Origin of the sequence: Bifidobacterium choerinum, assembly GCF_002761235.1 — a bacterium.
Classification (GTDB): domain Bacteria; phylum Actinomycetota; class Actinomycetes; order Actinomycetales; family Bifidobacteriaceae; genus Bifidobacterium; species Bifidobacterium choerinum.
The window spans coordinates 1,842,283-1,953,918 of record NZ_CP018044.1 but is presented as its reverse complement, the minus strand read 5'-3'; the positions used below and the strand labels follow the sequence as shown (position 1 = coordinate 1,953,918).

Annotated in this window: 121 protein-coding genes, 3 tRNA genes and 3 pseudogenes (2 of these 127 cut by a window edge); 99 read left to right on the top strand and 28 right to left on the bottom strand. The window is 65.7% G+C overall.

What is annotated here, in order from left to right:
• Both BcFMB_RS08100 and BcFMB_RS08095 read left to right on the top strand, forming a co-directional pair.
• Positions 1–587, top strand: the final stretch of a protein-coding gene (locus BcFMB_RS08100; protein WP_099721513.1) for a glycosyltransferase family 2 protein. The gene continues 2,512 nt to the left of window position 1, outside the view; the window shows 587 of its 3,099 coding nt (coding positions 2,513–3,099); its start codon lies beyond the left edge, outside the window; it ends in the stop codon at positions 585–587.
• The gene (locus BcFMB_RS08095) at positions 584–2,125 is read left to right on the top strand and encodes a DUF5719 family protein (protein ID WP_099721512.1); all 1,542 of its coding nucleotides are present in this window, start codon (positions 584–586) and stop codon (positions 2,123–2,125) included. The genes BcFMB_RS08100 and BcFMB_RS08095 overlap by 4 nt, the downstream gene beginning before the upstream one ends.
• Positions 2,126–2,132: 7 nt before the next feature.
• Here BcFMB_RS08095 and BcFMB_RS08090 read toward each other — a convergent pair whose 3' ends face one another.
• Complete coding sequence (locus tag BcFMB_RS08090; protein WP_099721511.1) at positions 2,133–2,561, bottom strand: metallopeptidase family protein; 429 nt, start codon at positions 2,559–2,561, stop codon at positions 2,133–2,135.
• 99 nt (positions 2,562–2,660) lie between these two features.
• On the opposite strand from BcFMB_RS08090, the gene BcFMB_RS08085 reads away from it, so the two are divergent.
• Positions 2,661–3,467: an HAD-IIB family hydrolase gene (locus tag BcFMB_RS08085; protein ID WP_099721510.1), complete on the top strand. Its 807-nt coding sequence runs from the start codon at positions 2,661–2,663 to the stop codon at positions 3,465–3,467.
• Positions 3,468–3,511: 44 nt separating this feature from the next.
• On the top strand, positions 3,512–4,297 hold the full coding sequence (locus BcFMB_RS08080; RefSeq protein ID WP_193345751.1) for a ComF family protein: 786 nt from the start codon (positions 3,512–3,514) through the stop codon (positions 4,295–4,297).
• A 76-nt stretch (positions 4,298–4,373) separates the two neighbouring features.
• Here BcFMB_RS08080 and BcFMB_RS08075 read toward each other — a convergent pair whose 3' ends face one another.
• From BcFMB_RS08075 to glgB, 3 genes are read right to left on the bottom strand one after another with little or no spacing between them, the layout of a single operon-like run.
• Positions 4,374–5,504, bottom strand: a complete 1,131-nt coding sequence (locus tag BcFMB_RS08075; protein WP_418214993.1) for a sensor histidine kinase — start codon at positions 5,502–5,504, stop codon at positions 4,374–4,376.
• Positions 5,504–6,220 carry a response regulator transcription factor gene (locus BcFMB_RS08070; protein WP_029675618.1) on the bottom strand — a complete coding sequence of 239 codons (717 nt, stop codon included), beginning with the start codon at positions 6,218–6,220 and terminating at the stop codon, positions 5,504–5,506. Before BcFMB_RS08070 ends, BcFMB_RS08075 begins: the two co-directional genes overlap by 1 nt.
• Before the next feature lie 26 nt (positions 6,221–6,246).
• On the bottom strand, positions 6,247–8,499 hold the full coding sequence (gene glgB, locus BcFMB_RS08065) for a 1,4-alpha-glucan branching protein GlgB (RefSeq protein WP_099721766.1): 2,253 nt from the start codon (positions 8,497–8,499) through the stop codon (positions 6,247–6,249).
• Between the two features lie 136 nt (positions 8,500–8,635).
• On the opposite strand from glgB, the gene BcFMB_RS08060 reads away from it, so the two are divergent.
• Both BcFMB_RS08060 and ispF read left to right on the top strand, forming a co-directional pair.
• Positions 8,636–9,232, top strand: coding sequence for a CarD family transcriptional regulator (locus tag BcFMB_RS08060; RefSeq protein WP_024541264.1), 597 nt, complete (start codon positions 8,636–8,638; stop codon positions 9,230–9,232).
• Positions 9,229–9,720: a 2-C-methyl-D-erythritol 2,4-cyclodiphosphate synthase gene (gene ispF / locus BcFMB_RS08055; protein WP_099721508.1), complete on the top strand. Its 492-nt coding sequence runs from the start codon at positions 9,229–9,231 to the stop codon at positions 9,718–9,720. The genes BcFMB_RS08060 and ispF overlap by 4 nt, the downstream gene beginning before the upstream one ends.
• 124 nt (positions 9,721–9,844) lie before the next feature.
• On the opposite strand, the gene BcFMB_RS08050 is transcribed toward ispF, so the two are convergent.
• The 3 genes and pseudogenes from BcFMB_RS08050 to BcFMB_RS08040 form a co-directional block, all read right to left on the bottom strand.
• A complete protein-coding gene (locus tag BcFMB_RS08050; protein ID WP_099721507.1) occupies positions 9,845–10,678 on the bottom strand; it encodes a metal ABC transporter permease in 834 nt (277 codons plus the stop codon).
• A 359-nt stretch (positions 10,679–11,037) separates the two neighbouring features.
• A pseudogene (locus BcFMB_RS10090) lies at positions 11,038–11,571 on the bottom strand (ATP-binding cassette domain-containing protein); the annotation flags it as partial.
• A gap of 116 nt (positions 11,572–11,687) precedes the next feature.
• Positions 11,688–12,719 (bottom strand): metal ABC transporter solute-binding protein, Zn/Mn family, encoded by a 1,032-nt coding sequence (locus BcFMB_RS08040; protein WP_051354908.1) that lies wholly within the window; start codon positions 12,717–12,719, stop codon positions 11,688–11,690.
• Positions 12,720–12,852: 133 nt separating this feature from the next.
• Here BcFMB_RS08040 and BcFMB_RS08035 point away from each other — a divergent pair, with 133 nt between their 5' ends.
• The 13 genes from BcFMB_RS08035 to glgX all read left to right on the top strand — a co-directional run bounded on the left by BcFMB_RS08035 (position 12,853) and on the right by glgX (position 29,742).
• Positions 12,853–13,731, top strand: a complete 879-nt coding sequence (locus tag BcFMB_RS08035; RefSeq protein WP_024541269.1) for a bifunctional methylenetetrahydrofolate dehydrogenase/methenyltetrahydrofolate cyclohydrolase — start codon at positions 12,853–12,855, stop codon at positions 13,729–13,731.
• A 218-nt stretch (positions 13,732–13,949) separates the two neighbouring features.
• Positions 13,950–15,431, top strand: a complete 1,482-nt coding sequence (rpsA, locus tag BcFMB_RS08030) for a 30S ribosomal protein S1 (RefSeq protein ID WP_024541270.1) — start codon at positions 13,950–13,952, stop codon at positions 15,429–15,431.
• A 165-nt stretch (positions 15,432–15,596) separates the two neighbouring features.
• On the top strand, positions 15,597–16,247 hold the full coding sequence (gene coaE / locus BcFMB_RS08025) for a dephospho-CoA kinase (RefSeq protein WP_099721505.1): 651 nt from the start codon (positions 15,597–15,599) through the stop codon (positions 16,245–16,247).
• A gap of 8 nt (positions 16,248–16,255) precedes the next feature.
• A complete protein-coding gene (gene uvrB, locus BcFMB_RS08020) occupies positions 16,256–18,367 on the top strand; it encodes an excinuclease ABC subunit UvrB (RefSeq protein ID WP_099721504.1) in 2,112 nt (703 codons plus the stop codon).
• 73 nt (positions 18,368–18,440) lie between these two features.
• A complete protein-coding gene (locus tag BcFMB_RS08015; protein ID WP_099721503.1) occupies positions 18,441–19,424 on the top strand; it encodes a TerC family protein in 984 nt (327 codons plus the stop codon).
• A gap of 132 nt (positions 19,425–19,556) precedes the next feature.
• Positions 19,557–20,999, top strand: a complete 1,443-nt coding sequence (gene pyk, locus BcFMB_RS08010) for a pyruvate kinase (RefSeq protein ID WP_024541274.1) — start codon at positions 19,557–19,559, stop codon at positions 20,997–20,999.
• 144 nt (positions 21,000–21,143) lie between these two features.
• Positions 21,144–21,220, top strand: a tRNA-Leu gene (locus BcFMB_RS08005).
• Positions 21,221–21,414: 194 nt separating this feature from the next.
• Positions 21,415–22,011 (top strand): NUDIX domain-containing protein, encoded by a 597-nt coding sequence (locus tag BcFMB_RS08000; RefSeq protein ID WP_024541275.1) that lies wholly within the window; start codon positions 21,415–21,417, stop codon positions 22,009–22,011.
• Between the two features lie 125 nt (positions 22,012–22,136).
• Positions 22,137–22,904, top strand: coding sequence for an ANTAR domain-containing response regulator (locus BcFMB_RS07995; RefSeq protein WP_418215015.1), 768 nt, complete (start codon positions 22,137–22,139; stop codon positions 22,902–22,904).
• Between the two features lie 139 nt (positions 22,905–23,043).
• Positions 23,044–25,875 carry a DNA polymerase I gene (polA, locus tag BcFMB_RS07990; protein WP_099721502.1) on the top strand — a complete coding sequence of 944 codons (2,832 nt, stop codon included), beginning with the start codon at positions 23,044–23,046 and terminating at the stop codon, positions 25,873–25,875.
• Positions 25,876–25,946: 71 nt separating this feature from the next.
• Positions 25,947–26,867, top strand: coding sequence for a Nif3-like dinuclear metal center hexameric protein (locus tag BcFMB_RS07985; RefSeq protein WP_099721501.1), 921 nt, complete (start codon positions 25,947–25,949; stop codon positions 26,865–26,867).
• Positions 26,857–27,507 carry an NUDIX hydrolase gene (locus BcFMB_RS07980; RefSeq protein WP_099721500.1) on the top strand — a complete coding sequence of 217 codons (651 nt, stop codon included), beginning with the start codon at positions 26,857–26,859 and terminating at the stop codon, positions 27,505–27,507. The genes BcFMB_RS07985 and BcFMB_RS07980 overlap by 11 nt, the downstream gene beginning before the upstream one ends.
• A 111-nt stretch (positions 27,508–27,618) precedes the next feature.
• Entirely contained in the window at positions 27,619–29,742 is a 2,124-nt protein-coding gene (gene glgX, locus BcFMB_RS07975) for a glycogen debranching protein GlgX (RefSeq protein WP_024541280.1), read from the top strand.
• Positions 29,743–29,843: 101 nt separating this feature from the next.
• On the opposite strand, the gene BcFMB_RS07970 is transcribed toward glgX, so the two are convergent.
• Positions 29,844–31,094, bottom strand: coding sequence for a hypothetical protein (locus BcFMB_RS07970; protein WP_024541281.1), 1,251 nt, complete (start codon positions 31,092–31,094; stop codon positions 29,844–29,846).
• Positions 31,095–31,192: 98 nt separating this feature from the next.
• Here BcFMB_RS07970 and BcFMB_RS07965 point away from each other — a divergent pair.
• Positions 31,193–31,266 (top strand) — tRNA-Pro (locus BcFMB_RS07965).
• Positions 31,267–31,466: 200 nt separating this feature from the next.
• Positions 31,467–32,765: a tyrosine-type recombinase/integrase gene (locus BcFMB_RS07960; protein ID WP_198405408.1), complete on the top strand. Its 1,299-nt coding sequence runs from the start codon at positions 31,467–31,469 to the stop codon at positions 32,763–32,765.
• Between the two features lie 10 nt (positions 32,766–32,775).
• Here BcFMB_RS07960 and BcFMB_RS07955 read toward each other — a convergent pair whose 3' ends face one another.
• From BcFMB_RS07955 to BcFMB_RS09620, 6 genes are all read right to left on the bottom strand, one after another.
• Positions 32,776–32,982, bottom strand: a complete 207-nt coding sequence (locus BcFMB_RS07955) for a helix-turn-helix transcriptional regulator (RefSeq protein WP_099721498.1) — start codon at positions 32,980–32,982, stop codon at positions 32,776–32,778.
• Positions 32,975–33,118, bottom strand: coding sequence for a hypothetical protein (locus tag BcFMB_RS09725; protein ID WP_099721764.1), 144 nt, complete (start codon positions 33,116–33,118; stop codon positions 32,975–32,977). Before BcFMB_RS09725 ends, BcFMB_RS07955 begins: the two co-directional genes overlap by 8 nt.
• Positions 33,119–33,209: 91 nt before the next feature.
• Positions 33,210–34,394 (bottom strand): DUF262 domain-containing protein, encoded by a 1,185-nt coding sequence (locus BcFMB_RS07945; protein WP_231371471.1) that lies wholly within the window; start codon positions 34,392–34,394, stop codon positions 33,210–33,212.
• 315 nt (positions 34,395–34,709) lie between these two features.
• On the bottom strand, positions 34,710–35,588 hold the full coding sequence (locus BcFMB_RS07940) for a hypothetical protein (protein ID WP_099721497.1): 879 nt from the start codon (positions 35,586–35,588) through the stop codon (positions 34,710–34,712).
• Positions 35,589–35,799: 211 nt separating this feature from the next.
• The gene (locus BcFMB_RS07935) at positions 35,800–36,558 is read right to left on the bottom strand and encodes a YPYG domain-containing protein (protein WP_099721496.1); all 759 of its coding nucleotides are present in this window, start codon (positions 36,556–36,558) and stop codon (positions 35,800–35,802) included.
• A 103-nt stretch (positions 36,559–36,661) separates the two neighbouring features.
• A complete protein-coding gene (locus BcFMB_RS09620) occupies positions 36,662–37,057 on the bottom strand; it encodes a helix-turn-helix domain-containing protein (RefSeq protein WP_157775221.1) in 396 nt (131 codons plus the stop codon).
• Between the two features lie 115 nt (positions 37,058–37,172).
• Here BcFMB_RS09620 and BcFMB_RS07925 point away from each other — a divergent pair, with 115 nt between their 5' ends.
• The 3 genes from BcFMB_RS07925 to BcFMB_RS09615 are packed head-to-tail and all read left to right on the top strand — an operon-like array spanning position 37,173 to position 38,301.
• Complete coding sequence (locus BcFMB_RS07925) at positions 37,173–37,424, top strand: helix-turn-helix domain-containing protein (RefSeq protein ID WP_099721494.1); 252 nt, start codon at positions 37,173–37,175, stop codon at positions 37,422–37,424.
• Complete coding sequence (locus tag BcFMB_RS07920; protein ID WP_099721493.1) at positions 37,421–38,128, top strand: hypothetical protein; 708 nt, start codon at positions 37,421–37,423, stop codon at positions 38,126–38,128. Before BcFMB_RS07925 ends, BcFMB_RS07920 begins: the two co-directional genes overlap by 4 nt.
• The gene (locus BcFMB_RS09615; protein ID WP_157775218.1) at positions 38,125–38,301 is read left to right on the top strand and encodes a hypothetical protein; all 177 of its coding nucleotides are present in this window, start codon (positions 38,125–38,127) and stop codon (positions 38,299–38,301) included. Before BcFMB_RS07920 ends, BcFMB_RS09615 begins: the two co-directional genes overlap by 4 nt.
• Here BcFMB_RS09615 and BcFMB_RS07915 read toward each other — a convergent pair.
• Positions 38,288–38,539 (bottom strand): hypothetical protein, encoded by a 252-nt coding sequence (locus tag BcFMB_RS07915; protein WP_099721492.1) that lies wholly within the window; start codon positions 38,537–38,539, stop codon positions 38,288–38,290. The two genes, BcFMB_RS09615 and BcFMB_RS07915, sit on opposite strands and share 14 nt — an antisense overlap.
• Before the next feature lie 105 nt (positions 38,540–38,644).
• On the opposite strand from BcFMB_RS07915, the gene BcFMB_RS07910 reads away from it, so the two are divergent.
• From BcFMB_RS07910 to BcFMB_RS07710, 43 genes and pseudogenes are all read left to right on the top strand, one after another.
• Complete coding sequence (locus tag BcFMB_RS07910) at positions 38,645–39,205, top strand: hypothetical protein (RefSeq protein WP_099721491.1); 561 nt, start codon at positions 38,645–38,647, stop codon at positions 39,203–39,205.
• Positions 39,205–39,405, top strand: a complete 201-nt coding sequence (locus BcFMB_RS07905; RefSeq protein WP_099721490.1) for a hypothetical protein — start codon at positions 39,205–39,207, stop codon at positions 39,403–39,405. Before BcFMB_RS07910 ends, BcFMB_RS07905 begins: the two co-directional genes overlap by 1 nt.
• On the top strand, positions 39,402–39,773 hold the full coding sequence (locus tag BcFMB_RS07900) for a hypothetical protein (RefSeq protein ID WP_099721489.1): 372 nt from the start codon (positions 39,402–39,404) through the stop codon (positions 39,771–39,773). The genes BcFMB_RS07905 and BcFMB_RS07900 overlap by 4 nt, the downstream gene beginning before the upstream one ends.
• A 308-nt stretch (positions 39,774–40,081) precedes the next feature.
• Positions 40,082–40,465 (top strand): annotated as a pseudogene (locus tag BcFMB_RS07895) (single-stranded DNA-binding protein); the annotation flags it as partial.
• A gap of 139 nt (positions 40,466–40,604) precedes the next feature.
• Complete coding sequence (locus tag BcFMB_RS07890) at positions 40,605–41,333, top strand: hypothetical protein (protein WP_157775215.1); 729 nt, start codon at positions 40,605–40,607, stop codon at positions 41,331–41,333.
• Positions 41,330–41,737 (top strand): RusA family crossover junction endodeoxyribonuclease, encoded by a 408-nt coding sequence (locus BcFMB_RS07885; protein WP_099721487.1) that lies wholly within the window; start codon positions 41,330–41,332, stop codon positions 41,735–41,737. The genes BcFMB_RS07890 and BcFMB_RS07885 overlap by 4 nt, the downstream gene beginning before the upstream one ends.
• Positions 41,734–42,747, top strand: a complete 1,014-nt coding sequence (locus BcFMB_RS07880; RefSeq protein WP_099721486.1) for a hypothetical protein — start codon at positions 41,734–41,736, stop codon at positions 42,745–42,747. The genes BcFMB_RS07885 and BcFMB_RS07880 overlap by 4 nt, the downstream gene beginning before the upstream one ends.
• Positions 42,744–42,884 carry a hypothetical protein gene (locus BcFMB_RS09610; RefSeq protein ID WP_157775212.1) on the top strand — a complete coding sequence of 47 codons (141 nt, stop codon included), beginning with the start codon at positions 42,744–42,746 and terminating at the stop codon, positions 42,882–42,884. Before BcFMB_RS07880 ends, BcFMB_RS09610 begins: the two co-directional genes overlap by 4 nt.
• Positions 42,885–42,984: 100 nt before the next feature.
• Positions 42,985–43,209 (top strand): hypothetical protein, encoded by a 225-nt coding sequence (locus BcFMB_RS07875; protein WP_099721485.1) that lies wholly within the window; start codon positions 42,985–42,987, stop codon positions 43,207–43,209.
• A gap of 124 nt (positions 43,210–43,333) precedes the next feature.
• Positions 43,334–44,113 (top strand): BRO family protein, encoded by a 780-nt coding sequence (locus BcFMB_RS07870; protein ID WP_099721484.1) that lies wholly within the window; start codon positions 43,334–43,336, stop codon positions 44,111–44,113.
• A gap of 2 nt (positions 44,114–44,115) precedes the next feature.
• On the top strand, positions 44,116–44,301 hold the full coding sequence (locus BcFMB_RS07865) for a hypothetical protein (protein ID WP_099721483.1): 186 nt from the start codon (positions 44,116–44,118) through the stop codon (positions 44,299–44,301).
• Between the two features lie 13 nt (positions 44,302–44,314).
• Positions 44,315–44,503: a hypothetical protein gene (locus BcFMB_RS07860; protein ID WP_099721482.1), complete on the top strand. Its 189-nt coding sequence runs from the start codon at positions 44,315–44,317 to the stop codon at positions 44,501–44,503.
• Entirely contained in the window at positions 44,500–44,880 is a 381-nt protein-coding gene (locus tag BcFMB_RS07855; protein ID WP_099721481.1) for a hypothetical protein, read from the top strand. Before BcFMB_RS07860 ends, BcFMB_RS07855 begins: the two co-directional genes overlap by 4 nt.
• Positions 44,881–44,951: 71 nt before the next feature.
• Complete coding sequence (locus BcFMB_RS07850; RefSeq protein ID WP_099721480.1) at positions 44,952–45,680, top strand: hypothetical protein; 729 nt, start codon at positions 44,952–44,954, stop codon at positions 45,678–45,680.
• Positions 45,681–45,777: 97 nt separating this feature from the next.
• Positions 45,778–46,104: an HNH endonuclease signature motif containing protein gene (locus tag BcFMB_RS07845; protein WP_232513790.1), complete on the top strand. Its 327-nt coding sequence runs from the start codon at positions 45,778–45,780 to the stop codon at positions 46,102–46,104.
• 145 nt (positions 46,105–46,249) lie between these two features.
• Positions 46,250–46,678, top strand: coding sequence for a hypothetical protein (locus BcFMB_RS07840; protein WP_099721479.1), 429 nt, complete (start codon positions 46,250–46,252; stop codon positions 46,676–46,678).
• Entirely contained in the window at positions 46,650–48,107 is a 1,458-nt protein-coding gene (locus BcFMB_RS07835) for a terminase (protein WP_099721478.1), read from the top strand. Before BcFMB_RS07840 ends, BcFMB_RS07835 begins: the two co-directional genes overlap by 29 nt.
• A complete protein-coding gene (locus BcFMB_RS07830; RefSeq protein ID WP_099721477.1) occupies positions 48,104–49,528 on the top strand; it encodes a phage portal protein in 1,425 nt (474 codons plus the stop codon). Before BcFMB_RS07835 ends, BcFMB_RS07830 begins: the two co-directional genes overlap by 4 nt.
• Before the next feature lie 14 nt (positions 49,529–49,542).
• Complete coding sequence (locus BcFMB_RS07825) at positions 49,543–50,889, top strand: VG15 protein (protein ID WP_099721476.1); 1,347 nt, start codon at positions 49,543–49,545, stop codon at positions 50,887–50,889.
• 86 nt (positions 50,890–50,975) lie between these two features.
• Positions 50,976–51,058, top strand: a tRNA-Tyr gene (locus tag BcFMB_RS07820).
• 62 nt (positions 51,059–51,120) lie between these two features.
• The gene (locus BcFMB_RS07815) at positions 51,121–51,717 is read left to right on the top strand and encodes a capsid assembly scaffolding protein Gp46 family protein (protein WP_099721475.1); all 597 of its coding nucleotides are present in this window, start codon (positions 51,121–51,123) and stop codon (positions 51,715–51,717) included.
• Between the two features lie 19 nt (positions 51,718–51,736).
• Positions 51,737–52,699 (top strand): major capsid protein, encoded by a 963-nt coding sequence (locus tag BcFMB_RS07810; protein ID WP_099721474.1) that lies wholly within the window; start codon positions 51,737–51,739, stop codon positions 52,697–52,699.
• Positions 52,692–52,841 (top strand): hypothetical protein, encoded by a 150-nt coding sequence (locus BcFMB_RS09605; RefSeq protein ID WP_157775209.1) that lies wholly within the window; start codon positions 52,692–52,694, stop codon positions 52,839–52,841. Before BcFMB_RS07810 ends, BcFMB_RS09605 begins: the two co-directional genes overlap by 8 nt.
• Before the next feature lie 8 nt (positions 52,842–52,849).
• Positions 52,850–53,248: a Gp19/Gp15/Gp42 family protein gene (locus BcFMB_RS07805; RefSeq protein ID WP_099721473.1), complete on the top strand. Its 399-nt coding sequence runs from the start codon at positions 52,850–52,852 to the stop codon at positions 53,246–53,248.
• 82 nt (positions 53,249–53,330) lie between these two features.
• On the top strand, positions 53,331–53,669 hold the full coding sequence (locus tag BcFMB_RS07800) for a hypothetical protein (protein WP_099721472.1): 339 nt from the start codon (positions 53,331–53,333) through the stop codon (positions 53,667–53,669).
• Positions 53,666–53,911 carry a hypothetical protein gene (locus BcFMB_RS07795; protein WP_099721471.1) on the top strand — a complete coding sequence of 82 codons (246 nt, stop codon included), beginning with the start codon at positions 53,666–53,668 and terminating at the stop codon, positions 53,909–53,911. Before BcFMB_RS07800 ends, BcFMB_RS07795 begins: the two co-directional genes overlap by 4 nt.
• Positions 53,908–54,336 carry a hypothetical protein gene (locus tag BcFMB_RS07790; RefSeq protein ID WP_099721470.1) on the top strand — a complete coding sequence of 143 codons (429 nt, stop codon included), beginning with the start codon at positions 53,908–53,910 and terminating at the stop codon, positions 54,334–54,336. Before BcFMB_RS07795 ends, BcFMB_RS07790 begins: the two co-directional genes overlap by 4 nt.
• 24 nt (positions 54,337–54,360) lie before the next feature.
• Entirely contained in the window at positions 54,361–54,981 is a 621-nt protein-coding gene (locus BcFMB_RS07785; protein WP_157775207.1) for a phage tail tube protein, read from the top strand.
• A gap of 83 nt (positions 54,982–55,064) precedes the next feature.
• Positions 55,065–55,421: a hypothetical protein gene (locus tag BcFMB_RS07780; protein ID WP_099721468.1), complete on the top strand. Its 357-nt coding sequence runs from the start codon at positions 55,065–55,067 to the stop codon at positions 55,419–55,421.
• Positions 55,422–55,471: 50 nt separating this feature from the next.
• Positions 55,472–55,774 (top strand): hypothetical protein, encoded by a 303-nt coding sequence (locus BcFMB_RS07775; protein ID WP_099721467.1) that lies wholly within the window; start codon positions 55,472–55,474, stop codon positions 55,772–55,774.
• A gap of 31 nt (positions 55,775–55,805) precedes the next feature.
• On the top strand, positions 55,806–60,050 hold the full coding sequence (locus BcFMB_RS07770; protein WP_099721466.1) for a tape measure protein: 4,245 nt from the start codon (positions 55,806–55,808) through the stop codon (positions 60,048–60,050).
• Positions 60,047–60,871: a hypothetical protein gene (locus BcFMB_RS07765; protein ID WP_099721465.1), complete on the top strand. Its 825-nt coding sequence runs from the start codon at positions 60,047–60,049 to the stop codon at positions 60,869–60,871. The genes BcFMB_RS07770 and BcFMB_RS07765 overlap by 4 nt, the downstream gene beginning before the upstream one ends.
• Complete coding sequence (locus BcFMB_RS07760; protein WP_157775205.1) at positions 60,865–61,845, top strand: Gp37-like protein; 981 nt, start codon at positions 60,865–60,867, stop codon at positions 61,843–61,845. Before BcFMB_RS07765 ends, BcFMB_RS07760 begins: the two co-directional genes overlap by 7 nt.
• Before the next feature lie 14 nt (positions 61,846–61,859).
• Positions 61,860–62,840: a hypothetical protein gene (locus BcFMB_RS07755; RefSeq protein WP_099721463.1), complete on the top strand. Its 981-nt coding sequence runs from the start codon at positions 61,860–61,862 to the stop codon at positions 62,838–62,840.
• A 31-nt stretch (positions 62,841–62,871) separates the two neighbouring features.
• The gene (locus BcFMB_RS07750; RefSeq protein WP_099721462.1) at positions 62,872–63,636 is read left to right on the top strand and encodes a hypothetical protein; all 765 of its coding nucleotides are present in this window, start codon (positions 62,872–62,874) and stop codon (positions 63,634–63,636) included.
• A 1-nt stretch (position 63,637) separates the two neighbouring features.
• Positions 63,638–64,438 (top strand): hypothetical protein, encoded by an 801-nt coding sequence (locus BcFMB_RS07745; protein ID WP_099721461.1) that lies wholly within the window; start codon positions 63,638–63,640, stop codon positions 64,436–64,438.
• Positions 64,435–64,986: a hypothetical protein gene (locus BcFMB_RS07740; RefSeq protein WP_099721460.1), complete on the top strand. Its 552-nt coding sequence runs from the start codon at positions 64,435–64,437 to the stop codon at positions 64,984–64,986. Before BcFMB_RS07745 ends, BcFMB_RS07740 begins: the two co-directional genes overlap by 4 nt.
• Positions 64,983–65,468: a hypothetical protein gene (locus tag BcFMB_RS07735; protein ID WP_099721459.1), complete on the top strand. Its 486-nt coding sequence runs from the start codon at positions 64,983–64,985 to the stop codon at positions 65,466–65,468. Before BcFMB_RS07740 ends, BcFMB_RS07735 begins: the two co-directional genes overlap by 4 nt.
• 21 nt (positions 65,469–65,489) lie before the next feature.
• Entirely contained in the window at positions 65,490–65,912 is a 423-nt protein-coding gene (locus BcFMB_RS07730; RefSeq protein ID WP_099721458.1) for a hypothetical protein, read from the top strand.
• 62 nt (positions 65,913–65,974) lie between these two features.
• Positions 65,975–66,817: an N-acetylmuramoyl-L-alanine amidase gene (locus BcFMB_RS07725; protein ID WP_099721457.1), complete on the top strand. Its 843-nt coding sequence runs from the start codon at positions 65,975–65,977 to the stop codon at positions 66,815–66,817.
• Positions 66,818–66,821: 4 nt separating this feature from the next.
• On the top strand, positions 66,822–67,154 hold the full coding sequence (locus BcFMB_RS07720; protein WP_232513789.1) for a holin: 333 nt from the start codon (positions 66,822–66,824) through the stop codon (positions 67,152–67,154).
• Between the two features lie 276 nt (positions 67,155–67,430).
• Positions 67,431–67,817: a hypothetical protein gene (locus BcFMB_RS07715; RefSeq protein ID WP_024541282.1), complete on the top strand. Its 387-nt coding sequence runs from the start codon at positions 67,431–67,433 to the stop codon at positions 67,815–67,817.
• Between the two features lie 227 nt (positions 67,818–68,044).
• On the top strand, positions 68,045–68,629 hold the full coding sequence (locus BcFMB_RS07710) for a M23 family metallopeptidase (RefSeq protein WP_099721456.1): 585 nt from the start codon (positions 68,045–68,047) through the stop codon (positions 68,627–68,629).
• Between the two features lie 2 nt (positions 68,630–68,631).
• Here the strand turns inward: BcFMB_RS07710 and BcFMB_RS07705 are convergent, their stop codons facing one another.
• Complete coding sequence (locus tag BcFMB_RS07705) at positions 68,632–70,107, bottom strand: substrate-binding domain-containing protein (protein WP_099721455.1); 1,476 nt, start codon at positions 70,105–70,107, stop codon at positions 68,632–68,634.
• 122 nt (positions 70,108–70,229) lie between these two features.
• Positions 70,230–71,447 (bottom strand): NADP-dependent isocitrate dehydrogenase, encoded by a 1,218-nt coding sequence (locus BcFMB_RS07700; RefSeq protein WP_099721454.1) that lies wholly within the window; start codon positions 71,445–71,447, stop codon positions 70,230–70,232.
• 129 nt (positions 71,448–71,576) lie between these two features.
• On the opposite strand from BcFMB_RS07700, the gene BcFMB_RS07695 reads away from it, so the two are divergent.
• The 14 genes from BcFMB_RS07695 to BcFMB_RS07630 all read left to right on the top strand — a co-directional run bounded on the left by BcFMB_RS07695 (position 71,577) and on the right by BcFMB_RS07630 (position 85,782).
• Positions 71,577–72,698: a GuaB3 family IMP dehydrogenase-related protein gene (locus BcFMB_RS07695; protein WP_024541286.1), complete on the top strand. Its 1,122-nt coding sequence runs from the start codon at positions 71,577–71,579 to the stop codon at positions 72,696–72,698.
• A 629-nt stretch (positions 72,699–73,327) separates the two neighbouring features.
• Positions 73,328–74,095 carry an Rv3235 family protein gene (locus BcFMB_RS07690; protein ID WP_099721453.1) on the top strand — a complete coding sequence of 256 codons (768 nt, stop codon included), beginning with the start codon at positions 73,328–73,330 and terminating at the stop codon, positions 74,093–74,095.
• A gap of 42 nt (positions 74,096–74,137) precedes the next feature.
• Positions 74,138–76,198, top strand: a complete 2,061-nt coding sequence (locus BcFMB_RS07685; RefSeq protein WP_099721452.1) for an AMP-dependent synthetase/ligase — start codon at positions 74,138–74,140, stop codon at positions 76,196–76,198.
• Between the two features lie 64 nt (positions 76,199–76,262).
• Entirely contained in the window at positions 76,263–76,748 is a 486-nt protein-coding gene (locus BcFMB_RS07680) for a peptide deformylase (protein ID WP_024541289.1), read from the top strand.
• Between the two features lie 256 nt (positions 76,749–77,004).
• Positions 77,005–77,907 carry a 30S ribosomal protein S2 gene (gene rpsB / locus BcFMB_RS07675; RefSeq protein ID WP_024541290.1) on the top strand — a complete coding sequence of 301 codons (903 nt, stop codon included), beginning with the start codon at positions 77,005–77,007 and terminating at the stop codon, positions 77,905–77,907.
• Positions 77,908–77,988: 81 nt separating this feature from the next.
• Positions 77,989–78,849, top strand: a complete 861-nt coding sequence (gene tsf / locus BcFMB_RS07670) for a translation elongation factor Ts (protein WP_024541291.1) — start codon at positions 77,989–77,991, stop codon at positions 78,847–78,849.
• Between the two features lie 154 nt (positions 78,850–79,003).
• Positions 79,004–79,750, top strand: a complete 747-nt coding sequence (gene pyrH / locus BcFMB_RS07665) for a UMP kinase (RefSeq protein ID WP_024541292.1) — start codon at positions 79,004–79,006, stop codon at positions 79,748–79,750.
• A gap of 54 nt (positions 79,751–79,804) precedes the next feature.
• On the top strand, positions 79,805–80,359 hold the full coding sequence (gene frr, locus BcFMB_RS07660) for a ribosome recycling factor (RefSeq protein WP_024541293.1): 555 nt from the start codon (positions 79,805–79,807) through the stop codon (positions 80,357–80,359).
• A gap of 133 nt (positions 80,360–80,492) precedes the next feature.
• Positions 80,493–81,461: a phosphatidate cytidylyltransferase gene (locus BcFMB_RS07655; RefSeq protein ID WP_024541294.1), complete on the top strand. Its 969-nt coding sequence runs from the start codon at positions 80,493–80,495 to the stop codon at positions 81,459–81,461.
• A gap of 60 nt (positions 81,462–81,521) precedes the next feature.
• Complete coding sequence (rlmN, locus tag BcFMB_RS07650) at positions 81,522–82,739, top strand: dual-specificity RNA methyltransferase RlmN (protein WP_024541295.1); 1,218 nt, start codon at positions 81,522–81,524, stop codon at positions 82,737–82,739.
• Between the two features lie 195 nt (positions 82,740–82,934).
• Positions 82,935–83,504, top strand: a complete 570-nt coding sequence (locus BcFMB_RS07645; RefSeq protein WP_024541296.1) for a TetR/AcrR family transcriptional regulator — start codon at positions 82,935–82,937, stop codon at positions 83,502–83,504.
• A 1-nt stretch (position 83,505) separates the two neighbouring features.
• Positions 83,506–84,231 (top strand): ABC transporter ATP-binding protein, encoded by a 726-nt coding sequence (locus tag BcFMB_RS07640; protein WP_099721451.1) that lies wholly within the window; start codon positions 83,506–83,508, stop codon positions 84,229–84,231.
• The gene (locus BcFMB_RS07635) at positions 84,228–84,980 is read left to right on the top strand and encodes an ABC transporter permease (RefSeq protein ID WP_099721450.1); all 753 of its coding nucleotides are present in this window, start codon (positions 84,228–84,230) and stop codon (positions 84,978–84,980) included. Before BcFMB_RS07640 ends, BcFMB_RS07635 begins: the two co-directional genes overlap by 4 nt.
• A gap of 268 nt (positions 84,981–85,248) precedes the next feature.
• Positions 85,249–85,782 (top strand): DUF5067 domain-containing protein, encoded by a 534-nt coding sequence (locus tag BcFMB_RS07630; protein ID WP_024541299.1) that lies wholly within the window; start codon positions 85,249–85,251, stop codon positions 85,780–85,782.
• A gap of 25 nt (positions 85,783–85,807) precedes the next feature.
• Here BcFMB_RS07630 and BcFMB_RS07625 read toward each other — a convergent pair whose 3' ends face one another.
• A complete protein-coding gene (locus BcFMB_RS07625) occupies positions 85,808–86,833 on the bottom strand; it encodes a helix-turn-helix transcriptional regulator (RefSeq protein ID WP_099721448.1) in 1,026 nt (341 codons plus the stop codon).
• Positions 86,834–87,149: 316 nt separating this feature from the next.
• Between BcFMB_RS07625 and hisF the strand changes: the two genes are divergently transcribed.
• The 3 genes from hisF (at position 87,150) to BcFMB_RS07610 (ending at position 89,956) form a co-directional block, all read left to right on the top strand.
• Positions 87,150–87,920: an imidazole glycerol phosphate synthase subunit HisF gene (gene hisF, locus BcFMB_RS07620; protein WP_026645266.1), complete on the top strand. Its 771-nt coding sequence runs from the start codon at positions 87,150–87,152 to the stop codon at positions 87,918–87,920.
• Positions 87,921–87,986: 66 nt separating this feature from the next.
• Entirely contained in the window at positions 87,987–88,403 is a 417-nt protein-coding gene (gene hisI, locus BcFMB_RS07615; protein ID WP_099721761.1) for a phosphoribosyl-AMP cyclohydrolase, read from the top strand.
• Positions 88,400–89,956: a chorismate-binding protein gene (locus BcFMB_RS07610; protein ID WP_099721447.1), complete on the top strand. Its 1,557-nt coding sequence runs from the start codon at positions 88,400–88,402 to the stop codon at positions 89,954–89,956. Before hisI ends, BcFMB_RS07610 begins: the two co-directional genes overlap by 4 nt.
• 89 nt (positions 89,957–90,045) lie before the next feature.
• Here BcFMB_RS07610 and BcFMB_RS07605 read toward each other — a convergent pair whose 3' ends face one another.
• The 4 genes from BcFMB_RS07605 to BcFMB_RS07595 form a co-directional block, all read right to left on the bottom strand.
• Positions 90,046–90,432, bottom strand: coding sequence for a uracil-DNA glycosylase family protein (locus BcFMB_RS07605; protein WP_232513788.1), 387 nt, complete (start codon positions 90,430–90,432; stop codon positions 90,046–90,048).
• Positions 90,433–90,444: 12 nt separating this feature from the next.
• The gene (locus BcFMB_RS09880; protein ID WP_232513787.1) at positions 90,445–90,639 is read right to left on the bottom strand and encodes a uracil-DNA glycosylase family protein; all 195 of its coding nucleotides are present in this window, start codon (positions 90,637–90,639) and stop codon (positions 90,445–90,447) included.
• 125 nt (positions 90,640–90,764) lie between these two features.
• The gene (locus BcFMB_RS07600) at positions 90,765–91,817 is read right to left on the bottom strand and encodes an adenosine deaminase (RefSeq protein ID WP_099721446.1); all 1,053 of its coding nucleotides are present in this window, start codon (positions 91,815–91,817) and stop codon (positions 90,765–90,767) included.
• 148 nt (positions 91,818–91,965) lie between these two features.
• Positions 91,966–92,280 (bottom strand): hypothetical protein, encoded by a 315-nt coding sequence (locus BcFMB_RS07595; protein ID WP_099721445.1) that lies wholly within the window; start codon positions 92,278–92,280, stop codon positions 91,966–91,968.
• Positions 92,281–92,519: 239 nt separating this feature from the next.
• Here BcFMB_RS07595 and BcFMB_RS07590 point away from each other — a divergent pair, with 239 nt between their 5' ends.
• The 15 genes and pseudogenes from BcFMB_RS07590 to BcFMB_RS07520 all read left to right on the top strand — a co-directional run bounded on the left by BcFMB_RS07590 (position 92,520) and on the right by BcFMB_RS07520 (position 104,092).
• Positions 92,520–94,604, top strand: a complete 2,085-nt coding sequence (locus BcFMB_RS07590; RefSeq protein WP_024541306.1) for a bifunctional indole-3-glycerol phosphate synthase/tryptophan synthase subunit beta — start codon at positions 92,520–92,522, stop codon at positions 94,602–94,604.
• 46 nt (positions 94,605–94,650) lie between these two features.
• Positions 94,651–95,523, top strand: coding sequence for a tryptophan synthase subunit alpha (gene trpA / locus BcFMB_RS07585; RefSeq protein WP_099721760.1), 873 nt, complete (start codon positions 94,651–94,653; stop codon positions 95,521–95,523).
• 114 nt (positions 95,524–95,637) lie between these two features.
• Complete coding sequence (gene lgt, locus BcFMB_RS07580; protein ID WP_099721444.1) at positions 95,638–96,594, top strand: prolipoprotein diacylglyceryl transferase; 957 nt, start codon at positions 95,638–95,640, stop codon at positions 96,592–96,594.
• Between the two features lie 45 nt (positions 96,595–96,639).
• On the top strand, positions 96,640–97,305 hold the full coding sequence (rpe, locus tag BcFMB_RS07575) for a ribulose-phosphate 3-epimerase (protein ID WP_024540423.1): 666 nt from the start codon (positions 96,640–96,642) through the stop codon (positions 97,303–97,305).
• Positions 97,306–97,429: 124 nt separating this feature from the next.
• Complete coding sequence (locus BcFMB_RS07570; RefSeq protein WP_099721443.1) at positions 97,430–97,693, top strand: phosphoribosyl-ATP diphosphatase; 264 nt, start codon at positions 97,430–97,432, stop codon at positions 97,691–97,693.
• A 56-nt stretch (positions 97,694–97,749) separates the two neighbouring features.
• Positions 97,750–98,601: an ATP phosphoribosyltransferase gene (hisG, locus tag BcFMB_RS07565; RefSeq protein WP_024540421.1), complete on the top strand. Its 852-nt coding sequence runs from the start codon at positions 97,750–97,752 to the stop codon at positions 98,599–98,601.
• 12 nt (positions 98,602–98,613) lie between these two features.
• The gene (locus BcFMB_RS07560) at positions 98,614–99,255 is read left to right on the top strand and encodes a CDP-alcohol phosphatidyltransferase family protein (RefSeq protein WP_024540420.1); all 642 of its coding nucleotides are present in this window, start codon (positions 98,614–98,616) and stop codon (positions 99,253–99,255) included.
• Positions 99,256–99,280: 25 nt separating this feature from the next.
• On the top strand, positions 99,281–100,234 hold the full coding sequence (locus BcFMB_RS07555; protein ID WP_099721442.1) for a DUF881 domain-containing protein: 954 nt from the start codon (positions 99,281–99,283) through the stop codon (positions 100,232–100,234).
• Between the two features lie 2 nt (positions 100,235–100,236).
• Positions 100,237–100,569 (top strand): small basic family protein, encoded by a 333-nt coding sequence (locus BcFMB_RS07550; protein WP_024540418.1) that lies wholly within the window; start codon positions 100,237–100,239, stop codon positions 100,567–100,569.
• Between the two features lie 141 nt (positions 100,570–100,710).
• Positions 100,711–101,541, top strand: a complete 831-nt coding sequence (locus tag BcFMB_RS07545) for a DUF881 domain-containing protein (RefSeq protein ID WP_051354839.1) — start codon at positions 100,711–100,713, stop codon at positions 101,539–101,541.
• A 6-nt stretch (positions 101,542–101,547) separates the two neighbouring features.
• Positions 101,548–101,988 carry an FHA domain-containing protein gene (locus tag BcFMB_RS07540; protein WP_024540416.1) on the top strand — a complete coding sequence of 147 codons (441 nt, stop codon included), beginning with the start codon at positions 101,548–101,550 and terminating at the stop codon, positions 101,986–101,988.
• Positions 101,989–102,098: 110 nt separating this feature from the next.
• A pseudogene (locus BcFMB_RS07535) lies at positions 102,099–102,644 on the top strand (MerR family transcriptional regulator); the annotation flags it as partial.
• 125 nt (positions 102,645–102,769) lie between these two features.
• Positions 102,770–103,240 carry a C4-dicarboxylate ABC transporter gene (locus tag BcFMB_RS07530; protein WP_099721440.1) on the top strand — a complete coding sequence of 157 codons (471 nt, stop codon included), beginning with the start codon at positions 102,770–102,772 and terminating at the stop codon, positions 103,238–103,240.
• A gap of 91 nt (positions 103,241–103,331) precedes the next feature.
• Positions 103,332–103,700 carry a fluoride efflux transporter CrcB gene (gene crcB / locus BcFMB_RS07525; protein WP_081707902.1) on the top strand — a complete coding sequence of 123 codons (369 nt, stop codon included), beginning with the start codon at positions 103,332–103,334 and terminating at the stop codon, positions 103,698–103,700.
• Positions 103,700–104,092 (top strand): fluoride efflux transporter FluC, encoded by a 393-nt coding sequence (locus BcFMB_RS07520; RefSeq protein WP_232513785.1) that lies wholly within the window; start codon positions 103,700–103,702, stop codon positions 104,090–104,092. The genes crcB and BcFMB_RS07520 overlap by 1 nt, the downstream gene beginning before the upstream one ends.
• A gap of 531 nt (positions 104,093–104,623) precedes the next feature.
• Here the strand turns inward: BcFMB_RS07520 and BcFMB_RS07515 are convergent.
• The 6 genes from BcFMB_RS07515 to BcFMB_RS07490 all read right to left on the bottom strand — a co-directional run.
• Positions 104,624–105,346: an HAD hydrolase-like protein gene (locus BcFMB_RS07515; protein WP_024540411.1), complete on the bottom strand. Its 723-nt coding sequence runs from the start codon at positions 105,344–105,346 to the stop codon at positions 104,624–104,626.
• A gap of 37 nt (positions 105,347–105,383) precedes the next feature.
• The gene (locus BcFMB_RS07510) at positions 105,384–105,731 is read right to left on the bottom strand and encodes an RNA polymerase-binding protein RbpA (RefSeq protein WP_024540410.1); all 348 of its coding nucleotides are present in this window, start codon (positions 105,729–105,731) and stop codon (positions 105,384–105,386) included.
• Between the two features lie 78 nt (positions 105,732–105,809).
• Positions 105,810–108,413, bottom strand: a complete 2,604-nt coding sequence (locus tag BcFMB_RS07505; protein WP_099721439.1) for a DEAD/DEAH box helicase — start codon at positions 108,411–108,413, stop codon at positions 105,810–105,812.
• Positions 108,414–108,527: 114 nt separating this feature from the next.
• Positions 108,528–108,845, bottom strand: coding sequence for a hypothetical protein (locus BcFMB_RS07500; protein ID WP_024540408.1), 318 nt, complete (start codon positions 108,843–108,845; stop codon positions 108,528–108,530).
• A gap of 11 nt (positions 108,846–108,856) precedes the next feature.
• Complete coding sequence (locus tag BcFMB_RS07495) at positions 108,857–110,782, bottom strand: helix-turn-helix transcriptional regulator (protein WP_024540407.1); 1,926 nt, start codon at positions 110,780–110,782, stop codon at positions 108,857–108,859.
• Positions 110,783–110,926: 144 nt separating this feature from the next.
• Positions 110,927–111,636, bottom strand: partial view of a UTP--glucose-1-phosphate uridylyltransferase gene (locus BcFMB_RS07490; protein WP_024540406.1) — the 3' end only. Its footprint extends 718 nt past the window's final position; only the last 710 of its 1,428 coding nucleotides appear in the window; the start codon falls outside the window, past its right edge; the stop codon is at positions 110,927–110,929.

Genomic DNA, 111,636 nt, shown 5'->3' with positions numbered 1-111,636 from the left:
TCGCCATCGCCGGATCCGGCCTGCCGATGGTCGCCCAGGACTATCTGGCGCAGGACCCCGACCGGCGCGTGCTCGCGCTGGCCGCCACGAACGCCGACACCGTCGCCTACACGGCGATGCGCACCGGGCGCGGCGATCTGATCGACAGCTCCGCCGCATGGCGTGTCAGCCGCGCCTTCGGCCACGAGGAGCACACCGACGACGAACAGCTCGCCCACATCGCCGCCCGGCTGCTCGCCAACAGCGACAACGACGCGATACGCCAGCTGTCCGACCTCGGCTTCGGCGGCATCTACGTCGTCACCGACGAGGGGCGCGACCTGAGCGCGCGCGCAGGCGAACAGCTTCAGGCGAACGTGACCGCATCCCAGGGCACGCAGGAGGTCGTCAGCAACGCGCAGGGCACGTACTACCGGCTCACGCTCGACGCGACGGCCGGACAGCACATCGACATGGACGCCCAGCTGCGCATGGAGACGAGCCCCTGGCGCACCGCATGGCTGTGGTGCCTCGCGATCCTCGTCGCGATCTACGGCATCATCGCGATACCACGCAGCCACGGCATCAGCAAGGAGGATCAGCAATGAGCGAGGAACCGAACCGTCTCGACGACTTCGCGCACCGCACGCGCACCGTCGTGACGACGGCCGTGACGAGCGTCGCCGTCATCGCGCTGTTCGCCGCGCTGACGGTCGTGCCGCCCCGCTCCGGCGCGCACGACGCGCCCACGGTCGCCGACGCATCCGTCTCCGAACAGGCCAGCGCCCAGCAGACGCTGCGCTACTGCCCGGCCGCGATGACGATCGCCGACACGGAATCCTACGGCGACGAGGAGTTCCACACCTCGACCGGCGACCTCGCCTCGGCCCGCCGCTACGCGGCCTTCGGCTCGGTCTTCCACGCCCAAGCCGACGCGCTCGGCGCCGGGGACGCGACGGACGGTCTCGTCCTCGAAGGGGCGGACGGCAAGGACGACGCCGACGTCTTCATCGCCGGCCAGGACAAGGACGACGACGCCACGATGCTCGACACGCGGCTGCTGAGCGCAACCGACGGCACCGGCTCGGCCGGCGCAGTCGCCTCATGGGCGACGACCGGCGACATCACCGGCATAGCCGCCGCCTCCTGCGTGACGCCCGCCCTCACCCAACGCTTCCTCGTGCCCAGCACGACGACCGGCAACACACAGCAGCTCGTCGTCGCCAACCCCGCCGACAAGCCCACCAGCGTCGACATCGCGATCTGGGGCGTCAAAGGAGGCAGGATCACGCCGGCCACGTCGTCCATCCTCACCGTCGGCGCCGACGGTGAGGATGACATGCTGCTCAACGCGGCCGCACCCGACGAGCAGGGACTCTACGTAGAGGTCACCAGCCACGACGCGCCGGTCGGCGCCGTCGTACGCTCCAGCGCGATGGACGGTCTGACGCCGCACGGCAACGACTACGTGACGCCGCTGCCCCAGGCCGCCACGACGCAGACGATCATGCTTCCCGACGCCGACGCCTCGACGACGCTGAGCGCCTACGCCGACAAGGACGCCACCGTCACGTTGTCGTGGATGAGCGACCACGGCCTGGTCGACCTCGGCCGCCTCGACGTCCGCGGCGGCAAGGTCGCGCTCAAGGAACTCAAGGACCGGCCCAAGGACGCCCACGCGATCCTCGCGCAAAGCGACGCCCCCTGCTCGATCACCGCCCAAAGCGCCGTCGAAGGCGCCGACGGGCGACGCGACTACGCCGTCATCGACGCGCACACCGCCTACGCGCAGTCCGCGCTCGCATTGCCGGCCGGCATCGACGCGACGCTCGCGATCGCCAACATGGGCGAGGGGCGTGCGACGGTCACCTTCACCGGCTACGACGCACACGGCGAGGAGACCGGCACCAGACAGGTCAAGGTGGACGCCGATTCGTCGACGACCCTCGACGCCGACGACCTCGGCAAGGACGTCGCCGCGATCCGTGTCGACGACGCCGACCCGGCGATCGTCTGGGGCGCGTTCGTGACGAACGCGAAGCTGCGCGACGCGAAGACTGCGGCGCTCGCCTACGTGCCGGCGACGAGCCTCGCCGTGCCGCGCCAGCTTGTGCACGCCTTCAACGATCCGGGCATCGTGCGCTGAGCGGCCGTCACAGGCCGAAGTCGGGGTCGATCTCGTCGGGGCGCCGACCGTAGAGCTCGGCGATCGACGCGACGATCTCGTCTCGAATCGCCAGCTGCAGGTCGGTGCGGTTCGCCGCATGTGTCTGGATCGGCAGCCGGTACAGCACGATGCGCGCCGGACTGCCATGCTCGGCGGGGAAGGCCTGCGAGCACAGCCGCGGCTCGGACTCCCACGGCGCCGGCGACGACGGCGGCACATCCTCGATGGCAAACTGCAACGGCCGCACAAGCTCCGGCCACGCGGCCGACAGACGCCGGATCTGCGCGACGACGAGATCGTCGAAGAGACCGGAGCGCGTACGGTAGCGCGGCAGACGCGTGCCGAACATCGGCGTGCGCATCCCGCGGCCATGGCGGTTGCGATACACTTTGGCGTTCCAAGGAAGCTGGGTCATGGCCTCCACTGTAGGCCGACCGCCCCACAGGCCGCGCCCATCGCGCAGGCACGGTAGGATACAAGGATGGTCAGGAACAGGAACGGGGAAGTGATGAGGATGACCGAACCCAACATTGCCGACAGCGCCGCCGTGGACGTCGACGCGCTGTGCCGACGCATGCGCGTCGCCGCCTTCGACCTCGACGGCACGCTCGCACGCTCGAAGAAGCCGATGCACGCCGACATCGCGCAGGCGCTGAGCGAACTGACGACGCTGCTCCCGGTCGCCATCGTCTCCGGCGGCGTCATGCCGCTCATCGAAAGCCAGGTCACCGACATGCTCGCCTCCGGCGCCGACCGCGTCAACCTGCATCTCATGCCCACGACCGGCACACGCTACTACCGCTGGGACGGCGCCGCATGGACGAAGGTCTACGAACGCGACCTGAGCGCGGCCGACCGCGCCGCCGCCATCGCATCCCTCGAACGCCGCGCACGCGAACAGGGCATCTGGACTGACCACGGCTGGGGACCCATCATCGAGGACCGCGGCAGCCAGATTACCTACTCCGCGCTCGGCCAGCAGGCCCCCGTCGAAGCCAAGGAGCGCTGGGACCCCGACAACACGAAGAAGAACCGCCTCGCCGAAGCCGTCCAGCGCGACCTGCCCAACCTCAAGGTACGCTCCGGCGGCTCCACCAGCGTCGACATCTCCGCGCGCGACATCGACAAGGCCTACGCCGTGCGCGAACTCGCCCACGCCACCGGCGTCGACGTCGGCTCGATCGCCTTCATCGGCGACCGCATGGACCCCGACGGCAACGACTACCCGGCCGCCGCCGCCGGCACAATCGCCATCCGCGTCACCGGCCCCGAAGCCACGCTGCGCCTCATCGACGCCATCAACACGCGCCTGCGCCACTGAACGGCGACCCGACCCCGGGACACGAGACAGGACCCACGATGCGCATGACGGGCACCACGGCACGACACGCCGCCGCCACATGGCGACAGCTGCGCGACATCCTGCTGCCACGCGGATGCGCCGGCTGCGGGCGCCCCGACGCCATCCTGTGCGACCAATGCGCCCGCGCACTGCACGACCCCACCGCCTTCACGCTGCCACAGGCCGCCGCCGGACACGGCGTCGCCTGCGGCACCTACCACGGCGCCATCCGACACGCCATCCTCTCATGGAAGGACCACGGCGACGCCGAAGCCGACCAGCCACTCGCCGACGCCCTCACCGACCTCTTCGACACGGTCGCCGCGCCGCTTCTCGCCACCCTCAACCCCGCGCCGACCGGCGTCGGCATCATACCGGCGCCCTCATCGCCACGCTCCATACGCCGCCGCGGACGACGCCACCTCGACCCGCTCGCCGACATGCTCGCCGCGCACTGCCGCAGCCACGGCCTGCCCGACACCTGCACGCTGCCGATGCTGCAGGTGCGCGCCGTTCACGGCAAATCCGTCCAGACCCACGGCGCACGCGACCGCATGCGCCGCATCCACGGCCACATCGCCGTCGACGACGCCATACGCCCGCCCGCACCCGGCACGCCGCTCATCCTGCTCGACGACATCGTCACGACCGGGGCGACGATCGGCGCCTGCGCCGACGCGCTCGCCGACGCCGGCCACGATGTGCTCACCGCGCTCGCGCTCGCCTACACGCCGCCGAAGGCCATCGACGAAGACGACGGCACCGCCGTCGAAGACGCGCGGGGGCATCCCGGGGAGCGGCGGTGGTGACGACGTCCGGATATGCGGAGCGGGGCGCAGACCTGATGTCCGCGCCCCGCTCCGCATATGACGGGGTTCCGTGGGATCACTGGCCGTCGTAGGCGGCCTCCGTGTTCCTCCCCGTCGCCGTCTCCTGACGCGGCTGCGGCTCGGGAGGCCTCACCGGCAATGTAATCTCGAAGTCGACGCCGCGCGGGTCGTCGACGACCTGGACGGTGCCGCCGTGCAGCTTCGCCGCCCACCGCGCGATCGACAGGCCGAGGCCGGTGCCGCCGGACTCGGTGCCGGGGCCGGACGTCCCCTTGACGAAACGGCGGAAGATGTCGTCGCGCACCTCCTTGGGGATGTCCGAGCCGAAGTTGACGACGTTGATGATCACCGTGTTGCCGTGCTCGCCGGCGTGCGCCTCGACGAGCACGGCCGTGTCGTCGCGAGAATGCTTGAGCGCGTTCGCGATGATGTTCGTCAGCAGCTGGCGCAGCCTCGCCTCGTCTCCTTCGACGACGAGGTCGTCGGGGACGCGTTGCTCGATCGTGTGCCCATGGCCGGCGTCGGCGTATTCGAGCGGGCCGACGGTCTCGTCGATGAGCTCGGCGACGTTGAGGCGCTCAAGCTCGAGGCTCGAGGCGCCGGCCTCGACGCGCGACATGTCGAGCAGGAAGGAGATGAAGTCGGACAGGCGATGCGTCTGCTTGAGGATGTTCTCCATGTTCGCCGGCGTGGGCTCGACGACGCCGTCGGCCATGTTCTCGACCATCGCCTGCAGCGCCGAGACCGGCGTGCGCAGCTCATGGCTCACGTTCGCGATCATGTCGCGGCGCATCTGGTCGGCGTGCTCGAGCTCCTCGGCCATCACGTTGAAGGACCTTGCGAGCTGTCCGATCTCGTCGTTCGTGCTTTTGCGCAGGCGCACGCGTGCGGAGTAGTCGCCTTGGGCCATCGATTCGGCGGCGTCGCGCATCTGCCGAAGCGGGCGTGTGAAGCTGCGCGACGTGCAGTACATGAAGATCAGCGTGATGGTGATCGTCAGCGGCATCGCCATCCAACTGTTGATGCCGATGATGTCGAGCATCCATGCGATGAGGAAGGCGAGGACGGTCGTGATCGCGATCAGCACGCTCAGTTCGGCGCACAGCGAGGAGAACAAGCGGGGGCGCTTGCCGTCCTTCCCGGACCGCGCGCGCCCCATCGATGCCGTAGGACTCTCGTGCTTCATCACTGTTCCGGAGGCTCGAAGGCATAGCCCACGCCGTGCACTGTCCGGATCGTCGCGGCGCCGAGCTTGTGCCGCAGCGCCTTGACATGCGAATCGACGGTGCGCGTGCCGGAGGCGTCCACCCAGTCCCACACCTCCTCGAGCAGTTGCTCGCGCGTGAGCACCGACTTCGGTTTGCGCGCGAGCGTCGTCAGCAGATCGAACTCGGTTGGCGTCAGATGCACGGTCTCGCCGTCGAGCGTCACGCGGCGCGTCGCCGGGTCGATGACGAGCGAGCCGAAGTCGAGGATCTTCTCATGCTCCGATTTGCTCGCGATGACCTTCGCGCGCTCGACCCGGCGCAGCAGCGCCTTGGCACGGGCGACAAGCTCGCGCATCGAGAACGGCTTGGTCATGTAGTCGTCGGCGCCGGCGCCGAGCCCGATGATGACGTCGGACTCGGCGTCGCGCGCCGTGAGCATGAGCACCGGCACCGGGCGCTGCGCGACGATGTGCTTCGTCGCCTCGATGCCGTCCATGCCCGGAAGCATGACGTCCATGACGACCAGATCGGGACGCAGTTGGGCGGCCGCCTTCACGGCGCTGATGCCGTCCGAAGCGATGCGGGCCCTCCAGCCTTCGGCGATGAGCCGTTGCGCGATGGCGGTGGCGAGCGTCGGCTCGTCCTCCACGACGAGAATCGTGTAGGCAGACGGCATCTGTGCGTGTGCGACCATAATCACCAGTCCTTGGTTTTGTCGGTTCAGTTGTTCTCGGGGACGAGGAACACGACGCCGAGCGCCGGCACCGTGATGCGCGTCGACCATTCACGCGAATGGTACGCGCCGGCGTTCGCCTCGATGTCCGTGTTGTGGATGTCTGAGCCGCCGTACTTCTTGTCGTCGGTCGTCAGGACCTCCTTCCAGCGGCCGCCGAGGGGCAGCGCGACCTGGTAGTCGGCCCACGCGGTGCCCGAGAAGTTGACGACGACGACCATGCGTTCGCCGTGGGCGCCGATGCGCTCGAAGCTCAGCGTGTTGTGGTCGGCGTCGTCGCTCGTCAGCCACTGGAAGCCGTCGGGCGTGAAGTCCTGGCTCCACAGCGCCGGCGAATCCTTGTACAGCTTGTTGAGGTCGGCGACGAGCGCCTGCACGCCGCTGTGGTCCGGCCAGTTGAGGCAGTCCCAGTCGAGCTGACTGTTGTAGTCCCATTCTCCGTACTGCGCGAGTTCGTTGCCCATGAAGGTCAGGTTCTTGCCCGGATGCGCCCACTGGTAGGCGAACAGCGAGCGGACGCCCGCGTAGCGCTGCCAGTCGTCGCCCGGCATCTTGCCGAACAGCGAGCCCTTGCCGTAGACGACCTCGTCATGGCTGATCGGCAGCACATAATGCTCCGAATACGCGTAGACCATCGAGAACGTGATCTCGTTGTGGTGCCACTTGCGGTTGATCGGCTGCTCGTGCAGGTACTCGAGCGTGTCGTGCATCCAGCCCATGTTCCACTTGAGCCCGTAGCCGAGGCCACCCTGGCTGGTCGGCGCCGTGACGCCCGGATACGCGGTCGACTCCTCGGCGATCATCATGACGCCCGGGTTGTTCTTGTACGCGGTGGCGTTCGCCTCCTTGATGAAGTCGATCGCCTCGAGGTTCTCGCGGCCGCCGAACTTGTTCGGATGCCACTGGCCCGGCTCGCGGCTGTAGTCGAGGTAGAGCATCGAGGAGACCGCGTCCACGCGCAGGCCGTCCATATGGTATTCGTCGAGCCAGAAGCATGCGTCGGCGACGAGGAAGTTGCGCACCTCGCGACGGCCGAAGTTGAAGATGTAGGTGCCCCAGTCTGGATGCTCGCCGCGCGTCGGGTCGGGATCCTCGTACAGCGGCGTGCCGTCGAAGCGGCCCAGCGCGAACGCGTCCTTCGGGAAATGCGCCGGGACCCAGTCCATGATGACGCCGATGCCGGCCTCATGGAGGCGCTCGACGAGGTACTTGAAGTCGTCCGGGCCGCCGAGGCGCGAATCCACGGCGTAGTAGCCGGTGACCTGATAGCCCCACGAACCGGCGAAGGGATACTCCTCGAGCGGCATGAACTCCACATGCGTGAACCCGAGCTTCTGGACATAAGGTACGAGCTTGTCGGCGAGCTCGCGGTAGTCGTGCACGTCCTTGCGCCAGCTGTTGGCGTGCACCTCGTAGATGCTCACCGGACCCTGATGCGGATCGGACTCGGCGCGCCGCTTCATCCAGTCGCCGTCGCCCCATTCGTGCGTGGAGTCGACGACGATCGAACCGGTGCGCGGGGGCACCTCGTGCGAGCGCTCCATCGGGTCGGCCTTCATCTCCCAGTTGTTGTAGGCGTTGAGGATATGGAACTTGTAGATCTCGCCGGCCTCGACGCCCGGGACGAAGAGCTCCCAGACGCCCGACGAACCGAGCTCGCGCATCGCGTGGCACGTGCCGTCCCAGCCGTTGAAGTCGCCGACGACCTGCACGGCGTGCGCGTTCGGCGCCCACACGGTGAACGCGGTGCCGACGACGCGCTCGCCCCTCGTGCCGTCGTTGCCGCCGAGCGGGTCGTCGTAGCGGCGCACGTGGGCGCCCATGGCCTCCCACAGGCGTTCGTGGCGTCCCTCGCCGAACAGGTAGAGGTCCATGTCGCCGATCGTCGGCAGATAGCGGTAGGGGTCGTTCTCGACGACGGTCGTGCCGTCGGCGCGCACGGTGCGGATGCGGTAGTCGGGGACGCTGCGGCCGTCCTTCGTCCTCACGGCCGGCACGAGCGCGACGAAGACGCCGTTATGCTCGTGCTTCATCGCGTATTCACCGTCGGCGGTGACGATCGTGACGGACTGCGCGCCCGGGCGCAGCACGCGGATCGTGCAGGTGTCGGGGAACTCGGCGGCGCCCAGATGCGCGCCGAGGATCTCGTGGGGGTTGTAGAACGCGCCCTTGCTGACCTCGTCCAGCTGATCGCCGTTGACGGGGACGAGGGCTTTCTCGTTGAATGTGAAGTTTGTCATGTATCCGAGAATACGCATGTTTTCCCGGCGGCACGAGCAGATTCGCGGTTTTGCCCATCTTTTTTTCCAATCTTCCACTAAGTCCACACAAAATGACATAATTATATGCGTTTCTGTTTTTTCTCACGGAGGATTCATGGGCTACAAGGTCGGCGATATGGTCGTGTACCCGCGTCACGGCGCGGCGAAGATTGAGGCCATTACCGAACGGACTGTTAAGGGCGTGACGCGTGAGTATCTCAAGCTTTCGGTGCTTTCCTCCGATGACCTTGAGATCTTCGTGCCCGTCGACAACGTGAAGAAGGTCGGCGTGCGCGACATCGTGGACGGCGACGAGGTGGCGAAGGTGTTCGAGATCCTGCGCACGCCGATCATCGAGAAGGAGATGAACTGGTCGCGCAGGTACAAGCTCAACGTCGAGAAGATCTCGACCGGCGACGTCAACAAGATCGCCGAGGTCGTGCGCGACCTGGCGCAGCGCGACGTCGACGAGCACGGGCTGTCCGCCGGCGAGAAGCGCATGCTGACGAAGGCGCGCAGCATCCTGACCTCGGAGATCGCGTTGTCGGAGAAGATCGAGGAGGAGGAGGCGCAGCGCCTGCTCGACGTCAACCTCGGCTACAGCGACCCGCAGCCCGGCGACGACGGGCATCACACGCAGGCCCCCGAGGAGCCGGCGTCCGAGACGCTCGCGCGCCTCGAGGCCGAGAACAAGAAGACGAAGAAGAAGTGAGCGCCGAGCCGCGCTGCGGGCTGGGCTTCGACGCGCACCGCTTCTCCTGCGACGCCGGCCGTCCGCTGTTCCTCGCGACGCTGCGCTGGGACGGCGCCGGCGTCGATGGCGACTCGGACGGCGACGTGGCGGTGCATGCGCTCATCGACGCGCTGCTCGCCGCGGCCGGTCTGGGCGACATCGGTACATTGTTCGGCGTGGGCGCCGCGTCGCGAGGCGCCGGCATGCACGGCGACATGATGCTCGCCGAGACGGTGCGGCACCTGCGTGAGAACGGCTGCGCCCCGTCCAGCGCGTCGGTGACCGTCGTCGGCAACCGCCCGAAGATCGGTCCGCGCCGACGGCAGGCCGAGGATGCGATGTCCGCGATCTGCGGCTGCCGGGTCGCACTGACGGCGACGACGACGGACGGCATGGGCTTCACCGGCCGGGGCGAGGGCCTTGCGGCGATCGCGACGGCGCTCGTGGACGTCGGCGGCCGCGACTGAGCGTTCCGCGGACGGCGGGAATCGCAGCGGCGCATACGAAAGGGGCCGCACCTCCATCCATATGTGGGGTGCGGCCCCTTTCGCATGCCGCATGTCCCGCCGCGCACGTCGCGGGAAGAAACGCTCAGCCGCGACGGCGCAGCGCCTCGACGCCCTTCGCGATGCCCCAGAACAGCGTCGACAGCGTCACGATGACGAAGCTCGGGGGAGCGGGGAACATCGCCGCGAGGACGAGGCCTCCCCAGATCGAGACGAGGCACAGCGCCGTCGAGGCGACGATCGCGCGCAGCGGCGTCGTCGTCACGACGGTGGCGGTCGCGGCCGGCGTGACGACGAGCGCGAAGATCAGCAGCGTGCCGACGGCCGGCACGGCGATCGTGATGACGCCGGCGAGAACCGCCATGAACAGCGCGTTCATGACGCCGATCGGCACGCCCTTGGCCTGGGCGACCTGCTCGTCGAGCGAGCTGAACAGCAGCGGGCGGTAGATGACCGCCATCACGACGAGCAGCACGATGTCGAAGATCGCGAAGCCGACGATCTGGTCGTCGGTGATCGTCAGGATCGAGCCGAAGAGGATCGACTGCAGCTGCTGCGAGGCGGAGCTCGACATGCGCGCGAAGAACAGGCCCAGACCGGTCGCGAAGGCGAGGACGGTGCCGGTGGCGATCTCACGCTCCGAGGCGCGCTTGCCGAGCGCGGCGATGACGAGCGCGCCGGCGAGTGCGAAGCCGCCGAGGCCGACGGCGACCGGCAGGCCCAGCAGCACGGCGCCGGTCGCTCCCGGCAGGCCGATGTGCGCGATCGCGTGCGCGGCGAAGGTCGAATGCCTCGCGATCGTGAAGTAGCCGACGACGCCGGCCGCCGCGGCGATGCACAGCCCGGCGAGGAACGCGTTGACCATGAACGGCGTCGTCAGCGTCGTCGTCCATTCGGGGTCGAAGGTGAAGGGATTCATCGCGTCGCTCCTCCATCGGTCTGCGGGCGTGCGCCGGCATGCCCGTGATGGTGGAAGCGCGCTACCTCGTCGGCGTCGTGCATGTCGCATCCGCCCGGCTCGGCCATGTTCGGCGTGACGAACATGGCGCCCTGCGGCGTCGTCACGACCTGCACCTTCGTGCCGTACAGATGGGTGAGCAGCTTCGAGTCGAGCACGTCGTTGAGCCGTGCGTAGTGCGGGTGGCCGTCGAGCAGGTAGACGGCGCCGGTGAGGATCGGCAGCAGCATGTTGAGGTCGTGGGCGACGATCTGGATCGACATGCCGAGCTCGGTGTTGAGCCTCGACAGGATCTGCACCGTCGTACGCTGGCTCGCCAGGTCGAGGTTGGCGAGCGGCTCGTCGAGCATCAGCAGCTCGGGGTTGCTCACAAGCGCCTGCGCGATCGCGACGCGCTGGCGCAGGCCGCCGGAAAGCTCCGAAAGCCGCAGCTTCGCCTTGTCGGCGATGCCGATGAACTCCATCGCCTCGTGCGCCTTCGCCCGCTGGCGGCGCGTCACCGGATGGAAGCCGAAGCGCGTGCCGGTCAGCCCCAGCAGCACCGACTGCTCGGCGGTCAGGCTCGAGTCGATGTCGTTCGTGTAGCTCTGCGGCACGTAGCCGATGCGCGCGTTGTCCTCGCCCGGAGCGGCGCCGAGCACCCGCATCGTGCCGTGGGAGAGCGGTATCACCCCCAGCTCCGCCTTCATCAGCGTCGTCTTGCCGGCGCCGTTGGTGCCGACGATCGCCGTGACGGTGCCTCTCGGGATCGTGAAGGTGCCGTGGCTCCAGATCGTGGTCCCGCCGCGTTTGACGGCGATGTCGCGGCATTCGACGCTCGGACCGCGCCTCTCGGACGCGTCAGACTGTTGCATTGCGGTTCCTTTCCGCCGATTGGACGCGACCAGTATCGCAATCGCTATTGACAATGATTCTCAATAACGACGGATGGCGTCGGCGGCGGACGGCCGCCGACATGACCCGTTCGGACTCAGTCGTCGCCTTCATTGACGGCGCGGTCCTGCTCGGTGTTGCCGTCGTTCGCGGCGTCGCCGGATTCGTCGGTCGGGCAGTCCTTCGCCGAATCCCGGCACGTGTCCATGTCCTGTTCGACGGCGTCGAACAGCGCCCCGATCCATGCCGTCAGATCGGCGTAGTCGGGCGGCATCTGCTCGGTGACGTCGAGCACCGGCATCTTCTCCTTGCGCGCGATGTCGACGAAGCCCTGCGTCGTCTCGTTCTGCTCCTGCGGGTTGTTGACGAGCAGACGTACGCCGTCGTCGCTGAGAAGCCTGCGGAAGTCGCGCACGTCGGCCGCGGCCGGCTCCGCCTCGGACGCCATCGCGCGCGCGTAGCCGGCGGGCGTCTTGTCCTCGAAGCCCATGTCGTTCATCAGGTAATAGGCGACCGATTCGGTCGCCGCGTAGGTGAGGTCGTCGTGCTCCTTGCCGAAGGCCTCGATGCGCTTCTCGAGCGCGTCCTCCTTCTTCTTCCACGTCTCGAGGTTAGCGTCGAAGGACTTCGCGTCCTGCCCGCGCAGCCGCGCGAAGGTCTCCCTGAGCGCGTCGGCCATCGCGTAGCGCGCGTCGCGGGAGAACCACAGATGGGGGTTGTCGCCGTCCATCGCGCCGACGATGTCGGCGGCGGACACGACTGTCGTCGTCGACGGCAGGTTCTTGCTCGCCCAGTCGTCGTATCCGGCGCCGTTGACGACGACGACGTCGGCGGCGTGCAATGTCTTCACGTCCTTGGCGGTGGGCTCGAAGTCGTGGGCGTCCGCCGTCGTCGACGACAGGATCGACGTGACCTTCGCGTCGTCGCCGCCGATCTGCGCGGCGAGCGAACCCCACTGGTTGAGCGAGGCGACGACGGTGAGCGGCCCGGATGAGGCCGAGGCGGAGGCGGTGGGGGATGCGTCGTCGGCGACGACGTGGCCGCATCCGGCGAGCGTGGCCGCGAGCGCGAGCGCGACGAGGGATGCGGCGGCCGCCCGCAGACGGTATGACGAGGTTCGTATGCCCATGAGCGATGGTTCCTTTGCGTAAGACCGTCGCCGCGCCATGTGCGCCGGACGCGTCGCGCGGCACGCATTGGCGCGCCGGTATCGTACGATACGGCAAGGCACATCGTTCCACGGCAACGAAGGGGGTTTCCTCATGGCAATGATACTCGACGGCAAGGCGGTGGCCTCCCAGGTGAAGGAGGATTTGGCACAGCGCGTACGCGCGCTGCGTGCGCGCGGCGTCACACCCGGACTCGGCACCGTGCTCGTCGGCGACGACCCCGGCTCGCTCAAGTACGTCGCCGGCAAGCACCGCGACTGCCAGGAGGTCGGTATCGCATCGATCCGCCACGAGCTGCCCGCCGACGCGAGCCAGGAGGAGCTGCTCGACGTCATCGCCGAGCTCAACGCCGATCGGGCGTGCACCGGCTACATCGTGCAGCTGCCGCTGCCCGAGGGTGTCGACCAGAACGCCGTCATCGACGCGATCGACCCGGCGAAGGACGCCGACGGCATGCATCCGTACAACCTCGGCGAGCTCGTGCTGCACACGCGCGGCGAGCTGACGACGCCGCTGCCGTGCACGCCGAGTGGCGTGCTCGCGCTGCTCGCGCACTACGGCATCGACCTCGACGGACGCCGTGTGTGCGTGCTCGGGCGCGGCATCACGATCGGCAGGACGATCGGGCTCATGCTCACGCGCGCCGACGTGAACGCGACCGTCACGCTGTGCCACACCGGCACGAAGGACGTCGCCGCGCACATGCGCGAGGCCGACGTCATCGTCGCCGCGGTCGGCCGCGCCGGTTTCGTTCGCCCCGAGGACATCCGCCCCGGCGCCGTGCTCGTCGACGTCGGCGTCTCGCGGCTGCCCGGCGCCGACGGCCGCATGCGCGTCCACGGCGACGTCGACCACGGCTGCTACGCGATCGCCGGTGCATACACGCCCAACCCGGGCGGCGTCGGGCCGATGACGCGCGCGATGCTGCTGCGCAACGTCGTCGAGATGGCCGAGCGCGCCGCCGCGGAATAACGGGGCGCCGTCGTCTGTTGGACAAGGTGAACGGATGCGACACGCCCGAAATGCTGCATGCGGTTTTGGGCATGGCTCGCGATAGTCTTGTCCAACGGTCGCACGCGCGCATGATGCGCGCGCCGACTGTGCCTGCGGCCGGGGCCACGGCTCCCGCGCCGCAGCCGATAACTGAAGAACGATTACTATCCATCCACTATTTTGTAAGAACCACATTAATGGCAGAAAACAATAAGGAAGTCGAAAAGGTCGCCATCAACGATATCGGCACCGTCGATGACTTCATCAAGGCAGTCGATTCCACCATCAAGAACTTCGACGATGGTGATCTGGTTGAGGGCACGGTCGTCAAGGTCGACCACGATGAGGTTCTCCTGGACATCGGCTACAAGACCGAGGGTGTGATCCCCTCCCGCGAGCTTTCCATCAAGAAGGACGTCGATCCGGATGAGGTCGTCAAGGTCGGCGACACCATCGAGGCCCTTGTCGTCACCAAGGAGGACAAGGAAGGACGTCTGATCCTGTCGAAGAAGCGCGCGCAGTACGAGCGTGCGTGGGGCGACATCGAGAAGATCAAGGAAGACGACGGCGTCGTCGAGGGCACCGTCATCGAAGCCGTCAAGGGCGGCCTCATCGTGGACATCGGCCTGCGCGGCTTCCTGCCGGCGTCGCTCGTCGAGATGCGCCGCGTGCGCGACCTCTCGCCGTACATCGGCCAGAAGATCAAGGCGAAGATCCTCGAGCTCGACAAGAACCGCAACAACGTCGTCCTGTCGCGTCGCCAGTACCTCGAGGAGACCCAGTCCGAGGTGCGCGAGACCTTCCTCTCGCAGCTCAAGAAGGGTCAGATCCGCGAAGGCGTCGTCTCGTCGATCGTCAACTTCGGCGCGTTCGTCGACCTCGGCGGCGTCGACGGCCTCATCCACGTCTCCGAGCTGTCCTGGAAGCACATCGACCACCCGTCCGAGGTCGTCAAGGTCGGCGACAAGGTCACCGTCGAGGTGCTCGACGTCGACCTCGACCGCGAGCGCATCTCGCTGTCGCTCAAGGCGACGCAGGAGGATCCGTGGCAGCGCTTCGCCCGCACCCACGTGCCGGGCCAGATCGTGCGCGGCAAGGTCACGAAGATCGTCCAGTTCGGCGTCTTCATCTCCGTCGAGGACGGCATCGAGGGCCTCGTGCACATCTCGGAGCTCGCGAACCGCCACGTCGAGAACCCGGAGACCGTCGTCAAGCCGGGCGAAGAGGTCTTCGTCAAGGTCATCGACGTCGATCTCGACCGTCGTCGCATCTCGCTGTCGCTCAAGCAGGCCAACGACTCCGTCGACCCGGCCTCCGAGGACTTCGATCCGGCGCTCTACGGCATGCCGGCCGAGTACGACGAGGAAGGCAACTACAAGTATCCGGAAGGATTCGACCCGAACACCAACGAGTGGATCGCCGGTTACGAGAAGCAGCGCGAGGAATGGGAATCCCAGTACGCCGCCGCCCACGACCTGTGGGAGCAGCACAAGGAGTTCGTCGCCAAGGAGCTCGAGAACGCCGAGGCCTCGGCCGCCGAGGACGGCCAGAACGCCCCGAAGGAAGAGAAGGTCGAGGAGATCTCGAACTACTCCTCCGATTCCGAGTCCAACGGCACCCTCGCCGATTCCGATCAGCTCGCCGCCCTGCGTGAGCAGCTGCTGAACGAGAAGAAGTGAGCCGCTGAGCCCTAGGGCTTTCGACTGAGGGGGCGTCGTGCGCATGTGAGCGCGCGACGCCCCCCTGTTTTCCGTCGACGGCGTCCGGCGCCGCGTCGGTTGACACGCCGATGCGGGCGCGCCTACGATGTGGACGTCAATGACCGGACGAGGAAGGACGCGTATATGCAGGGGGAGAGCGGACGACGCTTCGTACGCGTCGGACTGACCGGCGGCATCGCCGCCGGCAAGAGCACCGTCGCGGCGCGCATGGCCGCCGACGGCGCCGACGTCATCGACTACGACTTCCTCGCGCATATCCTGCAGGAGCCGTGCTCGCCGATCATCGCGCCGCTCGCCGAGGCCTTCGGCGCCGACGTCGTCGGCGCCGAAGGCGGCATCGACAGGAAGGTGCTGGCGGAGCGCGTGTTCGGCGCCGGCGCCGACGAGCATGCACTCGAGACACTCAACGGCATCATGCATCCGAACGTCTACGATCTGGCGCGCAACCGCGAGCGCAGCATCCTCGCGAGGGGAGGGAGGCGCGTCATCGTCCACGACGTGCCGCTGCTCGGCGAGGTCATGGATACGATTCCCTTCACGTTCGACTCGGTCGTCTGCGTCGTCGCGCCGGCCGACGAACGCGTCCGCCGTCTCGTCGCGACGCGCGGCATGACGCCGGAGCAGGCGCGTGTGCGCGTCAGGGGGCAGGGGGACGATGCGTCGCGGCTGCGCTACGCGGACGTCGTCATCGACGCGTCGCAGCCGATAGAACAGATGTTCGAATGTGTTGATAGGCTTGTCGCGGCATGGTTCGCCGACGGACAGCGGGAGTGAGGAACGTCATGGGATTCAACATCGAACGCACGAACAAGCCGTTCGTCGTCAAGTCGCCGTACAAGCCGTCCGGTGACCAGCCGCAGGCGATCGACGAGCTCGCCACGCGCATCGAGAACGGCGAGAACGACGTCGTGCTCATGGGTGCGACCGGCACCGGCAAGACGGCGACGACGGCGTGGCTCATCGAGCGTCTGCAGCGCCCGACGCTCATCATCGAGCCGAACAAGACGCTCGCCGCGCAGCTGTGCGCCGAGTTCCGCGAGCTCATGCCGGACAACGCCGTGAGCTACTTCGTCTCGTACTACGACTACTACCAGCCCGAGGCCTACATCCCGCAGACCGACACTTACATCGAGAAGGACTCGAACATCAACGACGACGTCGAGCGGCTGCGCCACGCGGCGACGGCGAACCTGCTCACGCGCCGCGACTGCGTCGTCATCGCGACCGTCTCGTGCATCTACGGACTGGGCACGCCGGAGGAGTACGCCGGGCGCATGCTGTTCCTCAAGCGCGGCCAGCAGATCGACCGCGACCGGCTGCTGCGGCTGTTCGTGGACATGCAGTACAAGCGCAACGACATCGCGTTCACCCGCGGCACCTTCCGCGTGCGCGGCGACACCGTCGAGATCATCCCGGTCTACGAGGAGCTCGCCGTGCGCATCGAGTTCTTCGGCGACGAGATCGACCGCATCTCGATGCTGCATCCACTCACCGGCGACGTCATCGGCGAGCAGGACGAGGTGCACATCTTCCCGGCCTCGCACTACGTCGCCGGCCCCGAACGCATGGAGAAGGCGATCGGGTCGATCCAGCGCGAGCTCGACGAACGCGTCGCCGAACTGCGCAAGCAGGGCAAGGAGCTCGAGGCGCAACGCCTGTCGATGCGCACGACCTACGACCTGGAGATGCTCTCCCAGGTGGGCGTGTGCTCCGGCGTCGAGAACTACTCGCGCCACTTCGACGGCCGCGCGCCCGGCACGCCGCCGCATACGCTGCTCGACTTCTTCCCCGACGACTTCCTGCTCGTCATCGACGAGTCCCATGTGACGGTGCCGCAGATCGGCGCGATGTACGAGGGCGACGCGAGCCGCAAGCGCACGCTCGTCGAGCACGGCTTCCGTCTGCCGTCGGCGATGGACAACCGCCCGCTCAAATGGCCCGAGTTCCTCGAACGCGTCGGACAGACCGTCTATCTGTCGGCGACGCCCGGCGACTACGAGCTCGGCCTGTCCGACGGCGTCGTCGAGCAGATCATCCGTCCGACCGGGCTCGTCGACCCGAAGGTCGAGGTGCGCCCGGTCGACGGCCAGATCGACGACCTGCTCGCTGAGATCAAGGACCGCGTCGCCAGGAACGAACGCACGCTCGTGACGACGCTGACGAAGAAGATGGCCGAGGACCTCACCGACTACCTGCTCGAACGCGGCATCAAGGTCGAGTACCTGCATTCGGACGTCGACACGCTGCGGCGCGTCGAGCTGCTGCGCGAGCTGCGCGAGGGCAAGATCGACGTCATCGTCGGCATCAACCTGCTGCGCGAGGGCCTCGACCTGCCCGAGGTCTCGCTCGTCGCGATCCTCGACGCGGACAAGGAGGGCTTCCTGCGCTCCTACCGTTCGCTCATCCAGACGATCGGCCGCGCGGCGCGCAACGTCTCGGGCACCGTCATCATGTACGCGGACGGCATGACCGCGGCGATGAGCCGCGCAATCGGGGAGACCGAACGCCGCCGCGAGATCCAGATCGCCTACAACAAGGAGCACGGCATCGACCCCAAGCCGCTGATCAAGAAGATCAGCGACGTCAACGACATGCTCGCCAAGGAGGACGTGGACACGCAGACGCTGCTCGAGGGCGGCTACCGCAACGCCGGCAAGGCGGGCAACACGCATCTGGGCGTCCCCTCGCTCGACCCCGAGGAGGCCGATCGGCGCCACGAGGAGATCCTCAGGGCCGGGCTGCCGGCGCAGGACCTCGCCGACCTCATCCGCCAGCTGTCCGACCAGATGCACACGGCGGCCGAGCAGCTGCAGTTCGAGCTCGCCGCGAGGCTGCGCGACGAGATCCGCGACCTGAAGAAGGAGCTGCGCGCGATGACCGAGGCCAAGCGCTGAGCCGTGTCCCGCAGCCCCCGCGGACGGGGCTGCGGGCCGCCGGCGTCGCCGACGTTCCGTAAGCTGGATGGCTATGGCAGAAACACCCGTCTCCTTCATGGTCGGCACGTACATCGTGCTCGCCGTCTTCTTCATCGTCGACCTGTTCATCCTCGGACGCCGCCCGCACGTGCCCTCGACGAGGGAATGCGTGCAGCACATCGCGTTCTTCGTCGCGATGGCGCTCATCTTCGGCGGCCTCATCTGGTGGGTCGCCGGCTCGAAGCCCGCGATCGAGTTCTACTCGGGCTGGCTCACCGAATACTCGCTGAGCATCGACAACCTCTTCGTGTTCGTCATCATCATGTCGAACTTCGCAGTACCCAAGAAGCTGCAGAAGTTCGTGCTGTCCGTCGGCATCACGATCGCGCTCGTGCTGCGCGGCCTGTTCATCCTCGTCGGCGCCGCGCTCGTGCAGCGCTTCACCTGGGTGTTCTTCATCTTCGGCGCGTTCCTGATCTACACGGCCGTCAAGGTCGCCCGCGGCGAGGACGACGACGAGGAGTTCCACGAGAACGCGCTCATCCGCATGCTGCGCAAAGTCAGCCACATCACCAACGAATACGACGGCGAGCGCCTGCGCGTCACGAAGGACGGCGTGAAGTACTGGACGCCGATGCTGTTCGTGTTCCTGACGATCGGCACTACCGACGTCATGTTCGCCTTCGACTCGATCCCGGCGATCTTCGGCCTGACGAAGGACCCCTTCATCGTCTTCACATCGAACGTCTTCGCGCTGCTGGGCCTGCAGCAGCTGTACTTCCTGCTTGGCGCGCTGCTCGACAAGCTCGTCTACCTGCCGGTCGGCCTGTCCGTCGTCCTCGGTTTCATCGGCGTCAAGCTCATCCTCGAGGCGCTGCACGGCAACACGCTGCCGTTCATCAACCACGGCCAGCCGCTGACGATGGTGCCCGAGGTGCCGACGTGGATGTCGCTCGCCGTCATCGTGCTCGCGATCGGCCTGTCCGCGCTGTTCAGCGTGCTCAAGATGCGCAGCCTCGAGAAGAGGCGGCCGTAGGGGCGCTGAGCGGTGTTATCGCTCACAAGAAAAATCGTCCCGGAGCGCAAAACGCCGTGCCGGGTGTTGTAAGCTTGAACCGGCGTTCGGGCAACGTCCCGAAAAGTAATCACAAAGAATAGGTAGGCATCCATGCGCAAAGCAAAGATCGTAGATACCATCGGTCCAGCCACTGAATCCCTTGAGAACCTCACCGCCCTCGTCGAGGCGGGAATGGACGTCGCGCGTCTCAACCGTTCGCACGGCACTCCGGAGGACCACCTGCGCGTCTACAACAACGTGCGCGAGGCCTCGAAGACGACCGGCCGTAACGTCGCGGTCCTCGTCGACCTGCAGGGTCCGAAGATCCGCTGCGGCTGGTTCAAGAAGAACGCCGACGGCGAGGACAAGGTCCTGCTCAAGGAGGGCCAGGAGTTCATCATCACGACCGACGACGTCGAGGGCGACGAGCACATCACGTCCACGACCTTCAAGGGTCTGCCGGGCGACTGCCATCCGGGCGACCCGATTCTCATCGACGACGGCAAGGTCCGTCTCGAGGTGACCAAGGTCGAGGGCAACAACGTCTACACGAAGGTCGTCGTATCCGGACCGGTCTCGAGCCACAAGGGCATCAACCTCCCGGGCGTCGCCGTCTCGCTGCCGGCGCTCACCGAAAAGGACGAGAAGGACCTGCGCTGGGCGATCCGCACCGGCGCCGACATCATCGCGATGTCCTTCGTCCGCTTCGCCACCGACATCGACCGCGCCCATGAGATCATGGACGAGGAGGGCCGCCGCATCCCGATCGTCGCGAAGATCGAGAAGCCGCAAGCCGTCGAGAACCTCGAGGACATCGTCAAGGTCTTCGACGGCATCATGGTCGCCCGCGGCGACATGGCCGTCGAGATGCCGTTCGAGGAGGTGCCGCTCGTCACGAAGCGCTGCATCGAGCTGTCCCGCCAATACGCGAAGCCGGTCATCGTCGCCACCGAGGTCCTCGGTTCGATGGTGCATTCGCCGGTTCCGTCGCGTGCCGAGGCGTCCGACTGCGCGAACGCCGTCCTCGACGGCGCCGACGCGACGATGACCTCGAACGAGACGGCCGTCGGCGAGTACCCGACCGAGACCGTCAAGACGATGGCCCGCATCTCCGGCTACGCGACCGAGCACGGCTTCGACCGCATCCCCAAACTCAAGGACCTCGACATGTCGAGCACCGGCGCCGTCTCCTCGGCCGCCGTCGACCTTGCCGAGAAGCTCAACGCGAAGGCGATCGTCGCCTACACGCAGACCGGTTCGACCGTCCATCGCGTCTCGCGCGAACGTCCGGCCACGCCGATCTACGGTCTGACGACGAACGAGCACACCTACCACTGGCTCGCGCTCAGCTGGGGCACCGAGGGCATCCTGCTCGACGAGGACTACCACGACATGTCCCGCAAGGACCTGATGACCTTCACCGACAAGGTGCTGCGCGCCGCCGGCAAGGTCTCCAACGGCGACAAGATCGTCATCCTGAGCTCCGCGCAGGGCGATCACCAGCCGGGCCGCACCGACTCGATCTACGTCCACACCGTCGGAGCCTGCGACTGACATATGCACGGTGACGGATGCGACGTCTGCGCCGCGTCCTCACAGGGGCCGTCCGGGACATCATATCCCGGACGGCCCCACCGTATATCCGCGTGTCGCACGGATCGGCCGCTATGGTATAGTTGGGCTTTGTCGCCTGACGACGCCCCTGTATCCCAATCGGTAGAGGAGACAGCCTCAAAATCTGTACAGTGTGGGTTCGAGTCCCACCGGGGGCACCAAGGCCTGAAGACCGGCAACCGTTGAAATCCCAACGATTGCCGGTCTTCGCCGTTTTCCGGACACATGCCGATTTGGACACGTTTTGGCGGCTGCACGTGGGTCCATCGCGTGTTTTCGTCTGTGCGCCAAGCCGCGTGGCTCCGGCCGTATACAATGGCAGCAGTGTGTTCGTCGTTCCCGAAAGGAGCATCCCATGGGCAAGGAGACGTATCGCCGATTCGATCCGTGGCGGGCGGCGCCCGTCGTCGAGGAGTCGCGCAAGACCGTGATGGGCGGCCATTATTTCACAGTGGACCAGGTGTCCTATGATTCGCGCGACATCGGCCATTTCGACCGCTACATCCTGCACAAGAACAACGGCGACTCGGTCGGCGTCATAGGCCTGACCGACGACGGCCTGATCCCGCTCATCGAGCAGTACCGCGTCGCCGTGCACCGCTGGACGCTGGAGATCCCGGCGGGCCATGCGATCAAGGCGGCGGAGCGGCCGACGGACGTGGCGCGCCGCAAGCTCATCGAGGAGGTCGGCTACACGGCCTCCCATCTGACGCAGTTCTGCCGGTTCATCAACACGCCGAGCTACTCGACGCAGTACACCGCGCTGTTCTTCGCATCCGGACTCACGCCGGCGTCGCCGCAGGACGCGCCCGAGGAGCTGCGCTCGTCGGTGCGCTACTTCACGCCCGAGGAGGCGTACAAGATGGTGGTCAACGGCACGATCCTGGACGCGAAGTCGATCATCGCGATCCAACGCGTCTACGAGTCGCCGAACCATATGGTCCAGGACTGACCCCACCGCGCGGATCGTGCCGCCCCGGACGTGCCACGACCTGCGCTATACTGCATAAGGACCACTGCGCGCCGTCTTCTTCGGCGCCGAGCGAAAGAGACATGGGACGGATGACTGTACAGGATATGGACAAGGAACACGAAGAAGAGGTCCTCACCGAGGAGGAGCTCGACACGCTCGCCGCCGACGGCGACGCGGCGAGCGAGGCCGAACAGGACGAGGAGAAGAAGACGGAGAAGCGCAAGCCGACCGTCGTCGTCGCCGAAGACGAATCGGTCAACCGCATGGACCTCGTCGCGATGCTCGAGGACAACGGCTACGACGTCGTCGGCCAGGCCGCCAATGGCGAGGAGGCCATCGAGCTGACGCGCAAGTTCAAGCCCGACGTCGTATGCATGGACGTCAAGATGCCGCATATGGACGGCATCACGGCCGCAGGCGTCATCTGCGACGAGAACATCGCACCGGTCGTCATGCTCACCGCGTTCTCGCAGATCGACCTCGTCAAGCAGGCGATCGGCGCGGGCGCGATGGCCTACGTGACCAAACCGTATGAGGAGTCGAAGCTGCTGCCGGCGCTCGCCGTGGCGATGGGCCGCTTCGCCGAAATCAACGAGCTGCTCGACAGCGTCGAACGCAACGAAAGCGAACTCAAGGACACGCAGGAGAAGCTCAAGGACACCGAGGAGCAGCTCAAGAAGGCGCAGGACACGCTTGAGGAACGCAAGCTCGTCGACCGTGCGAAGGGCCTACTCATGGACAAGGCGAACTTCACCGAACAGGGCGCGTTCCGCTGGATCCAGAAGACGTCGATGGACCAGCGCATCCCGAAGAAGCGCCTCGCCCAGGCCATCATCGAGAAATACGGCGAGGACGATCAGGACAACGACTGATCGCACGCCTACGGACAGATCGCGGGTGCGCGATCCCGCATCGGGATCGTGCACCCGCGACGTCGTTTCGGACGTCATAACCGCGTCCGGACACACTCTTCACGGAAAATTCATCCAACCCCAGCACGATCGGACACCCATGGACCACTCAGCAACACCACAGACACACCCGACGCTGCTCGTCGTCGACGGCCACTCGCTCGCCTTCCGCGCGTTCTACGCGCTGCCAGTCGACAACTTCAGCACGAAGGACGGGCAGGCCACGAACGCCGTATACGGTTTCCTGACGATGCTCTCCCAGGTCATCGAAACCGAGAAGCCCGACCACATCGGCATCGCCTTCGACGTCAAGGGCGGCACCTTCCGCAACGAACTGCTCACCCAATACAAAGGCACCCGCGAAGCGGCCCCCGAAGAACTGCTCACCCAGCTGCCGCTCATCCAGCAGGCACTGACCGCACTCGGCGTACGTTGGATCGAAAAACCCGGATACGAAGGCGACGACGTCATCGCCACACTCGCGACGATGGGCGAACACGACGGCTGCCGCGTCCTCGTTCTGTCCGGCGACCGCGACTCCTTCCAACTCATCGACGACGACGTGACCGTCCTCTACCCGGGCTACCACTTCAAAGACCTCAAACACATGGATCCCGCCGCCGTCGAAGCCAAATACCACGTGACACCGGGGCAATACCCCGACCTCGCCGCACTGCGTGGCGAAACCTCGGACAACATCCCCGGCGTACCCGGCGTCGGCGACGGCTTCGCCGCCAAGTGGATCAACCAATACGGCAGCCTCGACGCCATCATCGAACACGCCGACGAAATCGGCGGCAAAAAAGGCGAGGCGCTACGCGACAACATCGATCAGGTCCGCCTCAACCGACGCGTCAACGCACTCGTACGCGACCTCGACCTCGGCGTGACGATCGACGACCTCGACTACGGCCGCGTCGATGCCGGCCTCACCGAACGACTCTTCAACGAACTGCAGTTCGGCGAACGCACCCGCACCAAACTGCTCACCACCTTCAACACCGCACCCGACGACACCCCGACACCGGCCCCCGCAATCCCCACCATCATCGAACCACTCGTCGACGCCCTCACCGACACCGCATCCCTGACGATGTGGATCGAACAATACTGCCCTCCAGCCGATCCCACTGAAGAGCGACCCGACCCCACCCTCGACATCACCGCCGAATACGACCACCAAAGCACCCAATGCGCCGACGCCGTACGCCGCTCATGGACGCTCTACATCGACGGCGACGCCAAACCCGGCCACGCCAGCGCGCACATGGCCGCCATCATCGCCGGCGCACACGCCGTCGCCTTCGACCCGGCCGACCCGCGCTACCACGACACACTGCGCACCCTGCTCGACACCCACGCAGACAGCCTCAGCGTCCACGGATACAAGGAACACCTCCACATGCTCGCCGCAGCCGACCTGACCTGCCCCACCGTCCTGTTCGACACCAACCTCGCCGGCTACCTCATCGACCCCGACTTCCAAGGAGGCAGCCTCGAGGAATGCGCCGCCCACTTCCTCGACATCCACCTCGACGACCACGACGACACACCCAAACAAGGCACCCTCGGATTCGAAGACAACGACGACCAGGACGACGACCCCGCACAACGCTGCATCGACCATGCAGCCGTCGTCGCCGCGCTCGCACGCAGACTCGCACCCGAACTTGAACGCCGCGAGCAATACCCGCTGCTGCGCGACATCGAACTGCCGACCTCACGCGTCCTGTTCCATATGGAGCGCACCGGCGCAAGCGTCGACCGCGCCCGCCTCGACGAGCTGCACACGCAGTTCGCCGACGAATCGGCGCAGATGGAGGCCATCGCCGAAAGCGCCGCCGGCCGCAGCATCAACCTGCAGAGCCCCAAGCAGCTCGGCGTCGTCCTGTTCGAGGAGATGGGGCTGAAGCCGACGAAGAAGACGAAGAAGGGCGCGTACACGACGAACGCCGCCGCGTTGCAGACGCTGTACGCGACAAGCGAGGAGGGGTCGAAGGCGAACGAGTTCCTCGGCGCGCTGCTGCGGCACCGCGAGACGAACAAACTCAAGCAGATCGTCGAGACGCTCATCGACGCGATCAACCCGAAGGACGGACGCATCCACACGACCTTCACGCAGACGGTCACGGCGACCGGACGGTTGAGCTCGGTAGACCCGAATCTGCAGAACATCCCGAACCGCAACGCCGACGGCCGCGAGATCCGTTCCGGCTTCGTGCCGGGGGAGGGCTTCGTCGACCTGCTCAGCGCCGACTACTCGCAGGTCGAGCTGCGCATCATGGCCGACCTGTCCGGCGACGAGGCGCTCATCGAGGCCTTCCGCTCGGGCGCCGACTTCCACCGCTACGTCGCCAGCCTCGTCTTCGGCATCCCGGTCGACGAGGTCACGCCGGACGAACGCAGCCGCGTCAAGGCGATGAGCTACGGCCTGGCCTACGGACTGAGCACCTACGGTCTGTCGAAGCAGCTCGGCATCTCGAACGGTGAGGCGACGAAGCTGCGCGACCAGTACTTCGAGACCTTCGGCAAGGTGCACGACTATCTCGAATCGCTTGTGGCCGACGCGCGGCGCACCGGCTACACCGAGACGATCTTCGGGCGCCGCCGCTACTTCCCGGACCTCAACTCGCCGAACCGGCAGCGCCGCGACGCCGCCGAACGCGGCGCGCTCAACGCGCCGATCCAGGGGTCGGCCGCCGACATCATGAAGATCGCGATGATCCGCGCCGACCGTGCGCTGCGCGACGCGAAGCTCGCAAGCCGCATCGTGCTGCAGATCCACGACGAACTCGTCGTCGAGCTCGCCGCCGGCGAGGTCGACGAGGTGATCGCGCTCGTCAAGGACGCGATGGAGCATGCCGTCGACCTCGCGGTACCGCTCGACGTCTCCACCGGCGTCGGCACCGACTGGCAGCGCGCCGCCCACTGACCCAAGGCCTCCCGTTTCGGTGGGGCCTTTCACACTGCAAAGTAATCAGTAACTTACGAAAAGGAAGCTTCATGACAAGCCTCAAGCGAACCGTCGACGTGCTCGAGACGCTGTATCCACTGCGTTATGCGGAATCATGGGACCATCCCGGACTCATCGTCGGTGACCTCACCGATCCGGCCGACTCAATCGTGTTCGCGGCCGATCCGACGATGGACGTCGTCCGCGACGCCGTCGAAAACGGCGCGCAGCTGCTCGTCTGCCACCATCCGCTGTTCTTCCGCGCCGTGCACGAGGTCTCCGGCCGTACGTTCCGCGGCGAGATCGTCTCGACGCTCTACCGCGGGCACTGCGCGCTGTGGGTCGGCCACACGAATGCCGACGCCGCCTGGCGCGGCGTCGGCATGGCGGCGGCCGACGCCTTCGGCCTCGTCGACCAGGTGCCGATGGTGCCGATCGACGACGCGAGCACGCCGCACGCCGTCGGCCTCGGCCGAGTCGGCCGGCTGCCGGAGCCGATGACGCTGCGCGCCTTCGCCGACCATGTCGCGCAGGCGCTGCCGGCCACGCGCTACGGCATCCAGGTCGCCGGCGACCTCGACGCGCCGGTGCGCACCGTCGGCGTGCTGCCCGGCTCGGGCGACTCGATGTTCAACGAGGTGAACGCGCTCGGCGTCGACGTCTACGTCACGAGCGACCTGCGCCACCATCCGGCGACCGACGAATTGCAGCAGAGCCTGTACGAGGCGGCGATGCGCGAGGACGGCGTTCCGCTCGGGCACGGCGACGGCCATATGCGTCCCGCGCTCATCAACACGCCGCACAGCGCCATCGAATCGCTGTGGTTCTCCTACGCGCTCGAGGACGTGCCGAACGCCGTCGAGCTCGCGACCGGATCGCGCCCGCAGGTGCGCTGGAACCGCACGAACACCGACCCGTGGAACCTGTCGCTGGGCGCGAACTTCTCGAGGGGGGACGTCGATGGCCGCTGAACACGGACGGACGGACGGACGGGAGGGGAAGGTGCTCGGCGCGCGGCTCGCGCCGCTGTTCGACGCCACCTCCGACGGCATCGACATGGATGTGCCGGCGCGCATCGTGGCCAGCGAGACGAAGTACCGCGGCGCGATCTTCAGCGTCGAGGACCGCACGGTGGCGCTGACGCGCAACGGCGGCGGCGAGACGCTCATCCACAGGCAGGTCGTCGTGCACGCGCCGTGTGTCGTCATGCTCGTGCACGACATGCGCACCGACCGCTATCTCGTCGAACGCGAATACCGTGCCGGATCGAACATCACGACGATCGGGCTGCCGGCGGGACTCATCGACGCCGGCGAGGACCCGCGGCAGGCGATGCTGCGCGAACTGCGCGAGGAGACCGGCGTCATCCCCGATGATGTCGACGTCGATCCCGCCGGATCCTATTACTCGTCGGAGGGCATGACGGACGAGCTTGCGCACATCGCCGTGCTCCATCTGCATGGATGGAGTCAGGGGGAGTGCCGATTCGACGCCGACGAGCACGTCGAATCGGCATGGGTCGACTGGCCGACGCTGCTGACGCTGCCGATCACGGCATCGAACTCGATCATCGCGATACAGCACGAGCGGATTCGCCGCCTGGGTGCATGACGCGGACGCGAGGCCGCCTATGCGCGGCCTCGACACTATCCGATGGACGAAACTCACGAAGGCATGGCGTGGATGTGCCATACTGAAAGCATGCAGACAAGACCTGGATCCATGTACCCGCTCGGAGCAAGCTACGATGGAGCGGGAGTCAATTTCGCACTGTTCTCAAGGATGGCCGAGAAGGTGGAACTGTGTCTGTTCGACGAGCAGGACAACGAGACCCGCGTCGAGCTGACCGAGCAGAACTCGTTCGTATGGCATATCTACATCCCCGGCATCCAGCCCGGCCAACGCTACGGCTACCGCGTCTACGGGCCGTACAATCCACACAACGGCGAGTGGTGCAATCCGAACAAGCTGCTGCTCGACCCCTACGCGAAGGCGACCGAAGGCAACATCGACGGCGATGAGAGCCTCTACTCCTACTGGTTCAACGACGCCGACAACCCGGACGACATGAACGACCTCGACTCGGCGGGGCACACGATGAAGTCGGTCGTCATCAACCCGTTCTTCGACTGGGACAACGACCAGCGCCCGAACATCTCGTATTCGGACTCGGTCATCTACGAGGCGCATGTGCGCGGCATGACGAACCTCAACAAGAACGTGCCGCCGGAGATCCGCGGCACCTACGCCGGACTGGCGCACCCCGTCGTCATCGACTACCTCAAGAAGCTCGGCGTCACGGCGATCGAGCTGATGCCGATCCACCAGTTCATCAACGACCCGTTCCTGCAGGAGAAGGGGCTGGGTAACTACTGGGGGTACAACACGATCGGCTTCTTCGCGCCGCACAACGCCTACTCGAGCCAAGGGCAGCGCGGCGAGCAGGTCAACGAGTTCCGCTCGATGGTCAAGGCGTTCCACGCTGCCGGCATCGAGGTCATCCTCGACGTCGTCTACAACCACACCGCCGAAGGCAACGACAAGGGCCCGACGCTGAGCTTCAAAGGCATCGACAACCTGTCCTACTACCGTCTCGTCGACAACGACAACCTGCACTACTTCGACACGACCGGCACAGGCAACTCGCTGCTGATGCGCTCCCCGCACACGCTGCAGCTCATCACCGACTCGCTGCGCTACTGGGTGCAGGAGATGCACGTCGACGGATTCCGCTTCGATCTGGCGGCGACGCTCGCCAGGCAGTTCCAGGAGGTCGACAAGCTGTCGGCGTTTTTCGACATCGTCGAGCAGGATCCGGTCATCTCCCAGGTCAAGCTCATCGCCGAGCCGTGGGATCTGGGCTCCGGCGGCTACCAGGTCGGCGGCTTCCCGCCGAACTGGTCGGAATGGAACGGCCGCTACCGCGACTGCGTGCGTGATTTCTGGAGGTCGCAGCCGGCGACGCTGCCCGAGTTCGCCAGCCGCATCATGGGCAGCTCCGACCTCTACCAGCACAACGGCCGCAAGCCGGTGGCGTCGATCAACTTCGTGACGGCGCACGACGGCTTCACGATGAACGACCTCGTCAGCTACAACAACAAGCACAACGAGGCGAACGGCGAGGGCAACCGCGACGGCGAGAACAACAACCGCTCGTGGAACTGCGGCGTCGAGGGGCCCACGACAATCCGCGACATCAACGAGCTGCGCCACCGCCAGATGCGCAACATGTTCTCGACGCTGCTGTTCAGCCAAGGCATCCCGATGATCTGCGGCGGCGACGAGGTCTGCCGCACGCAGCTGGGCAACAACAACGGCTACTGCCAAGACAACGAGATCTCGTGGACGCATTGGAACCTCAAGGACTACCAGCGCGACATGCTCGGCTTCGTCTCGAAGCTCATCCATCTGCGCCTCGAGCATCCGGTGCTGCACCGGCGCCGCTTCTTCACCGGCCGCGAGGCGGACATGCCGGCCGGCGCACTGCCGCAGGTCGAATGGTTTGACCACAACGGCACGATCATGGACCTCGAGGCGTGGCATAACGCGCACGCGCTGTCCATCATGGTGTTCCTCAACGGCGGCGACATCCCGGAGACCGACTGGTACGGCAACAAGATCGTCGACAACGACTTCATCCTCATCTTCAACGCCCACTACGAGCCGATCATGTTCACGCTGCCGGACGAACAGTACGGGCGCAAATGGAAGCTCGTCGTCGACACGCACAATCCGGACGGGCCGGAACTCAACTACGAGGCCGGCTTCGCGATCACCGCGCAGTCGCGCAGCTTCCTGCTGCTCATGAGCGACGACAAGGATGACGGCGACGCCATCTTCGGCTAGCGCGTCGTCCTCATGCGCGCCGGCGACGCGACCGCGCATGAGGGATATGGAGGGCCCCGATGTCCGTATCGGACATCGGGGCCCTCCATATGCCGTCGCCGTCAGTTGCGGGCGAGCTGCGACGCGACCTGCTGACGCTGCTCGTTCGTGTCGACCTGCGCGGCGAGCACCGGCGAATTGGTGTCGGTCAGGACGGTGTTGAATCCGGAGCTCTCCTCGTCGCTGATCAGGTTGTCGAGCTTGTCGGTGTTGACGACGTCGTGCGCGATGAGCTGCTGCTGGATGCGGTCCGCCTCGATCGCCGCAATCTGCCGCGAAAAGCCGATGAACCATCCGAGGAACAGCATCGCCGCAAGCGCCTCGACGTTCGTGAGCGTGTTCTCGCCCTGCAGCCATGAGACGCCGGCGATGACGCAGACGAGGATTGCGATGTCGGAGATGACGAAGAACGCGCGGCTGAGCTGCGGGGCGAGCCATGGGAGCGCGATGAGCAGGGCGAACATGACGCAGGGCATGCCGCGGGCGAACACATTGTGCAGGATCGGGTGCGGCGTGTAGCGGAAGGTGCCGATGCCGATGAACGCGATGCCGGAGAGCGTCAGCAGGATCGACAGCAATGTGATGCGTACCTTGAAGCGGGGGATGTGGTAGGAGACCTGCGGGTTGCGGATGCCGATGGAGCCGTTGGGGCGGACGACCTGGTAGGTGGCGATGAGTTCGGAGATCGCGAAGTAGGTGATGATGATGATCGACAGGCCGCCGAAGACGAGCGTGATGTTGAACATGCTTGCGGCGAAGGTCGTGCGGTCGCCGAGTTCGGAGAAGTTGTTGCGGAACCAGTGGGGGTCGTTCGTCGTCGAGCAGGCGGTGCCGACGCCGGCGACGACGAAGAACGGCAGCAGCGAGGCGAGCGTCTTCGCGTTCATCAGCTCGGCCTGCACGAAGGTGAGATAGCCGCAGACGCCGGCGAAGGTCGCGGTGAGCGCCGGCAGGTACATTTCGAAGATCGCCTTGCCCATCATCGAGTTGAGCACCCAGAACAACGTGTAGCTCGTCAAGAACAGCGTGACCGCGTAGACGAAGGACAGTGCGACGATCTCGAAGGCGCGGCGCAGATGGACCGCCCACATGACGTGTTCGTTGAGCGTCCTGATGCGATGCGTGTATCCGGTGACGAACGAGATGACGCCGCAGGCGGCGACGAGTGCGGCGGCGGCCATGAATCGACGTTGGGACAGCTGCCAGATGGCGGGCGCCCATCGCAGATAGGCCATGATCGCGAGGCCGCCGGCCACCGCGCAGCAAAAGAACGAGATTAAGCCGGCTGATTCGGCCCTCTGATGACGTTTCATGGTTTCCCTTTCCGGTACGACACTCCACATTGTAACGAGGTGGCCGCAAGTCATGGTATTATTTCTTCTTGTGCCTGAAGGCGGGTGCCTTGGCATGACGGGCTGTGGCGCAGTTTGGTAGCGCGTCTGCTTTGGGAGCAGAATGTCGCAGGTTCAAATCCTGTCAGCCCGACTTCATTATTCGAGGCCATCCCCACGGGATGGCCTCATTGCAATGGTTCCAAGGGGTGGCGGCCGTTTCCGCCAAAAACGGCAAATCGGGTTTTTACCGCTTTTTGCGCGTTTCGAGGGGCTTGAGATGGGACAATTGATGGGACACGAAAACGGATGGGACACGGTTTGTCCCATCGGCGCGGACAGGAGCGACACGTCATGGGCAGACGATTCGGCACCATCAAGTACCGTCCCAACAAGGAGCATCCGAAGTACATCTCGGCCTCGTACCCCACACCGATCGAGGCGCGCGAACTCGACCCCACGCTGCCAGAACGGCAGTCGCGCAACTTCCCGCTGTCAGCCGAGATCGATGCACGCGCATGGCTCGAGGCCGCCCGCAAAAGGATCGAGGCCGGCGCATGGCAGCCCGACCGCGACGTACGGCGGCAGAAGGTCGCGTCGACCATCACCTTCGGCGAATACTTCCCGCAATGGCTCGCCGCCCGCACCCGCGCCGACGGCACGCCGCTGCGCGCATCCAGCCGCTCACGCCTCGACCGCGACGCCGCGAACCACGTCCTGCCGTACTTCGCCCACGTCCGTCTCGCCGACATCACCCAATCGATGGTCGACCGATGGCTGGCGACACTGCCCGCAGACCAGCCCTACGTACGCGCCCACGCCTACAAGGTCGTCCGCGCCGTCCTGCGCACGGCGTCCAAGCCCGGCGACGACGGCGAACCGCCGCTGATCGCCGCATACCCGCTCACCAGAGGAGTGGCCACACCCAAGCGCGAAGGTGCGACTGTGCCGGCTACCCCGCAGGAGGTGCACGCCATCTACAAGGCCATGCCGCCCGAATACCGCATGGCCGTCTACCTCGCCGTCTTCTGCGACGGCCTGCGCATCGGCGAGGTGTGCGCATTGCAGCGCGGCGACATCGACTTCGCCCACCGCATCCTGCACATCAGGCGCGGACGCCTCACCGAGGACCCCGACAGCAAGGTCGGCCCGCCCAAGACCGCCAACTCCATCCGCGACGTCAAGATTCCGCCGCAGCTCATCCAGACGCTGCACGACTTCCTCGACGACCACGTCGAGGACGGTGACGACGCATGGCTCTTCCACGGCGTGCGCGACCACACCCAACCGGTGCACCCCAACACCATCCGCACCCACTTCGACCACGCCCGCCGCAAGGCCGGACGCCCCGACCTGCGATTCCACGACCTGAGGCATTCGGCCCTCACATGGCTCGCCGCCGAAGGCGCCACCCTCAAGGAGCTCATGGAATCCGCCGGACACAGCGACGTCAGCGCCGCCATCCGCTACCAGCACGCCGTCGACGCCCGCCGCGACGCGCTCGCCGAGAGGATGGGGGAGAAGCTCATGGCCGAGGACACCCCCGAGACCGTCATGGCCCGTATCCGCGACATCGACCGCAAGATCGCCGAACTCGAAACCCTCAAAGCCAAGGAGAAGCTCCTACTCCAGCGCCTCATGCAGGACATGTGACGGACACGGGTCAGCTGTCGGCGTGCTTGCGCGGCCTGCCGCCGCCCACGCCGCGCCCCGGTCTCGCCGCGTTCCACGCGTCGACCGTCTCCGCCTTCCAGCCACGCGTACGACCAATGTACGCATCCGGCTTGGGCAGCTTCAGATTGAGCAGGCCGCCGGGAGTGATGCCGAGCCGCTCGGCGACCTGCTTCACTCCCAGATACCGCTCAGCCACGCCTCGCGCCTCCCATCCGCGAGAACACCGCGGCGACGACCGCGCACCCGAACGTGATGAGCCATGGCCACGCGAACCATGCGCTCGCGGCCGTGCCGAGCGCGAACACCGCGCCCACAATCGATTCGTACCTCATGATGCCTTTCGACATGACCATGTGCGGAGATAGTCTGGGGGAGAGGGTTCTGGATACTACCGATTATTCGGAACCCCTTGATCTTCAGGTCTCATTCTGCTGTGTTGTTCTTCATGTAGAACTCATAGGCCGCGTCGAAACCGTCGGTGAACAGCAGGTGGAGGATCTTCATGGCCTTGAGGTACGTTGCCCGAGACGACACACGTGATGTACTCCAGAACAAGGCGCGGTAGACGGGGGCTTTTCGGCGTTCGAAATCGTCCTTGTCTGAGGTGTATTCATCACCGAAGTACTTGGCGAACGCAACCTGATCCGAATCGCTCGTGTTGAATGCCGCGAGTTTCGCGCATAGCCCGCTGATGTCCTGTACCTTGGAAAGCGCGTCATTGGTGGAGAAGAACCCCGGATAGGCGAGGGACAATCCGAATAGGAGCTTGAGGAGGCGCTTGGATGAGCGGATTTTCCCTATCGGGTTGGGCAACGACGAGATAGCTATGATACCGGAGTTGAGGTTTTCCACGGCTTCGGTCTGATCCACGTTCAACTGTTTCATTGACTCGACAAACGAAATCACGGCCTTGTCTCCGGAGTTGACCTGCAGCTTATCGAACCAGGTGCCGAGCACTGAATAATACACTTTCTCCAGCTCTGCACGCTTGTAATTCTCGCAGCCGACTCGGTTCATGAAACGTTCGGTGGGAAGCCTGTCGAAAAATGGGCTCATAGGATTGTCAGGGAGCGCGTTGATGATTTCTCCGGCACGCAGCTTCTCCTGATTCTGTAGCACTTTGAAGTAATCTCGAATCTGCGCCGGGTCGGCCGACTGCATCGTATATACGGGAATATTGTACGTATTGAAATTCATCTGGATGCTTGCGGGAAGATCGCTGAACGCAAGACGCTTCGCTCTGTCCATGCGCGCAAGCCCATCGGGGTCGGAATCGCCGACGATGAGCTTGATTATCTCCTTTGCCGCGGTCGAGTTCTTTTTGCTGAGCCGGAACCACTCGTCAGAACTGTCAATCCACTGGGACACGTTTCCGCATTCCATGAACCGGAACAACGTCGTCAAACGCTGCTTCCCGTCCACAAGCTCGCGTGAGGCGTTATTCATATTAGGGACAGCGAGATCGTTGATGACGATATTGCCGATAGGGTAATTGAGGATGACGCTCAGTATCAGCTGATCCTTGTAGTCGTTGGACCACACGTATCCGCGCTGGTAATCAGGTGAGATGTCGAGCCCGTTCGCGCGAACGTTCTTGATCTGAGCCATCAGGGATATGACAGGCATCGATGCTGGTGTGATGTTCAATCGGCGGAAAGTCATAGCCTAATCCTTTCAGACAACTCCAAAATGTTTAGAATCTAGTATATCATATCCCATAGAATCTGGAAGTTGTCTACACGTGTATGAGTATGGAACACTTGAATACCAGCAATCTCAGCTAACCTGAACCGTAGTCCGAACGCAAAAGCGGAAAATAAGAATCTAAACAAATATAGCCGAAGTGCTCGAGATGACCACGCAGATGACGCCGCCTCCGGATCCACCTTGGAGGCGGCGTCATAGAGAGTCTCCGATGGTTCGTCAATGTTGCTTCTCGTAATCGGGTAAATGTACCGTCACTTCGTACTTCTTGGTGCCACGCTTGATGCGTGCCAGGCACATCGCGCCTTCTGATGGCACCTGACCGTACTGGCGGCGTCCCTGCAGCGGAGTGAGATATCCGACGTCCACACCGTCCAGGGCGAACCACAACGTCGGTTCGCCCTTGCTCTTCCCCTTGGGTATGAGGCCACGTCTCACGGTCATCCAGACAAGGGCGTCGTCCTCGTACCGTTCAAGAACCTCCTGCGCGATCTCCTCGCCGGACAGCGCGACAGTGCGCGACGCCTTCAGTTCGCGCAGTCCCGATGGCCTGCGATTGCGCGGCACATATCGCGATTCGCTCTGAACGTCGCAGACTTTCCGGACCTCCACGCGTAGCTCCGGCAGATCCGCTGAGAACTGGCCCTGGCACACCATCGTTACCGAGTCCAGGCCATCTACAATCTGCGAGAACACCACGCAGCACGTGCGCCCCCTATAGGAGAACGCCGTACCACCGTCACTGCGCTTGCTCCAAGTGCTACCGGTATATGTACTGTGCAATGTCGTCGCGTCGCTTCGGCGCATGGAGATGCGCTCACCCCGCCTCAGCTTCGGTAGCCCCTTCCATGTGTACGTGTAGACCTGAGCGGTCCTGACGCTTGCGGCTTGCAAGCGTCGATTTGCCTCCCGCACGTCTTTGACCCACTGTTTGGACTGATCATGCGAGGAGAATATGTCACGCCGCGACAGACCGCTTGTATCCGGCAGCTCGGGAGCAAGCGTGGAAAGCCGCTCTCCCAAACGCGACTCCTGCTCCGCAGTGAGCGCCGGCTCCTCGGGCTCGTTCTTTCCAAACAACCAAGACAGCAACCCCATTGTGCGGCCCCTTTCTTCCCACGACGCCCCAAACAACCTGCGCCTTAACCCACCCCGCGACCGTATGGCGCGAGGATCAGCGCCGCGACAACTCGGAGCTGAAAACTATTCCTCCTCGCACACCGAATCCTCAGCCTTGATCCGATCCGCCCAGGCATCGATATCATCCGCGCCATCCGCGGATGATATCGCTAAGCCGCTCATGTAGTCGTCAGTAGACGTTGAATTCGATCACTTGTGGACTTGCGGTGGTGCCTGTGACGCTGCACTCATACGTCAGCCCCTTTGCAGTGGCGCCGTACTCGTTGGTCACATCTACGGTCGCTTTATAGAACCATGTGTCCGCGTTCTTCGGCGTGAAGTCTTGGATGACACCCATGATGTCGTGTGTCTTGAAGCCGTAGGGGTACATGTTCTTGCCGTAAGTGCGGCATGCGGCCAGTGCTGCCGTTGTAGACAGCTTCTTGGAAAGGGTCTCTTCCTCCCGCTCTTGCTGCTCCTTGGCTTCGATGTTTTTGCGGGTTTGCATGGTGAGGTTTACCTTGCCGTCCTTGACTCCGGCGGAAGTGACGACCCATTCAATGCCCATCTCCTTATCCGTACTGAGTCTCGACTCGTCCATGTCGGTTCCGTTTTCGGCTGTGAGGGTGCCGAGGAATCCATCCTTTTTCAGCTCGGCGACGGCCGCCGTGCCCTCTTTGCCCTGCATGGTCTTCGCGATGTCCGCTGCGGTCGGTTTGGTGCTTTCCTTCGGGGATTCAGCCACCTGAGGTGATTTCGTCGTCGTCTTCGGTGTCGGCGTCGTTGCCGTTGCCGACGCGGATGTGGTGACCGGTTGCGATGCCGTGGACTTTGAATCCTTGCCTCCATTGCCGCCGCACGAGGCGAATATGCACAGAAGAATAATGATGGCGGCCCAGAACCACCACGTCTTCCAGATCGGCTTGCCTTTCGCTGCTCCGTTGCTCATGATTATCTCCTTCTCTGAACGACGCCCCAAACAACCTGCGCCTTAATCCACCCCGCGGCCTTATGGCGCGGAGATCAACGCCGCAACGGTGCGGCGCTGAAAACTATTCCTGCTCCTCGCGCACCGAATCCTCGGCCTTGATGCGCTCGGCCAGATCATAGATGTCGATGCCGTTATCCGCGTCCGCGAGCGCAGCGGATGCATCATCAGTGGCAGCAGTGGACAGATCTTTTGGCTGTCCCATTTCCTTTGTGAGGCGTTCGTAGGCAGCGTCCATGATTGCGCGCGGATCGGCTCCGATGAGTTCGCATGTGTTGAGGAACGCCTCAAGCGGCATTGACGGTTTGGCGTTCAGCCAGCGTGAGTATCCGGAGCGTGAATGTCCGAGTTTGTCGGCAACGTCGCCCTGCGATATTTCTTTTCTCGCAAATTCCGCCTTCAACTCTAGACCGATGAGCTGAGCGAATCTGCTATCTCGTGTAGATGCATTTTTGCTCATGCAAGCATTTTAGTACTTGGAATCGCTAACTGCAATTCACGCAGAGAGTCGTTTGTTGCTCATATGTGAAACGCCGGCGTTGACATTTGGTCATGTCTGCAATATCATTGCTCACATGAGCAACGTTAATGCAGACTTCGGCCATAAGGCAGAGATGATTATCCACGACAAGGGCATGACCAAGAAGGCGGTCTCCGAGAAATCGGGAATCCCCTACAGCAGTCTGAACTCCACCTTGAAGGGATATCGGGCTGTGACGCTCGAATTCATTATCGCGCTCGCGGAGGCGGTCGGCGTCGTCCCCTCCGAATTGCTCCCGTCTCAGTTTGCTCCGACGGCGCTCGCGTCCAAGGAGGAATCGAAATGACCACGACGACACATGACATCGGCATCAGCTGGATGGACTGCCCGGTATGCGCCGAGCTGCACCGCGAGGTCGAGCGGGCGGACGCCGAGGCGGACAAGGCGTGGGAGACGTACTCGTCCGTCGATTTCCAGTACCGCGAGGCGCGCGACGACGGCCGCGTGGGCTTCGGCACCAAGGCGTGGACCCAGTGGCACGACCTGCTCGACCAGCTCCTGCACGCCTACTACGACGCCGCGGACGCCCACCGCGCCCGCCTCGAGGCGTGGGGCGAGTCCATCCGCGAACATGACGAGCCGCAGACGACGGCCGAGACGCCGGAGAGGAAGGTCACTATCTCCAAGGCCGACGCTGCCGACGAGCTCGTCAACGTCTACGGCGGCCACATCGACCAGTGGCTCAAGGCGCTGCGCGAGCGCAGCTTCGCGCAGACCGCCGAGCCCATGCCGCGGGACCGCGACGCGTACGAACGGCTGTGGTACGGCGACGTGCCGGAAATCACGCTGCCGCCGAGCTTCGCCGGCCTCGACGCGATGACGCTGACCCACTGCGCCCGCGCCATCGGCTTCTATCTGCGTGTGCTGAAACAGTACGCGCCAGTCTCCGACGATGCGTCCCACGTGGCGCACCGCCTGATGGACGCCTTCGACGACGCCGCCGAAGCACGAGAGACCGCGCTCGTGGGCGGGGAAGGAGAGGAGAAATGAGCGTGGACCAGCTCAAGCGCATGTGGCTCGCCGGCGTCAGGATGCTCGGATACGGCATGGCCGTCGCGCTCGCGGGAGCGTCGTTGGCCGCCATCGTCAAGACGGTGGTGAAGGCCAACGACGACTACCGCATCGACAGGATGTTCGAGGACCTGTTCGTCAGTACACCCTAGCGGGAAGCGGCTGCGGCTTCTGTTCGTCCATGTACCAGTACGCGAGCCGTGCGGGATTGACCATCACATCCACCGGATCGCTTCCGTCTTCGTTGACGCTGGCATGAACGGACAGCACGCCATTCGTCTTCGCCGCGGTGCGCAGCTTTCCCGGAAGATGCTCGTCCTTATCCTCCTGCCGGATGTAGAGCAGCTTCTCGTCGGCTCCAGGCAGTCCCAAATGCAACACATCCATCATTCCAATACTTCCTTTCCCGCCTTGCGACGGCTTGATTTTTGGTTAGCACCCACCAGTCTATGCGAGGCGGGAAAGGACCCCACACCCATCAGAAAGGCCCACACCATGAACACCGCGGCACTCAGCTTCGAGCCGCTCACAGACCTGCCCGACGAGGACCTGACCGCCGAGGCGGCCACGCTCGACGGCGTCATCCCGCTGCTGTCCGACCGGATCGGCGACCTGGCACGCCGCAACCAGCACGGCGAATGCTCCCCGCAGGAGACCGACCTGCTCGACCTGCTGACCACCGTCATCGCCGACTGCCGCGAGCGCCTGCACGACATCAGCGTCGAACAGCGGTCGCGCGTCGTCGCGGATCCGGGCGAGACGACACCACGGGAGTGCGCGACGCCTGCCGCCGCATGCGACGACGACATCGCCGACGACGAGGCGTGCACCATCCCGGAGACCACCGTGTTCGCGTACGACGCCAAGCAGGGTCGCTGCCGCTCCTTCCGTTTCGGCGGCATGCTCGACACGGCGGCCGCGTGCGCGCAGGCGAACCGTGACGGCTACCTGGCCGGTCTTAAGGACGTGCGCGATCTCATCGACGGGATGATCGCCGATCACGACGAGGACACGGACGGGGGCGACGAGGCGTGCACGGACGAAGGGGGTGTCTGATGGAACAGGTCCTGCATATCAGCGCCGAACCCATCTCGCTGCGCGTCAAGGACGCCGCCCGCTACATGGGCGTCAAGGACCCCGACTACGTGCGCGCCCTCGTCGACCAGGGCTACCTGCGCGCGCGGCGCGCACCCGGCACCAAGACGCTGCTCATATCCGTCCAATCCATCCACGACTACCTAGGAGACCGAAGATGACCACCCGCAACCACACCGACCACACCGACGGCCCGATCACGGAGCCGGCTCCCACCCGTCCGGCGCGTCTGCTTGCCGTGCTCAGCGTCCCCGCCGCCATCGCATCGTTCCTCTACGTGGCATGCGGCGTCGGATTCTACCGCGCGCCGTGGGGATACACGATCGCATGGCTCACGCTCATCGCGTCCCTCGCCTACGGACTGCCCATGCTCGACGTGACCATCGACACCGTCGCCGGCGCCTGCAATCGCGTCAAGCGCGGCATACTCCGTGCGAAACGGGCGCTCGCGGGCGTGCTCCGACATAAGTCTTCCGCGACCATGCCTCAGGTGCGTGTGGTGCGCGGGACGGCAAAGGCCAAGCCGTAAACACCAGATAACCGAAAACAGCGGCCGTCAATGAGTACACCGGCGGCCGCACGGGGCCGTGCAAGAGCCCCATCCGCATACCGCCGCGGCTTCTCTCTACTTTCCCCGGCGGCGGGATGCGTGGTGGAGGAGGGTGCGATTCCCTCCCGGCCCACTGCGGACGCGTCAACGTCACCCACGGCCGATGATAGCCCGGCGCGTGGGAGCGATGGGTGCGCGACGGTGCCAATCCCGCCCCGTCCCTCACGCGGGGATACTCCACGCACCCAGCGCGTCCGCACCACACACATTCGAGCAAAGGAGAGCACATGGCGGGGGAGACCATCATCACCGTCGTCGGCAACCTGACGCGCGACCCTGAACTGCGCACCGTCGGCAGTGGCTCGACGGTCGTCAACTTCACGATCGCCTCGTCGACGCGCACGTTCAACCGGGGCACCAACCAGTGGGAGGACGGCGACACGCTGTTCCTCAACTGCTCGGCATGGGACTCGCAGCATACGGCGCTCGCGAGCAACATCGCGCACAGCCTGTCCAAGGGCATGTCCGTCATCGCTCAGGGTCGTCTGACGCAGCGTTCGTATCAGGCTCAGGACGGCTCGCAGCGCACCGTCGTCGAACTGCGCGTCGAGGACATCGGTCCTTCGCTGCGGCGCGCGACCGCGCAGGTGAACCGCCAGGGCGCGAACGGATGAGCGCCGTATCAGGGCGGCGCCACACGTTCGGCGTCGTCGGCGGTGTCGGATCCGTGGGCCGACGACAACGGTGACGGGTTCGGTACGGCGTTCGGTGCCCGCGCCGACGCAGACGACTTCTAAGGAGGTGGCGTTGATGGTTGCCAGAATGCACCAGCCGAACATCCGGCTGACGACGCAGCAGCGCGCCGAAGCGGTGCATCAGTGGCGCAGGAAGCACGAGTGGGCGAAGCGGCTCAACCCGTACAAGCTGCTGCGCAAGCATCCCGAGATGAGCGTCGCGGACGCGTTCGAGCAGCTGCGCGACGAGAGCGACATCGAGCTGATGCGGCTACGCGAACGCCTGCACATCGGCGCCGGCACGACCGACGACGAGCACGACGAGGCATGCGAGGGCGCGGAGGAGACGCAGACGGGACCGTCGCCCGCGCACCGCCTGTACCGCACCGCCTACGGCCGGCTCGAGGCATACGAGCAGGCGCAGCTGCGCATGCTGCTCGACGCCGCCGGCGCCGCCGACGTGGCGCGCGCGCTCATGGACAACCCGCGCCGCTGCGCCAACGAACTGCTCGCGCTCGCGGACCGGAAGCCGGTGGATCTCGAACACGACTGGCTCGACATGCTGCCCGCCGACCGCACGCCAAGACGCCATCCGTCTCCCGTGGGCGCCTTCCTCGCCGACCTGCGCGCCCATGAGGGCAAGTGGCGCATGTGGGGCAGGCCCGACACGCGCGGCATGGCGCTCACCGTCGCGCAGGAGCTGCGCGCACGCGCCGGCGCCGGCTTCCATGTCGCCCTACGCGTCATCGACGAGGACGGCCACACGGCCGTGTTCGCCTCCTGGCATCCCAAGGAACGGCCATGAGCGGGCGCGTGACGATCGGCGTCGACGTGCCCAAGGCATGGCTGCTCAGGGCCAACGGCGGACAGGGGAACGTGTACGCGAACGCGCAGCGCGCCAAGCACCTGCGCCACGCCGGCTACGTCGCCGGCCGCGACTGGCTCGCCCGACATCGCGCATGGAGGCGCGACCTGCGCGTGGACGTGGAATACGAGATGCACTATCCACGCCGCCCGCCGCGCGCCGATCCCGACAACCTCGCACCCACCGTCAAACACCTCGTCGACGGCCTGACCGACGCCGGAATGTGGGCCGACGACGACTACACCCACCTGCGCCGACGCACCTACACGATGGGCACGCCCACCCGCCGCGCCGGCGTATGGCGCATCGACATCCACATCACACCAGCCAAGGAGCAATCATGAGCCAGCAGAAGGGCTACGCACGCCTGAGCAACGACCTGTGGCGCTCGCCAACCGCGATGAAGATGCTCGCGGTCAACCCCGCCGCGCTCGCGTACTACATCGCCGCGATCAGCTACGCCTCCGACAACTTGACCGACGGCCGCCTCGACGAGACCGTCGTGCGCTACGTGCTGCGCGTGCCCGACGACGTCATCGACTACCTCGTCGACGAAGGTAAATGGGAACCCGCCGCCGACGGCGGCTGGATGATCCACAACTATGCCAAATGGCAGAACAGCCGCGCCGACATCGAGGCCGCACGCGCCAAGGACCGCGAACGCAAGACCCGCAGACCCGCCACGACACCCACCAAAAAGGATTCCGAACGGAATCCGCACGGAATCCAACCGGACGCCGACGTGAATCCGACCACTCCTTTTAACCAAAACCAAAACCAAAACCAAAACCAAAACACTTCCTCTCACGAGGAAGTAGGGGAGGCACGCGCGAGCGCGCCCGCCACCGCCGCCGCGGAGACGAGAAGCGAAAGCGAACTGATCGACGTGTGGGAGCCCGACGCGTCCTGCATCGCCTACGCCGACGAGCTCGAGCGCGCCGGGCATCCCAGAGTCGACCTGGGCGCGCTCGCCACCCGCTTCCGCCGCAAACTGCACGCCCGAGGACTGGCCGCCTACAAGCTGCGAGCCACACCCAAAGCCCTGAGTGCGGAGTTCTGCACGTGGATCGACACCGAAGTCACGATCCTCACCCAACAGCCCAAACCCGCCGCACAGCCGACCCGCCACATGGCCGAGTCGTCCGCGCACCGGCACACATGGGACTGCGACCACGTGCAGGCCCGCATGAGCCCGCACGAAGCCGACTACGACCACGAACGACACGGATGGGGCGCATCCGACTGGATGACCGCCTGCGCCGCCGAAGCCGATCGTCTCAACCAAGCCGAAGGCCTCACCGACCCGACCGACGAACCCGAACACGCAGCGCTCGCGGAAGGGGGCGCCGCATGAGCCCGCTCTTCGCGTTCTGCCTCGGCGGCCTGACCGCCTGCACGCTCATGCGCATCGCCATCAGCATCACCCACGGCATCCAAGACCACCGCGAGCGCCGCCGCGATGAGCGTCGAGACGGGACGGGGCCGCGATGAACATCCTCGCCGTCCTCACCGTCATCCTCGCCGCCCTCACCGCGCTCGCGATCTGGGCCGGATGGCACGACTTCTAACCACTTCCCGAAAGGAACCACCAATGGCCACGAACGTCACCGAACGCGTCGCCACCCTCGAGGACGTGCTCGCCACGCTGCGCACGCGGATCGCGCACATCAGCGAAACCATCGCCGCCGACCCGCACGCCGACCACGACACGCTCGTCTACACGGCCGGCAAACTCGCCGCCCTCGCCGACGCGAGCGCCACAGTAGGCGAGATGCTCGCCGCCCTATGGGACACCACGCCCGGAGCGCATGCATGAAAGACATCGCCGCGCTCGCGATCCTGTGCGCCGCCATGCTGCTCGTCAGCTGGTGGAGCGACGCCCACCACTTCTAGATCCAGATCAGAACAAACGTTCGAACACGCACATGAAGGAGACCATCATGAACGAACCCGCCGTCTACGCCTTCCACGGCGCCACGGTCCGCATCCACACGGACGGCGACACCGTCGAATACTGCGCCCGCGACATCGCCGGCGCACTCGGATACGCGAATCCGAACGACGCGATACGACGCCACTGCAAGGGTATCGTGAAACGCTACCCCCTTGAGACAGCCGGGGGAACACAGGAGATGGCGTTCATCGGCGAGGGCGACGTGTACCGCCTGATCGTCTCGAGCCAACTGCCCGCGGCGGTCGAATTCGAACACTGGCTGTTCGACGAGGTCGTCCCCACCATCCGACGCACCGGCGGCTACATCCCAGTCAAGGCGGACGACGACGAGAAAAGCATCCTCGCCCGCGCCGTCCTCATCGCCCAGTCCGCGCTCGCGGACAAGGACCGCATCATCGCATCGCAACGCATGCGCATCGCGCAGACCGAACCGTTGGCCATGGCCGCGCAGGCATTGTGCGACACGAATGGCAGCATGAGCATCACCGACGCCGCCCGGCACTTCATGCAGCTCGACCGCACCATGTGCCGCAACCATGTCATCAGGCTGCTGCGCGCCGCCGGCTACCTCGAGCAGCGCACCCTCGCGCCCACGCGCAAGGCCATCGACCCCGGCTACCTCAAACCGATCGTCGGCAAACGCCACGACGGACGCCTGAGCAGACAATACGCGCACTTCACCACCAAAGGCCTCGGATGGTTCATCCAACGATTCATCTACGGCAACGCCCAAGGCGTCCTCGCCGGCACGGACAAGGAGCACTGACCATGACCACCAAGACGCAGATCGACCGCATCCTCAAAGCACACGCCAACAACATCCCGGCCGCACAGATCGCCGCACGCCTCGTCATCAGCGTCGCCGAAGTCAGCGACGTCATACGCACGGGCGGCCACACGCCACCACCCAAACCGGCCCCGCCAACCTTCAGCGACGTCCCGCTGTGGGAATGAGAAGGGAGAAGCCATGCCCGACGACCCGCTCAATGCCGCGCTCGCGGAAATCACCAACCTGTTCACCCGACGCCAGAAAGCGCTCGACCCGTGGACCAGCGACCACTACGACTACGACGACGGTTACACATCAGGCCTCGCGCAGGCCATCGCCATCATCGAAGCCCACCCGAACGCACACGACAAGGAGACCAAATCATGACCGACGCACCCAACACCCGCGTCTACGACGCACACACCGTGGCACAGACGATCCTCGCCGACCTAAATGCAGACGCACACTCGATCCTCGAGCAGCTCGTCGCCGACAGAATCAGCTGCGGCATGTGCGAAGGCACCGACGACATCGTCAGCGAGACAGTGACCGGATACGACTTCGACGATTGCGGCAACCGCAGGATGCGCGTCGAAGCCTACGACGCCAAAACGCAGACCATCGCGATCATCGACATCACCGACATCGTGGACACAATCCTCGACCTCACGCAAAACATATACGCCGCCCGGCTCAAGGATCTCGCTACCCGCTATGACCTTTTTCACCACCGCGGCATCTACGCCGACGAGGTCGAAGCATAAAGAAAGCCCCATCATCCTTCCGGAATCAAGGGCGACAGAACCACCATCCATGATACCGGAAGGACAACCGCATGCAGCCAGACACAACCCGCATCCGCCACGACATCCACGACCTGCGGGAACAGACGATCACACTCGACGCGCTCGCGACCCGACGCATCAGAGTCCGCCACGCCGGCACGCATGCACGCATGAGCAGCGCGCCCACACCGCTCAACCTGCCCGCCGCCGACCTGCTCGACCAGATCCACGCCCTCGCACGCCGCCTCGCCGGCGCCGCCGGCCTGCGCTACGGCAGGCGCATGGACGCGCACGACATGCTCAAGGGCCTCGACCGGACCGAGCCATGCGAGACGCTCGCAGCCCGCGCCGACGCATGGGACATCATCCGCCTGATCGACGACGCCACCTGGCACGCCCAGCAGCTCACCGAACCAGACCCCAGCCACCGCTGCATCGGCATATGCCCACGCTGCGGCGCCGGCGCATGGATCCCAGAAACCCAGCCAATCACTGGAGACTACCGCTGCCCAGAATGCGGACACCTCGCCGCGCTCGCCGGCATCACCCAAGCACACGAACTCCGCCTGCTCACCTCGGGAACCGTCGGCACCGCAGCCGACCTGTGCCGACTGCTGACCGCATGCGGCATCGCCATCAAGCGCAACACCATCACCCAATGGCGCAAACGCCGCCGCCTCACACCACTCGGCCAAGACGAACACGGGCATCCCGTGTACGCGCTCGCGGACATCCTGCTGCTGCGCCGCGCGGTTGACAGATCGGACTGTCACCGCTAGGGTTACTAGTATTGCGCGACGCGTGTAGCTGAGCGCGAGGTACGGCCTCGGACGGTGTGGACTGTCCGGGGCCGTGAACGTATCGGGGGAGCGGATCATGGGACGAGCCAATCCACGCAGCGCGAACGGGCATCGCCGCCGGCAGCTCAGGCAGCGCGTGCTCGCCGCGTACGACACATGCGCGATCTGCGGACAGCCGGTCGACAAGACACTGCGCTCGCCGCATCCGATGAGCGCCGAGGTCGACGAGATCATCCCGGTGTCGCGCGGCGGCGACCCGCTCGCATGGGACAACGTCAGGCTCACGCACCGACGCTGCAACCGACTCAAGAGCAACAAGAGCGACGACTACGCGCGCGCCAGGCTCGAGCAGCGGCCGCTACCACAGGCGGCGTCGCTGCCATTGCACGCGAGCGCATGGTGACGTCGGCCGACGCCGGCCCGGCCGGCGGATGGTGGGGAGGGTACCCCCGGCGGCCTCGGAAGGGCCACCTCGTGTGCAGTGCCGATATATTCACAGGGATCCGGTAAAAAGTCAGGCTGACGTTTTGGAAACGTAAGGAGCCGTCATGAAGTGCGTGATCTGCGGCAAGGAGTTCTCCGCGTCCGCGCACGCGCGCCGCAAACCCAAGTACTGTTCCGCCGCGTGCAAACAGAAGGCCTACGAGCTGCGCAAGAAGATCGGCGCGAAGCCCGATGTCAAGCGGGCGAGGAAGAAGGTGACGGTCCCGGTCTCCAGCGGCGTCGACGCCGAACTGGACAAGGACACGTTCGAGCGGATGCGGGACGGCGCGCTTATCGACACATTGCGATTCAACCGCGACGTGCTGCAGCAGGCGCTTGGCAATCCGGATACCCCCGCAAGCGCGCTCGCGGCGATCAGCAAGCAGCTGATCGACGTATGCAAACAAATAGAGGATCTGGAAGCGGACGACGGCGACATGCTGCCGGCCAGTGAGGAGCTGAACGATGACGCAATCCTCACCGACCTCATCTGAGCCACGCCTGAGCGAACTCGCCAAGCATCTGAAATACCCCGACGGCATCGTGCGCTCCGACTGGAACGCGATCAGCCGCCTCGCCGCGAAATGCGGCATCACGTTCGACCGATGGCAGGCCGGCCTCGGCACGCTGCTGTTCGGCAAGACAAAGGACGGACAGTATGCGGCCGGCACCGGCGGCGCGGCGATGAGCCTATGCCGCCAGGTCGGCAAGACGTTCCTGATCGGCAACAGCGTCAACATGATGTGCATCCTCAAGCCGAACACAACGGTGCTGTGGACCGCGCACCGGACGCGCACCGCCGGCGAGACGTTCCGCCACATGCAGGCCCTCGCCCAGAACAAGGCGGTCGCGCGCCACATCCGCACAGTCTCGCGCGGAGCCGGCAAGGAGGCCATCGAGTTCACCAACGGTTCGCGTATCCTCTTCGGCGCTCGCGAGCAGGGGTTCGGCAGAGGCTTCGACGCGATCGATGTGGAGATCTTCGACGAGGCGCAGATCCTCACGGAGAAGGCGCTCGAGGACATGGTGCCCGCCGTGAACGCCGCGCCGAACGGCCTGATCGTCTACATGGGCACGCCACCACGCCCGAACGACCCGAGCGAGGTGTTCGCGCGCTTGCGACGCGAGGCATTGTCCGGCGAGCGCGGCCTCATGTGGTGCGAGTTCGGCGCGGACGACGGCGTCAAGGACCTCGACGACCACGAGCAATGGCGTAGGGCCAATCCGAGCTATCCGCGACGTACGAGCGAGAACAGCATCCTGCGTCTGCGCCGCCAGCTGTCCGACGACGCGTTCCGGCGCGAGGCGTTGGGAGTGTGGGACAAGACCGACATCGCCCACGCCATCGACCCACAGCAGTGGGAGCAGGCCGGCGTCAGCGAGCGGCGCGACGGCGGGGCGGTCTCGTTCGCGGTCGACATGCCGCCGGACCGTGCGAGCGTGGCTATCGGCGCGTGCATGCGGTATGCGGACAAGACCGCCCACATCGAACTCGCACGCTTCGAGAGCACCGGACGGAACGGCCTCGCATGGGCGGTCGACTGGATCGCCGAACGATGGGCCCGCACCTGCACCGTCGTCATCGACGCCCAATCACCGGCCACCGTGCTCGTGCAGGACCTCAAGGCCCGCGGCGTACGTGTCACGTTGACCAACTCCACCGATATGGGGCAGGCATGCGGCCGGTTCGTCGATATGTTGCGTGACGGCACACTGCACCACCTGCAAGGCCAGGAAGCGCTCGACATCGCCGTCAGGGGCGCCACGAAACGCAACATCGGACAATCCGGAGCGTTCGGCTGGAACAAACGCACCGCCGACGTGGACATCAGCCCGCTCGTCGCCGTCACGCTCGCACTGCACGGGGCGTGCACCACACACCGCAACCCGCTCGAGACCAGAAGGGTGATACGACTGCCATGAGCTTGACCTTCCCCAACACGATCAGCGGACTGGACTCCGACGAGCGCAGGCTCTACCGCACGCTCCTGCGCCGTCTGACCGCCAAATGCAAACGCAACCGGCTGCGCCGCGCCTACATGGACGGCCGCAACGAACTGCACGACATCGGCTACGCGTTGCCGCCCGTCGCCGCCGACATCGACATCGTCGTCGGCTGGCCCGCCAAAGCCGTCGAGGGACTCGCGAACCGCGTCGTCATGGACGGGCTGCAATCCGAATCCGGCGACGACCTGACCGAGCGCGTGCGGTCCATCATGGACGTCAACGACCTGATGGCCGTCGCCGACAGCGTGCACACCGACGCGCTCGTGCACTCCTGTTCCTTCGTCGCCGTCCTCGCCGGCGACACGGATCTGGGAGAGCCGGACGTGATCGTCCAGGAATTCACCGCGGACGTGGCCACCGGCATCTGGGACAAGCGCCGCCACCGGCTCGAAAGCGCGCTCCTGTTCGACGTGTCCGACGACTACAAGCACATCGACTGCGCCTATCTGATGCGCTACGGCATGACCATCACCATCGAACACGACCGCACCGGCTGGCACGTCGCCGATCGCTACGAGGACGACGCGGAGCGCATCCCGTGCGAACTGTTCGCCTACAAGCCCGACGAGCGCCGACCGTTCGGACGCAGCCGCATCGACCGCGCCGTCATGAGCCTGACCGACAGTGCCGTGCGCACGTTCCTCCGAAGCGAGATGCAGGCCGAGCTCTACTCGGTGCCGCCCCGCTACATCCTGGGCGCGAGCGAGGAGATGTTCTCCGACGAGGACGGCAACCCGATCCCGCGCTGGCGGCTCATGCTCGACCAGATGCTCATCCTGCCGCGCGACTCCTCATCCGGCGAAGTGCCGCAGGTCGGCCAGTTCACCCAGTACAGCTTCGAGCCGCACAGCGCGCAGCTGAGGCAGACCGCGACGATGTTCGCGTCCGCCACGAGCCTGCCGCCGGACGCGATGGGCGTGCTCACCGACAACCCCAGCTCGGCCGAGGCGATCGACAAGGCCACCAAGGAGCTTTGCCTGCTCGCCGAGAAATGCCACCGATGGTTCGGCAACCCGTGGCGTCACGTCATCGACCGCGCACAGCGGGCCGCCGGTGACGGCGACGTGCAGGCCGTGCGCCCCCAATGGCGCAACCCGTCGACGCCGAGCCGGGCGGCCGCAGCGGACGCCGCGGTCAAGCTCGTGCAGGCCAACATCCTGCCCGCCGACTCCGAGGTCACCTACGACATGCTCGACCTGAGCGACGAACAACGCAGGATACTGCGCACCGAACAACGCCGCAAAGCGGCCGAAGCGGCCATCGAACGGCTCTCCACGCAAGGGGCGCATGAGACTGGCTCCATAAGCGACAAGCCGACGGGAGCCGAGGACGCCTAGAAGGGAGACCGGACATGCCTGGACTCGCGTGGGACAGTCCGGTCTCCGACGATTTCCAAAACAAGCTCGACGCGGCGTATGAGCAATACCGCGCAGACGTTGCCAAGCTCCAACAGGGCGCCCGCGCGGACGCCGCCGCGATCTGGACTGACGATTTCACCTTCCCCGACGCAGAGGCACGCCATGAGGAGCTACGCAACATGCTCGACCGATACGCCGATCGGGCCAACGTGCTCGGTCAGCGCTACTACGATACGGTGCGCACGCTCACCGAACAGGAATACGGGATACTGCTTCCTCCGCAGGGTCCTATCGATGCCGCGTCCTCCGACCGCCTCATCTGGCAATTGGCCGGCGGTTCGAACCACACCGACTATCCCGGACTGCACCTGCCGGACGTGATACCGGACGCGGACGGCAACGTGCACAACGACTACGGACTGCGCCTCGAGGATCTTTTCCCCAAAAGCGACAATCTGAACGATTGGCTGGGATACATCGACCGATGGTGCATGTCAGGCACACGCATGGGCATCGAGAATTGCGTCAGCAACGACACGTCGAACCCGCGATGGGCGCGAGTTCCCAAAGGCAAGACGTGCGAGTTCTGCATCATGCTCGCCAGCCGCGGCTATGTGTACTGGAACAAGGAGACCGCGTCACTTGGAGGCTCGTTCCACGATGGAGCATGCGACTGTGCCGTCGTTCCCAGCTGGGTCGCATCCAAGATAAGGGGATATGACCCAGAACAGCTCAGACAACGATGGCAGGCCTGTGCGGATACTGTGGCAGGCCTCACCACGAAAGAGGGATATGCCAGCTACGTGCAGGCGTTCGTTGCGGACGGACGACACTCGGAACCGCTCTCGTACGACCATTGGAAACGCAACATCGAACTCGCCGAAGCTCGGTGGCGCGATCGCACATGGCTCAACGGGGGACCTGAACCGCCAATCACGTTTGCAACCGAGAAACTCCGCGAGGAAACGGAAAGAGCGCGACCGCAGGAGATACGCACGGCACAAAGACTCCGCAAACACGGTGTCATCCCAGCCTTCCAAATTGACTCCCGGCCTGTTATCAATCCCGACACCGGAATAGAAGAGTCAGTGGGATTGCCTGATTGGGCTGGAGGGGTTGAGATCAAGACCCCTGACAAGGCCAAAGCATTCCGATCTATCGATGGATATCTGGGAAGCGCAGCTAAGAAAGAAGACTGCAAACGTCTGATTATCGACAACACCGAAAATCCGAACATGAGCGACGACACACTCATTGAATACATCCATCAGAGCAACAGGTTCAAAAGAGGAATGATCTACATCCTCGATAAGAAGCAATCCCTCCTACGAATCAGATAGGCGTCTCAGAAGCTACCAAAATGGCGGCAACCGGGACGCCTATTACCTTCATCATAACACGCTACGGCCTTGGGCCGTATCTATACGGTGGATTGCCGCAGTAGCCGACCGGAGCCGACTGTAAATCGGCCGCCATTGAGCCGCGCAGGTGCAAATCCTGCATCCACCACTCATCGCGGACCCCGCACGCCGCGTCGCTAACCGTGCGCACCAATAGCAAAGGAAACAGCAATGCCGAAACTGCACAACCCCGACCTCTGGCCGCAGTCCGATCCGCACCCGTACCGCACCATCGACTCGGGCTCCGAGGGCGGCTCGTCCGACCCCGAGGCGAAGGATCCGCCGCATGGCAATCCTGATGGCGGACGCGGCAAGGACGATCCGGGGACGTCCAAGGAGTTCAGCCACGCGCTGGCCAAACGCGTAGCCGAGATCGAGCAGAAGTACGAGGCCAAGCTCAAGGACTACGAGCAGCTCAAGAAGAAGGCGGACGCCTACGACGAGCAGCAGGAGTCAGGCAAGTCCGACATGGACAAGCTCAACGAACGGCTCGCCGCGATCGAAGCGGAACGCGACAAGCTCGCCGCCGAGAAGCAGCGCCACGAACTCGTCGCCCGCGTCGCCAAGGAGACCGGTCTGCCATCGGACGTGCTCGCCATGCTCTCCGCAGACGACGAGGAAAGCCTCAAGGCCGCGGCCGAGACACTCAAGGAACAGTTCGGCAAAACGGGCCGCAGGGGCGCGCCGCCGGCCGGCCACTCCGACGGGCGCACGCCCAAGGACGACCGGCACGGCATGGACCTGCTGCGCGACGCCTACAGCAACTGACTAACGAAAGGAAGCCATCATGGCCATCACATTGACGGAGGCGGCGAAACTGTCGACCACCGACCTGCAGAAGGGCGTCCTCGAGACGTTCGTGCAGACATCCCCTGTCCTCGACCGCCTCCCGATGCTCGAGATCGAGGGCAACGCCTACGCATACAACTCCGAGGCGACCCTACCGGGCGTGGAATTCCGCGCGGTCAACGGATCCTACTCCGAATCCACGGGCACCGTCAACCAGAAGAGCGAGACCCTCGCGATCCTGGGCGGCGACGCGGACGTGGACCGCTTCATCCAGCAGACCCGCTCCAACCTCAACGACCAGCGCGCCACCCAGACCGCGATGAAGGTCAAGGCGATCAGCTACAAGTTCCAGGACACGTTCATCAACGGCGACTCGTCCACCGACACGAACAGCTTCGACGGGCTGAAGAAGCGCCTGACCGGCAACCAGGTCATCGACGCCGCCACGAACGGCCTGCCCGTCGTGGGCAGCTCAAACGCGGACATCCACACGTTCCTCGACAAGCTCGACGAACTGCTCGCCGCCGTGCCCGGCATCAACGGCACGAACGGCGCGATCTACGCGAACGCGAAGATCATCCGCAAGATCGCGTCCGCACTGCGCCATGTGGGCCTGGACACGGTGCTCATGGAGGACATCACCGGCAAACGTGCCATCCAGTGGAACGGCATCCCGATCCTCGATCTGGGCACAACCGCCGCATCCTCGCCCGTCGACATCCTGCCATTGACAGAGACGCAGGGCACCTCCCACGAATCCTCCTCCATCTACGCCGTCAAGTTCGGCGCGGACGAGGGCGATCAGGCCGTCACCGGTCTGACCAACGGCGGCGTGCAGGTCGAGGACCTCGGCCAGCTGCAGAGCAAGCCAGCCTACCGCACGCGCATCGAGTTCTACTGCGGACTGGCCGTGTTCGGCGGCAAGGCCGCGGCACGCCTGAAGGGAGTGCTCAATGGCTAGGAAGACCGAGGATCCGGCCGTGCAGCCATCGGACGCCGGTCGCATCGAGGTGTTCGAGGTTGACTGTCCCGACGGCGTGCGACGCCGCGTGACGCGCAACATCGACACCGGCGAGCAGACCGTCGCACCCGTCGACGAATAGGGGGCGTCATGAGCCTCGATAATGGGGCGTTCGCCACTGTGGACGAGCTCGAAGCCGGCTGGCATCCACTGCTCGATGCGGAACGGGCCCGCGCCGGCATACTGCTGGAGCGGGCCTCGCGCCTGATACGGGCGCAATGCCCAAGCTGGCTACGGGCGGAGGAAGTGAATCCAGGCATCTGCGCCGACGTCTGCTGCGCGATGACGCAACGGGCCATGGCCACCTCGGGCGCTGACATCCCTGACGGCGTCAGGCAGATGAGCCAGACCACCGGCTCGTTCCAGGATTCGTGGACGTTCGACAACCCAAGCGGCGACCTCTATCTGCGTGACGAGGAGCGGCGCGCGCTCAACCCACGGCGCGGGCGCGCGTTCACCATCACCTACGCACACAGTCGTGTCGAATAATGAGACGAAAACGTTCACGAAATAGTGCTAGCACATTGACAAATATGCGTGACTACGCTACGCGAATCGGGGAGGTTTCGGCATGATCCCATCGGACTACGAGACCGTCACCGTGCGCCGCAGCAGCTCACGCATGGTCGACGGGCGGCGTGTCGCCGGCGAGCCCGAGCCCGTCGGGCAGATCGGCGTGCTCGTCGCACCGGTCACGCGCGAATGGTTGACGCAGACGGGCCGGGTCACGCTCAGATCCGGTGTCGACCTGTACCGGCGCGGCCATGCTGTGCTCGACATGCGCGAGGGCGACCTCGTCGACGTGCGCGGCGAGACGATGGTCGTCACCGGCTCGCCCATGCAATGGCGGCGCGGCGACCGCGTCATCGGCTGGCAATGGCACTGCGAACGCAAGGAGGACACCATATGAGCCGTACACGGGTGAAGGTCGTACTCAACCGCGAATCCGTACGAGAGCAGCTGCTGCACAACCGGCAGCTGCTCGACGAGGTGCAAAGTAAGGTCGAAGGCATGGCCAACGTGCATCCAGCCATCAAGGTGTACCGCAACACGGACAGGGGACGCGGCAACATCGTCGCCACGATCCCGATGTCGGTCGAGGACGCGCACCGCGGCCTGATGGCCGACATGCTCGGCAAGGTGCGCATATGACGCCGCGTCTGATCGGAGAGGACCCATCGAAGCGGATCCTCGCCCTCGTCACGGCAGCGATCGGCCCGGTGCCCGCCGGATACGACATGCCGCCGGCCGACACGCAGGGACGACGCGTGTTCCTGACCCTGTCTGCCGGTGCGATGCGCACGCTCGCCAGCCAACGCTTCACGCTCACGCTCAGCGCCTACGCGCACCATCCACACGGCCACTGCGACCACGCGCAGGCCGTCTCCCTGTGGAGACGCGGCGTCGACGCGATCCTCGCTGGTCGCACGCTCTACCCGCTCGTCGACGCCCAAGTGCAGTCGGGGCCCATCGACGCCCACGATGGCGCATTGGACGTCGACTACGTCTACGGAGCCGTCCTGCTGGACGTCGCCGCGACCATCACAACCCCAACCACAACAAACCCAACCCACTGAACCCACTGATGGAAGGACATCATCATGGCAGACACCACAGGCTTGGAGACGTCGCTGCTCGCCGCAGGCGCGACCGGACTCGAATTCGTCTCCGACGGCAACAACGCCGCCCTCGTCGGCCTCATCAAAGAGAGCGCGATCTTCAAGTTCGGCCTCGAGGAATCCGTCGGCACCCTCAACGGAAACTGGCGGCCCACGCCCGGCAAGCAGCCCTTCGGCTACATGTCCGAGGACGGCATCACCATCCACGCCGAAGCCGGCGACGACACCGACCTCAAGGGCCACAACGGCGACAGCGTCGTGAGCATGACCACCGGCTCCTATTGGACCGTGCAGCTCAGCGCCCTCGAATCCAAGAAGGAGGTCATCGAAACCTACTTCGACACCAAGGTCGCCGCCGACGGGTCGATCACGCTCACCAGCGCCGAGGTCAACTCCTACGCCCAGTACGTGATCGCCGGCATGACCCAGTCCGGACACCTCATCGTCCTGCACCTGCCCAAGCTCAAGGTCTCCGAACGCGACGACATCACCTGGACCGTCTCCGACCTGCAGGCGTTCAACATGACCTTCCGCGCATTCAAGGGCGACGGCAACGCCCCCTACATGATGAAGGCATGGGGCTTCGCACAGGACACCGACTGAACCACCACCGCCACGGCGGCCGACGGCCCTACACCGTCGGCCGCCCACACCCACGCACCACATCTGAAAGGACCCATGACCCGATGAGCGACACGACCTACCTCGACCTGACCCCCACCGACACCGTCGACGACCACGACGCCACACCCGTCCACATCCAATACGGCACCGTGAAGATGGACCTGCCCCGCCTCGACGACAGCACCCACCTGCCCACCGCCGTCATCATCGTCAGCATGCAGGTCGTCTCCACCGGATGGGACAACCTCGACTACGAGGACAAGATCCGCGTCATGGCCACCATCCTCGCATGGCTCACCAGCAAATACCCACGCCTCGAACGCGAACTCGACACCAAAAGCGGTGACAAACTCGCCGACCTCGGCCGCATCATCGGCGCATGGGCCGACGCCACGAAGGACCTCGACCCAAAAGCCTGACCCTCCTAGACCTATGGCTCAACCACCACTGGGCCCTGCAACACGACTGGATGCGCGCATGGCACGAACGCCTCGACCTCAAACGCACCCCGCTGTACGTCGCATGGCCCATGCTGCGCGAAATCCTCAAGGACCGCGCCACCTCCCACAGCTACGCCGCACTCGCCTCGATGGGCTGGATGCCAGCCGACGCCGACCGCACCCTGTGGGCGTTGAGCCAATCCGGCAGCAAGACACGCACGACGCCGCCATGGATGCGACCCGACCCGCTCACCTCGAAACCCACGACGCGACCGCACCATGACATGCGCCTGCGCGGCATGCTCGCCGACCGCCTCGGACTGAACGAATAACCCAACCACGACCGCAAAAGGGGGATGAGCAATGGCACAGGAACTCGGCACCGGCTACATCATCATCAGCCCCAGCACCAAAGGCCTGGGCAAGGCCATCGAAGGCGACATCAGCCAGTCCGTGGACAAGGCCAACACCGCCAGCTCCAAAAGCATCCTTAAAACCATGGGAGGCGCCCTCGGCAAGGTCGGCAAGATCGGCGTCGCCGGCGTCAGCGCCATCGGCGGCGCCATCGTGGGACTGGCCGCCAAGGGCGGCTTCGACCGCGCCCTGAACGTCGAACGCGCCCAGACCAAACTCAAGGCACTCGGCCACGACACCAAGAGCGTCGACGCGATCATGAGCGACGCGCTCGCCTCGGTCAAGGGCACGGCTTTCGGCATGGGAGACGCCGCTTCCGCCGCCGCGGGCCTGATCGCGTCGGGCATCAAACAGGGCAAGCAGCTCGAGACCGTCCTGACGACCGTCGGCGACGTCGCCCAGATCAGCGGCCGCTCCTTCACGGAGATCGGCACGATCTTCAACAAGGTCGCCGCCACCGGCAAACTCCAAGGCGACGAGATGCTCCAGCTCATGGAATCCGGCATCCCCGTCCTGCAGTACCTCGCCGACCACTACAAGACCACCGCCGCCGAAGCGCAGAAGATGGTCTCTGACGGCAAGGTGAGCTTCGAGGACTTCGAGACCGCGATGCGCGAACACCTCGGCGGCGCGGCCAAGAACGCCGGCGAATCCTTCGACGGCATGGTCGCCAACGTCAAGGCCGCCCTGTCCCGCCTCGGCGAAGGCTTCGAGACACCGCTGATCGGCAGCCTGACCAAACTCGGCAACAAGATCATCCCCGTCATCGACAAGATCGTCGCCGCCACCAAACCACTGCAGGAGTCCTTCGCCGGCCGCCTCGCCACGGCCGCCGACAAAGCCGGACAGGCCATCGACGCCTTCGCCGCCAAACTCGACGCCGGAGAGGTCTCGCTCGCCGGCATCGCCACACAGCTGGCGACCGCGACCGGCGGCTTCGGCGCGCTCGCCGCGATCGGACCGCATCTTGGCGACGCCATGGGCGCCCTCGACCAACTCGGCGCATCCGGGCAGAAGGCCGCGGGCATGCTCAAACAAGCCGGCAACAACATCGCCCAAGGCATTACCGCCGGCTTCGACGGGGCAAAGACCAGCCTGACCAAATTCGCCGGATACTTCAACTCCGACCTGCGCGACCAATTGCGCCTGAGCGGAGACTTCGGAGCCGACGTCGCCAGCGACGTCGCCAAGGGTCTTACCAACGTCAAAGGCACCATCTCGAACAGCCGTCTCGGAGACGCGGTATCCGCGCTCGCAGGCAACATGAGGAGCGGCTTTTACCGGCTTTCGACGGGCATCGGAGACCAGTTCTCCGTCATCGGCAGGTATTTCAACGCACAGGCGCGCCAGTCGCTCATGCTTGACGGTGATCCGGTGGCGGGCGCCGTGCAGAAGATCTCTGGTGGCATGGGTCGTATATCCGGCTCCATATCTCAAGGATTCTCGAAGGTATCCGGTGTTTTCGGCTCGCTCGCCTCGAAGATTGGGCAGCAGGCGTCCAAGGTGGGTGACGTGTTGGCCCCGTTCGGCGACGCGCTGGGCAAGCTCGGGTCGACCGTCTCCCAGAAGCTGCAGTCAGGCCTGTCCACGGTCGGCGGCGTGCTCGGCAGGTTCTTCAGTCCCGGCAACCTCATGAAGGTCGCCGGCGTCGGTGCGATCGCCGGCGTGTTCGTCGCCGCGTTGGGCGCCATCTCGCAGGGCATGGGAGGACAGCTCGATCAGCTCGTCACGCAGTTGACCGGACAGTTCTCGCACATCCTCGCCGAGGTCGGCAGCTGGGTGCGCGAAAGCCTGCCGACGATGATGCAGGCAGGCGTCGACCTGCTCACCAACCTGCTTCAGGGCGTTCAGTCCACGCTGCCGCTGCTCGTGAGCGTCGCGGGCGCCGCGATCTCGACGCTGTGCGAGGGCATCGCGCAGGCGCTGCCCACGCTCATCCCGATGGGCGTGCAGCTGATCATGGGTCTCATCGAATCGCTCGTCGCGCAGATCCCGATGCTGCTGCAGGCTGGCCTGCAACTGCTGCAGGGACTGGCGGACGGCATCATCGCCGCACTGCCAGTGCTCACGGCGCAGCTGCCGGTCCTCATCCAGACGATCCTCGACGCGGTCTCCACCGGTCTGCCGATGATCCTCGAACAGGGCTCGCAGATCCTGCTCAGCCTCATCAACGGACTTGTTGCCGCGATGCCGCAGCTCGTGGCGATGCTGCCTGTCATCATCGACTCGATCATCAACTTCCTGACGGGCAACCTGCCGCAGATCATCGCCACGGGCGTGCAGGTCCTCGTCGCGCTCGTCAACGGCTTGAGCCAGGCGATCCCGCAGCTCATATCCTACCTGCCGCAGATCATCGCGAGCATCGTGCAGGGCATCGCGTCCAACCTGCCGCAGATCCTCGAAAGCGGCGTGCAGGTCCTCCTCGCGCTCGGCAACGGCCTCGTCCAGGCGATCCCGCAGCTGCTGGGCATGATTCCTCAGATCATCACCGGCATCAAGGACGCGTTCACGAGCGTGGACTGGGGCGAGATCGGCCGCAACCTGCTCGAGGGCATCAAGAACGGCATCATGGGCGCGGCCGGATCATTGTGGGAGGGTGCGAAGAGCGCCGTCGGCGGCATGGTCGACAAGGTCAAGGGCTGGCTCGGCATCCACTCGCCGTCCACGCTGATGGACCAGCAGGTCGGCCAGATGATCGGCGAGGGCATCGCCCAGGGCATCACCAACAGCGAGGGCTCCACGACCGGCGCCGCCGCAGGCATGGTCGAAAGCCTCACGGCCGGCTTCGACGGCGCGAAGACCATGGTCGCCGACCTCGCCTCCCATGTGGGCGAAGTCTGGACGCAGCTGTGGACGAGTCTGAACACGACCGCCACGAGCGCATGGCAGTCGATCAACACGACGATCACGGCCGGCGTGCAGACGATCACGGCGAGCCTGACGGGCGGGTCGACCGGCATCGGCATGGCATGGCAGATGGCATGGCAGTCGCTGACCATGGTCACGCAGCTCGCATGGCAGAACATCGCCATGACCGTCACCACGGGCATGACGCAGGTCGGCGCCGTCATCACGGGCGCGTCCGGCGGCATCACGTCCGCATGGCAGATCGCATGGCAGGGCGTGGCCGCCGTCACCGCGTCCGCATGGGCGGCGATCCGCGCGAGCGTGCAGACGGGCGTGCAGTCCATCGCCGCGCAGATCGGCGCGAGCGGCGTCGCCATCCGCGTCGCATGGCAGAACGCGCAGGCCGGCATGACGCAGATCACGCGCACCGCATGGAACCAGATCCGTGCGAGCGTGCAGACCGGCGTCACTCAGATCAGCATCGCCGTCACCGCAGGCGTCACCCAGACCGCCGTCGCATGGCGCTCCGGATGGAACATGATCAGATCGACCAGCACGAACATCTGGAACGCGGTGCGCATGCAGGCCACGCAGGGCATGACGCAGATCATGCGCGCCGTGCAGAACGGCATCAACCAGGTACGCAACGCATGGAATCAGGGATGGAACGCCCTCCGCTCCGGCTACGGCAACATCTGGAACGGGCTGCGCGCCGGCACCGTCAGCGGTATCAACGGCGTCGTGTCCGCGACCCGCAGCGTCAAATCAGGCATCATGAACGTGTTCAGCGGATGCGACACATGGCTGTACCAGTCGGGCGTGTCCATCATGGACGGCCTCGCTTCCGGCATACGCGCCGGTACGCCCGCCGCGGTCGCCGCAGCGAGGAGCGCCATGGAGCAGGTCAACCGCAACATGCCGCACTCGCCGGCCCCCGAAGGCCCCTTCTCGGGACGTGGCTGGACGCTCTACTCGGGCATGAGCATCATGGAGGCGCTCGGCGACGGCATCACGGCCGCCGCTCCGGACGCCGTGCGCGAGACGGCGCGGGCCATGGGTCTCGTATCCGACGCGCTCGACGTGCACGTGCGCATCCGCCCGACCGTGGACGTGCAGGAGTGGACGTCCGGCATCGCCGGGCTGCTCGGCGACCTGACCGCCCGCGCCGCCATGGACGTGCGCGCCCGACTGCCGGAAACGGCGACGGCGGACGCGACTGCGACGCTCGCCGATTTGTTGGGTGAGCTCATCCGTACGGTGCGCATGCTCGGCCTTGACCTGCCCGGCATCATCGCGTCGAGCACGCCCACGATCTCACGACGCCAGCTCAGGAGGGTCATCGCATGAACACCGTGTGGATCGAACAGGCCGGCAAACGGCTGAGCTTGGACGGCGACGACGGCCTGTACTCGCAGGAGACGCTCGACGTGCGCGGCTACGCGCCAGATACCGGCGTGCAGGCGCGCAGCGTGCTCGTCTCCACGCCGTCACGGCAGGTCGAGGTGGACGTCGCCGCCATCGGCGAACGGCCCATGCTCGACCTGCTGCGCGTGGGTCAGGCGAGCCTGTCCGGCATCACGACGACGCTGCACGTCGACGACCACTACCAGCGCGTCGCCGTCGTCAAGTTCACGGCCGACGAGGTGCGTCCGCGCTATTCGCGAGCCAAACTCGTCCTGCAGCTGCTCGACGGCGTCTGGCTGCGCGACGGCGACACGGTCACCATGCGCACCGGCGACCAAGCCGCGGACGTACAACTCGACCATCCCTACGATTTACCGTACGACTACGGGCGCACCGCCGCGCAGCGGTTTTTGAGGCTGACCGGATCGTCGAGCGCGGACGTGCTGCTGCGCATCCGGCTCATCGGCCCGGCCGCGTCCGCCCCGTCCATGACCATCAACGGCAACGTCTACCGGTACAACGCCACGTTGGCCGCCGGCGAGAGCGTGCTGGTCGACCCGGTGGACCGCACGGCCGTCAAGACCGACGCCAACGGCGGCAGCCATGACGTGTTCGCCGAGTTGGAACGCGGCGACGGACTGGACCGTGGCGAGTATTTCTTCCAGCCGATCCCGTTCGTCGCCGACCGCTCCTATCCGGTCGTGTTCGACGCGGACTGCGACGTCGAGATCACACCCATCTACCGGGAGGTCGGATTATGGTGATACGGCTCGCGCCCGCCATGGTCGTCAGGCACGGAGCCACGCTGCGCGAGATCGTCGACTACGACCTCGATCTGGCGTTCGGCAAGAGCGAGAACAACTTCCAGCTCGACACGCTCCTCGATCTGACGCCGGGGTCGCTCATATGGATCGACGGCAGCGCCTACGGAGGCATCATCGACTCCGTGCGCACCGCCACCGGATCGCATGTGCGCGCCTACAAGGGGCGCACATGGACCGGCATGCTCGACGACCGCGTCGTATGCCCGCCCGCCGGGCAGGACTACTACACGCTCACGGGCGATCTGAGCGCATCCCTGCCGCGTCTGCTGTCCGACTGCACGTTGACTCCGTCGCCGTTCGGCAAGGTCACGGCGCAGACAGGCGTGTCCAAGACATTCCAGGCCGACCGGTACGTCACCCTGTTCGAGGCTTTGGACAAGCTCATGGACGAGATCGGATGGAAGTACGTGTGGGGCATCGACGCGGACACGCCGACGATGCGGTTCATGCCGGCGGTGACGCATGTGGTGGACGCCACCAGCATGGACGCCGAACTCGAGAAGGTGCGGCGCCGCGTCAACCATCTCATCGGCCTTGGCAAGGGCGAGCTCAAGGACCGTGCGGTCGTGCACCGCTACATCGGGGCCGACGGCAAGGTCACCACGCGACAGTACTACTTCGGCGTCGACGAGGTCGAGGCGACCTACGAGCTGAGCGACAAGGACGGTGCGGAGCTCACGCGCGCGGTCGAGGCGAAGCTGCGCGAACTGCAGCAGGTCGACGAGGCCGACATGGACTATCAGGGCGGCGCCGAACGCATCGACGTGGGAGACAGCCTGCTCATGCAGGACGACGACGCCAACATGCGCGTGAGCGCGAAGGTCACCAAGAAGATCGCCCAGGTGCAGGACGGCACCCTGACCGTGTCCGTCTCATGCGACAACACGACGATCACCGCCGCCACCGACCGATAACAAAGGAGCACAGCATGGCCGACTACAACACCCAAGTCCCCGTCAACCTCGTCACCGGCAAAGCCGGCACCCCGCACGTCACCAGCGCCGACATCGGCAGCTTCAACGCGGCTCTGCAGGGCGCTGGACTCATCCGCTACCCGGACGCGAACGGCACCGTCCCCGCCATCACCATGGCCAGCGCGACCAGCGTGACGATCCCGCCGATGAGCGTCCTCGTCGACGGCCGATACGCCCGATGGACGGACGCGAAGGTCCTGTCCATCGACGCCGGCACCGACGGACAAAACAGGATCGACGACATCATCCTGCTCTACGAACGCGACGACTCCACCGGCGTGGAGAAACTCAGCCTCAAGGCCAAGAGGGGCACACCGACCGCGTCGACGCCCACACCGCCCGGATACGACACCTCCGCCAGCATCCTCGCCGGCAGCGCCCACGCACCCGTCGTCCTCGCACGCATCCGTCTGACCGGCACCAGCGTTACCGGCGTCACGATGATGGGCACCGTACGCACCAACCCCATCACCACCGGCATGCGCGTCGCCACCAAGGCGCAACTCGCCCTGCTGCCCGTCACACCCGGCGCCACCGTCTACTGCGACGAGGACGGCCACTGGTACGGCGCCACCGGCCACGACGCCACATGGCGCGACTGGACCCAGCTCACCCTGTCCGCCGGCGCCTCCGGATGGAGCACCGCCTACAGCGCGACCCGCAGCGGCGACATGCTCACCATCAGCCTCAAAACCACCCGCACCGGCGGCGCCACCACACTCAACGCATGGGCCACCGGCGTCGACATCCTCAAACTCCCCGAAGGCTATCGGCCACGCATCAGCGACATCAACGTCCCCGTCATCAACTCAAGACCCTCAAACCCGATCTTCTACCAGATCAACAGCGCATCCATCAGCGTACGCGCCTCCGCCAAAATCAGCATCCCCACCGGCGACTGGATCAGCGCAACCATGAGCTTCCCCGTAGCCTAACTAACGGTCAAAAAAGGAAAGGAACCCGGACATGGCCACCATCCACATCAAACTCAACCACGCCGTCAACGGCGGCACGTCACCCTGTGAAGGCAAGGTGCGCTTCATCCCCCTTCGACGATACAACCGAGGCGACACCGTGATCGTCCCCAAACCATTCGAGGTCACACTCGCCGACGGCGAAGCCAACGCCACGATCATCGACACCGATGCCATTGGCTGCTGGGCCGTCACCGAACTGCCCGGCACGCCGCAGGAATACACCCGCTACGTGCAGGTCCCCACCACCAGCGGAACCCTCGAATACACCGACCTCATCGACGTCAACCCGACAACGCTCCTGCCCGCCGCAGTCAGTGCAGGCCCACTCCTGCAGATCGCGCTCGCCGCCGACGCACAAGCCGCGCTCGCGTACAGTCGCACCCATCCGGACACGCTCGTCCTCTACAGCGAGGAGGCCAGCATCAGCGCGATGACAGCGACCGTCGCCGACATCGCCGCCGTGCGTGCCTCCGCCCAGACACAGGCCAACCATGCATCCGCAGCCGCGGTCAGTGCCGGCACGGACGCGCAGACCATCGCCGCAGCCGCACGGACCGCCGCGCACAACCTCACCCGCGTCGAGGACGCCGCAAACAGGATCACCGCGATCGCCGACGCCATCACCACACCGGGCACACCAGCCACGCCGGACGAACCGACTGCGCCGGACGAGACGACCGACCCGACCGAGACGGAAGAAACCGCCACTCCGGCCGAGACGACCGAGATGGACCCGCACAGCGAGGAGGCCTGACATGGGCGGCTACTATGGAGGAAAATCCATCGGCGTCCCATATCTCAATGGCGAAAAGCACAACATGATCCGGGCCAATGCCTGCTTCTTCCCGCCCTTCTACAAGCTCGCCGACTACTGGACGCGATGGGAAGGCCAGCCCAACAACAGCGTCAGCCTGCTCATGCTCAAATGGGACACCAGCGAAATCTACAACTGGCACTACGAATGCGCCGACGATGGGCACTCTCCGCGCTCGCTGACGTACCGGTTCGCGGACGAGCTGCACGACGGACGCACCGTCGTCCCCATCGAGAACTATGTGCGCAACCCCGTACCGATCTCCTCCGGCGAGCACCTCGTCGCAAGCGGGGCCGGCATCCAGATCGAGCATTACGAGACGAGCGTCAAGCTCACCAACAACAACGCCGCCTCGGACACGCTCAACGAAGGCTGGATCATGACCGAGGTGACGCTGCCAGCCGGCGACTACGAACTGCGCGTCAACGTCGTCAGCGCGAACACCACCTACGGCGATCCGCAGGGGCCGATTATCAGCGTCGCCGCCGCCGACACGACGATCGCGTCCGCCGACTATCAGGGCAACGGCATCATCCACCAATGCAGCTTCTCGCTGCCACGCCGCCGCAAGGTGGCGGTGCGACTGCACGCCAACGTCATCCCCGGCGCCGCGTTCGCGGCAAGCCGCTTCGACCACATCATGTGCATGAGCACAGCCGCATGGGCCGAACTCGACGCGCTCGGCCTGACATGGTTCGACGCCGACACCGTGTCAGACCCGATCTACCAGGAGGCATCATGATCACGAATCTGTGTAAGACACCGAATGGAACGGTGGCGAGTTCATACCAGTATAAAACCGAGCGACGTCAAGAGGCGTCGGGCAAATGGTCATATCGCGTGAATAACACTTCTGGCGCCGCCGGCACATTCGCATTCAAAATGGGTACCAGCAGACTTATGGTCGGCGGCTGGCTTGTGTGTGTCTACTCATGCGCGGATCCGTTAGCGCTGACCTCGATCTTTGACAGTCGTTACGGGCGCATCGGCGGTACCGTGATCGAGACGACCATTGGTGGGGTCATTTCCGACACGATGGGATGGGTCGCCGCCCAGGTTGCCGAACTGTCCGAGAATGAGATCTGGATCGAGAAAACAGACGGCTGGGTCACCCTAGAGGGGTGCGCGGCATTCACTGAAGAGGACTGGCGGCATATGCTCGAATACTACCGTAACGGCATTTTAACGTTCCCTTGGGTTGATGGCGAAACGCTCAAAGCGGGGGGGGTGGGGTTGCCTCATAGCATTCCTTGTCATCATCCACATCTCGGTGTGGAGGTGGCGGCATGAGCGTCCGTAACCTCATGACGAATCCTGTGCCGACATCGACCACTGGATGGGTGCAGTTCGGCGGCTGCGACTATCGTCTTACCGACCGTGGCATCCACGTCACCAATCTGGTTGGCGGCCCCGGCAATGGCATCGAGTATAAGCTGCTGGCCCTGCCCACCGGAGACTATGTGTACGGTTTCTACTCGTCATGTCCCGACCATGTCAACGGCGATCAGCTCTCGCTGATCAAGAGCACAACCAATGCGACCTACCTGTGCGTGGTGCGCCGCACCCAGAAAGACGGTTTCTACACGGCATCGTTCACACTACCGGAGCCTGGATGCTCGCTCATGTTCGTCGCGCCGAAGAACCAAGGCGGAGCGATGAGCGTGAGCGACTTCATCATGACGCCGGCAAGCGAATGGCCTACGGTGCAGGCGTTGCACGAATCCGGCGGTCTGCCAGAACCATATTTCAACGGAGCCACCTGCACATCCTAAACGACAAAGCATGGAGGACGGATGAAGATCCTGAGCGTCGAGGTACTGACGATGATCGCCACGATCCTCGGATCGAACGGCGTCATCTACCTCATCGCCAAAACCATGCTGACCCGATGGGAGACGAAACATCCCGTCGTCATGCGCGACGACCGTGTCGACGAGCTGCGCGCCAGCGTCGACAAGCTGCGCTCGCAGGTGGACGAGCTGCGTGACACGCAGCAGATCCTGCGTACGGCCGTCATCGAGCTCGCCTACCTGCGCATCTCCGACAAGCACGAGCGATACTCGCGGCGGGGATGGGCGCATCCCAACGAGAAGCGCGTGGTGCAGCGCATCTACGTCGCATACCATTCGCTCGGCGGTAACGGCACAGGCAGCGAACTCAACCGCGAGGTGCAGAACATGCCGTCGTACCCGCCCGACGAGCACGAACCGGAATGATCAATTACAAGGCCACGGCAATCACGCCGTGGCCTCTTATCCAAACAATCGAAAGGACCATCATGAAGAACTGGGACAAGCTCGAGGCCGACCGCGACCTCATTCTCGACAAGCATTTCACCGGAGGCCGCAACGGCTGCAAGATCGACAAGGTCATCCTGCACCACAACGGCGGCAACCTGTCCGGTGAAGGCTGCTACAACGTGTGGCAGACGCGCGAGGCGTCCGCCCATTATCAGGTCGATGCGAACGGCGTCATCACGCAGATCGTCTGGGACAGCGACACCGCATGGCACGCCGGCGACTACCAGGCCAACTGCACGTCCATCGGCATCGAGCACGCCGACATCTCGACGAACCCGTGGAAGATCAGCGACGCCACCCTCGACAACGGCGCGCACCTGACCGCGGCCGTCTGCAAATACTACGGCCTCGGCCGCCCGCAGTACGGCAAGAACGTGTTCTTCCACAAGGACTTCAGCCCGACCGAATGCCCCGCGTCGATCGCCGGCTCCCAGCGCGACGCCTACATGCACCGCGCCCAGGAATGGTACGACAAGATGACCGGGAGCAAGCCGTCCGCAACGGCAAAGCCCGCGGCCAAGCCGTCCGCGCCGGCGAAGAAGAGCGTCGAGACCGTCGCGCGCGAGGTCATCGCCGGCCAGTGGGGCAACGGCGACGACCGCATGGCCCGCCTCAAGCAGGCCGGCTATGACGCGCAAGCCGTACAGAACCGCGTCAACGCCTTGCTCGGTGTCTCCACACCCAGCCCGAACGTCGATCTCAACGCGCTCGCGGATGCGGTCATCCGTGGCGACTACGGCAACGGAGCCGAGCGCCAGCGCCGCCTCGGAGCCAACTATGCGGCCGTGCAGGCCATCGTCAACCGCAAGATGGGATGGTAACACCATGACCGACGACCACCTGACCGATGACGACCTCGACCGCATGCACGACGATGCGGATCAGCCGCTGCCTGACAGCCTGCCAACCGGTGACCCATCGGCGGGGTCGATGCGCGTATGGGTGCGCGCCGCGCTCATCCGCGCCCTAAAAACAATGGCGCAGGCCGCGATCGGCGTGCTGGGCACGGGTGCGATCGGGCTCATGCAGGCCGACTGGGCCAATGTCCTGTCTATCTCTCTCATGGGCGGTGTGCTCAGCCTCCTGACGAGCATCGCCGGCATCCCCGAGGTCGACGACGGCTCCAGCCTGGCATCGATCGCCGATAGCACGAAATAACAGCCAACCATGTCCCGCTCCGCTGCCTCGTTTGGCAGGGGAGCGGGACTTTTTCTGTTTCCTGCGGTGCGAGTAGAATAAAACAAACACATGGATGGTCACATCGTGAGATGGGACAAAACAGTGGACATAAATCGTCGGGTATGCCGACAGTGTATGAATCGCAACGGTTCCAGAGCGTTGTGTTCAAATCCTGTCAGCCCGACGGAGATACTCGGAGCCACCCTTCACGGGTGGTTCTTTTGCGATAGTTCCGTATTCGGACAGGAGGGGCGTATGAGCGCGAACGCCGATGACCGTCATGCGCTCGAGCAGCTCGCCGAGGAGTCGCGGCATGAGCAGATCTCCTACTACCGCAAGCCGTTCATGGTGCTGTGGGCGGCGGTGCAGGAATCGTCGGCGGAACTCGTCGAGGACTACGGCATGTCGCCAGAGCTCGCCCAGCTGTGGGTCGCGGAGCGGCTGCGGCAGGTGTGCGATTCGCTCGTCGACCGTCTCGCCGAACGCGCGGTCGGCCACGGTGTGAGCAAGTCGAACGTGTCGCGCGCGGCGGGGGCGAGTCCGACGAACGCGCTGCGGCGCTTTCCGCGGCTGCGTGACCTCGACGAAGGGCGCACGCCGAGGCGCACGCTCATCGACGACGTCCTCGATTCGCTCGACTGACCGTCCTCCGGCGGCCGCTTTTGCCGATTGCTGATCCGTTTCCGATTCCCCGTCGACGATTTTTTGTTGCATATGCGACGGCTGTCCACATCGATTGGTCCGTTTCGGCCGCGACACGCCGTGTTCGGGACCGTCCGTACACATGTCCCCGTCGCAGTGGACATGCGCGCCCGTGACGTCGGATAGTGGAACGACGACGTTGTTCCACCATCCGAAGGAGGAGTCATATGGGACATCATGATGAGCAGGCACGCGCACGCCGGGTCCGGCGCAGAAGGCGCCTCGAGGCGATGCGCGGACGCCGGCGGCTCAATGCGCTCGTTGCGGCGTCGACGCTGGTCGTCGCCGCAACGACGATGGTCGCCCTCGGCATGCGCACGGGCGACTGCGTCTACGCCGAGGGAGGCTGCGAGCCGTCGATGGTGCTGCCGGTCAGGGGAGGGGCCGTCATGGCGCGTTTCGACGGTCCGGCGCAGGTGTGGCTCGCCGGCCACCGAGGCGTCGACATCGAGGCCGACGAGGGCACGACGCTCGTCGCTCCGGCGGACGGCACGGTCAGCTTCGCCGGAAAGGTGGGCGGCAAATCGGTCGTGAGCATCGCGCACGGCGCATGGACGCTCACCTTCGAGCCGGCGGTCACGGCGCTGGCCGTCGGCACGGAGGTGCACCGCGGACGTCCGTTCGGCACCGTGTCCGGGTCGAGCGACCACTGCGACGGCGCATGCGTGCATTGGGGCGTGCGCACGACGGGACGCCGGTACGTCGACCCCGAACGGTGGTTGCGCCCGCAGCGCGTCGTGCTTGTCGAATGACGCTACAGGTCGGCGTCGGCGAGCGAGATGTAGCCGGGGTCGATGAGCGTCGTCTTGAGGTTGCCGGCGCTCACCGCGACGAGCGGCAGCGCCATCGTCGGCACGCCGTCGACGGTGTTGAAATGCCCCAGCACCGCCTGCGCGTCGCGCCGGTCGAGCGCGCGGCAGATCTCGGCGATGCCCGCGGCGTTGCCGTTGCGGTCGGCGAGGCCGGTCATCCACTGCTTGCCGGCGACGATGTTCGGGATGTTGCTCACATACGAGCCGTATCCGGTGATGATCGGCCAGCGGTTCGACGTCACCGGCGCGGGTCCGCCGTCCCCCCTGCCGCCGTCGTCGGATTTGTCGGCGCCGCCGCTCGGCGCCGATGTCGGCTCCGGCACCTTGCCGCGCTGCACGTCGCGTCGGCCTGCGATGTTGCCGAGGACGTCGCCGATCGTGATCGACGGGTTGATGTCGGCGGCCGTGCCGACGTAGCCCATGGCCGTCAGCCCCTTGATGACGCCGTCGGCGACGAAGTCGTTCATCGAGACGACGCCGTCGATCGGCGTGAAGGCGCCCTTGACGTTCGTGTGCAGACGTGACTTGATCTCGGCGGCGGCGTCGTCGCTTCTGCGCGCCTCGAAGGCCACGTCGCGCCAGTCGTCCGCCGTCGACGAGGCGGACAGCTTGAGCGACGGGCTGACGACGACGCCGGAGCGGAAGTAGGTACCGAGCACGCTCCACACGCCTTTGAACGCATCGCGCGCGAACCGCTGCTCGTCGCCCGGGTGCGCCGCCTCGCCGTCGAAGGGCAGCATGATCTCGATGCGCTTGGGGTTGTCCTTGCTCGTCTTGTCGAGTTCGAGCTTGTTGACGAGCTGCTGCGCCTGCATGCGGCCGATCTGCTCGGCGTCGCAGATCGACACGAAGGCGTCGGGCGTAAAGCCGGGGATGCGCGTCGACAGGACGACGACGTGCGCCCCGGCCTTCTTCGCCCGGTTGAGCGCGTCGGCGGTGCGCCGAAGCGCCTCGTCGGCCTTCGCGTCGTCGCCCCTCGCCGCGTCGGGCGTCTGCGTCGCATAGTCGCCGTAGTACTTCGTCGATTCGGCGGTGCGCACCGCCGGCGCGACGACGAGCGTGCGGCCGCCGTCGTTGCCTTCGATGTGCTCATGGACGTAGTCCTCGATGCTGCGGCTCTGCTTGTCGAGGTCGGCGTCGGCGTGCGTCGTGACGTCGCCGTCGTCGAATCCGCGGTCCGCGAGCGCGTCCGACGTGGCGTCGACGAGACGGTTCCAGGTGTTGAGCGGCACGTTCTGTGAGATCGTGAAGCTGTCGGTCGGCACGAACATCGCCACCGTCCCGGTCGTTGCGCTCGGCGCCGACGACGGCGGCGCGTCGGTCGCTGATCGCGAGCAGGCGGCCAGTGGAATCGTCAGGCCGCAGCACAGCGCCATCGCCATGCAGCGCCGCAGAATGGAAGGACCCGTGAGGGACATGCCGTACCGCTTTCTTGTGGGGAATGGGACGGGAACGATTGTACCCGAGGAAGTCGGCAAGACGCATGATGCCTCCCTCCCCGGTTGCGGGAGGGAGGCATCGGGGGGCGGAGCGTATGGGATCAGCCGCGCAGCGCCTTGTTCAGGTTCTCGTCGAGCGCGTCCATGAAGCCTTCGGTGTCGAGCCACGGATGATCGGGGCCGATGAGCAGCGCGAGGTCCTTCGTCATCTGGCCGCCCTCGACGGTCGCGATGATCGTCTGCTCGAGCTTCTCGGCGAAGTCGGCGACATCGGGCGTGCCGTCGAGCTTCGCGCGGTGCTTGAGGCCGCCCGTCCACGCGTAGATCGACGCGATCGGGTTCGTCGACGTCTTCTCGCCCTTCTGCCAGCGGCGGTAGTGGCGGGTGACGGTGCCGTGCGCGGCCTCGGCCTCGACGGTCTGGCCGTCGGGGGTCATCAGCACCGAGGTCATCAGGCCGAGCGAGCCGAAGCCCTGTGCGACGGTGTCGGACTGCACGTCGCCGTCGTAGTTCTTGCAGGCCCACACGTAGCCGCCGTGCCACTTGAGGGAGCTGGCGACCATGTCGTCGATGAGGCGGTGCTCGTAGGTGAGGCCCTCCTGCTCGTAGCGTTCCTTGTATTCGGTCTCGAACACCTCGGCGAAGATGTCCTTGAACTCGCCGTCGTATGCTTTGAGGATCGTGTTCTTCGTGGACAGGTAGACCGGGTAGCCGCGCAGCAGTCCGTAGTTGAAGCAGGCGCGCGCGAAGCCGCGGATCGAGTCGTCGAGGTTGTACTGCACCTGCGCGACGCCGGATCCCGGATAGTCGAAGACGAGATGCTCGATCGGCGCGGAGCCGTCCTGCGGTGTGAAGGTCACCGTCAGGCTTCCCGGGCCCGGGACCTTGAAGTCGGTCGCCTTGTACTGGTCGCCGAAGGCGTGGCGGGCGACGACGATCGGCTTCGTCCAGCCCGGCACGAGGCGCGGGATGTTCGAGATGACGATCGGCTCGCGGAAGATCGTGCCGCCGAGGATGTTGCGGATCGTGCCGTTCGGCGACTTCCACATCTTCTTGAGGCCGAACTCCTCGACGCGCGCCTCGTCGGGCGTGATCGTCGCGCATTTGACGCCGACGTGCTCGCGCTTGATCGCCTCGGCGGCGTCGATCGTCACTTGGTCGTCGGTCGCGTCGCGGTTCTGGATGCTCAGGTCATAGTAGTCGAGGTTGACGTCGAGGTAGGGCAGGATGAGACGGTCCTTGATGTCCTTCCAGATGACGTGCGTCATCTCGTCGCCGTCGAGCTCGACGACCGTGCCTTCGACCTTGATTTTCGTCATGGGGGATTCCTCCAATGAGTGATCGGAACGTTTCCATAGACATGCATAGCGCATGACTGTTTCGTCCACGGACGATTGTCCAAAAACCGCGTCGCGCCCGTGTCACAGCTGCGCATTAGCCTAGGAGCCATGTCTCAGGAAATTGAAATCGGCCTCGGCAAGAAGGGCCGCATCGCCTATGGTCTCGACGACATCGCGATCGTCCCGTCCCGCCGCACACGCGATCCGCAGGACGTCTCCACCGCCTGGCAGGTGGACGCCTACCAGTTCGACATCCCGGTCATCGGCGCGCCGATGGACTCGGTGACGAGCCCGAAGACGGCGATCGAGCTCGGCCGTCTCGGCACCGTCGGCGTCCTCGACCTCGAAGGCCTGTGGACCCGTTACGACGACCCGGAGCCGATCCTCGAGCATATCGCCGCGCTCGGCCCCCAGGAGGCCACCGCCTACCTGCAGCAGGCGTACGCCGAGCCGATCAAGCCGGAGCTCATCGTCTCGAGGCTGCATGAGATTCGCGACGCCGGCGTGACCGTCGCCGGCGCCCTGTCGCCGCAGCGCACGCAGCAGTACTACTCCACGGTGCTCGAGGCCGGCGTCGACCTCTTCGTCATCCGCGGCACCGCCGTCTCCGCCGAGCATGTCTCGACCGACCACGAGCCGCTCAACCTCAAGAAGTTCATCTACGACCTCGACGTGCCGGTCATCGTCGGCGGCGCCGCGAACTACACGGCGGCGCTGCATCTGATGCGTGCGGGCGCCGCCGGCGTCCTCGTCGGGTTCGGCGGCGGTGCCGTCTCCGCCGTGCGCAAGACGATCGGCGTGCATGTGCCGCTCGCGACGGCGATCTCCGACGTGGCCGAGGCGCGCCGCGACTACATGGACGAGTCCGGCGGCCGCTATGTGCAGGTCATCGCCGACGGCGGCATGGGCGACTCCGGCAGCTTCGTGACCGCGCTGGCGATGGGCGCCGACGCGTGCATGCTCGGTGCGCCGCTCGCACGCGCCAAGGAGGCGCCCGGCCACGGCAAGCACTGGGGCGCGGAGGCGCGCCATGCGACGCTGCCGCGCGGCTTCCGCTCCGACGTCGGCACCGTCGGCACGCTCGAGGAGATCCTGTACGGGCCGAGCCACATGGCCGACGGCATGACGAACTTCATCGGCGCGCTGCGGCGCGCGATGGCGTCGACCGGATACGTCGACCTTAAGAACTTCCAGCGTTGCGATGTCGTCGTGACGCCCACCGGACGCTGACCGGCGCCTCCCCGGGAACGGGGGCCGCCGCCGCATGGACGATGCCGTGCGGCGGCGGCCCCCGTTCCGCGTTCCGGCGACCCGCGATCGTCGGACATGGGATGCGTGGCGCCGGCGTGCATGGGGATGGGGTCGGCTTCGGCACATGAGTTTCCGCGTATGGCATAATGTGAGGGGATTGCGAAAATCGCAGAACTCGCAATTTGCCCACTATGTGGATTAGACAAATCTGCTTCAAATGTCCATATTTATGTTGTCGGTCACATAGTTCAATGTGCAAACGTATTCAACGGCGACGTCGGAAAACGCCCGAAAAGCAACATGTTAAGGGCTTAACGTCCGGGACGTTTTCCGTTATCCACAATGAATCATTGACGATGTGGATATCGGGGAGGTTTTCCACAAATGGACATCGGTTGCTGCAACCGTTGGTATTCCGCGCCGGAATACGCTACATTCGTGTTCGACGGGACGACCCGCCGGCCTCACGGTCCGCTCCGGGAAAGGCGGGCCCGTCATGATAAACGAAGTACAGCATCAGGGATATGGTTCGCGCGCCACGGCCACGGCGGGGCGCGCGGGGGAAGATCCCTGAGGGGCGGGCTCAACACAGGGGGAGGGAACACCCGATGAACGCCAACGACGACTATCGCCATGACGACCATGACGAGGACGACTACCGGTATGACGAAGACGGTTGCCGGCATGATGAAGACGACCGGCGACATGACGACTTCGCCGCCGCCGACGCTGTCGACGAGACCGACGACGCCGACGAGGAGGAGGATGTCCTCGATCTGGGACTGGCCGCGTTCTACAAGGAGATGGACGAGCGCAGCTGCAGGGAGTTCGACGAGGCGGTCGAGCGCGACCGCCGCCGCGCCGAACGCGCGCGCATCGAGGACATGCGCGCCGTGGATCGCATGCAGCGCGGCGCACGACGCCGCGCGCTGCCGTCCTACGACGGCGACATCCCGCTGGCGGTGCGCGACGAATCGCTGCACTACCATGTGCAGCTGTGCTTCGAGCACGAGTACACGGACGCCTACATCCGCAATCTGGTGATGCAGATCTGCCGCACCATCTGCGCGGCGGTCGAGGTCATGCGCGCACGCCAGACCGGCAGCTCGCTCGCCAAATACGTCAGGCCCGAATGCATCAGGCGCATCGAGACGATGCGCTCGGTGCTCGAAGGCAATCCGGACCAGCTTCCCGCGCCTGCGCTGCGCCTGCGCTACGCGCCGGTCATGCCGCGTCTCGTGCATGCGATGATGCTCAACGAGCAGACGCTGGAGATCTCGATCCACATCACGCTCGGCGCGACGCCCCACTGCGGCAACATGCGCCTCGTGCGCCATGGGTCGCGCTGGGTGTGCGACATGATTGACCTCGGCTGAAGCGCGCGGCCGCATGCGCGGCCGTGCGTTATAGTGGGAGGCATGCTCAGGGAATACGGACTCGACAATATCTACGTGACCACGCAGAAGGACACGGTATACTCGCTGCTGTCCGACCGCGCGATCGCCGACCCGGGCGACCTGATCGCCCAATGGAAGGACGAGCGGACGCGCCAGTGGAACGACGTGATGGCAGGGGAGATGCTCGCCCAGGTGCGCAGCGTCGCCAAGGGCCTCATGGCCATCGGCGCGAAGCAGGGCACGATGGTCGTGCTCTATTCAGCCACCTGCTACGAGTGGGGCGTCCTCGACTTCGCCTGCGCGGCGATCGGCGCCGTGTCCGTGCCTATCTACGAGACCGATTCGCTCAAGCAGGCGGCCTCGATCGTCGAGGAGGTCGATCCGCTCATCGCCTTCGGCGGCGACGAGGCGCATACGCATACGCTCGACTACATCGCCGCCGAACATCCGGGCCTCAAGCACGTCTTCAACCTCAAGAACGGCGCGCTCGACGCACTCATCGACTACGGCGAGGCGATCGATGACGACGAGCTCGACGAGGCGATCGGACGCGTGCGCGCTGACGACCTGCTGACGATCGTCTTCACGTCGGGCTCGACCGGCAGGCCGAAGGGCGCGATGCTGTCGCACCGCAACTTCACGCACATCGTCAAAAACGGCTACGAGATCCTGCCGGAGATGCTCTACGAGCCGAACCGTCTGCTGCTGTTCCTGCCGCTGGCGCATTGCTTCGCGCGCTACATCCAGTACACGGCGATCGGCGGCCACGGCGTCGTCGGCTACGCGCCCGGCGCGAAGCACCTGCTCGCCGACTTGCGCGGCTTCAAGCCGACCTACCTGCTCGGCGTGCCGCGCGTCTTCGAGAAGGTGTACAACGCCGCGTCGCAGAAGGCCGGCACCGGCATGCGCGGACGCATCTTCGCGAACGCCTTCAAGCACTTCGTCGCATGGTCGAAGATGGAGGTCGAGCACAAGCGGCCGTCGGCCGTCATGCGTATGAAGCACTCCTTCTACATGGGCACCGTCGCCTCGTCGTTCCGCTCGGCGCTGGGCCCGAACCTGCGCTACCTCGCATGCGGCGGCGCGCCGATCAACACCGACCTCGTGCATTTCTTCAACGGCATGGACGACATCACGTTCATCCAGGGCTACGGCATGACCGAGACCGCGGCGCCGATGGTCGTCAACTGGCAGAAGGCGAACCGCCCCGGCTCGGTGGGACGCCCCGGTCCCGGCATGGCGATCCGCACCGCCGAGGACGGCGAGATCGAGGTCAAGGGGCCGAACGTCTTCCTCGGCTACTACCGCAACCCGGACAAGACCGACGAGGTCCTCGATCCGAGCGGCTGGCTGCACACCGGCGACCTCGGCACGATCGACGACGAGGGATTCCTGTACATCACCGGACGCAAGAAGGACATCATCATCACCGCCGGCGGCAAGAACGTCTCCCCGGCGCCGATGGAGGGCACGATCTGCGAATGCCCGATCGTCGCGCACGCCGTCGTCGTCGGCGACAACCGGCCGTTCATCGGCGCCCTCGTGACGCTCGACCCGGAGATGACGCCGTCGTGGCTCGCCGAGCAGGGGCTCGACCCGCGCATGCCGATGGAGGACGTCGCCGAAAGCGACGCCGTCCACTCGTTCATCCAGCAGTACATCGACCGGGCGAACGCTGAGGTCTCGCGCGCCGAATCGGTGCGCAAGTTCATCGTGCTGCCCCGCGACTTCAGCCTCGAGGACGGCACGATGACCGCGAGCATGAAGGTCGTGCGCCCCAAGGTGCTCACGCGGTACGCCGAGGTCATCGACGGGGAGCTGTACGCGCCGGTGGCCGCCGTGCGCACGCCGAACGTCGGCATGCAGATCCTGGAAAGCACGACCGAGACGGTCAAGAAGGCCGGCGAAAGCGTGCGCGCCGCATCCGAGAACGTGACGCCGCGCGTGCGCCAGGCGATCGACAACGTCCATGAGCGCCTCGGCGAATGGCGCGACGAGCACGGCGACGCCGCGCGCGAACGGAACGACGACGCGCAGCCGGACGCCGGCGCCGATGCGAAGGACGATGCGGACGCGGCATGACGGCCGCATCCGCATCGGCGAACCAACACCCCAATAGAGGAACTGATATAACAGAGGAGCAACAGTGGCAATCCGTGAAATACGAGTCGTACCCGATCCGGTCCTGCGCACGCCGTGCGATCCGATCACCGAGATTACGCCGGCGGTGCGGCGCCTCGTCGAGGACCTGCTCGACACCGTCGACGACCCGGGCCGTGCGGGCCTGTCCGCCAACCAGATCGGCGTCGGTCTGCGCGCCTTCTCCTACAACATCGACGGCACCGTCGGCTACGTGCTTAACCCGGTGCTCGAGGAGACGCGCGGCGAACAGTACGGCGACGAGGGTTGCCTGTCGCTGCCCGGCCTGTGGTACAAGACGCGCCGCGCCGACTACGCGCGCGTGCGCGGCATCGACCTCGACGGCAACGAGGTCGTCCTCGAAGGCGACGGCATCATGGGACGCATGCTCCAGCATGAGACCGACCATCTCGACGGCCACGTCTACATCGATCGGCTCGAGAAGGACGAGCGTCGCGCCGCGATGCGCCGCATGCGCAGCCTGAACTCCTGACCGTTCGAAGCGACCCGTGTGCGCCCCTCGCGGAACCATTGATTCTGGGAGGGGCGCATGCTATATTCGTCAGCGGTGTGCCAACCGGCGCCCCGTGCAGTCGCGCGCATGGGACGCCACCGAACATCCCCAACCGGCGCACCATGACAACGCGCCATGCGAGCGACGGCTTGTGTCGGTCGGTCGAGCCCCCGGGGCGAGATTGCACGCAATGCCGCATGGCCAGGCAATAACCGACAAGAAAGGTAGCGATACCATGGCTCAGATCACGATGAGCGAGATGCTCAAGGCCGGTCTCCAGTTCGGACACCAGACCCGCCGTTGGAACCCGAAGATGAAGCAGTACATCCTCACGGAGCGCAACGGCATCTACATCATCAACCTGTTCAAGACGCTCGACCTGATCGACGTCGCCTACGACTTCATCAAGACGACCGTCGCGCACAACGGCACGGTGCTGTTCGTCGGCACGAAGAAGCAGGCTCAGGAGGCCATCAAGACCCAGGCCACCCGCGTGAACATGCCGTACGTCTCCGAGCGTTGGCTCGGCGGCATGCTGACCAACTTCCAGACCGTCTCCAAGCGCGTCACGCGCCTCAAGGAACTCGAGGAGATGGACTTCTCCGACGTGCATGGCTCTGGCCTGACGAAGAAGGAGCTCCTGCTCCTCGAGCGCGAGAAGGACAAGCTGGAGAAGCAGCTCGGCGGCATCCGCAACATGAACCGCACGCCTTCCGCGATGTTCGTCGTGGACGTCAACAAGGAGGCCCTCGCGGTCGAGGAAGCCCACAAGCTCGGCATCCCGGTCGTCGCGATCGTCGACACCAACGCCGATCCGGAGACCGTCGAGTACCCGATCCCGGCGAACGACGACGCGATCCGCGGCATCGAGCTGCTGACGACGCTCTTCGCTGACGCCGTCGCCGAAGGCCTGCTCGAGCGTTCCGGAAAGAGCGCACAGAGCGAAGGCACCTCCACCGAGCAGCCGATGGCCGCCTGGGAGAAGGAACTGCTCGAGAACACCGACCGTGAGAACGCAGTCGTCACCGAGAGCGCCGTGCTCAAGGACGACGAGGCCGAAGGCGCCTCCTCCGAGGCCGCCCGTTCGGACGCCCACTTCGAGGCCGCGCAGGCCGAGCAGGACACCGAGGCCAAGTGATCCCGAGCGGATGGCGGCGACCCGCCGCCATCCGCCTGCCTCCATACACTTTTTCTTTTCAATTCAACCAAGGAGACATCAATGGCAGCAATCACCGCAGCATTGATCAAGCAGGTCCGCGAGGAGACCGGCGCCGGCATGATGGACGTCAAGAAGGCGCTCACCGAGGCCGAAGGCGACGTCGCACGCGCGAAGGAGATCATCCGCGCCAAGGGCATTCAGGCCGCCGGCAAGCGTGAGGGCCGCAAGGCCCAGGAAGGCACGATCGCGTCGACCGTCGTCGATTCCGCGAACGGCCAGACCGGCTACGCCGTCGAGCTCAACTCGGAGACCGACTTCGTCGCGAAGACCCCGAAGTTCGTCGACTTCTCGAACACCGTCCTCGCCGACGCCGTCAAGGCCGACGCGAACAGCATCGACGACGTCCTCAACGCGCCGTCCGCCGACGGCGACGTGAAGACCGACATCGAGGAGGCGGCCGCGCTGTTCGGCGAGCACGTCAAGGTCGGCCAGTTCGCGAAGATCACCGGCCCGCGCGTTGAGATCTACGCCCATAAGAAGTCCGCCGAGATGCCGCCGAGCATCGTCGCGATGATTGCGACCGACGAGGCCGGCGCCGCCGTGGCCCATGAGGCCGCGCTGCAGATCTCCGCGATGGGCGCCCGCTGGCTCACCCGCGAGGACGTCCCGGAGGACGTCGTCGAGAGCGAACGCCGCGTCGCCACCGAGAAGTCGCTCGCCGAGGGCAAGCCGGAGAAGATCGTCCCGAAGATCGTCGAAGGCCGCCTCAACGCGTTCTTCAAGGAGAACGTGCTGCTCGAGCAGGCCTACGTCAAGGAACCGTCGAAGACGATCGGCGACCTGTTCAAGGAGGTCGGCGGTCAGGCTCTCGCCTTCGCCCGCCTCGAGGTCGGCAAGGGCCCGGAGGCCGACGTCGACTGACGCGACCGCGCATCGATGATGAACGCGGATGGGGCCGCGCGCCGTGAGGGTGCGCGGCCCCATCCGCGTTCATATGCCTCCCCGCCGCGGTGTCGAACGGCACCGATACTCTGAAAGACGGTATTTTGCGATCCATCGACGAGGAAGGCATGATATGGCAGAGGAAACGACGCAATCCGAACCGCGCAGGGTGTTGCTCAAGCTCTCGGGGGAGGCCTTCGGCGGCGGCAGCGTCGGCATCGACACCGGTGTCGTGCGGCGCATCGCCTCCGAGATCGTGCCGGCCGTCGAAGCCGGCGTGCAGGTGGCGATCGTCACCGGTGGGGGCAACTTCTTCCGCGGCGCCGAACTGCAGCAGGCGGGCATCGATCGTTCCCGCGGTGACTATATGGGTATGCTCGGCACCGTCATGAACTGCCTCGCGCTGCAGGACTTCCTCGAGCAGGAAGGCCAGGCGACGCGCGTGCAGACGGCGATCACGATGGGGCAGGTCGCCGAGCCGTACATCCCGCTCAAGGCGATCCGCCACCTCGAGAAAGGCCGCGTCGTCATCTTCGGCGCCGGCGCCGGCATGCCATACTTCTCGACCGACACCGTCTCGATCCAGCGTTCGCTCGAGATTCACTGCGATGAGGTGCTCATGGGTAAGAACGGCGTCGACGGCGTCTACACCTCCGACCCGCGCAAGGACCCGGACGCAAAGCGCTTCGCGCGCCTGAGCTACAAGCGCGCGCTCGTCGACAACCTCGCGGTTATGGACGCCTCGGCGATGGCGATGGCGCGTGACAACGACCAGCACATCCGCGTGTTCGGGCTCGAGGCGCCCGGCGACGTCACCCGCGCGTTGCTCGGCGAGTCGATTGGTACGCTGGTGTCCAACGGGGAGTCGCAGCTGGCATGAACGCCGTGTGACGCCCACGACGCCGACAACAGGTTTCATCAAAGGAGAACAAACATGGCAAATCTTGTGGATCAGGCCAAGGCGCAGATGGCGAAGTCCGTCGAATCGACGAAGGAGAACTTCTCCGGCATCCGCACCGGCCGCGCCAACCCGGCGCTGCTCAACGGCATCGTCGTCGAATACTACGGCGCGCCGACGCCGCTCAAGTCGGTTGCCACGATCGGCGTGCCGGAGCCGCGCACGCTGTCGGTGACGCCCTTCGACCCGTCGCAGGCGAACGCCGTCGAGAAGGCGCTGCGCGACTCCGACCTCGGCGCGAGCCCGCGCCGCAACGGCGCGCAGATCCTGCTGACGATGCCGGAGCTCACTGAGGACCGCCGCAAGGAATACGTCAAGCTCGCCAAGACGAAGGCCGAGGACGGCAAGGTCGCCGTGCGCAACATCCGTCGCAAGACGAAGGAAGCGATCGACAAGGCCGTCAAGGACGGCGAGATGGGCGAGGACGAGGGCGATCGTCTGCTCAAGGATCTCGACAAGGTCACCAAGCAGATCACCGATGAACTCGACGCCCTGCTCGAAGGCAAGCAGAAGGAGATCATGGAGGTCTGATCCTCCCCGAGACGATGCGCCTGCGCGCGACCGCCACGGCTTCAAGCGACGCCCGGCGCGCAGGCGCATCCTTGTTGTGCACCGGGCGGACCCCGCCGGTGCACGTCGTCGCGCATGTTCCCGAAGGAGGGCCATGATGCCGCATATGCAGCAATCCCGTGAGGCCGAAGAGAAGCTTCAGCAGATCAACAAGAGGACCGGCAGGAACATGCCGCAGGCCGTCGCCACGGCCGTTGTTCTCATCGTGATCATCCTCGCGTGCCTGTTCATCAGTCCGATGCTGTTCGCGCTCCTCGTCGTCGTCTTCATGCTCCCCGCGCTGTGGGAGCTGCGCGTGGACTTCGCGACGCGCGGCCTGCGCATCCCTGTGCTCACGCTCTGGATCTGCTCGACGGCGACGCTGCTCTCCGTCTACTTCTGCGACCGCCATGTCGTGGCGATGGCCGTCGGCGTGCTGGCGTCGCTGCTCGTCGTCGCCGTCACGGCGAGCCTGCAGATCACGCTCAACGGGCGCACATCGAAGGTCGTCGCCGGCAAGGCAACGACCGCGACGCCTGCACAGGCGCAGCCGCGCGCCGACGAGCCGCACAGCCGCCTGACGCAGGTGGCCGTCTCGATGTTCACCGTGCTCTACATTCCGCTGCTCGCTTCGTGCATCATCATGCCGCTCACCTTCAACGGGCATCCGGTCGCCCATGCGATCCTCATCGTGTTCATGCCGGCGCTGAGCGACACCGGCGGTCTGTTCGCCGGCGCGTGGTTCGGCCGGCACAAGCTGTGTCCGACGATCTCGCCAAAGAAATCGGTCGAAGGTCTGCTCGGCTCGATCCTGTTCGCGATGGCCGGCTGTTTCGCCGTCTTCGCGTGCACCTACGAGGCGCCGATGTGGGCGTCGCGCTGGTGGGTGCCGATCGTCGCCGGCGTCATGATCGGCGTCGTCGGCACTTTCGGCGACCTGTGCGCGTCGCTGATCAAACGTGATCTGGGCATCAAGGACATGGGTCACCTGCTCAAGGGGCACGGCGGCATCCTCGACCGCGTCGACTCCATCCTGCTGTGCGCGCCGTTCATCTGCGTGCTGCTGTGGATGACCGGTCTGTGACGTCTGAGCGCCGCGCACCGTCCGAACCATCACGATTCCCCGAGGAAAGCCGATTCCATCATGAACTCCAACGACACCTTCCGCCCCGCCGCGCATCCGCATGACGACGCGGACAGCGGCATCACGCCCGGCGGCACCACCGGGGCGTTCCGCGACGTGCTCGCGAAGGACCACGCTCGACGGGGCAAGCCGCCGCTGCATTTCGCCGACATGACCGTCGACGAACGCGAGGAGCGCGCGAAGGAGCTCGGCATGCCGAGGTTCCGCGTCAAGCAGCTCGCCAACCACTACTACGGCCGTTTCGACGCCGACGCCGCCGATTTCACCGATCTGCCGGCGGCGCTGCGCGAACCGGTTCAGGAGGCGTTCTTCCCGACACTGATCGACGAGGTGACACGTCAGGTGGCCGACGACGGGCAGACAATCAAGACGCTGTGGAACCTGTTCGACGGCTCGAAGATCGAATCGGTGCTCATGCGGTATCCCAACCGCACGACGCTGTGCATCTCGTCGCAGGTCGGCTGCGGCATGGGCTGCCCGTTCTGTGCGACCGGCCAGCTGGGGCTGACGCGCAACATGTCCACCGGCGAGATCCTCGAACAGGTGCGCATCGCCGCCGGCATGATGGCGCGCGGCGAGGTCGCGGGAGGTCCGGGGCGTCTGAGCAACGTCGTGTTCATGGGCATGGGCGAGCCGATGGGCAACTATCGCGCCATCGTCTCCGCGGTGCGTCAGATCGGCGCGATGCCGCCCGACGGCTTCGGCATCTCGACGCGCAACATCACGGTCTCGACCGTCGGCGTCGTCCCCGGCATCCGCCGCCTCGCGCAGGAGGGGCTGCCGGTGCGCCTCGCCGTGTCGCTGCACGCGCCGAACGACGATCTGCGCGACGAGCTCGTGCCGATGAACAGGCGCTTCAACGTCGATCAGGTCCTCGACGCCGCGCATGACTACTATCTGGCGAGCAAGCGGCGCGTGAGCATCGAATACGCGCTGATGCGCGGCATCAACGATCAGGAGGTGCACGCGCGCCAGCTCGCGAACAAGCTCAACCACTACGGCGACAACTGGGCGCATGTCAACCCGATCCCGCTCAACCCGATCGAGGGGTCGAAATGGACGGCGTCGAAACCCGAGGACGAGGCGAGGTTCCTTGAGATCCTGCATGACGCCGGCATCACCGCGACGCTGCGCGACACGCGCGGCCAAGACATCGACGGCGCCTGCGGACAGCTCGCCGCCAAGACGATCGACATGACGATGCCGCAGCGTTCCTGAGCGCCCGCAGGCCGCGAAGGCCCGCCCATCCACGAACGGATGGGCGGGCCTTCATCGTGTCGGCGGCCGAAATCGGCCCTGCGCAATCGCCGGAACTTGCGCCGAAGAGGGACGCTAAGTAATGTAACAACTGTTACGTAACACCTGTTACATTATGTTCCGCGCGTTGAAGTACGCGCGGGGAGGGAGGCCGCGATGCCGCGCGCACAGCAATACACACGCGAGCAGATTGTCGAATCCGCCTTCGCAATCGTGCGTGAGGACGGGGAGGATGCGCTGTCCGCGCGTTCGCTCGCCGCACGCCTCGGTTGCTCGGTGCGTCCGATCTTCAGCCGCTTCGCCGGCATGGAAGAGGTGCAGCACGCCGTCTGGCGGCGAGCGAACGAGACGTACAACGCCTTCGTCGCCGACGCGATGGAGCGCGGCACCGACCGTCCATATCTGTCGAGCGGCCTCGCCTACGTCGACTTCGCCAGACGCGAGCCGCAGCTGTTCGCGATGCTGTTCATGCGTCCGCGTACCGACGAGGAGATGAGGCAGGCCGAACGTGACGTCGAGCCGATCGTGGCGATCGTCGCCCGCCAGCTCGGCGTCACCGAGGCACGGGCCCTCGAATTCCACACGCAGCTGTGGGTGTATGTGCACGGCCTCGCCACGATGATCGCCACACGCTACCTCGACTGGGATGCCGACTTTGTCGAACGCTCCACGTCGCAGGTCTACCGGGCTCTCAAGGCGGACCTCGAATCCGGAAAGGAAGCATGAGATGGATGCGATACGCACCGTCGATCTGACGAAACGGTACGGCGACCTCGTCGCCGTCGACCATGAGAACATCACCGTCGCCGAGGGGAGTCTCTTCGCGCTGCTCGGCGTCAACGGCGCCGGCAAGACGACGACGATCTCGATGCTCACCGGGCTGACGCGCCCGACGAGCGGCGACGCCTACCTGCTCGGCAAGTCGATCCTCAAGGACGGCGCATGGATCCGCGAGCGCATCAACGTCGCGCCGCAGGAGACGGCCGTCGCGCAGAACCTTACGGTCCGGGAGAACCTCGAGCTCATCGCCGGCATCTACGGGCAGCCGCATGCGAAGGCCGTCGCGAGCGCGCGCCACGTCATCGACGTGTTCTCGCTCGCCGACGTAGCCTCGCGGCGCGCGTCGGCGCTGTCGGGAGGCATGCGCCGGCGTCTGAGCATCGCGATGGGGCTCATCACGTCGCCGAAGATCCTGTTCCTCGACGAGCCGACGGTCGGTCTCGACGTGTTCGCGCGCCGGGAGCTGTGGAAGGTCATCGCGTCGCTCAAGGGCAGCACGACGATGCTGCTGACGACGCATTACCTCGAGGAGGTCGAGACGCTTGCGGACATGGTCGCGATCATGGTCGCCGGCAGTGTCGTCGCAACCGGCACCGTCGAGCAGCTCAAGGAGAAGACGGGCGCGTCCACGTTGGAGGACGCGTTCGTCGCGTTGGCGGGAGGTGCACGATGAGCGCGCGCAGGGTGTGGCTGTTCTCAGTGCGTACGGTCAAGGAGGTGCTGCGCGCTTCGGTGAACCTGTTCTTCGGCATGGCCTTCCCGGCGCTGCTGCTGTGGGCGTTGTCGGTCATCTACCGTCAGGTCGGTCAGATGCCCGGCGCGCGTGCCATGTCGATCGGCGATCTGACGGCGTCGATCGCGGCCTATGCGCCGGTGTTCCTGTCGTTGTTCTCGGGGATGCTGCTGGCGAAGGACCGTACGTCGAGCTTCCTGGCGAGGTTGTTCGTCTCGCCGATGACGTCGGCGGATTTCATGTTCGGCTATACGGTGCCGATGCTCGTCGTCTCGCTTGCGCAGTCGCTTGTCACGTTCCTGTGCGCGGGCCTGTTCGGCTGGCATGTCTCTGCGCGTCTGCTGCTGGGCGTCGTGGTCGTGCTGCCGGTCGCGCTCATGTATACGGCGATTGGGCTGCTGTGCGGCTGTGTGATGAGCGATCGCGCGGTCGGCGGCGTGTGCGGGGCGATGCTCACGACGCTGGCCTTCATCCTGTCGGGAGTCACCGTGCCGTTGGCGATCATGGGGGAGACGTTCCGCCGTATCGTGCAGGCGTTGCCGTTCTATCATGCGACGCAGGCGGTCGTCGCGGCGCTTGGCGGCGCCGACGGTCGGATCTGGCCGCATCTGTGGATCGTGTGCCTGTATGCGCTCGTGTGCATGGCGGCGGCCGTCGCTGTCTTCGCGTGGCGCAGGCGGGAGCGCTGAAGGCGGCGGAGATGCCCTGTCGGCGGCGTGGTCACAGGGGTCGATGTGAAGATTCGTTGAAGGCGTCTTACAGTGAGACCGTCGACGGCGCCTTCAACGTGCACCCCGCTACAATGCCCATGGACATAATCGGGGTGCGCGGCCGGGCCGCATGCCCCGTGCAGGCATGACGAGAAACGAGCATCGTATGGGTGGAGCGCACGCGAGAAGGTCGCCGGCGGCGGGCGGCCACGCGCGTCGGCGACGGGGGAGGAAGGCCGGAGCCGGCATGGCGGCGCTCGGCGGCGGCGCGGCGCTCGTGCTCGCGCTGGGCTTCCTCGGCGGATGGCAGGCGAAGGCGATGAGTGCGCCTCCCGTACTGCAGGCCGCGCCCGCGGAGACAATCGATGTGCGCGGCGCGGCCGGCGACGGGGAGGTCGAGGAGGCCTCGACTCAGACGAGCGCGACGACGAAGCGGCCGACGATCGAATCGGTCACGGCGGTGCACGCGACGGACGACGCGCAGGGCCGCGCGACGGTGCTGCTCACCGTCGAATGGGAGAACACGACGGCGTACACGACAGGGCTGGTGCCGACCTTCACTGTCTCGCAGCACGGCATCGTGCTCGAACAGGCCGCCTACGGCGAAGAGAGGCCGGCTGGTTTCGAGGACGCGTCACGCTTCCGCAAGGTGCTTCCCGGCACGAAAACATCGATCCAGCTCGCCTATGTGCTCCTCGACGCGGCGGCGCCGGTGCTGCTGCAGGTGACGGACGGCACACCGAACACCTTCGGCAGCGAGATCGCGCTCGAGATGCGCTGACGCACGCCATGCCGGCGCGCGCCGTTCAGCGCCGGTCGCGGCGTTCGGCGATCGCGTTCGTGACGATCGACGCGATTGCGCACAGCAGGCCGCCGATGACCCACGACATCCAGAACATGCCTTTGGGGCCGCCGTCGAAGAAGAACAGCATCGAAAGGCCCACAATCGTCGCGACGATCATGATCGTGCCGCAGATCGCGCCGTTGACGCCCTCGACCGTGTCCATGCTGCGGCTGCGCTCCTCGCGGATCGCCGCCTTGTTGTACTCCTCGACGTTCACGCGCGCGTAGTTCATGCCACCGTACGTGCATGCGGCCACGCCGCCGGCGACGATCATCATGAACAGTGCGACCGGCCATCCCTCGTCCATGTGCATGACGCCGTCGGCGTAGACCATGAAGCCGCAGGCGATGAGGATCAGGCCGACGCCGAAGATGAGGCTGACCGCGAGCGTGTGCGCCGCCTGACGGCGGTCCTCGCCGGTGTAGAAGTCCTCGACGAAGGGATGGCGGCGCATGAACTCGGCGTGGCCCAGACCCGCGGGCACGAAGAACGCGAGCGCGACGAGCACGCCGATCGAGATGCACAGGAACACGAGGAATTCGCCGATCGAGGCCGACACCGGCACGCTGTTGTCGCCGTCGAACAGCAGGCCGACGCCGACGCCGAAGATGACGGCGAAGACGCCGGCGACGATCTTGCGGTCGAAGGAACGCATGTGCTCGTCATAGCCGGTGATGTCCTGCGGCAGCGCGGACGGCTCGGCGAGCATCGTCGCGCCGGCGCCGACGGGCGCTTTTGGGCGTTCGTCCCCGGTGTCGTCGGCCGCTGCGGTCTCGGCGCGTCCGTCGCGCACGTCGCCGATGACGAGATCGTCGAGCGTCACGCCGAACAGGTCGCACATCATCAGCAGCTTGTCCATCTCCGGATAGGCCTTGTCGCCCTCCCATTTGCTGATCGCCTGTCTCGAGACGCCGAGCAGCATCGCGAGCTGCTCCTGCGTCATGTTGCGTTGGGCGCGCAGGTACTGCAGATTGTCCCTGAAGGTCATGTCCGTGTCCTTTCCTGACCGTGGCCGTATCGACGCTACCGTCGTCGGCTCCATGGCACCAACTATGCCCGGTATGCGAAAGCCGCGCTACCACCTTTCGGTTGCATCGGCGGATGCAACCGTCGACTTCCGCGGCAACCTGCGGTTGCATCCGCGCGGTTCCAACGATTTCGCGTCCCGGAACGGCTCGGGGATGCAGGCCCGGCCGTTTCGGCATGCGGTCGCGTGGGCGGCGCGTGCGGCGCGTTGTAACAGGGAATCGGTACGCTGGTGGCGTTCCGTGTTGAGTCAGCAACGATTCGAAAGAGGTGCGACCATGCCGTTGGCGGTCCGTGTTATCCCATGTCTCGACGTCGACGCCGGACGCGTCGTCAAAGGCGTCCACTTCGAGAACCTGCGCGATGCGGGCGACCCGGTCGAGCTCGCCGCCGAATACTACCGTCAGGGCGCCGACGAGCTGACCTTCCTTGATGTGACCGCGTCGAGCTCGCATCGCCAGACGATGATCGATGTCGTCACGCGCACCGCCGAGCAGATCTTCATCCCGCTGACCGTCGGCGGCGGCGTACGCACGCCCGAGGACGTTGATTCGCTGCTGCGCTGCGGCGCCGACAAGGTGGGCGTGAACACGGCTGCGATCAACGATCCGACGCTGATCTCCCGCGTCGCCGAACGATTCGGCAACCAGGTGCTCGTCCTGTCCGTCGACGCGCGCCGCGAGCGCGGCGAACGGCATACGCGTTCGGGATTCGAGGTCACGACGATGGGCGGACGCAAATCGACCGGCATCGACGCGCTGTGGTGGGCGAAGCGCGCCGAGGAGCTCGGCGCCGGCGAGATCCTGCTCAATTCGATGGATGCCGACGGCACGCAGCAGGGCTTTGACCTTGAGATGATCCGTGCGATGCGCGAGGTCGTCTCGATCCCCATCATCGCCTCGGGCGGCGCGGGCAAGGCCTCCGACTTCCCGCCGGCGGTCGCGGCCGGCGCCGACGCCGTGCTCGCCGCGTCGATCTTCCATTACGGCAAGGTCACGATCGGCGAGGTCAAGGACGCACTGCGCGCCGCCGGCTACACGGTGCGCTGAGCGTGCGCGGCATGCGCGCGTATGATGATGTGGTCTGTTGTTCGCGAACGATGATATGGGAGCATGATGGGCAGCGAAGCTGAGAAGACCTACGACAATTTCGTGATGCTCGACCCGCGCATCAAAGCGCGGCTCAAGTACGACGACAAGGGGCTCGTGTGCGCCGTCGTCCAGCAGTACGACACCCGTGAGGTGCTCATGGTCGGCTACATGGACGACGAGGCGCTGCGCCGCACGCTGACAGGCGGCCGTGTGACGTTCTGGTCGAGGTCCCGCCAGGAGTATTGGCGCAAGGGGGACACCTCCGGCCATGTGCAGTACGTGAAGTCGGTGAGCCTCGACTGCGACGGCGACGCGCTGCTCGTCGAAGTCGACCAGGTCGGCGCGGCGTGCCACACCGGCAAGCGCAGCTGCTTCGACGAGGGCGGTCTGCTGCCGGCCGTCGTCGGCATGCGCCCCGAAGGACAGGAGGAGCAGGCATGAGCGTCAACAGCGTGTCCGATCTGGGCTGGGGGGAGACCTGGCCGAGCCGTGAGCGCTTCCATGCACTGGCGGCCGAAGGTTACCGTATCATCCCGATCGTGCGCAGGATCCTCGCGGATTCGCTGACACCGGTCGGCCTGTACGAGCGTCTCGCCGGACGACGTTCCGGCACCTTCATCCTCGAATCGGCCGAGACGAGCGGCACATGGAGCCGCTACAGCTTCATCGGCGTCGATTCGATGGCACAGCTGCGTTCGAACGGCGGGCGCGCCGACTGGCTCGGCACCGTGCCGGCGGGCGTGCCGCGCGACGGCGACGTCATCGACGTGGCGCGCGCGACGCTCGACGTGCTGCATGCGCCGCGGATCGACGGTCTGCCGAACCTAACGGGCGGCCTCGTCGGCAACGTCGGCTGGGACGTGATCCGCCATTGGGAGCCGACGCTGCCGGCGAACGCGCCCGATGAGACCGGGCAGAGCGAACTGACGCTCGCGCTGGCCACCGACATCGCCGTCGTCGACCACAAGAACGGCTCGGTGTGGCTCATCGCGAACGCCGTGAACGTCGACGACCGCCCCACGCGCGCCGACGCCGCCTACGACGAGGCGGTCGCCCGCGTGGAGCTCATGCAGGTGCGGGCGGCCACGCCGACGCAGGACGAGTTCCGCGTCGACGTGCTCGACCCCTCGATTCCGCAGCCCGAACTGCGGTTCCGGACGAGGAAAGAGGACTTCCTCGCGATGGTGGAGCGTTCGCGACGCCACATCATCGACGGCGACGTGTTCCAGGTCGTCGGCTCGCAGCGTCTCGACATCGACTCGCCGGCCGACCCCTTCGACGTCTACCGTGTGCTGCGCACGCTCAACCCGAGCCCCTACATGTACTTCATGACACTCACCGACGCGCAGGGCCGCGACTTCAACGTCATCGGCTCGTCGCCGGAGACGCTCATCAAGGTCGACGACGGCCTGGCGATGAGCTTCCCGATCGCAGGCTCCCGTCCGCGCGGCGCGACGCCGGAGGAGGACGAGCGGCTGCACGACGAGCTGCTCGCCGATCCCAAGGAACGCAGCGAGCACATTATGCTCGTCGATCTGGCGCGCAACGACCTGAGCCGCGTGTGCGAACCCGAATCGGTCGAGGTCGTCTCGCTGATGGACGTGCTGCGCTACAGCCACATCATGCACATCTGCTCGACCGTCACCGGACGGGTGCGCCCCGACATGACCGTCATGGACGTGTTCACGTCGGCGTTCCCGGCCGGAACGCTCTCCGGAGCGCCCAAGCCGAAGGCGATCGAACTGATCGACCGGATGGAACCGGCCGACCGCGGCATCTACGGCGGCACCGTCGGCTATTTCGACTTCTCCGGCAACATGGACATGGCGATTGCGATCCGCACCGCATTCATCCGCGACCATCAGGCCTCGGTCCAGGCGGGGGCCGGCCTCGTGCTCGACTCGGTGCCCGAGAACGAGTGGATGGAGACGCGCAACAAGGCCGGCGCGAGCGTCGAGGCGATCAAGATCGCCGCGCAGCTGCGCCGCGTGTGATCCGCACCGCGACGGCGAGGGCCCCGGGACGCCGATGATACGGCGTCCCGGGGCCCTTTTGCCCATGCAGGCGTGAGTCCGGCCGGCCCTCAGTCGTCGAGCAGCGCATGCACGTGCTCGCGCAGCGCCGGGACCACCGTCTCGTCGAACCACGGATGCTCGGTGCGCCAGATGTCGGTGCGGCCGGAGGGGTGGACGATCGGGAAGTACTCCGGCAGGTACCGCGCGAAGTCCCTGACCGTGTCCTCGAGGCGTGCCTTCGGATCCTGGCCCAGATAGTAGCGCACCGCGTATGAGCCGGCGAGGATCGTCAGCCGCACATGCGGCAGCAGCTTCATGATCTCGGGATGGAAGGTCGGTGCCACCCACGGACGCGGGCCTTCGTCGCCCTTGCCGCCCGCTTTGTCGCCGAGGTAGTAGAAGTCCATCGGCACGAGCGCGAACTTGCCCGATTCGTAGAAGGTCTCCCTGTCCACGCCGAGCCATGCTCACAGCGTGTCGCCGCTGCGGTCGTCCCAGCACAGCCCGCTGCGCTGCGCGTCGAGGCTCGGCGACTGGCCGACGATCGTGATGACCGCGTCCGACTGCGCCGAGAACACCGGCCTCTCGCCGCGCGCGGTGAATGCGGCGTCGCGCGGGTCGTCGATGATCTGCCTGGTGATGGATTCGATGGTTGCTGCCATGGGTGCGCTCCTTATGTTCGTCCTTCCCACCGGCTTGCCATGCGCCGCAGCGCAAGGCATGGCACGGCGGCCGCTTTTGCGCCGAAGGCGTCATGCGGCGGTCGCGCCATGGGGCGCATGCCACCTCACAGGCCGTGCGCGTCGCGCCAGTCGGCGAGCCGTGCACGCATGCGCTCCTTGTCGGCGTCGCCGGCGAAGGACGCCTCGATCGAATTGGCCGCGAGCGCGGCGAGCGTGTCAGGCGGCATGCCGGCCCCGGCGAGCGCGGCGTAGTTGGCGGCGGCGTAGCCGCCGAAGTAGGCGGGATCGTCGGAGTTGATCGTGCAGACGAGCCCATCGCGCACCATGCGCGGCAGCGGATGGTCGTCGATCGAGCCGACGACCTGCAGGCGCAGGTTGGACAGCGGGCAGCAGGTGAGCGGTATCCGGTCGCGGATCAGCCGGGCTTCGAGCTCGTCGTCGTCGAGCACGTGGATGCCGTGGTCGATGCGTTCGGCGTGCAGCAGGTCGAGCGCCTGGCGGATGTAGTCGGCGGGCCCCTCCTCGCCGGCGTGCGCGACGGCGTGCCATCCGAAGGAGCGTGCGCGGGCGAACTGGTCGACGAACATCGACGGCGGATAGCCGACCTCGGCGGAGTCGAGGCCGATTCCGACGATCTCGTCTTTGCGCGCCTGTGCCATGTCGAGAATCCGGTCGGCCGTGGCGACGTCCATGTCTCGTACGAGGCTCAGGATCAGCGCGCCGGTGACGCCGTAGCGTTTCTCGCCGATCCGCAGGCCTTCGCGCAGACCGTCGAGGACGTCGTCGTAGGCGACGTGGTCGGTGAACGCGTGCACCTGCGGGTCGAAGAAGATCTCGGCGTGCATGACGCCGTCCGCGGCCGCCCGCCTGAGGTAGGCGAGCATGAGGTCGCGGAAGTCGTCGGCCGTGCGCAGCGTCCTCATCAGCGCGTAGTAGAGGTCGAGGAAGGACTGCAGGTTCTCGAAGCGGTACTGCGCCCGCAGCTCGTCGAGCGTGCCCCAGGGCAACGGCACGTCGTTGCGGCGGGCGAGTTCGAACGCGAGTTCGGGTTCGAGCGTGCCCTCGATATGCAGATGGAGCTCCGCCTTCGGCATCGTCGCCAGCGCGTCGCGCGCCGTCTTCTCGTCATCGTTGGTCGTGTCGTTCGTGTCGTTCATCGTCGTCCTTCCGATCGGTGGGCCGTGTGCGGCCCTGTCTCCCAGTGTAGGACGAGCCGCACGGCGTCCGATGCGGCGGATACGAGAAGACGGGGCGCGATCGATGCGATCGCGCCCCGTCTTCTCGTCGTGGACCGGATGTGTCCGATCAGTCGTCGAGGTTGAGCTGGCGGCCGAAGCGGTCGTTGAGTTCGACCTGCTCCTCGGTGGCCTTGGCCTCTTCGGCGGCCGCCTTGCCTTCGGCCTTGTCCTTCTTGTCGTCGGCCTTGTCGGTGACCTTCTCGAGCTTGGCCTGCGGGTCGCCGGCGGCCTTGACGATCTTCTCGTCCTCCTTGGCGATCACCTTGGCGGCGTGCTCCTCGGCGCGCTCGGCGCGCTTCTCGTCGCGGTTCGCCTCATGCTCCTCGTGACGCTCCTCCATGCGGTCCTTGAAATCCTCGAAGTGTTCCTTGATGTCTGCCATGATCGGCTCCTTTCGCCATGTGGTATGGGCTACGTTCCATTAGACCACCGCCGGAGCCGCCGGCGGCCGCTTTTCCACTCTCAAGTGAAACTTTTTCGGTGCCGGCGATGTCGTGTTAGGCGTGTCGCGGCGGACGCGACCACCATTCAGACGCCGACATGCGCTCGTCATCCGCCATCCGTTAGAGTGGCCCATGGCGGGAAGGCCCCGTCTTCGCCATCGCATTCCCAAGGAGGAGCATGTCGGTTTTGGATGAACTGGTAGCGGGCGCGCTCGAGGATCAGCGCGACCGCGCACGTGTCACGTCGCTGGACGAGCTCAAGGCCATGGCGGCCTCGGCTCCGGCCCCGATGGACGCGAAGCGATGGCTCAGGCGCGACGACGGCGTACCGGTGATCGCCGAGATCAAACGCGCATCCCCGTCCAAGGGCCATCTGACCGACATCGACGACCCCGGCTCGCTCGCCTGCGAATACGCGCGCGGCGGCGCCAGCGCAATCTCGGTGCTCACCGAAGGCCGGCGCTTCCTCGGTTCGCTCGACGATCTGGACGCCGTGCGCGCCGCCGTGGACATCCCCGTGCTGCGCAAGGACTTCATCGCGACCGACTACCAGATCTGGGAGGCGCGCGCGCACGGCGCGGACATCATCCTGCTCATCGTCGCCGCGCTCGACGACGACACGCTCGGCCGTCTGCTCGCCCTCACCCATGAGCTCGGCATGACGGCGCTCGTCGAGACGCACACCCGTCAGGAGATCGAACGGGCGATTGCCTCCGGCGCGCAGGTCATCGGCATCAACGCGCGCAACCTCAAGGATCTGCGCGTCGACGTCGGCCGGTACGCGGAGCTCGCCGACGACCTGCCCGACGACGTCATCAAGGTGGCGGAATCGGGCGTCTTCGGCGAAACGGAGGTCGAGGACTACGCGCGCGCCGGCGCGGACGCCGTGCTCGTCGGCGAAGGCGTGGCCACGGCCGACGACCATGAACTCGCAGTAGAACGTCTAGTGAAAGCAGGAGCCAAGGTGAAGGCCTCGGAAGCACAGCCACTCAGCACCCATCACGGTCCGTATTACGGACGCTTCGGTGGACGGTACGTCCCCGAGGCGCTCGTCACAGCGCTCGACGAGCTCGAACGGGTGTACGAGGACGCCAAGCGCGACCCGGAGTTCCACAAGGAGCTCGCACGTCTCAACAAGCAGTACGTGGGACGCCCGTCGCCGCTCACCGAAGCGCCGCGCTTCGCCGAACGCCTGCGCGAACGCACCGGCCTCGACGCGCGCGTCTTCCTCAAGCGCGAGGACCTCAACCACACCGGCGCGCACAAGATCAACAACGCGATCGGTCAGGCGCTGCTCGTCAAGCGCATGGGCAAGACGCGCGTCATCGCCGAGACCGGCGCCGGCCAGCACGGCGTCGCGACGGCCACCGTGTGCGCGATGCTCGGCCTCAAATGCCGCATCTACATGGGCCAGATCGACGCGCGCCGCCAGGCGCTCAACGTCGCGCGCATGCGCATGCTCGGCGCCGAGGTCGTCGAGGTCACGCTCGGCGACCGCATTCTCAAGGACGCGATCAACGAGGCGCTGCGCGACTGGGTGACCAACGTCAGGGACACGCACTACCTGCTCGGCACCGTCGCCGGCCCGCATCCGTTCCCGGAGATGGTGCGCGACTTCCAGAAGGTCATCGGCGAGGAGGCGAAGGAGCAGCTGCGCGACTGGTACGGCATCGACCATCCGGACGCGATCTGCGCATGCGTCGGCGGCGGCTCGAACGCGATCGGCATCATGAACGCCTTCCTCGACGACCCGCGCGTCAACCTCTACGGCTACGAGGCGGGCGGCGACGGCCCCGAATCGGGACGCCACGCTATCCGCTTCGCCCCGGGCACCGGAGAGCTCGGCATGTTCCAGGGCGCGAAGAGCTATCTGCTCGAGAACGACGAGGGCCAGACGCTCGACACCTATTCGATCTCGGCGGGCCTCGACTACGCGTCGGTCGGCCCCGAGCACGCCTGGCTCAAGGAGATCGGCCGCGTCAACTACTCGTGGGCGACCGACGGTGAGGCGATGAGCGCGTTCAAGGACCTGTGCGAGACCGAGGGCATCATCCCGGCGATCGAGTCCTCCCATGCGGTCGCCGGCGCCTACAAGGCGGCGGCCGACCTCAAGACGAGGGGCTACGAGCACCCGGTCATGATCATCAACATCTCCGGCCGCGGCGACAAGGACATGAACACCGCGGGCAAATGGTTCGGCTATCTGACCGACGAGCAGAGCAAGGCACTCGAAGCGAATGGAGCACAGGGTAACAATGCGTGAGACGATCGAAATCATCGACAACGGCGACGGCGAGGTCATCGCCGACATGACCGAGACGACGGCGGCCGCGCCGTCGGGCCAGCCTCTGGGCATCGCGCACCGGCCGAGCCCGTGCCGCCGGCTGTTCGCCGACTACAAGGCGCAGGACAAGCCGGCCTTCATCGGCTATCTGCCCTTCGGCTTCCCCGACCCGGACCTGTCGCTCGAGGCGTTCCGCACGATGGTCGACAACGGCACCGACATCGTCGAGATCGGCCTGCCGTACTCCGACCCGGTCATGGACGGACCGGTCATCCAGGCGGCCAGCCAGATCGCGCTGCGCAACGGCGAGCGCATCGCCGACGTGTTCAGGGCCGTCGAGACGGTCGCGAACGCCGGCGGCGTCCCGCTCGTCATGAGCTACTGGAACCTGATCTTCCACTACGGCGTCGAACGGTTCGCGACCGACTTCGCGAACGCCGGCGGCGCCGGCCTGATCACGCCCGACCTGATCCCCGACGAAGCGGGGGAGTGGATCGAGGCGTCCGACCGCCATGGTCTCGACCGCATCTTCCTCGTCTCCCCGGACTCGACCGACGAACGCCTGCGCGTCGTCGCCGAGAACGCGCGCGGCTTCGTCTACGCGGCCGCCCGCATGGGCGTGACCGGCGAACGTTCGACGCTCAACGACTCCTCGCGCGAGCTCGTCGCACGCACGCGCGCCGCCGGCGCCGAGAACGTCTGCGTCGGCATCGGCGTCTCGACGCCCGCGCAGGGCGCCGCCGTCGGCCAGTACGCGGACGGCGTCATCGTCGGCTCGGCGCTCGTGCACACGCTGCTCGACGAGCAGGGCGACGTGCGCGACCCCGTCCAGGGCCTGAGCGCCCTGGCGAACACGACCGCCGCCCTGGCCGACGCGATCCACGGCTGCCGCCGGTGAGCCGCTGACGCCGATACCGCCGATCCTCGACGCGCCGCGTCCCCATGCACGGGGCCGCGGCGCGTCATGCGTCATGCGGCGGCGCGGACGGACCTGTTGCTACAATCGGGAACCATGAACCTTGCCTACATCCCCTCACCGACGGTCTCGCAGTTCCACATCGGCTCGCTGACGATCCACATCTACGCGCTGACGATGCTGCTCGGCATCGTCGCCGCCGTATGGATCACGAGCGTGCGCTGGAAACGCTACGGCGGCACCTTCGACCAGATCCTCGACACGACGCTCGTGGCGGTGCCGTGCGGCATCGTCGGCGCACGTCTCTACCACGTCATCACGACGCCCGAACGCTTCTTCGGGCCGAACGGCGACTGGGTGGAGATCTTCCGCGTCTGGAACGGCGGCCTCGGCATCTGGGGCGCGATCGTGCTCGGCGCGCTCGGAGCCTGGGCCTGGGTGCGCCACCGGCACTATCCGATGGCGCTGCTCGCCGACGCGATCGCGCCGGCGCTGCTCGTCGCGCAGGCCATCGGCCGCCTCGGCAACTGGTTCAACCAGGAGCTCTACGGCAAGCCGACGACGCTGCCGTGGGGCCTCAAGCTCAACACCGAGGGCTCCGCGATGGGCAACGCCGAACAGTGCTACGACGGCGCGACCTGCCCGACCGGCACCCTGTTCCACCCGACCTTCCTGTACGAGATGATCTGGAACCTCATCGGCGCCGCCCTCATCGTCTGGATCGGCCGCAGGACCGTGCGCACGCTCAAGGCCGGGTCGCTGTTCGCGCTCTACGTCATCTGGTACACGGCGGGACGCACCTGGATCGAGATGCTGCGCATCGACTTCTCCCACGAGTTCCTCGGCCTGCGCGTCAACGTCTGGGTCTCGATCGTCGTCTTCATCCTCGGCGTCGTCGCCTTCATCGTCATCCAACGGACAAGCAAGCCCACGCCGCTGCTCGCCGAGAAGCTGCGCACCGTCACCGAACTCGAGGAACGAGGCCGCGGGGACCGGCCCTCCGCCCACGGCCACGACGCCCGGGCGGCGGCCGACGGGGCGCAGGGCGCCTGAGCGGGCGGCCGGCGTTCGTCGCTTGCCTTATTTAGAATGGCAGACATGGATATCAAAATCGCACCCAGCATCCTTTCCGCGGACTTCTGCAATCTCGAGCGCGACCTCGATCGCATCGCGAACGCCGACCTCGTCCACGTCGACGTCATGGACCACCACTTCGTCCCGAACCTCACGATCGGCGAACCCGTCGTCGAACGCATCTGCCAGGTCGCGAAGCTGCCGGTCGACGTCCATCTGATGATCGACGACCCGGATCGTTGGGCTCCGGGCTACGCCGAGCGCGGTGCGCATTCCGTCACCTTCCACATGGGCGCGACCCACGCGCCGGTGCGTCTGGCGCGCCAGCTGCACGACATGGGCTGCGAGGCGTGGTTCGCGGTGCGTCCGGCCGAGCCGGTCGAGCCGATCTTCGACATCCTTGAGGAGTTCGACACGATCCTCATCATGACCGTCGAGCCCGGATTCGGCGGCCAGAAGTTCCTCGCCAACCAGATGGGCAAGGTGCGCCGTCTGCGCGACGAGATCACGCGCCGCGGCCTGAAGACGAACATCCAGGTCGACGGCGGCGTCGGCGTCAAGACCGCGCCGATCGTCGCCGAGGCCGGCGCGAACATCCTCGTCGCCGGCTCCGCCGTCTACGGCGCCGACGATCCGGCGAAGGCGATCGACGAGATCCGCGACGCCGCACGCGCCGCCTACCGCGACTGAACGCGTCCCGCGCGCAAACCCCGCCATCTCCCGGCCGCGCCGTGCATGAAGGCGCGGCCGGATCCACGACCATGACCATGCGCGCCGTCGCAGGCGCGCGCAGACACTGACAGGAACCACCATCATGAAGACGTTCGAATCGCTATTCGAGGAACTGAGCGCGAAGGCCGCCGCGAAGACGCCGGGCTCGCTCACCGTGCAGGAGCTCGAGAAGGGCACGCATTTCATCGGCAAGAAGATCATCGAGGAGGCCGGCGAGACCTGGATCGCCGCCGAATACGAGGGCGCCGAGCGCACCGCCGAGGAGATGAGCCAGCTCATCTACCATCTGCAGGTCATGATGATCGACCGCGGCATCACGCTCGACGACATCTACAAGAACCTGTGACCGGCACCGCGCACATGGCCGACGGCCTGTGCGCATGATCATTTTTGGAGGAGCCCATGCTACGCATCGCCGTCCCCAACAAGGGAATGCTGTCCGAACCGGCCTGGAACATGCTCGAGGAGGCCGGATACCGCCTGCGGAGCAATCCGCGCCAGCTCGTCGTCGAGGACCCGGACAACGACGTGGAACTGTTCTATCTTCGCCCGCTGGACATTGCCGTCTATGTCGGACGCGGCACGATCGACGTCGGCATCACCGGCCATGACCTGCTGCTCAACTCGGGCACCGACGCGCAGGAGGTCATGGACCTCGGCTTCGGCGCGTCCACGTTCCGCTTCGCGGCGCCGCAGGATTCGGACATCCGCGAGCTGGCCGACATCGACGGCAAGCGCGTCGCGACGTCCTTCGACAAGCTCGTGCACGACTATCTGACCGAGCACGGCATCCAGGCCGAGACGATCCACCTCGACGGCGCCGTCGAATCGTCGGTGCAGCTCGGCGTGGCCGACCTCATCGCCGACGTCGTGTCCACCGGCACGACGCTGCGCAACGCCGGCCTGCGCATCTTCGGCGACCCGATCGTGCATTCCGAGGCCGTGCTCATCCGCTCGCCGCGCCTCGAGCCGGACGACGAGCGCCTCGAGCGCCTCGAGCGCCGCCTGCAGGGCGTGCTGACCGCCAAGCGCTACGTGCTGATGGACTTCGACATCCCGGTCGACCGCATCTCGGCCGCCGTCGACATCACGCCCGGATTCGAAAGCCCGACGATCTCGCCGCTGCACGACAAGCAGTGGTCGGCCGTGCGCGTCATGGTCCCCAAGGCGAAGGTCAACCAGCTCATGGACGAGCTCTATGCGGTCGGCGCCCGCGGCATCATCGTCACGGCGATCCAGGCCACCCGCATGTGATGGTGGGTGGCCATGGCCGCTGACGGAAAGTACAGTCCCGAACCGCGCGACGTGATCCTGACGATCCCGAACCTGATCAGCGCGCTGCGCATCATCTCGATCCCGGTGATCGCCTGGCTCATCGCGAGGCATGACATGGTGTGGGCGCTCGTCGTCCTCGCCATCTCGTCGGCGTCGGACGGGCTGGATGGCATCATCGCGAGGAACTTCAACCAGGTGAGCAAGCTCGGCCAGATCCTCGACCCGATCGCCGACCGGCTGCTCATTATCTGCAGCATTCTGGCGTTGGCGATTTGCGGCGTCGTGCCGTGGTGGATGCTCGTGCTCGTCGCGGCGCGCGACGTCGTGCTGGGCATCCTCACGCTCGTCCTCGCCCAGCACGACTACGGGCCGCTGCCGGTGCACTTCGTCGGCAAGACCGGCACCGCCGTGCTGCTCATCTCGATCATCGGGCTGATGGTGGCCGACATCCGCCGCTCGTTCCTGCCGCTCGAGATACTGCACTACGGCGCGATCGCCTGCGCGATCTGGGGCATCGGTCTGTACTGGGTCGCCGGCGTGATCTATCTGCGCCAGGGCGTTTCGCTCATCCGCGCCGACCACCGGTCCGGCAGAGCCGGCACTGCCGAGCGGCGCCGCGACGTCGGCAGGTAGGTGCGCGTTGTCCGCCCCGTCTCCGATGCCGCCCGTCCAGCCGATCGAGCCCGGGCACGAACCGGTGCGCCGACGCGCCGTCTTCTCCCGCGGATGGGCGTCGATCGAATCGCATCATGCGGCGTCGCCGGACAAGCTGCGCGCCCGTCCGCGCCGCCGGCGCGGCGGCGACGACTCGCTCCAGCTGATCGACGACCTCATCAACCGGCCGATGGACCAGCTGTACAGCGATTCGCGGCTCGTCGCGAAACCCGATTCGAAGATCGTCTACTGGGGCACGCGCATCATCGTGTTCCTCATCTGCATCGTTGTCGGCTTCTTCGGCTGCCAGTTCGTCCGTCTGCTCAACACCGACCCGAGGAAACAGGTCCGCGCATCACTCGCGAATCAGCTTGTGGCGAACAACGCGCACGTCGACGCGCTCGACAAGGATATCGCCGATCTGCGCAGACAGGTGGACGAGCAATCGAAATCGGCGACGAAATCCCCGATCGAACAGGTCGTCGAGGAGAACGAGGCCGCGGCCGGCGCCACGCCGGTCGAAGGCGAGGGCATCGTCATGACGATCGCCGACCCGGTCGCCGCCTCGTCGGACGCGGCGCAGGGCTCGCTGCCGCGTGACGGCGCGAGCGACCGGCTGCGCGTCGTCACCGACGCCGACCTGCAGCTGCTCGTGTGCCTGCTGTGGCGCGCCGGGGCCGAGGCAATCTCGATCAACGGCAACCGTCTGGGCGTCGAGACGTCGATCCGCACGGCCGGCAACTCGATCCTCGTCGGCACGACGCCGATCGAAAGCCCATACCGCATCCAGGCGATCGGGGATCGCAACGCTTTGGCCGAGGCGATGGGCGAGAGGACGCTGCCGACGCTGTACAGTGATTTCCATAAGGCCGGCATGTATCCGCAGATCGACAAGACGGGCACGATGCGGCTCGAGGCCGCGAGCGTCGGCAAACTGACCTATGCGAGGAGGAGCTGAAGATGGCAGCCGTGCTTGGACTCATCATCGGAGTGGTCGTGGGACTGTTCGTCCGACCCGACATACCGGTGTTCCTGCAACCGTACCTGCCGATCATGGTCATCGCCGCGCTCGACGCGCTGCTCGGCGCCGCGCGCGCGTACTTCGAACGCAGCTTCTCGGACCGCGTGTTCGTCATCTCCTTCCTCGCGAACGTCATCACGGCGACGCTGCTCGTGCTGCTGGGCAACCAGCTCGGCGTCGGCTCCCAGCTGACGACCGCCGTCATCGTCGTCCTCGGCATCCGCATCTTCTCGAACGTCTCGGCGATCCGCCGCTACATCTTCCAGGGGTGAGCGATGGACGACGAGCACAGGCGGGCGGACATGCCCGGGGATGAGCATGACGGAGGCGCCGACGGCCTCGATCTTCATGACGGCGACGCGCGACGCGATGGAACGGGGGAGCCCGAGCCGCTGACGACCGAGCATCCGCGCGTGGGCCGCGACGACGGCTCGCAGCCGGGCCTGCCCGGACGCATCGTCTCGCAGCACAGCCGCGACAAGGCCAACGACCGCACGAAGACGGGCGCGTTCCCGGTCGTGCGCAAACGCAAGCCGAAGGCGCTGTCGTCGAACGCGAGATCGCTCAAGGCGCGCTTCGGCACCGGACTGCTCATCGCCGTGCTGTGCGCGCTGCTCGCCTACGCCTATGTCATCCAGATCAACAATAAGGACATGACCTACGAGACGCTCACCGAAACGGAGCTGACGCGTCTGATCAGCGAGACGAGCACGCAGGTCGAACGTCTCGAACAGCGCAAGAGCGAACTGACGAACCAGCTGAAATCGTTGGAGGACGCCGCCGACAAGGAGGAGCAGGCGCAGCGCATCGCCCAGGAGAACGAGGAGACGAGCGGCATCCTGTCGGGAAGGCTCCCGGCGCAGGGCAAGGGCGTCGTCATCCGCATCTCTCGGCCGCAGAAGGCGCCGATTGACGCGGCCACGATGTTCAACCTCATCGAGGAGCTGCGCAACGGAGGCGCCGAGGTCATCCAGATCGACAACGTGCGCGTCGTCACCTCCACCTACGTCAGCGAGACGAGCAGCGGCCTCGTGTGCGACGGGCAGGCGTTGGCGACGCCGTACGTCATCAAGGCGATAGGCGATCCGAGCAACCTCGCGAACGCCGTGAACATAGCGGGCGGCGTAGGCTCGAGGCTCACCGTCAAATATGGTGCTAATGTGACGGTAGAGACTTCCGACGACGTCAAGATCACCGCGACGCAGCCGGTCATGAAATACAAGTACGCAACGATTGTAGAATAGGCAGTTATGACAGAACCGATTCCAGGCGCGGGCGAGACGACGATCATCGGTCTCCCGGCCATCCAGATCCCCATCACCACCTCCGGCGACCGTCCGCTCACGCAGGAGGACCTCGAGACGATCACGCGGCTCTCCGACAACACCGCGCTGCTCATCGCGACGCGCGGCGCGCTGTCGGGGTCACGCTATCTGCTCGATGAGGACGAGGTGACGGTCGGACGTGATCCGCGCGCCGACATCCTGCTCGACGATTCGACGGTGTCCCGTTCGCACGCCGTGTTCCGTCGCGTCGACGGCAAGTACGAGGTCGTGGACGCCGGCAGCCTCAACGGCACCTACGTCAACCGCCAGCGCGTCGACCGCGCGGTGCTCAAGGACGGCGACGAGATCATGATCGGCAAGTTCCGTCTCGTCTACTTCACGAATTCGGCGGTCCGTCAACGCTGACGGACCGAACGTAGGGACCCATGACCCGGCAACGAAGTCGCGGCGCGTCCGCGGGGCAGGCCACTGCGCCACGCTATGTGGATGTGCCGCTCATCGACGTGGACGACACGATGGTGCAGGGGGAGCTGTTCCCCGACGAGGGCTCCGACGTCACGATCCGCGGCTACCGCGGCACCGTCGCGTCGGAGGTGGCGGGCATCACCTACCGCCAGCTCGACTACTGGGCGCGCAAACGCATCGTCGTCCCGTCGATCACGCCGTCGAACGGTTCGGGCACGCGCCGGCTGTACTCCTTCGACGACGTCGTCATCCTCGCCGTCTCGAAGAAGCTGCTCGACATCGGCGTGAACCTGCAGAACGCGACGTCGGCGATCGAGTTCCTCATCGCGCAGCCGCCCGAGCGTCTGCGGCACCTGACGATCCTGTGCGACGGGCAGCACGTCGAGGAATGCTCGGACGGCGGGCAGATCGCGCAGGCGCTCGAGGACGGCGACGCCGTGTTCTGCGTATCGGTCGAGGCGCTGTGGACGAGGGTCGAGGCGGCGGTCGAACACGCCGACTACACGGATGTGACAGGCGCCGTGCGCCGGCGCAACACGCGGCCGATCGACGACATCGCCGCGCAGTCGATGCGCGAGAGGCTCGAACGTCGCCGCATCGAACATGCGCGCTTCGTCGAGCGGTACGCGAACCAGACGCTCGAGGACGCGCTGCGACGGCAGGGCGCCGTGCAAGACGGCGACGACGGACAGGACACGAACGAGAACGAAGGGGGAGCGGCATGAACGCGATGCCGGCCATCATATGGATCATCGGCGTGGTCAGCGCATTGGCCGTGTGCGCGGTCACGATCGCACGCAGCCATTACCGTGACGGCGAGGGACTCAAAGTCCGGCCGGTCAGCTGGGCCGTCATCGGCGCGCATTTCGTCACGCTTGTCCTCGTCGCGTTGCCGTATCCGATCTATCTGCAGCACAGGGAGGAGATCGGCGCTCATGCGCATGCGCTGTACGAAAAGCTCGGATGGCCGTCGGCGATCGTCGCGATCGGCGTCATCATGCTCGAACTGTTCCTGATGTACATGCAGGCACGGCGCGCGATGCTCGCGCAGGAGGCGAAGCGCACGGCGCGGCAGCAGGTCGAGGCCGCGGACGGCGATGCGACGGACGACGGCGTGCACTCCGCGGACGGCGACAGGGACACGGATACGGCGGATAAGGACGATGACGGCTGGCCGAGCACGTTGGTGTGAGCGCCCGTCGTCGTCCGATGTGCACGTGCGGATTCCGGTGGGAACCGCGTGTGATATAAGAAATATGCGGGGAGAGCATAGAGAAATGTGGATGCAGATCGCGGCCGTCGCGGCGGGCGCCTTCGCCGGCGGCGTGCTGCGCGCATGGACGTCCGCGAAGCTCAACCGCTCCGACTGGCATATCCCGTACGGCACGCTGATGGTGAACCTCGTCGGGTCCTTCGTGATCGGCCTGATGATCGGCCTCACGGCACGCGCCCTCGTCCCGCCGGACGTCAGGGCTTTGGTCATGACCGGACTGTGCGGGGGACTGACGACCTTCTCGACCTTCACGTCGGAGACGGCCGCGCTGTTCGATGAGGGACGTGACGGGCATGCATGGCTCTACTGGGTCGGCAGCATGGCCCTCGGACTGCTGTGCGCATGGCTGGGCATGCTGCTTGCGCGCCAGGGGATGTGATGACGATGATCAGGATCAGGGAACTGCTCGCCGTCGGATTCGGATGCGCGGCCGGAGCCGTCGTACGGATGCTGCTCGGCGTCTGGCTCGATGGCGCGATGATCGACGCATTGGCGATCTGCATCGTCAATCTGCTGGGCTGCCTGCTGATGGGCGTGCTCACGTCGCTCATCGAGGTACGTCAGCCGGACGTCGTCTGGGCGAAGGCGATGACGACCGGATTGTGCGGGGGACTGACGACCTTCTCGACCTTCTGCGGCGACGCCGTGCAGCTGTTCGCGACCTCGCCACTGCTGTCGCTCGGCATCATGTTCGTCTCGCTCGCCGGCGGCATGGCGCTCTACGTCGCCGGCCGCCATATGATCCGCACGCCGCGTCGCAAGGACGAATGACGCCGCGCAAACGCGGATGGCCGTCAGTGCGGATTCTTTTCCGGGAAGGAGGCCGGATGGGTATGGGCGACAGGCCAAGTATCGGCGATGAGATACGTGCGGACACGTTCGATGGGATCCGCATGATCTGCCAATCTGACATAACGTACATTATCGGATGTTTACGGACGGTCCCTCATCGGGACGTGCGTATGTATATCCGCGAATCGTCGTCCGTATGATCGCCGCATCGCCCGTGCCTCCCATCGCCACGCATCCGTGTTCATGCGCCGCATGCCGACCGGGCTATGTACGCTCGATGGATGTCGATATGACGGGCGTCGTTCGCATACGTTCCATTTGCGTATTATCCGCAGTCGGTTATCCGTATTATTTTCTCGGCTACACCGATCCACGTCATGTTCTGCGCTCATTAATTCACTGTCGTAGACAAATAAAAATGCCTCGTCGGCTTTGCTATGATATTCAGCAAAGCCGACGAGGCATTTTTATATGAATTATCGTCGAACGATGATCCAAGGATGGCCGGTGTCAGGCGTGGAAATACGCCTCGACGGCGTCGCTCAGCTCTCCGACGGTGTCGATGACGCGGTAGGCGCCGTGCTCGACGAGCTCGCCGGGCTCCGCATAGCCCCAGCCGCAGCCAAGACAGTCGATGCCGCATGCCTTCGCGCCGTCCACATCGGTCCACCGGTCCCCGACCATCAGCGCACGGTCGCCGGCGGCCGGATCATAGCCCATGTTCTCGAAGGCGTAGCGGATGACCTGATCCTTGTCGGTGCGTGAATTGTCCATGCTCGCGCCGTAGAGGGCGTCGACGAGCTCCATCAGATGGAAGTGCTCGCAGATCGGGATGGCCTGATACTCCGGCTTCGCCGTCGCGATCGCAAGGAAATAGCCGCGTTCGCGCAGCGCCCTGAGCTGCTCCGGGATGCCTGGATAGACGGTGTTGTAGAGCCGTCCGGGCACCTTGTTGCCCGGCTCGTTCGGATCGTCGAAGACCGCCTCTTCGCCGTAGTAGCGCCGGTAGACGTGGACGGCCTCGTCGAGCTTGTCCGCGGGGATGCCGTATTTGGACATCGATTCGAAGATCGCCGGCCCGATGAAGCGCTGCAGTTGCGCCGGCGTCGGCTCAGGGACGCCGACGGCCTGATAGGCCTTCTTCACGCAGGCGAGGATGCCCGGATCGGACTTCGTCAATGTGCCGTCCAGATCAAGCAGCACGGCCCGCAGCGGATGATGGGTGTTCGTCATCGGTCTCTCTCCCCGTTCGCGTTCGTTCGTATGCCGGTCACTCGTAGTCCGGGATCCAGCCTTCGCGGTGCATCTCGAGGCGCTTTTCGAGCAGCGCCTTGAGCTCGTCCTCGCTGCGGCGCTCGAGCAGCATGTCCCAGTGGGTACGCGTCGGCTTCGTGATCTCGTCGGCCTCGCCGGCCTTGTCGTCTTCGCGATGCGCGGTGGCTCCGCAGCGGCACTCCCATTCGTTCGGGAAATCGGCGCCCTCCGCGAACGGCAGGATCGTGCGATGGCCGCGCGGGCAGACATACGCCACCTCGGTGCGCGCGGCGAAATCGACGTTCGCATCCGACTCCAGCGATTTCGCGCCGATGCTCATGCCACGCAGACTGCGTTCAGCCATGTATTCCTCCCAAAAGACGTTTCTGTGGTTCCACGCTACAAAACAGTTCGGACGTGGGCTTTATTCCATCGGCCGCGCTCAGTCGACGCCCGAGTAGGCGACGATGCCGCGGTTGACGGCCTCGTAGGCCTCATGCGCGCGCGCCGCGAGCTCGACGTGCTCGACGCCCATGTACGGCTCGGCGGCGGCGATCTGCTGGAGCACGTCGGCGAGCCGCTTCGCGTTGCGCACGAAGTCGCCGGCGGTCAGCTCGGTGTGCTCGAGCACCTCGGAGAGGCTGTCGCCGCGCGCCCAGTCGTAGACGATGTCGACGATGCCGAAGTCGAGCGGCTGCAGGTAGTTCGTGACGCCGAGGTCCTCGCACAGCATGAGCATCTGGTCGTCGAGCTCGGCGAGCTCGTGCGCACGCTGCGCGACGAGGCCGTGGGGGCCGCCAGGATACCGTCGCGGCTCTCCCCCTTCGCCGCGGCGCGCCTCATACAGGATCGACGAGATGAGCGCGGCGAGCTGCGCGGCGTCGAGGCCGTCGAGCGTGCCCGCCGTGATCGCCTGGGCGAGCACGAGGTCGCGTTCCGAATACAGGCGGCGCAGCAGCTGGCCATGCTCGGTCAGTGTATAGTCGCGCACGCCGTCCTCGTCGGCGCGCTCCAGATAGCCGAGACGTTCGAGGATCGTGCAGATGCGGTCGAACTGGCGCGCCACCGAACCGGTGCGTGAATCGTAGCGGTCGCGCAGACGCGCGAGCTCGCGGGTCTCGCGGATCCAGCGGTTGCCCCACTTCATGTGCTGCGCGAAATCCGGGCACGCCTTGCACGGATGGTCGTGCTCGCGCTCCTTGAGCGCGGCGATCCTCACGTCCAGGCGGCGGAAGGCGCGCGACTTCTCCGCGTTGTCCCGGAAGACCTCGTGCTTGAGGCGGCGGCGTTCGTTCTTCTGCAGGTCGCTCAGCTGCATGCGGATGCGCAGCAGCTCGGTGAAGTCGCCGTACTCGCAGGCCATCGCGTCCTCGTAGCCGGCGATCGCCTTCTCGAGCGACTCGATGCGCGCCTCGATCTGCCAGGCGGAGGCGTTCGCCTCCCATTGCGCGAAGGAATGGTCGAGCGTGTCGCGCGCCGTCTCGTAGTCGCTGCTGTTGAGCAGGTTGACGGCCATGTTGAACGTGGGCTTGAAGCTCGAATGCAGCGGGTAGACGCGCTTGCTCGACAGCGCCACCGCCGTCTCGGGCTTGAACCCGCGGTGGTCGACGACGATCGCGTTGCCGATCGTGTCGATGCCGCGGCGGCCGGCGCGGCCGGTGAGCTGCGTGTACTCCCCCGGCGTCAGGCCGACGATGCCGGTGCCGTCGTACTTCTCGAGCTTCTCGATGATGACGCTGCGCGCCGGCATGTTGATGCCCAGCGCGAGCGTCTCGGTCGCGAAGACGACCTTGATCAGGCCCTCCTCGAAGAGCCGTTCGACGATCTGCTTGAACAGCGCGATCATGCCCGCGTGGTGCGCGGCGAAGCCCTCCTCGAGCGCATGGCGGAACTGCGCGAAGCGCAGCGTCTTCAGGTCGTCGTGCGTGAGCTGCCCCTCGATCATCTCGTCGACGATGACGTCGATGCGGCGCGCCTCCTCGTCGGTCGTCAGCCGCAGCCCCGCGTCGAGGCACTGCTCGACGGCCTCGTCGCAGCCGTTGCGCGAGAAGATGAAGTAGATCGCCGGCAGCATGCGCAGGAAGTTGAGCTCGTCGATGACGGCCCAGCGGCGCGGATGGTAGCGTTCGACGCGCCTGCGTCCTCCCCTGCCGTCCGGGCGTCCGTGGCGTCCTGTACCACGGTGCCGGTCATGGGAGTCGGCGCCCTTGCGCCGCATCTCGCGGCGGTCGAATTCGTCGAGCTTCGCCGTCAGCCGCGCGTTCGGCTTCGTCGTCGCCTCGCCGTGCTCGTCGCGCCGGTACAGGTCGAGCAGCTCCGGTTCGGTGCGCGGGTCGCGCTGCACGAGGACATACTGGTCAAGCGGCACCGGGCGGTGCTCGGAGATGACGAGCTTCGTCTCGCCGCGCACCGAGGCGATCCAGTCGGCGAAGTCCTCGACGTTCGAGACCGTCGCCGACAGGCCGACGATGTGCACCGAGGACGGCAGATGGATGATGACCTCCTCCCAGACCGGGCCGCGGAAACGGTCGGCGAGGTAGTGCACCTCGTCGAGCACGACGTAGCGCAGCGCCTCGAGCGTCGTCGAATGCTCGTAGAGCATGTTGCGCAGCACCTCGGTCGTCATGACGACGATGTCCGCCTCCGAGTTGATCGACGTGTCACCGGTGAGCAGGCCGACCTTGTCCGGCCCGTAGAGCGCGACGAGGTCATGGTACTTCTGGTTGCTCAGCGCCTTGATCGGCGTTGTGTAGAAGGCTTTCGCGTTCTGTTCCTGGGCGAGGTAGACGGCGAAGTCGGCGACGACGGTCTTGCCCGCGCCGGTTGGCGCCGCGACGAGCACGTTCGAGCCTGCCTCGAGCGCCTCGTTCGCGTCCATCTGGAACCCGTCGAGCTCGAAGGGCAGCGAGTCGGCGAAGCGCTGCGCCACCGAGCGGCGCCTGCGACGCACCTCGGTGAAGCGCGCGTAGCGCTCCGAAGGGCTCAGCTCTCTGGGTTCGGCGTCCTCGTCGTGACGATGTGCGGCGTGCCTGTGATGTCGTGCCATTGCAAAACCTTCATCCGTTTGATGTCGATGGCCGCGGACGCCCCATGTCGGGACGCCCGCGGCCTGGTATGTGTATGTTGCGGCGATGGGATATCGCCGCGGTAGGGGGTCGGATCAGTCGTTGAACTGCTCCCAGCGCCGCCAGACGGCCGCGTGGCGTTCATGCCGGCGTTCCCTGCGCTCGACGACGGCGACCTGGGCGTCCGCGTAGCGGTCGGCGGCGACGGCGAGCGGCTCGGTGAAGATCGCGCGCCGCGGGGCGCCTCCCGCATCCTGCGGCGCGTTCATCTCGTCGATGCGCGCGCTGACGTCGGCGGCGACGGCGCCGATGACCTTCGACGCGCGCAGCGCGTGCACGGCCGCGTAGACGATGCCGGCGACGAGCATCGCGAGCATGAAGAGCGCGAGGATGAGCCAGATCCACCAGGGCATGGATGTCCTTTCTACTGTTCGCGTTCGGTCTCGATGACCTGATCGGAAAGACTGAGCTCGCGTTCGGCGCGGGCGATCATCATCGTGCGCAGCGTCTCCGGCGCGACGGCGACGATGTGCCTTGCATGGGCGATGCAGAAGGCGACGAACCAGGAGTCGGACTGCACGAACAGATGCACCTTCTCGCCTTCGCCGCATGGCTCGACATCCGCGTCGGCGAGCGTCTTGATGAAGTCGAGATGCGGCTGGTCGGTGATGAACACGGCCGGCGTGGCCGTGTCGATGATCCACTTGCGCAGGTCGGAGACGGAGACCTTCGGGATGTCGAGCGGCTTCGTTGGCCTGACGATGCTCGCCTCCTCGATGCGAGCAACGCGCAGCACCTGCCAGATGCGCGGCTCTCCGGTCTCCTTGTTGAGCGTCATGTCCTTGCGCACGAGCGGCTTGAGATCGTCCGGCGCGTACTGTTCGACGTCCGTCCACATCGCCGCGTAGTAGACGCCCTCGTCGACGTAGATCTTCGACGGGGCGACGAGGCGGCGCAGGACGCGGCCCGAACCGTCGCGGTACTCCATGTTGAGCAGCGCATGGTCCTTGATCGCGTTCTTGACCGCGTCGAAGCAGCGCGGCTCGAGTTCATAGCCGGTCAGGCTCAGCCAGGGCGTCTCCCCCGGCGCGACGTACTTGACGAGGCGCGAATACAGGTCGCGCGCCTGCTCGCGCTGCTCCTCGGGCAGCAGCTGCGCATGGGCCAGATAGTTGACCGAGGCGGTGAGCATGCTCATGTACTGCGGTGAGATGCCGGCGAGGCGTTCGAGGCCGAGCGAGTTCGTCGCCGAGACGATGCCCTCGGCATCGAGCAGCGACCAGTCGATGTCGAAGAACTGGCTGCCGGCCATCTCGCCGTCGTCGGAGACCGTCGTCAGCGTGTTGATGTCCTTGTGGATCGTGTTGACGTACTTCTTCATCTCGTCGTCGTTCTTCGGCTTGCCGATGAAGCGTTCGGCGAGTTCTGGCAGCGAGTACTCCTCCCCCAGATGCGCGGACAGGAACAGCATCAGGCGCAGACGGCGGTCGACTTCGCTGCCGGTCTGAAACGCGTTCTTCTTGTGCGTCTTCGCGTTCGCCGGTTCCTCGTCCTCCTCCGGGTCGCCCGATTCGATCGAATGGGCGCGGACCTTCGCGGTCATCGGGTTGGCCGAATCGTCGGCGAGCTGGAACTGCGTCGCCGCGTTGAGGCGGCGGTGGTAGGCCGCGACGGCCTCGGGCGGGCTGACGACCGACGAATTGGGATGTTCGAGGACGAACATGGCCAGATCGTCCGAATCGGTGTAGGCGACGTTGATGTGCTCGCCGTCGACGGCGACGGTCGCGGCGAAGCGGCGGGAGTCGACCTCCTTGACGAGGTTCTCCGGGATGTGCTGCGTGCCGAGTCCCGGCGCGATCGAATCGAGGCCGAGTCCCGGGATCGGCGTCTGTGGGACTCGCGGCGCGGTGCGTGAGGCGTGGGTCGGCTGCGTGTGCGCCGGCATCGAGGACATCGACATCGACCGTGCCAGATAGTTCGCCGCGGCGAGCACCGGCAGATCCTCGGGGCGGAAGCGCAGGCGGATGCGCGGCTCGTCGCCGAGCTGCAGACGGTAGGACGCGAAGTCCTGGCCTTCGGACTTGGATGAGTATTCGGGCTGGCGCGACTCGATCGCGATGCCCATCGCGGCGAGCTTGGCGCGGTCGCGCTGGAACTGCTTGGCGAACGCGGCCTTCGCCGCCTGGTCGGCCAGTTCGCCGTATGAATCGGCGTAGGCCTTCACGCGCTGCGCGATCTGCCGCGATGTCAGCCATTGCGGGAAGGCGGATGACAGTACTGCCAGAACATCGAGCTCGTGTTTGCCCCACTTGTCGGAGAAGCGGCGCCTACCGTTACTACCCTCAGCCATTAGTCCTCACGTATCGTTAAAGTTTTTCGTAGGTGCGGGCATCGGGGGTGCCGCGCATCCTCTCCTATGATATAGGCTTTTTCGGCCGGGATGTCCGATTTCTCGAAAAAACTCCGATTTTCTTGGTCTGCGAACAAACGCCGGTCACAGCCATTCGTCCGGTTCGACGCCTTGGGGACCGACGAACTCGCCGTTCGGCACGTAGCTGGGACGCCCGGAATCGGTGAGCCGCGCGTCGCCGAACAGGCTGACGTTGCGCCCGAAGGTCCAGTCGCCCTCGACGCGGAACGACGCGGCGGCGGCGATCGACGGCACACCGTAGGGGAAACGCTCCTCGAAGTCCTGGATGTTCTTGTAGTAGCGCTTGTCGAGCTCGACGTTCGGGAAATGGTAGTCGCCGTCCTCCATCTCGTAGGAATCGGTCAGATGGAAGCGGTCGGAGCGCATGATGAACAGGTCGTCGGTCGTCTTGACCGGCAGGAAGCGCATGCGGTCGACCTGCACGCAGATGGCGCCGTTGAACAGGTTGACGGCGGCGCCCATCGCCGTCTCGAGCTGCACGACCTTCGTCGATGCGGGGTCGGTGGGGGCGACGGTCTTGTAGTTGCGGATGACTGGCAGCGGCAGCACGCCGCCGTGCTCGTCGAGCATCCTGCGCAGCGCGTCGATGCGCACCCAGATGTTGTTCGTGTTGAAGAACGGATGCTTGTGGATGTCCATCGCGGCGCCGCGGTCGCGCGGGTCGACCTGCGTCATCTCGCGCAGCATCAGGCGTCCGGTGACGCGGTCGCGCACGATGTGGCCGCCCTTGCGGTCGGCCTCGGTGCGCCGCGCCACCTCGATCATGATCGGTG

Excerpts from the sequence above, each read along its gene's own strand:
- BcFMB_RS08095 (WP_099721512.1), top strand. The coding sequence starts at position 584 with ATGAGCGAGGAACCGAACCGTCTCGACGACTTCGCGCACCGCACGCGC.
- BcFMB_RS08090 (WP_099721511.1), bottom strand. The coding sequence starts at position 2,561 with ATGACCCAGCTTCCTTGGAACGCCAAAGTGTATCGCAACCGCCATGGC.
- BcFMB_RS08085 (WP_099721510.1), top strand. The coding sequence starts at position 2,661 with ATGACCGAACCCAACATTGCCGACAGCGCCGCCGTGGACGTCGACGCG.
- BcFMB_RS08080 (WP_193345751.1), top strand. The coding sequence starts at position 3,512 with ATGACGGGCACCACGGCACGACACGCCGCCGCCACATGGCGACAGCTG.
- BcFMB_RS08075 (WP_418214993.1), bottom strand. The coding sequence starts at position 5,504 with ATGAAGCACGAGAGTCCTACGGCATCGATGGGGCGCGCGCGGTCCGGG.
- BcFMB_RS08070 (WP_029675618.1), bottom strand. The coding sequence starts at position 6,220 with ATGGTCGCACACGCACAGATGCCGTCTGCCTACACGATTCTCGTCGTG.
- glgB (WP_099721766.1), bottom strand. The coding sequence starts at position 8,499 with ATGACAAACTTCACATTCAACGAGAAAGCCCTCGTCCCCGTCAACGGC.
- BcFMB_RS08060 (WP_024541264.1), top strand. The coding sequence starts at position 8,636 with ATGGGCTACAAGGTCGGCGATATGGTCGTGTACCCGCGTCACGGCGCG.
- BcFMB_RS08050 (WP_099721507.1), bottom strand. The coding sequence starts at position 10,678 with ATGAATCCCTTCACCTTCGACCCCGAATGGACGACGACGCTGACGACG.
- BcFMB_RS08040 (WP_051354908.1), bottom strand. The coding sequence starts at position 12,719 with ATGGGCATACGAACCTCGTCATACCGTCTGCGGGCGGCCGCCGCATCC.
- BcFMB_RS08035 (WP_024541269.1), top strand. The coding sequence starts at position 12,853 with ATGGCAATGATACTCGACGGCAAGGCGGTGGCCTCCCAGGTGAAGGAG.
- rpsA (WP_024541270.1), top strand. The coding sequence starts at position 13,950 with ATGGCAGAAAACAATAAGGAAGTCGAAAAGGTCGCCATCAACGATATC.
- coaE (WP_099721505.1), top strand. The coding sequence starts at position 15,597 with ATGCAGGGGGAGAGCGGACGACGCTTCGTACGCGTCGGACTGACCGGC.
- uvrB (WP_099721504.1), top strand. The coding sequence starts at position 16,256 with ATGGGATTCAACATCGAACGCACGAACAAGCCGTTCGTCGTCAAGTCG.
- BcFMB_RS08015 (WP_099721503.1), top strand. The coding sequence starts at position 18,441 with ATGGCAGAAACACCCGTCTCCTTCATGGTCGGCACGTACATCGTGCTC.
- pyk (WP_024541274.1), top strand. The coding sequence starts at position 19,557 with ATGCGCAAAGCAAAGATCGTAGATACCATCGGTCCAGCCACTGAATCC.
- BcFMB_RS08000 (WP_024541275.1), top strand. The coding sequence starts at position 21,415 with ATGGGCAAGGAGACGTATCGCCGATTCGATCCGTGGCGGGCGGCGCCC.
- BcFMB_RS07995 (WP_418215015.1), top strand. The coding sequence starts at position 22,137 with ATGGACAAGGAACACGAAGAAGAGGTCCTCACCGAGGAGGAGCTCGAC.
- polA (WP_099721502.1), top strand. The coding sequence starts at position 23,044 with ATGGACCACTCAGCAACACCACAGACACACCCGACGCTGCTCGTCGTC.
- BcFMB_RS07985 (WP_099721501.1), top strand. The coding sequence starts at position 25,947 with ATGACAAGCCTCAAGCGAACCGTCGACGTGCTCGAGACGCTGTATCCA.
- BcFMB_RS07980 (WP_099721500.1), top strand. The coding sequence starts at position 26,857 with ATGGCCGCTGAACACGGACGGACGGACGGACGGGAGGGGAAGGTGCTC.
- glgX (WP_024541280.1), top strand. The coding sequence starts at position 27,619 with ATGTACCCGCTCGGAGCAAGCTACGATGGAGCGGGAGTCAATTTCGCA.
- BcFMB_RS07970 (WP_024541281.1), bottom strand. The coding sequence starts at position 31,094 with ATGAAACGTCATCAGAGGGCCGAATCAGCCGGCTTAATCTCGTTCTTT.
- BcFMB_RS07960 (WP_198405408.1), top strand. The coding sequence starts at position 31,467 with ATGGGCAGACGATTCGGCACCATCAAGTACCGTCCCAACAAGGAGCAT.
- BcFMB_RS09725 (WP_099721764.1), bottom strand. The coding sequence starts at position 33,118 with ATGAGGTACGAATCGATTGTGGGCGCGGTGTTCGCGCTCGGCACGGCC.
- BcFMB_RS07945 (WP_231371471.1), bottom strand. The coding sequence starts at position 34,394 with ATGGCTCAGATCAAGAACGTTCGCGCGAACGGGCTCGACATCTCACCT.
- BcFMB_RS07940 (WP_099721497.1), bottom strand. The coding sequence starts at position 35,588 with ATGGGGTTGCTGTCTTGGTTGTTTGGAAAGAACGAGCCCGAGGAGCCG.
- BcFMB_RS07935 (WP_099721496.1), bottom strand. The coding sequence starts at position 36,558 with ATGAGCAACGGAGCAGCGAAAGGCAAGCCGATCTGGAAGACGTGGTGG.
- BcFMB_RS09620 (WP_157775221.1), bottom strand. The coding sequence starts at position 37,057 with ATGAGCAAAAATGCATCTACACGAGATAGCAGATTCGCTCAGCTCATC.
- BcFMB_RS07925 (WP_099721494.1), top strand. The coding sequence starts at position 37,173 with ATGAGCAACGTTAATGCAGACTTCGGCCATAAGGCAGAGATGATTATC.
- BcFMB_RS07920 (WP_099721493.1), top strand. The coding sequence starts at position 37,421 with ATGACCACGACGACACATGACATCGGCATCAGCTGGATGGACTGCCCG.
- BcFMB_RS09615 (WP_157775218.1), top strand. The coding sequence starts at position 38,125 with ATGAGCGTGGACCAGCTCAAGCGCATGTGGCTCGCCGGCGTCAGGATG.
- BcFMB_RS07915 (WP_099721492.1), bottom strand. The coding sequence starts at position 38,539 with ATGATGGATGTGTTGCATTTGGGACTGCCTGGAGCCGACGAGAAGCTG.
- BcFMB_RS07910 (WP_099721491.1), top strand. The coding sequence starts at position 38,645 with ATGAACACCGCGGCACTCAGCTTCGAGCCGCTCACAGACCTGCCCGAC.
- BcFMB_RS07905 (WP_099721490.1), top strand. The coding sequence starts at position 39,205 with ATGGAACAGGTCCTGCATATCAGCGCCGAACCCATCTCGCTGCGCGTC.
- BcFMB_RS07900 (WP_099721489.1), top strand. The coding sequence starts at position 39,402 with ATGACCACCCGCAACCACACCGACCACACCGACGGCCCGATCACGGAG.
- BcFMB_RS07890 (WP_157775215.1), top strand. The coding sequence starts at position 40,605 with ATGGTTGCCAGAATGCACCAGCCGAACATCCGGCTGACGACGCAGCAG.
- BcFMB_RS07885 (WP_099721487.1), top strand. The coding sequence starts at position 41,330 with ATGAGCGGGCGCGTGACGATCGGCGTCGACGTGCCCAAGGCATGGCTG.
- BcFMB_RS07880 (WP_099721486.1), top strand. The coding sequence starts at position 41,734 with ATGAGCCAGCAGAAGGGCTACGCACGCCTGAGCAACGACCTGTGGCGC.
- BcFMB_RS09610 (WP_157775212.1), top strand. The coding sequence starts at position 42,744 with ATGAGCCCGCTCTTCGCGTTCTGCCTCGGCGGCCTGACCGCCTGCACG.
- BcFMB_RS07875 (WP_099721485.1), top strand. The coding sequence starts at position 42,985 with ATGGCCACGAACGTCACCGAACGCGTCGCCACCCTCGAGGACGTGCTC.
- BcFMB_RS07870 (WP_099721484.1), top strand. The coding sequence starts at position 43,334 with ATGAACGAACCCGCCGTCTACGCCTTCCACGGCGCCACGGTCCGCATC.
- BcFMB_RS07865 (WP_099721483.1), top strand. The coding sequence starts at position 44,116 with ATGACCACCAAGACGCAGATCGACCGCATCCTCAAAGCACACGCCAAC.
- BcFMB_RS07860 (WP_099721482.1), top strand. The coding sequence starts at position 44,315 with ATGCCCGACGACCCGCTCAATGCCGCGCTCGCGGAAATCACCAACCTG.
- BcFMB_RS07855 (WP_099721481.1), top strand. The coding sequence starts at position 44,500 with ATGACCGACGCACCCAACACCCGCGTCTACGACGCACACACCGTGGCA.
- BcFMB_RS07850 (WP_099721480.1), top strand. The coding sequence starts at position 44,952 with ATGCAGCCAGACACAACCCGCATCCGCCACGACATCCACGACCTGCGG.
- BcFMB_RS07845 (WP_232513790.1), top strand. The coding sequence starts at position 45,778 with ATGGGACGAGCCAATCCACGCAGCGCGAACGGGCATCGCCGCCGGCAG.
- BcFMB_RS07840 (WP_099721479.1), top strand. The coding sequence starts at position 46,250 with ATGAAGTGCGTGATCTGCGGCAAGGAGTTCTCCGCGTCCGCGCACGCG.
- BcFMB_RS07835 (WP_099721478.1), top strand. The coding sequence starts at position 46,650 with ATGACGCAATCCTCACCGACCTCATCTGAGCCACGCCTGAGCGAACTC.
- BcFMB_RS07830 (WP_099721477.1), top strand. The coding sequence starts at position 48,104 with ATGAGCTTGACCTTCCCCAACACGATCAGCGGACTGGACTCCGACGAG.
- BcFMB_RS07825 (WP_099721476.1), top strand. The coding sequence starts at position 49,543 with ATGCCTGGACTCGCGTGGGACAGTCCGGTCTCCGACGATTTCCAAAAC.
- BcFMB_RS07815 (WP_099721475.1), top strand. The coding sequence starts at position 51,121 with ATGCCGAAACTGCACAACCCCGACCTCTGGCCGCAGTCCGATCCGCAC.
- BcFMB_RS07810 (WP_099721474.1), top strand. The coding sequence starts at position 51,737 with ATGGCCATCACATTGACGGAGGCGGCGAAACTGTCGACCACCGACCTG.
- BcFMB_RS09605 (WP_157775209.1), top strand. The coding sequence starts at position 52,692 with ATGGCTAGGAAGACCGAGGATCCGGCCGTGCAGCCATCGGACGCCGGT.
- BcFMB_RS07805 (WP_099721473.1), top strand. The coding sequence starts at position 52,850 with ATGAGCCTCGATAATGGGGCGTTCGCCACTGTGGACGAGCTCGAAGCC.
- BcFMB_RS07800 (WP_099721472.1), top strand. The coding sequence starts at position 53,331 with ATGATCCCATCGGACTACGAGACCGTCACCGTGCGCCGCAGCAGCTCA.
- BcFMB_RS07795 (WP_099721471.1), top strand. The coding sequence starts at position 53,666 with ATGAGCCGTACACGGGTGAAGGTCGTACTCAACCGCGAATCCGTACGA.
- BcFMB_RS07790 (WP_099721470.1), top strand. The coding sequence starts at position 53,908 with ATGACGCCGCGTCTGATCGGAGAGGACCCATCGAAGCGGATCCTCGCC.
- BcFMB_RS07785 (WP_157775207.1), top strand. The coding sequence starts at position 54,361 with ATGGCAGACACCACAGGCTTGGAGACGTCGCTGCTCGCCGCAGGCGCG.
- BcFMB_RS07780 (WP_099721468.1), top strand. The coding sequence starts at position 55,065 with ATGAGCGACACGACCTACCTCGACCTGACCCCCACCGACACCGTCGAC.
- BcFMB_RS07775 (WP_099721467.1), top strand. The coding sequence starts at position 55,472 with ATGCGCGCATGGCACGAACGCCTCGACCTCAAACGCACCCCGCTGTAC.
- BcFMB_RS07770 (WP_099721466.1), top strand. The coding sequence starts at position 55,806 with ATGGCACAGGAACTCGGCACCGGCTACATCATCATCAGCCCCAGCACC.
- BcFMB_RS07765 (WP_099721465.1), top strand. The coding sequence starts at position 60,047 with ATGAACACCGTGTGGATCGAACAGGCCGGCAAACGGCTGAGCTTGGAC.
- BcFMB_RS07760 (WP_157775205.1), top strand. The coding sequence starts at position 60,865 with ATGGTGATACGGCTCGCGCCCGCCATGGTCGTCAGGCACGGAGCCACG.
- BcFMB_RS07755 (WP_099721463.1), top strand. The coding sequence starts at position 61,860 with ATGGCCGACTACAACACCCAAGTCCCCGTCAACCTCGTCACCGGCAAA.
- BcFMB_RS07750 (WP_099721462.1), top strand. The coding sequence starts at position 62,872 with ATGGCCACCATCCACATCAAACTCAACCACGCCGTCAACGGCGGCACG.
- BcFMB_RS07745 (WP_099721461.1), top strand. The coding sequence starts at position 63,638 with ATGGGCGGCTACTATGGAGGAAAATCCATCGGCGTCCCATATCTCAAT.
- BcFMB_RS07740 (WP_099721460.1), top strand. The coding sequence starts at position 64,435 with ATGATCACGAATCTGTGTAAGACACCGAATGGAACGGTGGCGAGTTCA.
- BcFMB_RS07735 (WP_099721459.1), top strand. The coding sequence starts at position 64,983 with ATGAGCGTCCGTAACCTCATGACGAATCCTGTGCCGACATCGACCACT.
- BcFMB_RS07730 (WP_099721458.1), top strand. The coding sequence starts at position 65,490 with ATGAAGATCCTGAGCGTCGAGGTACTGACGATGATCGCCACGATCCTC.
- BcFMB_RS07725 (WP_099721457.1), top strand. The coding sequence starts at position 65,975 with ATGAAGAACTGGGACAAGCTCGAGGCCGACCGCGACCTCATTCTCGAC.
- BcFMB_RS07720 (WP_232513789.1), top strand. The coding sequence starts at position 66,822 with ATGACCGACGACCACCTGACCGATGACGACCTCGACCGCATGCACGAC.
- BcFMB_RS07715 (WP_024541282.1), top strand. The coding sequence starts at position 67,431 with ATGAGCGCGAACGCCGATGACCGTCATGCGCTCGAGCAGCTCGCCGAG.
- BcFMB_RS07710 (WP_099721456.1), top strand. The coding sequence starts at position 68,045 with ATGGGACATCATGATGAGCAGGCACGCGCACGCCGGGTCCGGCGCAGA.
- BcFMB_RS07705 (WP_099721455.1), bottom strand. The coding sequence starts at position 70,107 with ATGTCCCTCACGGGTCCTTCCATTCTGCGGCGCTGCATGGCGATGGCG.
- BcFMB_RS07700 (WP_099721454.1), bottom strand. The coding sequence starts at position 71,447 with ATGACGAAAATCAAGGTCGAAGGCACGGTCGTCGAGCTCGACGGCGAC.
- BcFMB_RS07695 (WP_024541286.1), top strand. The coding sequence starts at position 71,577 with ATGTCTCAGGAAATTGAAATCGGCCTCGGCAAGAAGGGCCGCATCGCC.
- BcFMB_RS07690 (WP_099721453.1), top strand. The coding sequence starts at position 73,328 with ATGAACGCCAACGACGACTATCGCCATGACGACCATGACGAGGACGAC.
- BcFMB_RS07685 (WP_099721452.1), top strand. The coding sequence starts at position 74,138 with ATGCTCAGGGAATACGGACTCGACAATATCTACGTGACCACGCAGAAG.
- rpsB (WP_024541290.1), top strand. The coding sequence starts at position 77,005 with ATGGCTCAGATCACGATGAGCGAGATGCTCAAGGCCGGTCTCCAGTTC.
- tsf (WP_024541291.1), top strand. The coding sequence starts at position 77,989 with ATGGCAGCAATCACCGCAGCATTGATCAAGCAGGTCCGCGAGGAGACC.
- pyrH (WP_024541292.1), top strand. The coding sequence starts at position 79,004 with ATGGCAGAGGAAACGACGCAATCCGAACCGCGCAGGGTGTTGCTCAAG.
- frr (WP_024541293.1), top strand. The coding sequence starts at position 79,805 with ATGGCAAATCTTGTGGATCAGGCCAAGGCGCAGATGGCGAAGTCCGTC.
- BcFMB_RS07655 (WP_024541294.1), top strand. The coding sequence starts at position 80,493 with ATGATGCCGCATATGCAGCAATCCCGTGAGGCCGAAGAGAAGCTTCAG.
- rlmN (WP_024541295.1), top strand. The coding sequence starts at position 81,522 with ATGAACTCCAACGACACCTTCCGCCCCGCCGCGCATCCGCATGACGAC.
- BcFMB_RS07645 (WP_024541296.1), top strand. The coding sequence starts at position 82,935 with ATGCCGCGCGCACAGCAATACACACGCGAGCAGATTGTCGAATCCGCC.
- BcFMB_RS07640 (WP_099721451.1), top strand. The coding sequence starts at position 83,506 with ATGGATGCGATACGCACCGTCGATCTGACGAAACGGTACGGCGACCTC.
- BcFMB_RS07635 (WP_099721450.1), top strand. The coding sequence starts at position 84,228 with ATGAGCGCGCGCAGGGTGTGGCTGTTCTCAGTGCGTACGGTCAAGGAG.
- BcFMB_RS07630 (WP_024541299.1), top strand. The coding sequence starts at position 85,249 with ATGGCGGCGCTCGGCGGCGGCGCGGCGCTCGTGCTCGCGCTGGGCTTC.
- BcFMB_RS07625 (WP_099721448.1), bottom strand. The coding sequence starts at position 86,833 with ATGACCTTCAGGGACAATCTGCAGTACCTGCGCGCCCAACGCAACATG.
- hisF (WP_026645266.1), top strand. The coding sequence starts at position 87,150 with ATGCCGTTGGCGGTCCGTGTTATCCCATGTCTCGACGTCGACGCCGGA.
- hisI (WP_099721761.1), top strand. The coding sequence starts at position 87,987 with ATGGGCAGCGAAGCTGAGAAGACCTACGACAATTTCGTGATGCTCGAC.
- BcFMB_RS07610 (WP_099721447.1), top strand. The coding sequence starts at position 88,400 with ATGAGCGTCAACAGCGTGTCCGATCTGGGCTGGGGGGAGACCTGGCCG.
- BcFMB_RS09880 (WP_232513787.1), bottom strand. The coding sequence starts at position 90,639 with ATGGCAGCAACCATCGAATCCATCACCAGGCAGATCATCGACGACCCG.
- BcFMB_RS07600 (WP_099721446.1), bottom strand. The coding sequence starts at position 91,817 with ATGAACGACACGAACGACACGACCAACGATGACGAGAAGACGGCGCGC.
- BcFMB_RS07595 (WP_099721445.1), bottom strand. The coding sequence starts at position 92,280 with ATGGCAGACATCAAGGAACACTTCGAGGATTTCAAGGACCGCATGGAG.
- BcFMB_RS07590 (WP_024541306.1), top strand. The coding sequence starts at position 92,520 with ATGTCGGTTTTGGATGAACTGGTAGCGGGCGCGCTCGAGGATCAGCGC.
- trpA (WP_099721760.1), top strand. The coding sequence starts at position 94,651 with ATGACCGAGACGACGGCGGCCGCGCCGTCGGGCCAGCCTCTGGGCATC.
- lgt (WP_099721444.1), top strand. The coding sequence starts at position 95,638 with ATGAACCTTGCCTACATCCCCTCACCGACGGTCTCGCAGTTCCACATC.
- rpe (WP_024540423.1), top strand. The coding sequence starts at position 96,640 with ATGGATATCAAAATCGCACCCAGCATCCTTTCCGCGGACTTCTGCAAT.
- BcFMB_RS07570 (WP_099721443.1), top strand. The coding sequence starts at position 97,430 with ATGAAGACGTTCGAATCGCTATTCGAGGAACTGAGCGCGAAGGCCGCC.
- hisG (WP_024540421.1), top strand. The coding sequence starts at position 97,750 with ATGCTACGCATCGCCGTCCCCAACAAGGGAATGCTGTCCGAACCGGCC.
- BcFMB_RS07560 (WP_024540420.1), top strand. The coding sequence starts at position 98,614 with ATGGCCGCTGACGGAAAGTACAGTCCCGAACCGCGCGACGTGATCCTG.
- BcFMB_RS07555 (WP_099721442.1), top strand. The coding sequence starts at position 99,281 with ATGCCGCCCGTCCAGCCGATCGAGCCCGGGCACGAACCGGTGCGCCGA.
- BcFMB_RS07550 (WP_024540418.1), top strand. The coding sequence starts at position 100,237 with ATGGCAGCCGTGCTTGGACTCATCATCGGAGTGGTCGTGGGACTGTTC.
- BcFMB_RS07540 (WP_024540416.1), top strand. The coding sequence starts at position 101,548 with ATGACAGAACCGATTCCAGGCGCGGGCGAGACGACGATCATCGGTCTC.
- BcFMB_RS07530 (WP_099721440.1), top strand. The coding sequence starts at position 102,770 with ATGAACGCGATGCCGGCCATCATATGGATCATCGGCGTGGTCAGCGCA.
- crcB (WP_081707902.1), top strand. The coding sequence starts at position 103,332 with ATGCAGATCGCGGCCGTCGCGGCGGGCGCCTTCGCCGGCGGCGTGCTG.
- BcFMB_RS07520 (WP_232513785.1), top strand. The coding sequence starts at position 103,700 with ATGACGATGATCAGGATCAGGGAACTGCTCGCCGTCGGATTCGGATGC.
- BcFMB_RS07515 (WP_024540411.1), bottom strand. The coding sequence starts at position 105,346 with ATGACGAACACCCATCATCCGCTGCGGGCCGTGCTGCTTGATCTGGAC.
- BcFMB_RS07510 (WP_024540410.1), bottom strand. The coding sequence starts at position 105,731 with ATGGCTGAACGCAGTCTGCGTGGCATGAGCATCGGCGCGAAATCGCTG.
- BcFMB_RS07505 (WP_099721439.1), bottom strand. The coding sequence starts at position 108,413 with ATGGCACGACATCACAGGCACGCCGCACATCGTCACGACGAGGACGCC.
- BcFMB_RS07500 (WP_024540408.1), bottom strand. The coding sequence starts at position 108,845 with ATGCCCTGGTGGATCTGGCTCATCCTCGCGCTCTTCATGCTCGCGATG.
- BcFMB_RS07495 (WP_024540407.1), bottom strand. The coding sequence starts at position 110,782 with ATGGCTGAGGGTAGTAACGGTAGGCGCCGCTTCTCCGACAAGTGGGGC.